Here is a 115343-nt window from a genome sequence, read left to right as displayed (position 1 = left end):
CCGTAGTACCGGCCCAGAGCGATGTACAAGGCGCTGAAGACCGATACGATCGCCAGAACGATCGGGCTGTTCCAGCCGATAATGCCGATGAGCAGCAGCGTACCCGCTACTTGCTGGATGCCCCGCGGCAGGTCTTCTGTCACAAAGGTCGAAACCTGCTGGATGTCGCTCGTAAAATATTGCACCCATTTGGCGGTTCGTCCGCCTTGAATCGATGCAACGGGCAAGCGCTGGATGAGCGCCATCAGCCGGCTGCCCATGTAACGCTGAAGGGTGAGCCCATTCATTCTGGTTAAATAACGCCCCCACCAGCTTAACAAATAAAACACCAAATAAGTGATTGTAAAATAGCCGAGTACCCACAGCAGCTGCTCGTAATGCTTGCCTACGAGCACGTCGTCGATCAGAAACTTTTGCGAGCCCTGCGCCGCGATCTGCGCCCACTGGCCCACGACCAGCACCATCATGCTAAATGCGAGAGCCCATCGCATTTGGCTTACGTAACCCCACAGCCAGCGGACCGTTTTCATTTGCAGCCTCCTCCCTGTGACGTTTGTCCTCCGGCACATTCGTTTCGAGCTGATACAGCCAGCCCCGGTCTTCCAAAAGCTCGCGGTAGCTGCCTACCTCCGCCACCGCTCCATCCTTGATGACGACGATCCGGTCATAGTCGCGAACCGTAGACAGCCGGTGGGCCACGGTAATGGTCGTGCGCCCTTTCATCAATCGGTCCAGCGCGGCGATCACTTCCCGTTCGCTTACATTGTCCAGCGCCGATGTCGCTTCGTCGAGCAGAACGATGCGCGGATTTTTAATAAACATTCTGGCGATCGATATGCGCTGCCGCTGGCCGCCCGACAGCTTGACGCCCCTCTCGCCTACGTTCGTGTCGTAACCGTTAGGCAGCGCCATTATAAAGTCGTGCGCATTGGCCGCTATCGCCGCTTCCCGCACTTCATCGTCGGTCGCCTCGGGATTGCCGAAGCGGATATTTTCGCTTATCGTCGCACCGAACAAATACGTCTCCTGGAACACGATGCCGATCGAATCCCGCAACTGTCGCAGCGATAACGAACGCAGTGGAACGCCGTCGAGCAATACATCCCCATGCTGCGGATCATAGAAACGATCGACCAGCTTCAGCAGCGTAGACTTGCCGTTGCCGCTTGTACCGACAAGCGCCACCCGTTCGCCTGCGGCAATATCCAGCGAGAAACCGTTTAGCACATCCCGGCTTCCATAACCGAAGGTGACGTCCCGGAACGTTACGCGTCCCTCTACGCGAGGCAGCAAGGTCGGATGCTCCGGCTCCGTCACAACCGGCTTCAGCCCCATGAACAGCTTCAGCTTTTCGCCTTGATGCAGAAGCAGACTTTGATCCATGAAGATGGAGATCAGCTGCGACGATTGCCGATTCAGCATCTGGTAATACATCGTAAAGGCGACGAACTCCCCGACCGACAACTGCCCGATCCGATTCAGATAAGCGCCATAGATGAACATCACCATCATCCCGGCAAAGGAAGACAGCTGTCGGGCCAGCATCCTGAATCCGCGGAACCAAAACTGTTTTTGCTGGCTTTCGTTGTAGCTGGCGTGTTTCTGCTCGTATCGCTGCAAATCCCACGACTCGCTGCGGTGGGCGCGCATTTCCGTTAGTCCTGTAACGCTTTCATAGATTTTGCGGTTCCAGTCCGTTCGCCGGTCCCGGGCTACTTTCCCCCAAAACGACGATTTTTTGGTCAAATACGGTCCCACCATGTAGTACAGTAAAAAGCAGGGCAGCGTCATTAACGTTAGCGCCGCATTCATATGCACGACAAAGCCGAACGCCACGAACAGCAGCAGCGCATTGTTGATCAGACTCGGAAAATGCCGCTGATAAATGCCCTGCACGGCCTGCACGTCACTATTGAGCAGCGACAGCGTTTCGCCGACGGGGTGGTTCTCGTAATAAGAAAAGCTCAGCAGCCGAAGTTGCTTGATGCAGTCGAACTGCAGATCGCGCGAAGCTTTCTCGCGAATAAGCCGCGACAGCAAATTGTTGGCGGCCATTGCGGCAAACATGCACAATAAAATCACGATGAGTACGCTGACGATGAGCTTGAACCGGGCCGTATTGCCGGCCATAACAACATCGTCGATAATATACTGCAGGACGCGGAAAATGCTCATCTGCGCCAGCGATATAGCCAAACCGCAGACGATAAATAGGACCATCTGCCATTTGTACGGCTTCAAATACGTGAGCAGCCACATGTAGATGCGAAAGTAGTACATGGTGCTTTTCGACGGATCTCTGACGTACTCGCGTTCCCAATCGTCATCGGGGTCCATACGTCTGCCCCGCCCCTGTCCCCGGCCGCGACGAAGCTCGGTGTCCTTCTCTTCGGTTCGTTCCGTTTTTTCCAGTTGGCTCATCCCTTCCCGGCCGCGATCTTGTTGATCGGATTCTCCATTATTCCACAGCATACCATACGGCATATTGCGGATGTAATAGATGATATTATTTGAAAACATGGATTAAATGACTTTGTGCGGGCGATGCGGACATACGTCCTACGCGCTCCTCCCCTTTCGGGGGCAAGATTTCTTTGCCAAAATGAGGTATAGTGGAAATGGAGGTGATTCGCATGTCCGTAATCCGAAACGGCCACGTACTAAAGCTTGAGGACGGCTCTTATTATATCGAAGAGGCTCCTTTTAAGACGTCCAAGATGGAAGACGCCCAGCTGTACTTTAAATATTTCGATCTGATGGAAGCTCAGGCCAGAGCGAAGATGAATACGAATATGGAATCTTCCATGCAGCGCGTATCGTTCACAATAACGATCTTACCCGAATCCGATTTTTGATTGTTTACATAACATTTATTATGTTAACAATAATCCATCCTTGTAAGGAGGCGCTTTCCGTCCGATGAATGTCATTAAGCAAAAAGACCGCCAGGAACTGGATAAAAAAGTGCCGTTCATGCCCTGGTACGTGGATAAATTCATTAATTACAAGCTGCCGGACCTTTCCCCTTCCTCCCTACTGGAATACGTGCGCGATTATGAAACGTTCTTCAACTGGCTGCTCGCCGAAGGCTTGAGCGAAGGACCAACGATCCGGGATATCCCGATCGACGTGTTAGAGAAGCTGCGGATGGACCATATCGATTCGTATCGGATGTTTCTCGCCACCAAGAAGGACCAAGCCAATACGAAAACGACGATCTCGCGCAAGCTGTCCTCCCTTCGCTCCTTGTTCCATTACCTCAGCCAAATCGCCGAGGACGACGACTTCTATCCGCTCTTGAAGCGAAATGTAATGGCCAAGGTGGAGATCAAACGAACGCACAAGCCGAAGGATACAGCCGCCAAGCTGGAGGGCAAGCTGCTTCAGGAGAAGGAAATCGAGGAATTTATCGGCTTTTTGAAGTCGGGTTATCCGCAGGCCGTTTCCGCCAACAAGCAAGCGCTGTACGCTTATGAGATGAATCGCATTCGCGATGTGTGCATCATCAGTATCATTCTGAACTCAGGACTTCGCGTATCGGAGGTCGTCAATTTAAACGCCGACGATATGGATTTGAAGAAAAAGCTCGTATACGTGTACCGCAAAGGGAAAAACGACGAAACGTTCAAAACGCCGGTTTATTTCCGCCAAGACGCCATCGCCGATCTGCTGGCTTATCTGGATATCCGTCAGCTTCGCTACAATCCGGACAAAAAAGAAAAAGCCTTGTTTCTCGCCGTTGCGAACGGGTCGAAAGAAGGCAAACGAATGACGAAGCGGGCCATTCAGGAAATGGTTATCAAATACGCCAAATATTTTGGCAAACCGTATTTATCTGTACATAAGCTGCGGCATTCGTTCGCCACCGACTATTATATGCGCAACGACCTGTACAAGACGCAGGATCAGCTCGGCCACGCTTCCCCGGATACGACGCAAATCTACGCTCATCTGACCGATAAAACAATGGCGGAAGCGATTGACAAATCGTAAGCGGTATGTCCTCCACTTCAGCTCGAGGCTACGACGGGCGACAGCAGCTCTTCGAGGCGTCCGCTGAAGTGGTCTTCGCTTTCAAGTCCGGCGAAGTACAGCTTGACCTCCCTTTCGATCGTGCGGAACTGCATGTCGCCGATTCCCAGATCGGTGAAATAGCGGAACGACGGGACGATTTCCCGGAACAGCGAGAAACGGGACGGGCGATAGATCGTCTCCTCCCCTACCCATTCCGCAGCCGATTTCAGGGCGGGCAAGCTGTACGTTTGCTGCCGGATCGACAGCTGCGCCGTCTCCGAGGTCAAAAAGCGGACGAGCGAACGCGCCGCTTCCTTGTTCTGCGACTTACTGTTTATGGCGAGACCGATACTCATGAGCAGCGTAGCGGGATTCCCGAAATGCGGTACCGGCGAAATATCGAAACGGATCGGCGTTTCCATCATAAAGTTCAGATGAAAATAACTGGTCATAATGATCGAAGCTTTGCCCTGCAGGAACAAATGTTCGACATCCCCATTGTTGATATTGTCGGACAAGATCGGGAAGTGCTCCTGCACCTCGCGGCAAAAGCGGAACGCCTCCATCATCTCCGTGCCGCTAAGCCGAATGCGCTCCTCCTTCTTCCGCTCGAACGCCCCTCCCCGCTGCAGTAAAAGCACCGACCAACGGTTGGCGGACAAGAAATGATAATAAAAGCCAAGCCGTTCGTTCGGAATCGCAAGCTGTGAAGCCGTATCGAACAGCCTTTCCCAGCTCCAGCCCCCATCCGGCTCATGCAGCCTTTTCTCGCGGAAGTGATCCCGGTTGTAGCATAACACGACCGGCGAAAAAATAAACGGCTGCACCAGCAGCTCGCCCTCAAACGTAAAAGCGTCTGTCAAATACGGATAAATATCCGGGTCCGGCTGCTGCGGCTCCATGATGTCGGCCCAGCCCAGCTCGAGATAAGCCCGGAAATGATTGTAGTTTAGCGTCATGACATCAAGCATTCCGTTATCCAGAAACCGCTTGATCACATCGGGATGTTCGTTCGTAAACGGAATCGCCTGGACCCGGATATCGGGGTGCTGCTCATGAAACTTCTCCAGCAGCCGGTCGATCCCGGTTTCGCGGGGAATGGACGTGTAATAGCCGATATTTAATAGGGTCGGCCCGCTTTCGCGGGCCGGACCGATCACTTTATTGCCGACTCTCGGAATTTTGACGATCAGCCCTTCGGCTACGAGCTGCTCCAAGCCTTTGCGGACCGTCAGATTGCTCAGCCCGTACTGCTTGGAAAACTCCCGTTCGGACGGCAAATATTCGCCGGGTTGTCGGCGGCCTTGCCCGATCTCTTCCCGCAGCGTTTGAACTAGCTCGTCCAGACGGGACGTGTGGCGGCCGGGGCGGTTTTCCATAAGTTAACCTCCAGATTGCGGAACCGGATGTGTCTATAGTTCCATCATACCATGCGCAAGTACACGGAACAATAACGCGGCTTGTGCATGGCTGCTGCCTATTCCCTAGAAGGAACGTCGGGATGCGAGCCGATCTGCCTACTTGCTTTCCAGCATGTTTTTGTTCAGCTTCTCGTCTGCTTCACGCAGAGCCGAGTTAATATCGACGCCTTCCTTCATCACTTTCTTGAATGCTTCCTGCGATACCGTCGATCCGTAAGCCGCATATTTGCTCGGCGGTACCGGAGCAGCAGGCGTGGACAAGAAGAACGCTTTCAGGTTTTTGCCTTGAACGTACGGCAAGTTTTTCGCCAGCTCGTCTTGGACCGATTTCGTGGTAACGATCGGGAAGCGTGCATTTCGGGACATCTCGGTCTGCACTTCGTCGCTAAGAATGCTCGAAATAACCTGGAAAGCTTGATCCTTGTACTTGCTCTGTTTCGTAACGTGCAGGACCCATTCGTCGACCTGCATGCTAATATTCGGTTTCTCCTTAAACTGCGGATACTGCACAATATCCCAGTTGATGCCGTTTATACTCTTGAAGTTCGGCAAGTAGTTCAGACCCGGGTACATAGCCAACGTCCGATCCTTGCTGAACTGATCGAAGGCGCTCGGCACCCAGCGGTAGTTTTCGTTGCCCGGAATGTCGTAGATCGATTTCATCAGCGTAAATACGCGCTTCCACGGCTCCGTATCGAGCGACGCCTTGTTCGACTTCGTATCAACATAACCGGCGGACAGGACGGATACGAGCCGGCTCGGCACATCAGGTTCGAGGCCGCGGTATTGGGTTTCTCCTTCTTTGCGGGTCAGCTTGATCGAGAGATCCTTCATCTCTTCCCAGGTCATGCCGTCCTTCGGATAACCGACGCCGAATTTGTCGAAGATGTCTTTGTTGATGTAGGTTGCGCTATACTGGATCGTCCAGGGCAAGCCGATCAAGTAATCGTTACCGCTTGTCGTTTTGACGGCGTCGAGCCCGGCTTTGCTGATTTTCGACGTGTCGAATTTATGCGATTTGATTAGCGGCTCCATATTGTCGGCAAGCCCCAGATCCGTATACGTGTTAATGATCGGCGAAGCGGACTGGACGATATCCGGAATGACGCCGGTGGCGATTACTTTATCGAGCGATGTCTCGGTCAGGTTGATCCATTCGAACGAAATGTTCGGATATTTTTTCTTCACCGGATCGACAATGTACTTCTGACGTTCTTCCTCGCTCAGCCAGGAGAAGTTGATGGCAAACTTCAGCGTAACCGGATCGGTGCTTACCTTGACCGGAGCGTCCGCGGCAGCAGGCGGCGGAACGTCCTTCGGCTGGTTTGCTTCCTTGGCGGGTTCTTTGCCGCCGCCGGTGCAAGCGGAAATCAGCAACATGCTTACCATACTCGCACCGAACAACATCGATGTTTTTTTGTTCAAGTTCGTGCCCTCCCTTTTTTCGACAAAACGAATGATTTCGTTATATGTAAGGACGCCAAATAAGCGTCGTTTACAACTGTAAGCGTTCTCTTTTCATTTCGCCAAACGATATCCGATTTGCTTGTACGGATACTTATCGTAAAATCAGAAAACCATAACTGCTTTCAATACGTAGTCTTTAATCTTTCGTGATTTATATGTGATTTCGTTTCTAACGTGATTATAGATAGAAAAATAAACGAAGTCAACATCGTTTTTTACAAAAACAACAAAAAAAAGATCTGTAATTTCATCGTGATTTAAATGAAACCTGCAGAAATAATCCATTGTAAACGCAGACAATCACGATGTCAATGAGAACGCTCTCATATTTTTCTAATTGATTTTTCATAATCGCCGTTTTTCCGTTGCGCGCCATAGGACCGGACAATCGCCGCCAAATATTAGGGAAACCGAACTGTGCTACTGTAGATGCAGGTGATCATCACCCAGTACAAAGCACAGGAGGCACAACCATGAACATCACTTTGCACAATCGTCTTACCAAGTCCGTTTTCGTAGTCGGTATGAGTCTGTCGGTGCTGCTGACTGGCAGCATGTTCGCTACATCCGGCCCGGTTCATGCGGCTTCCGTGTCTACTGCTTCCGCATCGAAGGCGGCGAGCGTAATCGCTACCGGCAAAAAGTACATGGGCGTACCGTATAAATTCGGCTCCAAATCGGGCTCTACCAGCACGTTCGACTGCTCTTCGTTCATGCAATATATTTTTAAGCAAAACGGAATCTCGCTTCCCCGCTCGTCCCGACAGCAATCCAAGGCGGGAACGTACGTTCAGCGCAGCCAGCTGAAGCCGGGCGATCTTGTATTCTTCTACTCGCCTGTTCATCATGTCGCTATGTACATCGGCGGCGGAAAAATTTTGCACACGTACGGCAAAGGCGGGGTCACGATATCCGATCTCAATTCCGGCTGGTGGAACAGCCACTACACAACGGCGCGCCGGGTGCTGTAACCACCGCAATATAATTCTTACTTGAACAAATAAAACGTGAGCAACGCCGATTCATTCTAATGTCGGCTGTTGTTCACGTTTCTTGATCCTTCAAGCGTTATTTACCGATACGTCTCCGTCGTAACCGTACGCGAATCCGTACGCTCCAGGCCGATTACTTTGACAAGCGCGGATGAGTCGGTAAGCGCAGAAAGACCCAGTCTTTCCCGAATCGCGTTCAGCGCTGCGGCCATATCCTTCTCGGTCGGGACGATGTAGGGGCTATCCCATTTGCCTTCCAGCGGAACAAAATCGATCTGCTCCGGCTTCATTTTACGGAACTGCGTAATCCAGTCGCGGATCATCGGCTCCGGCACATCGGTTTTGACGCTTTCGCCTGCAATATCGAGCACATTCCCCCACTGGGTTATTCCGCCGAGCGACGTGAGCTTGTCAAGCAGCTTGCTGACTACCTGATGCTGTCTTTCGTTACGCGCCAAATCCGACGACTCTGCCGTCCCCATATTCGATTTGCGGTAGCGGACGAAATCCAGCGTTTTTTTGCCGTTCAGCAGTTGTACGCCTTTCTTCAAATCGATATCCGTCCCGTCCTCCTCGTCGACATATTTCATATTCATATCGACGTCGATTTGCAATCCGCCGAGAGCGTCGACCAGCTTCCGAAAACCGTCGAAGTCGATAATCGCCATATAGTCGATCGGAAGACGAAATAAATCGCTGAAAAAGGTTTTTGTATTTGTAATCGCACTCGTCTTATCTTTGTTATAATAGTAAGCATAATAGTAGTTCGCTTTTTGCGAGGTCAGCTTCTCCGGTTTGAGCTGTACATCCCGGGGCAGCGACAGGACCGTTGCCGCTTTCTTTTCCGGGTCCAGCGCGACCAGCATCATCACGTCGGTGTTCATCGATCCGCCGCCGCCTTCGCGGTTGTCCACTCCGGCAATGAGGAACAGAATCGGTTTCGCCGCCGCTTTATCCTCAGCCGAGACGGATTCGCATCCGCTGTTTCCGCCCGGAGCGGATATGCGCGTAATCGCATCATTCGCTTTTTTCGTTAAAAAACCGGCGTAGGCCGCGATGCCCACAAGCAATAAACCGCAAACCGCCGCGATCAGAATCCCGGGTCTTCCCAAGTATCGTCTGGACTTTTTTACTCTCATCGGGTGTCTTTCCTTTCAAGGTAAGTTCCGCAGCGCTGTAAAGTGAGCCGTCCCTTTTAATTAGACGAAAGAAGCTGGCAGCAGGTTTACCGTTTGAAAATTTCACAGATTCGTAGCCGTTGCTTATTGAACCTCCACCGGAGACATGGTACACTAATCGAAAATTGTTTACCTCTTGAAAAAATAATTAGGCATAATCGTTAAAATAATCCGTACATAAGTCCTAAAACCGGGCATTCTAACGAATAATATGGAATAGGAAAGATGATGGGGTGATTGTAAGTGAAGCCTATTTCAAACCGGTACGAAGTCGTCAAATTACTAACGCCGCTTCATGACGGGTTGCTGTATGAAGGCAAGGACTTGCCGCTTCAGCGAACCGTATTTATTTATACAGTAAATAGGGATGGCGAATCGGCCGTTCAGGATTACATCCGCGGACTTGGACATGCGGCCGCTCAAGGGGCGACGGAATCGCCGTTCCTTCACGTGCTGGATGCCGAAGTCGGCGGCGGTACGATTCAGGTCATTATTTCTTATAAACCGGGCTATTCGCTTCAGCATTTTATTCGGCACCATAAGCCGTCCGTTCCGGACGCGCTTGGAATGGCCGCACATTTGGGGCAGGCTTTGCTGGATGCGGCCGAAGAGCGTTTGCTGCACTTCTCCATCGAGCAGGACAACTTATGGATTACCGAAGACGGCACGATCAACGTCCTGAATACTTGGGATCAAGCGGATCCGGATCAGCGGCTGTCGAGAGGTCTCGCACTGCTGCTGTTTCGGCTGCTTACCGGCACGGATCATGTTCCGGAAGACAAGGAAGCGTTCGTTTCTTCGCTGCGCAAAAGCTTATCGGGCACTCCTTCCCTGCAAAGAGAGGAATTGCTCAAGACGGTAACGGACGCGTGGACGGAAAGAATTACGCTTGCGGCTCTTGTCCGCCATCTTCGCTCGGCCTTGGCCTTGCCGATTCCCGACCTATCTGCTGCTCGCGTACCTCTAGTAAAGACCGATTCCGCAGAGATCGTCGAACCGGGGACCGAATCTCAGATTCAGGACGAGGACCCGCCGAAGCGGCAGCGTTTGTTTCAATTCGGCAAAAAACTCTGGATTGGACTCGGGCTGTCTGCGGTAGGCGCGGCCGTATTCATAGGCGTATTTGCACTGCTTATCGAGACGATGAACCGGGGACCGAAGGAGAACGTTGCCAAGGAAGTGGCCGCCAGCGAGAAGGTCGAGCAAACCAAACCTCCCGCCAAACCGGCGGATACGACTCCACCGAAGGAGAAAACGGACACGACGTCGCGTACGGGAACAGGCACAGGAAACCGTACGGGCACGGATGCAGCCAATCCGCGAGTCGGCATGCCGACGCTGACTGGTTTGTCGCAGGCGGACGCCGAAAAAGCCGCTCTGGATTCCGGCCTCCGCTACACGTATTATTTGGAAACAACCGAACATGCGGTCGGCACCGTGTTCAAGCAGGAGCCTCGTGCCAATGAGCTTGTGGAGAAGGGCAGCAGCGTTACGTTCTGGATCAGCAAAGGTCCGGCCCAGCGGTAATACGAAAAGCAGAAGAGCGCCCCGGCTAGGGAGCGCTCTTCTGGTGTTGACCGGCATTTATACAACATCGTAGCCTTGATCTTCGATCGCTTCTTTAATGATGGCTATTGAGAGCTTGCTGTCGTCGAACTCCACTTGAACGGAATGATGACTGAGATCGACCTTGGCCGATGCTCCAAGCTGACCCACTGCCTTCTCTATCGCGCTGACGCAATGGTTGCAGGACATCCCATTTACTTTCAGATTGACACTCTTCATTTCGCTTCCTCCTTATGTAACCGCATGGTTTGAACCGGTCCATAGTCACTTTAATGTACATTCCCCCTCGAGGGTATGTCAAGTGATGCGCGATCGGATCGGTCAACGTTAATGCTTGACGCCGATGTCCTAGTTAGAATCCGTTGGTTTGGTGCAGACTAATAAGAATGCCGAACTCCCCTCTTGCATCCTGCCTCGACACGGAATATAATACATATGAATAGTTGTTCATATATTGAATTTAGGAGGTCGTGTTCATGGCACAATCGATCCCACGCAAACAACGCTTTGATCAGAACCAAGTCGCTGAACAAGAGCATCGCCATCATGACACACATCAGCACGACCATGATCACGATCATGATCACAGTGACGTTCATGCGCACGATCACGACCACGGGCATTCCCATGCCCACGGTATCGGACACCATCATCATGGGCCGAACAACCGGAGAGGACTAACGATCGCTTTAGGGATTACCTCCTCCATTCTCATTCTGGAATTTGTCGGTGGGTTGCTTACGAACAGCCTGACCCTTCTCTCCGACTCCGGACATATGCTCAGCGATGCGGCTTCCCTGGCGTTAAGCCTTGTCGCGATGTGGTTTGCCGCCAAGCCGGCCGCTCCGAACAAAACGTACGGCTACTACCGGTTTGAAATTTTGGCAGCTTTGTTTAACGGGGCTACGCTGTTTCTTATCGCCGGCTTTATTATCTGGGAAGCCTACCATCGGTTCTTGAATCCTCCCGTCGTGTCCAGCGGCTCCATGATGTTGATCGCTTCGATCGGCCTGTTAGCCAATCTGGCCAGCGCTTGGGTGCTCGTTCGCAAAAGCGACGTGAAAAGCAACATCAATGTTCGCAGCGCTTATCTGCATGTGCTGGGCGATGCACTCGGTTCGGTTGGTGCGATACTCGCCGGATTGATTATGCTCCTGTTCAAATGGTATATAGCCGATCCGATCATCAGCGTTCTGGTCGCCCTGCTTATTCTGCGAAGCGCCTGGGGGGTTATCATACAAGCGGTTCATATCCTAATGGAAGGCACGCCGATTACGATCAACAGCGAAGCCGTGAAGCAATCGCTTCTAGTCATCGAAGGCGTCCGGGACGTGCACGATCTTCACATTTGGACCATAACGTCCGGTTTGGACTCTTTGACCTGTCATCTCCTCGTCGCTGAAGATGCCGATGACCAGACGATTCTTCAGCAGGCCGTTGATCTGCTCGAGCGGGAATACAAAATCAAACACGCCACGATTCAAGTCGAAACGTCCCGCCTGCAGCACGGCGATATGAAAGTATAAGAAAAACGTCAATCGACGTATTCCAAGGATGAGCGACCGCATTTTAGTGGTAGTTTTTCTTGGTTCAGAACCTCGTACTTCGCTTTAACGCTTTAGCGAAGTTAAACTTTCTGAATCATTAAAACAGCGGCTCAGCACCGTTCCTGTTTGAAGCTGACCGGCGGCTCCCCCCAATATTTGCTGAAAGCTTTTGAGAAATTACCGGCATCCTTGAAGCCGCAGAGGGACGCGGCATCATATACTTTGTGGCCCTCTCTCAGCAGTTGCTTGGCCCGCATCATCCGCATCGAGATGACATAATCGTAATAGTTGCGGCCGGTTTCCTTTTTGAACAGCCGGCTGATATGAACCGGATGCAGCGCGAAACGTTCGGCCATCGCATTTAGCGACAAGTCACGCTCGGGCTCCCGCATCGCGAGCTCGAGCAGCTCGCGGATAACCGGATGTTTCGCCCCGGGATGGGGCGTTTCCATTTGCCTGACAAGCCGGCTCACGAGCCGCTGAAGCAGCTCGTAGCCTTGTTCGGGCTTTTGCAGTTGCGCCAGTTCATAGGCTTCATCCTCCATGCGCTTAAAGGCATCCGCGGATGTCCATCCGCTTCGCTCCGCCTGCCGCACAATCAGGTAACAGCCTTTCATTACATGCAGCTGCCAAACGGCAGCGGCTTGTTTCATTTTCGCCCCCCACCATACGGTCAAAGCCGCTTCCGCAACCCGCAGCTCGCCCGATTCCAAAGCGGCGGCGAAAGCATTGTCCGCTTCAAGGTCGTCTGAAATCGCGTCCCCCCCGCCACCTGCGGCATCGCTTATCCCCCGGCCAAGCATACTGGCCGCTGGCCCGCCGAACGGATCGACCGACGCCACCGATCTGCTCTCGGCCCCGGTGCGAGCGGTAGCCGAGCGGCCGCTTTTCGGCGGATGAACGATTTCGATGCAAACGCCATCTTCGCCGAACTCGGCTTCCGCTACATGGAATCTGACCGTCCCCGTCAAACGATCGTACCGCCAGCTCCGGAACGGATCGGCTTTATTCCGCGCTGTGCGGTCCGGACGGCGCTCCCCTCCCACCCGAACCGCTGCAGGCTTGGCGTTAGTGCGAACAATGAGCTCGTAGCTCCGCTTGACCGTCATGCCGGTGAATGTTCCCTTGCGCTTTGCAATGCGAACTGTCGTCATCGCTTGATCCGACGCGCACTCCAAACACGTTTGGACGGATGCCCCCGCCAAATAGTCGAACGAAACGCCGTCGTCTTCATACAAGAGAAAGCTCCCGTGAGCTCCGGGGTATATATCCAGCGTGAGCGTCTCAACCCGCCGCTCACCGATATAGTCCATCGGCGGCCACATCGGAATAATCGCCCCGGCGCGCACGAACATGGGTCCGCCCGCTTCGGGAGGAACGCTTACTTCGATCAGGCACGGACCGCTGTGACGTTTCCCCGTCCAATAATCGAACCAGACCCCTTCCGGCAAATAAACGCTCTCGGTATAAACGGCGACGAGCAAAAAATCGCCTAGCATGTACTGTCCATCCAGCTCCCGGCAATGCCGGTCCCGCGGATACATAAGCGGCATAGCCCGCGCAATCGGCATCCCGGTGCGTGCGGCAGCATGAGCGGCCGAATATAGATACGGGATTAGACTGTAGCGCAATCGCGCATAGCGCTGAAACAGCTCCTGCAACGGATGCTCCAGAAAGTCCGGATGCTGGAAATGATCCATACTGTTAATTCGCGACAAGGCCAGCAAAAAATCGGCGTGAATGCCTTCGCGCGAAATGAGATGCATGTTCGTTGTCGTATGGACATGACCGGAAAGACCGTAATGAAGTATTGCCACGATCGCGTGCTTTGCGGTGTAAAACGTCCCTGTCGTACTGGCCGCAAACCGCTGCATCCCCAAATACCCTCGCTCTATATGGATCGCCGGCCGCCTGTTCGTCTGTTTCAAGAAGCCGGCATACATTTGCTTGCAGAGCAAAACCGGGTAAAGATTATGCAGCTCGGCGCTGCTCATACCATTCCCCCAGATTCGCCCGGGATCGCCGTGCATCGGGTTATTCGGGTGCAGGACAAATGCCGACACGCCGTCATCGACAAACTTGCGCAAGTGCTCGTACCACGAATCTTCATGAAGAGGCTGCTCGTCCTCTCCGTATCCGTCGTTGCGATCTTCCCATTTCGCCCTCCTATTCTCGCGGGCCAGCCGCTCTTCGAGCACCGTCAAATCGTAATCGCAGCCCAAAGCCAGGCTCAGCTTGAACCCTTGCTTGTGCAATATGCCGATAAAGGAAACTTGGCGCAGCAGATCGTTCGTACTTGTCGGGAATCGAACCGGATGCCATCGTTTCGTCGTCGAGAAGTCTTTTGCCCGCTCCATCCAATCGTCATTCAGGCCGATCAAATCGCAGGGAGTCCCGGCGCGGCGAAATTTGATCGCATCGTCCAGCACATCGCGGGCGCTGGACCCGATCCGCGAGCAAAAGTTCAGTCCGTACATCCAGATTGGCAGCAGGGGCGGTTTTCCCGCAACGTTAGTGTAAGCGTCTAACAGCTCCGCATAGTCGTTACCTGCGAAAAGAAACAAGTCCAGCTCGCCGGTAAGCCCTTCGATCAGCAGCTCGTTTTCGTTCGAAGCTCCAATATCGAACAGATGGCGCCATGTCGTATTCACCATAACGGCCCAACCGCTCGAGCTCATCAGGAAAGGAATCGGGGCGCTCGCCCACAGCTGTTTTTCTCCCCACATCTCGACACGCAAGCCGCGCCGTTGCAGCCGCTCCGGGGCGATGTTGCCAAGCCCGTACAACGCTTCGTCACCCCCCAGCCGAAAACGTACGCCGAACCCGGACTTATCGCTCGACCAGGGGGAGGCGCTCGTCGCCACCCGTTCTTCCCCATCCGCCCCGAACAAGCGGAACTGCCCGTCTCTGCCGTCCATTCGCAGCATCGCTTGTCCGCTACGAATTTCCACAACGGTCCCGGGAGGCGCCTTGCAAGCACCTCTCTCCGTCTCCAAGATAGCGCTTACAATTTGATAGCGCGTTAAAGCAGGCTCTGCAAAAAGTCCCGTCTCATTCAACCTGACCCGGAAAGAACCCGGCGCTATCGTCTGCACCCGCATCCATCCCCCGCTTGCAAGCGACAGCAAGAAATCTTTCGGCTCCCCCATCCCCACGCCCCCTTCATTGCCTTCATTATAGCATGGCGAAACGAAAATGTTAAAAATTCACATGAAAAATGAAGAAGCATTTGGTTAAAAACCTACATCTCAGCATTTGCAATTGCCATGTACGTCTCATCCGGGCGTACTCTATACTTGAATTGCGGCAATCGTCAGATATCGATTACTGATACGGGGCCTTCGCATCTCGAAGCAGCCGCAAAACTTTACTGAATAACTCATTCCATTAATAGGAGGAGCAATAAGATGGCCAATATGACTAGGAGAAAGCTGCTGGCCGCCATCGGCGCAACAGGAGCGGCGACCTTATTTTACAAAGCTTCCGTCGGTACGACGAGCGGAATGGAGACATCGGTTTGGGAGGCTACATACAACAAGGGCAAGTCCGGACCGAAATGGTTGGAAACCGAAATATGCATTTCGACAACCATAAGCGAGCTGCGGGCGGAAACGTCTCCTAAGGAAGGGATACCCTATTATGTAACCGACCCGGGAATGGAAGGATTTTTTCTCTACGATCCTCTAGACGCAGCATCGCCCGACAATACGGGAACGGTTCTCGTCTCAACATCGGGCGCCCGCTTCAAGCGGATTGTGGAGCAGTCATTCGTCAACGTGAAATGGTTCGGCGCAGCGGGAAACGGCACGACCGACGATACGGCGGCGATCAACGCGGCCATCGGCGATGGCAATGTGACGGTATATATTCCGGAAGGAACGTACATGATCCGGGCCGATGCAACAAGCGTGGGTCAATTAAATGCGGGCATCCAAGCGAAGAACAACACGACAATCGTGATAAGCCCTTCGGCTATTTTGAAAGCGTTTCCGTCGGCAACGCCTAGATATACGATCATTAATATTTTCGGCAAAACCAATGTCACCATCGAAGGCGGCGGCAAAATCATCGGGGAACGAAACGAGCATCCGGGGACAACGGGACAATGGGGCTATGGCATTGCGATCGGCGGATCGGACCGCGTGCTCGTGCGCGACTTGTACATCGCGGATTGCTGGGGAGACGCTTCCGTTGTCGGATATTATCTGACCCAGAGCAACGCTGCCCGCAATATTACGTTCCAGAACGTGATTTGCGACAATAACCGCCGGCAAGGAATCAGCGTCACCTGCGCCGAGAACGTGCGGATCGAGAGCTCCACGTTTGTCAATACGCACGGACATGCCCCGGAGTTTGGCATTGATCTCGAGCCGGACCCCGGCAGTTTCGTTCGCCGAGTGACCGTTGCCAACTGTTTATTCCAAAACAATACTGGTGGCAGCTTTACGATGAACGGGACGTTAGGAACAGTCGAATACGTCGAATTTATCGGAAACACGCTCATCGGCCCCGCCTCCCGTATTAACGGACTGTTGACGCAAAACGTCGCCCTGAAAGGCAACATTATGTCCGACTCGATCAACAGGTCCTTGTGGATCAGCAAATCGACCAATTATACGATAGAGGGGAACCTGATTCAAAATTGCAACGGCATCGGCATCTGGCTGGAAAATGCAAGCTCGATCAGCATTACGAATAACCACCTCTACAACATTGCGACCAACACCATTCGGCTTTCCGGGACTACCAACTATTGCCTGGTGGCCAACAACGTGATCGATGAAAGCGGAAGCGCTGCGTCAAGCACAAGTGTTATGATTGTAGACAGTGCAAGCTTCAATACCATCCAGGGCAACACGGTGCAAAACCGGTTCAAGCACGCCGGAACGGCAAAGGGCGGAACGACCACTTCGATTGTGCTGGACAATGCCGCTTCCGCCACAAGCGGAGAGTACAACACGATGACGGTTTATTTGGTCGGCGGAACCGGTGCGGGCCAAAAAAGAAAAATCTCATCTTACGACGGTACGACGCAAACCGCCGTTTGTACGCCGGCCTGGACCGTCGCCCCGGACGCTTCGTCCGAATATGTAATTCGCTATGGCCCCATGGACGGTATACGCGTGAATTCTCCGCAGTCCAAATATAACATCATTCACAACAACCAGCTTTTATTCGGCACAACGCTCTACAATTCAAACGGAATTGCAGATCAAGGAACAGGCACGTCCGTGCTTGGAAACGTGTCGCTGGAATAGCGGATTGGATCGATCAGACAAATCAAAAACTCCCTGCTTGGCAAGGAGTTTTTGATTTATTGCATCTAATAAGTAAACATAACATATAGAAGATAGGACGAGACGACCTCATACATAGGGATTATGGACTGCCGCAAAGACCGTCCGCAACGTTAACGACTACTTCGCCTTTTCCGCCTCGATCTGCTTGTTGACCTCATCTTCGATTTCCCGTAAAGCCGTATTAACATCTTTCCGGTCAACCGCAATGCCTCGCGTCCCTTTTCGGACCAGCGTTGTTTTGGCAATGGTATCATATTGCGTTGCAGGCACGGGGCTATCGATCGTATCTTTGAAAAACGCCTGCACATTTTTTCCGCGCAAGCCTTCGACCCCCGTTCCAAACTCGCTGACGGCCTTCTCGCTCTTGATGATTGGCAAGCGACCCATTCTGGACATCATCGTCTGCATCTCGTCGCTTAGTATATAGTCGATCACTTGAAACGCCTGATCCTTGTATTTACTCGTTGGAGGGATTACAAAGTACGGTGCGTTGAACTGCGATCCCTTATTCTCGAAACCCTTGAAGCGGGGAAGAGACACGACATCCCAGTCGAATCCTCCCTTTGCGGTCACGGCCGGCAGCTCGCTCATATAATTCGGCCCCGTACGCATCGCCAGGGTCTGCTCCTTGACAAATTCGTCCTTCTCCGAAACTTGCCCATTCAAGGCATTGCCCGGGATTGCAAAAAAGGCGGTCATCGTTTCCAGCCAGTGCTTCCACCCATCCGTATTCACCGCCGCTTTCAATGTTTTCTGGTCGATGTACGGCAAGCCCAGCTGGTTTTTGAATACCATATTCGTCTCTTCGAAACGGAACCCTTTGTACTGCACGCCGCCATCCATTCGCGTTACTTGTTTGGCAACATCGAGCAGTCCTTCCCATGTCATGCCGTCCTTCGGATAAGCGACACCAAACTTGTCAAAAATCGTCTTGTTATAAAACAAGGCATTGTTGTTCAGCTCATACGGCATTAAAATGAATCGACCGTCAAAATCCGAAAATGACCTCACATTTTGTTCCACGCCATCAGCCAATCGCGTCAAGTCGAAACCATGTTTTTGAAGAAGCGGTGTCATATCCGACACAAGTTGTAAATCTTTCAGCTTCGTTACGCCACCCAACGAGTATGAAATGAGGTCGGGTACCTGACCGGCACTGATCATATTTTCAATTTTGACTTCTCCGCCGTCGACGGTCGTTTTTAACTTTATATGAGGAAATTTTTTAGCGACCGCCTCGTGAACCTGTTCTACGAGCATAACCGAGTTGCTGGCCGCATAAAAATGGAGCGTCACCGGTTCAGTAGGTATTTCCGCGGATGGTTGTGCTTCTTTCTCCGAGCAGGCCGCCATTGCTGCCGCAAAAATCAAAACAGCGGATAACTTCCCACGTTTCATAGTAATCATGGATAGACCCCCTATTTATTAGGAAAACCGTGATGCCAGCTTGACATCATATCCAACGTCACACTGCTTCCCATTCCCCAACTACGCGGGTTACCTCCCAATTTCCGTCCGTTCTGCCCCTCAAAGCTATTGACGCTCCTATCGCTTGAGACCGTAATTCTGTATCCGCCGCAGCGGTTAAACCCAATAGTTGACCGCCGCTATGCGGGGCAATGTTAAAGTAATGCCCCTGCTCCACTCTGAATTGAAACGTATAATTTTCTTTTGCCGGAGGCAGGGTTAGCCGAACTTCGCCGGACGCCCCCCGATTCGTATGCGTGAAGCCAAGTTGTCGCGTTTTTACCGTCGTGTTCGTGGTACAATCGATCTCCTTCCATACATCGTGTTTCGCAACGATATTCTCGGCTGTCGGGATGATCTCAAACATCGAAATGCTCTCCCCGTACGATTCGCAGTTCACGTATTTGACATGGCGGGGGATTGCCGCATAGGCCGTCGAGATGGCAAACCCTCTTCGGATGGTCGGGGTGCTTCGATCTTCCACGGATACACATGCCTCATAGATCGCATTGCCGATCGTAGTCCGCGGCTGTCTCGAATCCTCCCTGATAAAAAACGACGCGCCGAAAGCCCCTGTATTCGCCGTATTGTTTTCGGTATTGCAAGCGTAAGCCGCGCAGCCCCGGTAAACGGTTTCAACTCCCAAAGACGAACAGGACGTTTCAAGAAAGCCATTCCACAACTCGTTCGTGGCCGTACAGTCTACAAACTTCACCGATCCTTTTACATAATCGTTGCAATATTGAATGCAATAGCCGTATTTATTGCCGCTTGTCCTGCAGTTGACGAATTGAATATCGACCCGTTCGCTGGTGGCATCCAGCCGTGATAATTGAACCAGAAACCCTACCAGCTCGTTGCTATCCGCCCGACAATTCATAAAGACGACATGCTTCAGCATCCCGAGCTTCGTATTGGGCTCCAAATCGACGCCGCATTGCGGAGAAGTTCCATTCGACTCGCTGAACGAGCAATGTTCCGCATACAGACCGTCTATGGAGGTCACGCTCAAACCTTGTCTTCTATTGTTGCTGCACTTCACTTGAATCAGTCTAACCTGTTTGGCGGGAGCATTGGTTAACGGATCGCTGCCGATATAGATACCGTCCCCCCAGCAGTCCATGATGCAAGTACCGGCAATCGTTACCTGCTCACAGCCCAAAATATTGATGCCGTGCCCCCACTCCCCTGTCGTTCCCAGATGCGTCATGCGGTCGCCTTTTATGATGCCGCCCAAAATCTTTATATTTTTTTTGTTCTTTGCTCTGAAAATATTCGAATTAGTCGCACTGGAAGCCAGCCCTTGGATCACCGTATCCGCCTGCATATGTATCGTTATGTTATCGTACAGCTCGATACCGCCAGAGCTGCCGTCGCTCGTCGAACCGGCATCGACATAATAAACGCCGCTCGGGAATACGACATGCTCGATCGAATGACTTCTTGCAAAGTCAAGCGCCTGCTGAATGACGGCTTGATCCCCGGTCGATGCATTGCCTATTGCTCCGAAATCTTTTACGTTTAATGAACGTTCGGAAAGGGTCTTCGTCAGGTTTCTCGGCGTAACCCCCAGCTCCGTCATATCACCAATCTCCCCCTGCAGTTGAACGATATCTTCCTCGCATTCGCATTCTCCCAATGTCGTCAACGGTTTGACTCCATTCCCCAAGGCGTACCCTACTCCTCCGCCTAAAAGAGTCGCCGCAACCGAAACCGTGCCCGCAGCCCCAATCTTGAGTATTTGCCGTCTGTTTACCCGGTTCTTCGAATCTGCGCGTTCAGCCATAACAGTCACCTCGTATCCCGATTTTTTTAGCAATTAGCCAAGAGTTAAACTTAATTTCATGCTATTAAAATCGTCCTGCCGCTTCTACATAACTTTCCGGGAAGTAGTTATGTTTTTTGATGATCTGCCCGTATCCGCCCATAAACAAAAGAAGCCGCGATTAACGCGGCTTCTTCTGAGAACATGTTATTGTCACCCATTAACGGATCAGCTTCACCATTCGGCGGTATAGGGATCCGCTTACTTCGAGCGTCCCATCCTCCTGATATCCCATCTTGACATATAGCCGATAGGCGCGATCGTTCTCTTCCTCCACAATCAGCGAAAGCCTGGAATGACCTTCCGCCTTGCCTTTTTCCTCGAACGCTTGCATAAGCAGCTTGCCGATGCCCTGCCCCTGGAACTCATCGCTAACCGCGACCGAGTCCAAATAATATTCGTTCGGCTGCGTTTCCTTCGCGATCGTATAATCCGTCCGGCCATATTCGCTCCGGACTCTCTCCACAAACGGCGCATCCAGCTCATCCGCGCGGCCCCCGTCGTAGGACACGAGAATACCAGCAAGTCTCCCGTCGCGCTCTTCGACTATAATCTGTTCATAGCTAATCCGATTGCCCTTCTTGCGGTAAAAATCGGACAAAATCCGCATCGCTTCTTCATGGTCGGTCGTCCCTGCAAGCGAATAGGCGATCGAACCGATCGCGCTGTACAGCAGCGGAATAACCTCATCTACATCTGCGGCAGTTGCCGGCCTGATCATCGTGTATCCTCCTGCCTCAAAACGAAATTTAAACCCACTATATCACTTTCGCGCTCTCATTGCCAAAAATAGCCTAGCGATTTTTCCCTTGTGCCGCGGCTTCAAGCATCTCCTTCGCCTTCAACTCTTCTTCGAAAGCGTTGGCGTAGCTTGAAATATACAATTCGAGAAATTGAGATTGTCCCAGCGAAACGTAACGGACGAAATGCTCTACGCTAAGTTTATAATACGAAAAGGAATTATGTGCGGCATCCAGCAGTTTTATAAACTCGGGATCTAGAATGCCGAGCAGTTTCGCTTTATTAAGATCATCACTGCTCGTATCCGTCATGATGGAGAGGTACATATCCTCAAACGTCTTCCAATATGGTTCATGCATGGCTACGAAATATTGATTGCTTTTTTTAATGTCATAAAATTCTTTGGCGATGCGTATTTTCTCGCGAATGACCGGCAATCGTTCGATATAGGTTTCGACCTTTGCATACATCGCCTCTACGCGTTCTTCCAGCCTCTGCTTTTCGATGTCTTCTTTCGACTTCGGAGTCGTCTCCGGCGGGTTAGCCGGGACCGATGGCGCCGGCAGCGCCGCTATAGTAACGGATGCCGTCGATGTTGACGCATTCCAGTCGATTTTCGCCCCGAGCGCTTCGCTGACGAGCCGCAGCGGAACTAACGTACTACCGTCCATGTTGATCCCCGGCACTTCGCCTTGCACCGCTTTGCCGTTAACGACGACCTGTACGACCGGATACCCGTTATATTCGCCCCGCAAACCGTCCGCAGCCGCGATACCGGATACCGCAAGCAGCAGCCCTCCGCAAAGATAAGCTATTTTCTTCTTCATTCTCTCTCCTCCTCCAAGCTTTCTCCATCTGCTGAACTGATTCGACGAAAGTTTCAATATTCCTACCACTATCGGTTCGTGCCTGCCGAACTAAAGAATCCCTTTGCGGCTGGAAAAAAAGAAAGCGGTATGGCACTTAGCCATACCGCTGCCTGTAACTTACCAATTACGAATTTCCATCACTTTACGCTTAACAATGCCGTTAGGGGTATCGATCGTTTCATATACGTTAACAAAGTTTTTAGAGCTGAACTGATTGATTTTCAAATTTGTAAATGTAACTTCGTTCAATCCATTCAACAGTTTTACGTTACCCTGGAAGGCGATCGATTGAGTAGAAATGACTTGCCCCAGTGCATCGATCAGATCAAACTGCAGCTTCGACAATGCGGCATCCGCAATGATTTGCTCCTTGCGCTGTACATCTACATCCAATCGTAATGTATACGAAAATGTCGTACTAAGTACGCTGTGCACCAATTCTTTCGATTTTACATCCAACTGATACGGGTAAACTCCCCAATTCATATCAGTCACATCATCATCCTGGATACTAACTTGTACGTTACCCAGCGGTACTCGGCTTGTATCTTTGGCATTGTATGCACGCAGCTGCATCGGTTTTTCCGTATCGGCGGACATCATCAGGAAGGAATAGCTGATGAGGTAGCTGCTGTTTGTGGCCAGCTGTGCAGGCACGGTCGTTTGCTTCGTACCGGAGTAAATATGACCCGAATCGTCTACCAATTCGAATGCCAAATCCGGAGTCGCCAGAACGGTAGTATCCTTGTTCGTAAACTTGAATTTAGCTACAACGGTTTTGAACCCATTGCTTTCATTATCGTAAAGATGCAAATCGGTTAAAGCAACTTCCGCTTTCTTATCTAGCGTCAAGCCCAGCGAATCGCCTAATGCATAATCGCTGCTGCCGCTTGTCGCATTCACCTGAGCCCGGCTTAAGCTGGTCACGAGCACCGGCACGGTTTTCGTCTGCGTACCCGTATTGTTCGAATTGCCATTGTTCGCGTTGTTCGTATTCGCATTATTGGCATTGTTTGCATTCGTGTTGTTCGCATTCGTATTCGAGCCTGTTCCAGCCGTTGCGCTGCCCCGGCTCTCGAACAAAGCGATCTGCATATCCGATACGGAAACACCTTTCGGCAGCAGCACGTTATACGTAAAGGTCTCGCTTTCGGAAGGAGACAAATAGGATGCATGTACGGAGGTATCCTCGGACGAAACGCTTACCGCCCCGTCGCTTGTCTGGAACTTCACGGCCAGCTTAGGAATGGCCGCTACCTTCGTGCCCTTGTTGCTGACCAGAACCTTTGCCGATACCCACTGTCCCGCTTCGCTCGGCGTAACGGCGGCCGACTCGACCTGAACCGATACCGTTTCCTGGCCGCTGCTGTCCGCGACCGATCGGGCGTTGCCGATCGCCGATACCGACGACGTCCGGCCGACAGGCAGGCTTTCAAGCACCGTAGAGGCCGTACCATTCACATAATAAAATTGAAGCGTCCAGTCGCCGGTGGACGCGGCCGAAGGAAGAGCCGCGCGAATCGTAATACGTTGCGGTTTGCCGGGAAGCAGCGAGCGATCCGCGCCGTCGACCGTCGTTACCGAAACTACCTGACCGTTCGAATCTTCCAGACGCATTTTCAGTCCGGCTGGCAGCGTCAATCCGTTGTCTCCCGCGTTTTCCGCGATGAGATCGGTATACAGTGCCCACTCGTTGTTCTCGCTAACAAAGTACTCGTTGCCTACGCGGAAGCTGACTTTATCGTCATTGGAAAACGCGGCATCCACTTTTTTAAGCGGAACGACCGCTTCCGGCGATGTCCCGGACGTCTCGGACATGGCCGCCGCAACCGAAAGAGAGCCAAGATCGCTCATTGAAACCGTCGTTCCGTAATTCCAGGTAAACAGCGTCACCTGCAGCTGTTCCGGCTTCAGTCCTTTTGTAACCCGGGCCTCATAGGCAAACTGCTGCTCCTTCCCCGGCTGCACGCGAGCGTTCTGCTGACCCGTGAGCTGCGCGGAGTAGCTGAAGCCGCTGTCGTCCGTCACTCTTGCGCCGTAGTTATTGTAGTCGATCGGAACGCTGTCTCCGTTATGCAGCGCTACCGAGAAGCGCAAAATAGCGTCGTCGGAGCCTTCGGAAAATCGGACCTTCTCCAGTGTAAAATAAGAGCTGCCGCTGATGTAAACGCCCTCTTTACCGGCAAATGCCGCATACGGAGCTAAGGCGAAGCAAAAGACAAGAAAGGCGAGCGCGATTTTTCTGGCTCTGGATAGCAGGACACCATGCATGTTTCGTCTCATCGGAATATGTACCTCCATGAAATTAATCGAATCGAAGCGCATCGATCGGCTTGAGGCGGGAAGCTTTGTTTGCCGGATACAGTCCGAATATGACGCCGACCAATACGGAAAACAAAAAGGCGTAAAGGCCGAATGACAACGAAAGCTCCGTTGGCTGTTTCGGATTGAAATGCGGCCAGGCCAGCGAAACGCCAATGCCGAGGAGCAAGCCCAGCAGCCCTCCCAAGCCGCTTATGACGGTCGCTTCCGTCAGGAACTGCATCAAGATATGCCTGCGCTGCGCTCCGATCGATTTGCGGATGCCGATCTCCCGGGTTCTTTCGCTTACGGTAACAAGCATAATGTTCATGATCCCGATTCCGCCTACGAGGAGCGATATTAACGCTACGCTGATGAGCTGGTTCGTCAGCGAGCTGGAAGCTTCCTTCCGCGCATTCATCAGCTCGTCCTGATTCTGAATCCGGAAGCCGTTGCTGCTTTTGAATTGATACGTCAAAAACTGGCTTACGGTATTTTGCGCGGCGGCAAGATCCTTTACATCCGGCGCTTCAATGTAAGTCGTGCGGATCGAGCCGAGCCGAAAGGTGCGGCGAGCCGATTCGAGAGGCACGAGGACGGAGCTGTCTATATTCACCCCACCCATGCTCGAGCCCTTCGGCTTGAGCTTGCCGATGACGGTAAATACGACGCCGTCGATGTTGACATCCTGTCCGACTGGATCGATATTGCCAAATAGCGTGGTCGCCACCTCGCTGCCCAGCACCGCGACCGGGTTGCGGAACTCGTTATCGCCGGGAGAGAGAATTCTTCCACTGTCCAGTTCGGTCTTCATAATCCAGAAAAACCGGTCGTTCGTCCCGACAAGGTTGAACGCTTCCTTCGTCCGCTCATACTTGACATTGGAGTTGCCCTTCGTCACGGTCGGCGCCATCGAATCGATCTCCGGCAATATTTCCAGTTCCATCAGCTGATCGTAGTCGAGCTGGGTCGCCCGCCCGTTGCCGAGCAAATTGACGATGAGCAGGTTCGTCCCCAGCTTCTCGTACTGCTTCTCGATCTGCGCGGTCGTGCCCTGGCCGATCGATACGAGCGTAACGACCGACGCGACGCCAATAATAACGCCCAGCATCGTCAGCAGCGTACGCATCGGCTTGCTCAAAATCGTACGCATCGCCATGCCTACTAGCTCAAACAAATTCATACGGTGACCACCTGCCTAGACTGCGAGACGTTAATCTTGTCCTCGACGATCTCCCCGTCCCGGATCGAGATGACCCGCTTTGCGTGTTCGGCGATATGCAGATCGTGCGTAATCAATACGATCGTATTGCCCTCGTCGTTCAGCTTGATCATCAGCTCGAGCACTTCGGTTCCCGTCTTCGAATCAAGCGCTCCCGTCGGTTCGTCGGCAAGCAGCAAGGCAGGTGTGGCCGCAAGTGCTCTAGCGATCGCAACACGCTGCTGCTGTCCCCCGGATAACTGGCTCGGCCTGTGATCGGTCCGCGCTCCCATACCGAGCGATTCAAGCATTTTCTTCGCTCGATCTCTCCGCTCGGTTTTGCCGACGCCAGCATAGATGAGCGGAAGCTCCACGTTTTCGAGCGCGGTCAGCCTGGGAAGAAGGTTAAATTGCTGAAAAATAAATCCGATTTTTTTGTTTCGCACGACCGCCATCTGACTGTCGCTCAGTTTGTCCGTTTTGACGCCGTCTAGTATGTACGATCCGGATGTCGGCGTATCAAGCAATCCGATCGTGTTCATCAAGGTCGACTTGCCCGACCCCGAAGGGCCGACGATCGCGACGAAGTCTCCGGTTTCGACCGTGAGCGAAACATTTCTCAAAATCTGGATCTCTTCGGTTCCGCTTCCGTACGATTTGCAGATGTCTTTCAGTTCGATTATGTTCACGCTCATCTGCCCCCTCTGGTCGCAGCTCCGCCGGCGTTTCCTCCTCCGCCTTGTGCGCCACCTCCGCCAGGAACAACGCCTGCGGGAAAGCCCCCTTGCTGCTGGAACTGCTGGCGAAGCTGATCGATCTGCTGCTGCGTTCCGTTTTGCGTCCGCTGACGGGTAGGAATGGCAACCTGATCGCCTTCGCTGAGTCCTTCGACGATTTCGACGCTTGTTTTGCTGCGGATTCCGACCTTAACCGGCACGTTTTCCTTCGTTCCGTCCGGAAGCACCTTGTTCACGGTCGCGGCTCCGCGCTGGATTTGCAAAGCTTCGACCGGAAGCGTCAACACGTCCTTTTTGTCCTGAATCAAGATTTCCGCCGTGCCGGTCATTCCGTATTTGAGCTGTCCGTCTTTATTCGGAACCGCAACGATCGCGTCGTAATAGGTGACTCCGTTCGAAGTTACACCGACAGTCGATACTTGCGACAACTCGCCCTGAAAAACGCGTCCCGCAATGGAGTCGACCCGCACCTCCGCTTTCAGTCCCGCCTTCATGCTCTGGATATCCAGCTCGTCAACCTGAATCGGCAGGGTCATCACGTCAAAGCTCGTTACGGCTCCGAACATGTCTCCAACCTTAACGTTTGCGCCCGACTGAAAGTTCGCCAGCACATTAGTTCTCTGATTCGCGAAATCGGTCGAGAACACCCCGTCGAACGGAGCCTTGATGGTCAGCTCGTCGACTCTCGCTTGCATATCTTTAACCGCGGCGTCCTGGCGATCGAGACTTTCTTTCTTCGCGGTAATCGAATCTTTAAGCGTATCGTTCGTGACAACCGCGATCAATTCGCCGGCTTTGACCATATCGCCGTTTTTGTGCAGCAGCTCGGAGATCGTGCCGCTCGTATCCGCCAGAAATGCGGTCGTTTTCAAATATTCCAGCTTGGCGTTCGCCTTCGCCTTGATCTCGCGGCCGTTTAGCGTCGCGGCCCCCGACACGTCCATCGCCGCATCGAGTGTGCCGTCGTTCGCAACATTGATTTCTACATCAACGATTCGATTGCCGGACGCATCCGCCCTCACCTCTTTGCCGATCGTTTGCACAGTGCCCGTCTTCGTGAGCGAATAGGCGGCAATCGTCAAGTCGACCGGATCGCCTTGCTTCAGCTGCAGCGCTTCCTCCAGGGCGAACGGCAACTTTGCCGTAAAGGAGCTGTTTGTCGATATGGTACCGATCTTGGTCGTTTTGTTGACCGTCGAGCCGACATCCAAATTGGTAACAAGCGAAAGCTTGCCGCTTGTCTGTGCCGTAATTTTCAAATTTTGCTGTTGTGAGAGCAGATCGTTCAAATCTTTTTGCAGCTGCTGCAGCGTGTTTTGTCCGTTCTTCAAATTTTCCTCGACCTGATAGCTGGAGATTTGCAGCAACACATCGCCTTTTTTGACCGGCATGCTTCGGATCAAATTCATCGTTTTGATCGTTCCGGCCGCCGGCGCCGTAATATTCTGAATCATTTGCGTTTGAAACTGAGACGTTCCCGATACGGAGAGACGCACGTTTCCTTTTTTGACCGTAGTCGTTTGCTCCTGCTGGTTGGCCGCGGCAGGCCGTTCGGTTTTATTAACGAAAAAATATGTACCGCCGCCGCCGATCACGATTACAACGGCCAGAGCGACCACCCATTTGGTTCCACGCCTCATTGCCATATCCATCTTCCCTTTCCCGGATTCCTGCTTGAATGATAACGCCAACATGATTTACTACATTCTTTGAACGCGGATTCGCAGCTTCAAGGTCGTTATGCCCGTGCCTCCTCCTCTCCGGGTTCCTATGAAGCGCGTCCCGAGATTGCGCTTACAATCGGTGGAAACAAACAGTCGGCCTGCCTCGAAGCGAAGGCAAGACCGGTTTGGACGATTGCGAGAATAGAATACATACGCGAGATTATACGATGTGAATGTGAACTATTTATGAACAAAACCTTAAAGCATAGTAAAAATTACTGGGTTGCTCCGGTAATATCGGAGCAACCCGTTTTCCATCCCTCAAGACTAAAGTCCCACAAGATCGGCAAAAGTACAAGTACTGTTTTTTTGCAGCCGCTACCCCCTGAACGATTCAATCGCGCGTGCCAGATTCATAGTGTCTTCACGTTTTACAGTTAAAGGCCGATCGGCTTTAATCGCTCGGACAATGCTGTTTAATAGCTGTTCCGGAACGGTGCCATCCGTAGTTTGGGCTGTTAAAGCTACGATAAGCTGCAGTCCCGGAATCACGAATATCCTTGATCCTCCAGAGCCGGCTGCATAAAACATGCTATGCTGTCTAGTATCATGTTTCATTAACCCGGGTAACAGCCATTTTTGCCACCAAAACAATCCGTATTTCTGAGTTCTGCCGTCATGCCCCTCCAATTCCACGCGACCGGTCATGGAATCTCGAATCCAATCGCGGCTGAGCAGTTGCCGCCCCTCCCACTCGCCTTCCATTAAAAGCAAATACCCGATTCTAGCCATATCGCGTGCCGTCATGGCCATTGCCCAAGCACCTATGTTATGTCCTTGCGGATCATGATCCCACTTCACATTCGTAATTCCTAGCGGTGAAAATAAATTTACGCTGGCGTAGTCCAACATTGTGCTATTCGTCACCTTTTGCAAAATAACGCTGAGCAAATGCGCATCCCCATTGCTGTACCTGAATCTTGTGCCGGGCTTGAATACCGAAGGGCAATCCAATATATACTGCACCCAGTTTTGCGAATACATCATATCTACGGACGACTGCTCGTCTTTATTGTTCCATTCCAAACCTGAAGTCATCGTCAACAAATGCTTGATTCGAATTTCCGATTTTAATGGATCGTTTGCGATATATGGAAAAAAATCGATTATTTTTTGCTCCAAGCTTATGTTATGTTCGGCTAAAACTATACCGGTTAACAAGGAAAGTATGCTTTTTGTAACCGAACGTATATCCTGTGGCGTATCCGCATTCGCTTGACCCTGATAAGCTTCTGCAACTAAGTATCCGTTACGGACAATAACAACGCTGTGCACGCCACGGTTCGTAAAATTGCCGAACGTGTCCGAGAGATCGGCCGAAGCCATCCCCTGCGCCTCCGGATAACTCGTTCTCCATGGCCGGGCTGGCCAATACTTTTTTTTGTCGTACGTGGAAATGTTCTGTAGTTTCATTACTAATACCAACCTTCCGAAAATAAATTTTATCTCTCTGTGCTTACATCGTACCTCCCCTGTGTGAATCGACTGTGAATGTATGCTTAAACTAAACTTAAGAGAAGCTGAAAGTTAGCTGAATACAGAATCAGGAAATTTGGACGCAAAAAAACGAACCTGAGCTTAAATAATTTGCCCAAGTCCGTTGTTCCGAAGCATTTCATATTTAAGTAATTTAGGTATAACCCTCAGCAGCTCGGCCGTTATGTCCGTCAGCTTTTCGATGGAAATTGGATAACGAATGTCGTTCCTTGATTCAGTTCGCTCGTAAACGATATGCTGGCGCCATGCAGCTCGACGATTTTTTTCACAATGGCGAGACCGAGCCCGTTGCCGCTCCACGGCGACATTTGCCGGGATTCGTCAGCTTTATAGAAACGGCGGAATACGTGCTGCCGATCCTCTGGCGCGATGCCTACGCCGGTATCGCTGATCGATACGACAGTCCCCTTCTTCTCGTCCATCGAAACCGATAGGGTAATGCGTCCGCCCTCCGGCGTAAATTTGATCGCGTTGTGCAGCAAATTCGTCCATACTTGGCTGAGCGAATCCTCGTCGGCGACGATACGCACCGGCTCCAGCTCCAGCTCGATATCGAGCCGTTTGCCCGACCATAACGGTTCGCTCGCAACGACGGCGCGGCGGAGCTGCTCGTCAAGCTGAATCGGCTTCGGATGATACGGATGATGCTCCGAGTCGAGCGAGGCGAGCTTCAGCAAATTTTCGCTGAGCCTGGACAGCCGTTCCGATTCGCTCTCGATCAGCTTCAAATATCCGATTCGCTCCTCGCTATCGAGCGTGTCCTGCTGCAGCAGCTTGGAAAATCCGCGGATCGAAGTAAGCGGCGTTTGAATATCGTGGGAGACGTTGGACACGAATTCCTGGCGCATTTTCTCCATCTTTTTCAGCTCGCCGGCCATATGGGTAATGCTTGCCGCCAGCTTGCCGAGCTCGTCCTTCTGTTTGAAGCGGAGCTGCACGTCAAAATTGCCCGCAGCTATTTTTTCGGTTACCGCGGTTATTTGTTTCAGCGGACGCACCAAGTAGACGGCTGCGAGTACGATCATGAATGCACCGATTAGAATAATCGTCCATAAATTGCGGTAATCGAGAAAACCGAAGCGGAGCGTCTGAGTCGGCGTGACGGACGTGACGAACAACGCATAATGTTTGCCGCCGTATTCGAACGAAACGCCGACGTTTCCTTGCGGACACATAACGCTTTCCCCGTCCTGGAAGCTGGAGTACGAGCCTCCGTCCAGGACGTGCCGGATCGTTTCCGGCGGGATCGTACATTTCGAGCTGGCCGAGGGTCTGGACATGTAGCTATCGCCGCTATCGTCGTACAAATACAGTTCTTGTCCGCGGCTCAGCCTGCCGGCAATAGTCACGGTTTGCCCGACCTGCTGCGTCTCCGTCTCCTGGATGAGCCGGATGACGAGCTTGGCCGCATTTTGCAGCAGTCCCTCCACGCGGTTGTTCAGCTGATTGCGGTAGTAATGGGTGAAGGTCAGGCTCGATATCGCCAGGCTGCACCAGACTACGATAAAGATCACGATCGCGATGCGCATATATAACGTCCGGATCAAGGCTGCACCTCAAGTCGGTAGCCGAGATTGCGGATCGTAATGATCGATACTTTCTCCGAGCAGTTGAATTCCAGCTTCTCCCTCAGCCGTTTCACGTGAACGTCCACCGTTCTGGCGTCCCCTTCGTAATCGACTCCCCAAATTTCTTCGATCAGCTGCGCGCGGGTAAAAATATGGCCGGGATTGCTGGCGAACTTGAACAGCAGCTCGAACTCTTTCGGCGGAATCATCGAGCTTTGGCCGTTCACCGTAAGCTCGAACGTCTTCCGGTCGATCGTCACGTCGCCGACCTGAACCGTCTCCGAATGCTCGATCCGGTACCGCTTGAGCAGCGCCTTGACACGCATGACGAGCTCCATCGGATCGAACGGCTTGACCATGTAATCGTCCGTGCCGAGCTGAAATCCCTTTAACCTGTCGGCAACTTCGCTTTTGGCCGATACCATGATGATTGGGATGTCCAGCGACTTCTTCAAATCGCCGCAAAAATCCCAGCCGTCCATGACGGGCATCATAATATCCAGGACAATCAGATCGATTTTGACGTTGGCCAGCACATCCAGCGCTTCCTGACCGTTCGACGCTTCAAAGATGGCGAATCCTTCCTGCTGCAAAAACGCCTTGACCAGCTTGCGAATGGCGAGATCGTCGTCGACGATAAGAATTTTGCTCATACGTATCTATGTATCCTTTCACATGGGACATGGAGTCTATGACGATTATAGAGGCCCAGCCTTAAATTCAGCTTAAAAAGGATACGGCAGCTTTAGTCAAGCTCGTCTGCGAACAATTGAACCAAAACGGACGAGAAGGAATCCGGAATCAAATAATGGGCGGAGCCGTCGAACGGGGTCGGCGACTTGTTGATCAGCATCAGCTTGTCGCCCCGATAATAGCGAAGAAGGCCGTTAGCGGGATAAACGCTTAACGACGTCCCGGCGACGATGAACAGATCGGCCTCGGCAATCGCTTCTTGCGCTTCCCGAAATACACGGTCGTTCAGCTTCTCTTCGTAAAGCACGACGTCCGGCTTGATCATGCCGGAGCACGTCTTGCAGACGGGCACGAGCGGCTCGGTATGAAACCAGTCCTCCAAGGCGTAGAAGGCGCGGCATTTCATGCAATAGTTGCGATGGATCGAGCCATGCAGTTCGAGCACATGCCGGGAACCGGCCGCTTGATGCAGCCCGTCGATATTTTGCGTAATGACCGCCTTCAGGCGCCCTTCCGCTTCCAGCCGCGCGAGCACGCGATGTCCGGCGTTCGGCAACGCCTCGGGGTAAATCATCTTTTCGCGGTAAAACCGGTAAAACTCCTCCGTATGCTTCATAAAAAACGTGTGGCTCAGCATTTCCTCCGGGGCATGCTCCGTCCCGCGGAGCGTTTGGAACAGGCCGCTTTGCGAGCGAAAGTCGGGAATGCCGCTTTCGGTCGAAGTGCCTGCGCCGCCAAAAAATACGATACGGTCGCTATCCGCCGCCAAACGTTTCAATGCTTCAACATCCATTCCGGCACTCTCCGTTCGATCTAAAAGTCGATGCAAGCTGCGGCAAGAAGCTCGTAGGAACGCATCCTGCTTTCGTAATCGGGCGTTCTTGTTACAATGAGCAGCTCGTCCGCGTTATACTGTTCGCTCAGCTCAAGCAGCTTCTCACGTATGCGCTCCGGCGATCCGATCACGCTTTTGGCCATTCTCGCCGCAATCTGCTCGCCAGCTTCCGCCGCCACCGCCCCTAAGTAAGCTTTGGCTCCTTGGGCCGCATATTCGGCGGCCTTTTCGTCCGTTTCGGCACAGATTACGCTTACAGCCACGATGATGCGCGGCGACGAGCACAACCGGGATGGCTGGAACGAATCCGCATACGTCTGTGCGACGCGTACTCCGTCTTCCTCACTCATAAAATGCCCGAACACGTAACCGGTTCCATAGGCAGCAGCGTAGTTAGCGCTTTTGACGCCTGTACCGAGCAGCCACAGCTCCGGCGGTCTCTCCGGCACCGGACGCGCCGAAACGCGCTCCTGCTCCACCCGGAAATCGTCCGCCAGGAGTTCCGACAGCGCCTGTATCGATTGCGGCAACCGGTGCACCTGCTGCAAATAGTTGTCGGACAGCGCCATAGAAGCATGCGCCGATGCGCCGGGCGCTCTGCCGATGCCTAGATCGATTCGTCCCGGATACAGCGTAGCGAGCATGTGGAACGTCTCCGCCACTTTATACGGCTTGTAGTAGGGCAGCAGCACCGCGCCCGAGCCGATACGAATCGACTCCGTTTTCGCGCCGATATGCGCCAGCAGCACCTCCGGACTGGAGGAGGCGATCGCGGGCATGTCGTGATGCTCGGCGACCCAATACCTCGTAAAACCCAGCCGCTCAGCCGTCTGCGCCAGCCGAACCGTATGGCCGATCGCCTCTGCGGCCCCGGCTCCCCCGATGATCGGTACCAAATCCAATATGCCTAATCGTAGTCGCTTCATCCTTCGTCCCCTTTGCATGCCCTCATTATAGCTTACATGAAGGCGAAACGAAACAAGCCCCGTATCCATGTAGGATCGGGGCTCTTGCCGATATGTCCGCGCGAAGCGAGCGGTTAAGCTTGACCTTTCGTTACCCAGCCTGCTACCGTTACGGTTCGTTTCGCCTGGTGGATGACCGCGTTTTTGACATCCTCGATCATTTTGCCGTTCTGATCGACGGAGACGCTCGTCCCGTACGGATTGCCGCCCGCCGAAAATATAGAGTGGTCGGTGTACCCCGGGCCGGCGATAATCGCCCCCCAGTGGTACATGGACGTATACAGCGCCAAAATCGTCGCTTCCTGCCCGCCATGCGGATTTTGCGCGGAAGACATCGCGCTGACGACCTTGTTGATCGTTTTGCCGTTAAACCAGATGCCGCCGGTGGTATCGAGAAACTGCTTCATCTGCGACGCCATATTGCCGAACCGGGTCGGCGTGCTGAAAATGATCGCGTCGGCCCAGACAATATCGTCCGGCGTTGCTGTCTGGATATGCTGCGTCGCATCCACATGCGCCTTCCATGCCGGATTGGAGGCGATCGCCGATTCCGGCGCGAGCTCGGGCACCTTTACGATTTTGACCTCCGCGCCCGCCTGCCGTCCGCCTTCGGCCGCCCATTCGGCCAATTGGTAGTTCGTCCCTGTCGAGCTGTAATAAACAATAGCCAGTTTAACCGTCATTTCGTTAATCTCCTTTTTCTGTTCGATTCACCATTGATTATGCGTTCGTTTCCTCCCTCCTATTCATTACCTAACGCAATAAACGTTTGAAACAACAAAAAAGCTCTCCGTAAAGAGAGCCGATTCGATGGAAAATTTCGCTGAGTACGCTAGTTCGTCCTTAGCGCCTTTCTTACGGCCGGAGCCACCTCCAAGGCCAGGCGTTCGATCGTACTCGCCACCTTGCCGAACGGAATGCCGCCGATATCCACCTGGGCGATAAAGCGCTGATGCCCGAACATCTCGTGCTGGCGCAATATTTTCTCCACGATCTGCTGGGTGCTGCCGACGAAAAGCACGGTGTCCGGAGCGGACATCCATTCGTATTCCGTCCGCGTCAGACGCGATATCATCCCGTGCTGCCTGTTGTTTTCCTTCCAATAGTTCATATAGTAAGGATAAAATTCGTCCCTCGCCTGCTTCGACGTTTTGGCGATATACGCGTGACTGGTAACGCCGATCTTTAATTTCCCGGCATCGTGACCGCTCTCGGCAGCCGCTTCGCGATAGGCCTCCACAAATGGCTGAAACCGATACGGACTGCCGCCTAACGCCATAATGGCAAGATGAGTGCCTAGCTTCCCTGCACGGGCTGCACTGTCGACACTGCTTCCGACCGCGACCCAGATCGGGATTTCGCTCTGCGCCGGCCGAGGCGCAATATCCGCTTGCTCGAGAGCCGGGCGATGGCGGCCGCTCCACGTTATTTTCTCGGAAGCGCGGAGCTGCAGCAGCAGTTCCAGATGCTCCTGAAAAAGCTCGTCGTACAAAGCTACATCGTATCCGAATAACGGAAACGACTCACGAAACGCTCCCCGCCCTGCAATAATCTCGGCCCTTCCGTCAGACAACAGGTCGAGTGTGGCGAAGTCCTGGAACAGCCGTACCGGATCAATTGTCCCAAGCACGGTCGTGGCCGACGTCAGCTTGATCCGCTTCGTTACTTGCGCGACCGAGGAAAGCACGATGGCAGGAGCGGATGCCGCGTACTCCAGCCGGTGATGCTCCCCCACACCGAATACATCCAGTCCCGCTTCATCGGCCAGCTTCGCCGCATCTACAATTTCGCGCAAACGCTGTTTGGCGCCGATCCCTTCTCCCGTATGCGGATTCCGGCACAAATCGGCAAACGTATAGATCCCTATTTCCATCTCGCTCTCTCCCCGAATGTCCCTTCGCTCGATCTACCTGCTATCTTCCGGTAGACCTCCCGATTCCTCCTTTATCATAATCCGCTGTATGCCCGAATGCGCCACATTTTGCCAGGCCGTTCTTTTATTTTTATTGACGATGATAATGATAATTGTTATCATTTACATGCGCATTTGTTCGGGAGACCGATCAGAAACTATCTTGGAGGGAAATCACGTGTTTAAAAAATTAACAAGCAAGAAGAAATCTATTGCGGCTCTGCTTAGCCTGACGTTACTGGCAACCGGACTCGCTGCATGCGGCAGCGGCAGCAGCAATACGGATGCAGGAGGAAGCGGCAACACATCGGTACAACCCGGTGCAACGACCGCGGAGCGAAAAATGACGGACGGCCTCGGACACGTTGTTACGGTTCCGGCCAAGCCGCAAAAGATCATCGCTTCCTATCTCGAAGATTATCTCGTCGCCCTCGGCGTAAAGCCGGCAGCCCAATGGTCCGTTGCAAACGGCATTCAAGTGTATTTGCAGCAGACTCTGGAAGGCGTACCGACCATTCCTTACGACCTGCCTTTCGAAGCGGTGCTTAGCTTTCAACCGGATCTGCTGCTCATCGGCTCTAACGGTACGGTCGAAGGCGATAAATACGAACGATACGCCAAAATCGCTCCTACCTTCGTCCTCGGCGACGACATTCTGAAAGATTGGCGCAAAACGCTGCTGAAAATCGGCGATGTGCTGAACAAAAGCGACGAAGCGAAGAAGGCGCTGGACCAATACGAGCGGAAGGCGGCGGAGGCGAAAGCGCAAATCCAGAGCAAGCTTCCGGACAAGTCTGTCGCGGCAATCTGGCTCGTGAAGAATAGCTTCTTCGTCGTAAGCGACAAGTTGTCCAGCGGGGCCGTTCTGTATAACGACCTGGGCTTCAAAGTCCCGTCCGTCGTCAAGGAGGCATCCGCTTCGGGAACGGCGAACTGGAACCCGATCTCGCTGGAGAAATTGGCCGGTCTCGACGCCGACCATCTAATTCTGATCAACAGCGACAAAGACACCGGCTCCGCCGCGCTAAACGATCCGATATGGAAAACGATCAAAGCGGTTAAAACCGGCAACGTCTACGAATATCCGCGAACGGCAAGCTGGCTGTATTACGGGCCGATCGCAAGCTCGCAAATGATCGATCACGTGCTTAAAGATATTGTAAATAAATAGTAATGAAGAAACAGGCTGTCCGCTTGATAAGCTGGACAGCCTGGCCTATTGGATTACAGGATATTTTCGAATGCGCGCTTTACGGACTTGCTCCGCCTCCGCCCGATTGACGCGGCGCTATTGTTCCTCCGGCGATATTACGAATGACCCCGGTGCTGCTCGTCGCCTCGAGACGGTACGAAAAGCTCTTCGTAGCGTCCGGCACCTCGATTATGAACTCATACGGATACACGTTTGTCGTCTCCGTCTGCTCGGCTCCTTCCCCGATGCGGTATATGAGCGAGGCACTCTGCGTATGATCCGGCTTATCCGTAACATACACGTAAGCATAATACGACTCGGGGCTCATCTGCAGCACCATCGCCTTGCCGTAAGTATGCTCCGATACCGTCTGCCCGAGCTGCGGCTGACCGTCCAGCGCATAAGTCATCTGCGCGAAGGCCGGCTTCCGAACCCCAGGGATGCGCAGAACAGCCCCCTTCATGCTTTTCGCCGGAATCGTCGCCTCGAACTCTCCTCCGGTTACGCTCACGCCGGTCATACTGCCGTCCGGGGCATACAGTTCGGCCGTACCGTTAAACTCGCTGCCGCCCGGCACTTTGCTGCCGAGATAGACGGATGTCGTCACGCTCGCATCGCCCTCGTTCATCAGGGCGATGCCGAGCACGCCGTCCTTGCGCGCGGCCAGCCAGTCGATCTGCACATTGTCGGTTTCGACAATATGCTCATCCAGCCACAGCCACATCTCCTGTTCGCCGAAGAAGCGCCCCGGTGCGTGTCCGTACTGGTTCGAGTTAAAGTAAGCGTAGCCTTGCTGGCGCAAGGAAGGGAACTGGATATAATCATTCGACCAAAGCTGCGTCAAGTTCACCAGGAAGTCTTCGAGCATTGACAGAAAAGGCGGCAAATGGTGCCAGTAAATGCCCGTGTAATCCGGTCCTTGCAGCGGATATTCCGGCTTTTGCTGGAACGTCATGAACGCGTTCTGGTAATAGCCGGGGTAGTTCGTAAACCGCCCGACGATCGCATTGCGCGCAACGTCCGCAAAATACGGATCGCCGGTGTAATCGGCCAGCTTCAGCATATCCCCGGCCCAGCTAGACATAATGATGTTCGAGCTGCGTCCGAACGTCGAAGCCTGTTCCAGGCCAAGACCGACACGGGACGGAATCCAGCCGGGTACCTGTCCCATCTGCTGCTCGAGCAAGTAGTTGCTCGACAAATCCCCCGGATCGCCCGGCGGCCGTCCGAGACGCTCCTGCTCGTCGCCGTGCCACCAAAACTTATCGCTAGCTTCGTTCCCATAATGAAAATTGGCGCGGATTTGCGTCATGTCATTGACAGTGACCGGCCCATTTAGCTTAGGTCCGTCGATCCCCGGCACCCACAGCATCGTCGCCAGCCAGCGGGCCGCTTCCTCGGCCGCGGCCAGATCCGCCGGATCATGCGTCACCTCGTACAGATCGATCAGAGAAGCAACGTTCGGATAATAGGAGATATAGATGAACGTCGACCAGCCGACCGGCTCCGTCTGCGGCTTGTGAACGGCATCGGTTACATATTGCCGTGCCTGCTGCCGGGCTTTGTCCAAATACTGGCTGTCGCCCGTATACTTATATAAAGACAAGTTGTTCGAGAACGTAGGGATCGAGCCGTACGAGTTGGTCACAGTCGCCTTTCCCTTATCCAGTCCGTACTGGTACAAATACGGAACCGCCCCGCGCGTCATCTCGTACAGACCGCCGACTACGTTCAGATTGTAGCCGCTGATCGGGGAGCCGATCGATTTCGGCAAATCGTTCGATTGCCAATAATCGACGCCGCCCCACTCCGGCGTCCGGTTGAAATGCAGCTCTTTGCGCGTCAAGAAATTGGCCAGCGTCGGAATCGCCCTGCGGGTCAAGATGTCTTTGTCCTCGGTGAGCAAATATTCCTGCAGCGCCTGCATCGGGTTGGCGGACGACGTCGCATTTTTCCCTTCCATGTTATAGTGGGCTTTGTCGTGAACGTCCCACCCGCCTAGCTCATCGTCCATCATCAGCTTGCGGGCGTTGAATACGGCGTCGTTCAGCGTGCCGTATACGTTTTGACGGTAGTCATGAACGCCGAACAGATTTTGCGTCACGAATTTGTAGGAGTCGTACCAATCCCCCACGCGGCTTATGACCCTGTATTGCATCGTATAGCTCTGGCCTGCTGCAAACTTCGCATCGGCCGCTCCGAGCACGGGTGCGAATATCGAGCCCTTCGGGTTATAGCCGGTCCCCCGCATCGAGATGCCGAACTTCCCGTTGTTGCCGTATACCCATCTCTGCGGAATCCAGGACGGCTCCGCAACGACGCCTTTCGTCACCGGTTGGCCGGGAAGGTACGCATTGCTTGCGTTCAGCGTGAGCGTTCCCATCGGCGTAAACAAATGCTGTTCGGTCATCAGCCCCGCCTCGGGAGCGATCCGTTTGCCCAGCACCCGGTACGGCGCAAGCGCAAATTCGTACTGCTCGTCGGCAAAGCCGCGTCCCTCCCATGCCCCGATCGAGTAAGTGCCGGCTTGATGGAACGTCGCTTGAACGGTTACTTTCGGCGCCGGGTTATCGCCGTCCATTTCCCATAAGGAGCTGAAGTCGGCTAACGGCTCGTTGAAAAGCAGCCGAATCCCGCCGCTCGGCGTCATCTCATAGTCGGTCGGAATAAACCAATGGAACAAGCCGGCCTTGTACAGATCGGTGCCCGCATAGTTTTTGACGTTGCCGTTTGCCATCGTAAACTTGCTCTTGTACGCATACATGTCCTGGGAAGTCGAAACCGTCGAGCTCGAATCGGCGGACAGCACGAGGTAGCCGAGCTCCTCCGAACGGTTTTTTGTTTTCACCCAGTCTCCCTCATAACGGGCATACACTTCGCTTTGGACGACTTGCCCGCTCGCGGTAGGCACTTTGTAGAAGACGACCCGCGTCGCCGCATTCTCCAGGGTGACACTGTGTATCGGCTCGTTCTGCGTAGTCGCCCATGCCGGGAAGCTTTCCGGCTCCGGCCCGAGCGGGGCGGCTAAACGCAGCAGCTGCGTGTAATCCTCAGGCGGTGTCGCCTGCAAATCGGCCGTTAGCAGCACGGCGTCGCAGCGGGCGTAGAAGCCCGACGTATCGTACAGCTCAAGCGTGTGCGTTCCCGGTTGAAGCTGAACGACCCCGGCTTCCGCCCATTTGAAGCCGTCCTGACCGTGAACCCCGAACCGCTGCGGCAGCATTTGACCGTTCAGGCCGACGTTGAAAAACCGCGTGCCCGGCTGGTTCGTTGCGAAATCGCGGGAACGGACCCAAACTTTGTACGTTCCGGCCTGCACAGCCTCAAACGAGGCGACGGCCGGACGCGTGGAGGACGGATCGGCCATATCCGGCGTAGCGCCCGGTGCGGCCGGAACGATCCCGCGCAGCACCGAACGCTCGAACGCCCCTTCGACGCCGGATTCCGCCGTCCAGGTGCCCAGGTCGTCAAAGCTGTCCGGGCGGAACAAATAAGCGTCTGACGGAATAAGCGCAACGATCACAGCCGTTCGACCTCCTTCATCCCAAAACGTGTGGGCGCCGAAATACTGCTTGACGAAGCTTAGCGGTACAAACGCCTCTCCTCCGCTGCTTACCGCCGGTGTCTCCAGCAGCACGCTTCGGCCGTTCACCAAAGCCGAATCTTGACCCGGCCTTACTTGAAAGCGCATACCGTTTTTCATTGCCGTTACCTGATAAGTCGCCGCATCGACGGTAATCGCCGCTCCCATTGAGGCGAACAGTTCTCCGAACGGCACCATGACGGTCGATTGCGCAAGCACGGGCTGCGCGTTCAAAGTGACGTACTGCCCGTTCAGCCTTACCGCAATATCGACCGGCGGCCGGTTCGGATCGGGCTGCCCGTTCACGACCGTTCCGGGTACGTAACTATACTGCGAAGCCAGCCATTGAAGCGTAGTCGGGCTATCTACGATCGAGAAGCTCAGATCGTCCGTAATGACGATCATATCGAAGCGGGCATAATTGCCGCGGAAATCGATCGCTTCGAGATCGAATTCTCCCCGGATCATCGGTTGCGGTCCGCTCGTTTCCCAGCGCCAGCCGTCGAAGCCGTGAGCGCCGTATGCCGCCGGATCGCTCCCGTCCAGCTTCAGCTTGAACGGCCGGGTACCGGGGCTTGCCGCGAAATCGCGGGTGTGCACCATCATTTTGTACACGCCGTCGGCCGGTATCCCGTATTTCGCCTTCGCGGGCGTCGAGCCGTGATCTTTCCCGTCAGTTCCGCCCAGCATAATATCCGCAAGCGGACTGCCTCTCTTGTCGGCCGGTTTCGTCCAGTTGCCCATATTAGAGGCAAAGCTGGCAGCCGTTAGCACCATATAATGTTTGTCCGGCTTCGTATCCGGCAGCGAGGCGATGCCCGCCCCGCCCGAATCGTTCGGCTGCGCCAGCGCGGGGATAATGCCGAAGCCAGGGCCGGCCAGCAGCAAACCTAGCGAGAGCAGCAAAACGACCACACGTTTTATCATTACATTCCCTCCTTGGCCTGACCCGTCCGCTAGGCGGTTTCGGGCCTAACGTTTTCGCGTGCCGTCAGTCGATTCATGCTGCGGTTAAACGCTTACATAGCATCGTTCAGCCGTACCGCCCGCTTCACATCGCCTGAATATCACCCGTTGCCGCTAGGGCGGCCGATCCGAAGCATCCCCTCCTTTATTCGCGTCGTTATCCGCAAGCCGCCGCCTTCGGACGTTTTCGGACACGTCCTCATTGTAATGGAACCTTTTTACAATGAACATTCACTTTTTTGGAGCTGAAATATATCCGTTTTTTCCGGCTTCGGTATTGCGACAACACAAAAAATCCGCCCATAAAGAGCGGATTTTCGGAGATGCTGGTTCTCTAGCACTTTGGCCTAACGGCTCATTTGGTTCACGGCGCTGAACAAAGCTTTTACGGAAGAGGTCATAATATCGACGTCAATGCCGCAGCCCCAATATACGACGCCATTCGAAGCTTTAATGCCGATGTAGGAGACGGCTTGCGATTTGGAACCCGTTTCCAGCGCGTGCTCGTTGTACACGAGATCGGAATATTCGATTCCGAGATGGGATTGCAGCGCATTGCTGATCGCATCCAGCCTTCCGTCACCGGTTCCGGAGATTTCCTTGCTTGCCTGATCTTCCTTGATCGTAACGACCGTTTGGAAGTCATCGGCGTCTGTAAAGCTGTATTTGATGAATTCGACAGGCGTTTTGATGTTTACGTATTCCTTGATAAAAATATTGTAAATTTCGTCCGGCATCAGCTCTTTTTGCTGATGATCGGAGACGTTTTTCACGCAATAGCCGAAGTGCTCGCGCATTTTCGGCGGAAGATCGAGCCCGTATTTTTGCTGCAGCACGTAACCAATGCCGCCTTTGCCGGATTGGCTGTTGATGCGGATAATATCGCCCTCGTACTGTCGACCGATGTCCTTCGGATCGATCAGCAGGTAAGGTACCGACCAATACTGGGGCTGCTTCGTATCGCGCCATTGCATGCCTTTGGCGATCGCATCCTGGTGCGAACCTGAGAACGCCGTAAACACGAGCTCGCCGCCGTACGGATGCCTTTCGCTGACGCGCATTTTGGTCAGCCGTTCGTATACGGAGATGATGTCCGGAATGTTCTCCATATTCAGCTTCGGGTCTACGCCGTGGGAGAACATGTTCAGCGCCAGCGTAACGATGTCCACATTACCTGTACGTTCGCCGTTGCCGAACAAGGTGCCCTCCACACGCTGAGCTCCGGCCAACATGCCGAGCTCCGCATCGGCTACGCCCGTACCCCGGTCGTTGTGCGGATGAACGGACAAGATGACATGCTCGCGGAAATTCATATGCTCGCTCATATATTCGATCTGACTGGCGTACACATGCGGCATCGACATCGATACCGTAGCCGGCAGGTTGATAATAACCGGGTTCGCCGCCGTCGGCTGCCACACGTCGAGCACGCGATTGCATATGTCCAGCGCAAATTCGATTTCCGTGCCCGTAAAGCTTTCCGGCGAATACTGGAACTGGAAGTTGCCTTCGGTCTCTTCCGCGCATTCCTTGAGCAGCTTCGCGCCGCTGAGCGCGATCTCGATAATTTCCTCCTTCGATTTGCGGAAAACCTGCTCCCGCTGAGCCACGGAGGTCGAGTTGTACAAGTGCACGACCGCTTTTTTCGCGCCTTTCAGCGATTCGAACGTTTTGCGGATAATATGCTCTCTCGATTGGGTCAGCACTTGGATCGTGACGTCGTCCGGGATCAGGTTCTGTTCGATCAAGGTGCGCAGGAAGGCGAATTCCGTTTCCGATGCGGCTGGAAATCCGACTTCGATCTCCTTGAAGCCGATATCGACAAGCATTTGAAAGTATTCCAGCTTCTCCTCCAAATTCATCGGCACGATAAGCGCCTGATTGCCGTCGCGAAGGTCGACGCTGCACCAGATCGGCGCTTCCGTAATATATTCCTTCCGGGTCCAGTTCAGGCTCGTCTCCGGCGGCATAAAATATCCTCTGGCATACTTTTCAACATGTTTCATAGATGTCCACCCTCTCCTCGGTTTCCTATCGCTGTCTGTCCGAATAGCCGGACGAAACGCAAAAAAGCCTTTCGTCTCTGCTAACAGAGACGAAAGACTGTGACGTCTTACGCGGTACCACTCCGAATTCATGCCTTCACGGCATGCACTCCACGGATGCGGAAAAACAATTCCCGTATCCTCCTGATGATAACGATCAGGCTCCGGCTACGCTTACTTGGCTGGTTCAGCGAGCAACTCCAAGGCGAGTTCCGATATTCTCCGCGGCTGTTTTGCACCGTCCAACAGCTCTCTGATCGCTTTGATAATCGTACTATTCCTTTTCAACGTCTTTAAATATTAGTGATAATCTTATACCACCTGCACCGCGTTGTCAAGTGTATCCACCCCTCTGGGCAATCACAATTTAGCGGTGCAGTCTGCATGTACGGCCGCTGCGGGAACATTCGACATCCCCTCGTACACCTTAAATTGAAAGCAAAAAGCCGCGAATCATCGCGACTTTTGATGTCACAAGTGACTGATCTTACTGAACCGCTTTTCTCCAGTCGGCGGCGAATTTCTCGATGCCTTGATCGGTAAGCGGATGCTTCGAAATTTGTTCGATAACGGAAAACGGAATCGTGGCGATATGAGCGCCTGCCATCGCAACGCGAGTCACATGGTCCGGATGACGGACGGATGCCGCGATAATTTGCGCGCTCAGGTTATGGATGCGGAACATTTCCGCCACTTTTACGATCAATTGCACGCCGTCTTCGGAAATATCGTCCAGACGTCCGAGAAACGGAGATACATACGTGGCGCCTGCGCGCGCGGCCAGAAGCGCTTGGTTTACTGTGAAAATAAGCGTGACATTCGTCTTGACGCCTTTTTGCGTCAAGTAGCGGCAAGCCTCCAGCCCTTCGAGTGTCATCGGGAGCTTAATCGTGATGTTTTTATCGTAGTTGTTGATTTTGATCAGCTCGTTCGCTTGGGCAATCATCTCTTCCGCCGTTACCGCGTCAGGCGTTACTTCGGCCGAGACGGATTCTACGTCAGGCACCTCGCGCAAAATTTCGGCGATGCGATCTTCGAATTTGACTCCTTCTTTGGCAACGAGCGACGGATTGGTCGTCACGCCGGACAATACGCCGACTTTGTGTGCCCGTTTGATTTGCTCCAAATTCGCTGTGTCGATAAAAAACTTCATGCTCCACTACCTTCGCTAAATGGGAATATTTGTTATCGTTAGAGAAGCCACTATAATCGATAAAAGGAACAGTGGCTTTCTGTACGAAGAACAAGCTGCCGCTAAAACACAGGACGGGTACACCTTATCTTATCGCAAGGTTTCGTTCCTTATTGTACCAGTTGTTTCGCCAAATGGACTACATGTTTTACGGAAAATCCGAAATATTCCATCACATCGCCGCCCGAGCCGGACGCGCCGAACGTTTCGATCGACAGCACTTTGCCGCCTGTGCCGGCGTAACGGTCCCAGCCGAGCGAGATGCCGGCTTCGATCGCAATTCGTTTCGTAGCGGCTGCCGGCAAAACGGACTCCTTGTACACTTCGGACTGGCGCTCGAACAGCTCGCGGCACGGCATGGCGACGACGCGCACCGAGACGTTGTCCCGCTCCAGCTCGGCCTTGGCGCCGGCGGCAAGCGAAACCTCGGAGCCGGTAGCGATCAGGATCAGATCCGGGCGATCGTTCGTTTCCGTCAGCACATATGCGCCCTTCGCAACATGCTCGATATTGCCGCGGGTCGCTTCGTATACCGGCAAGTTTTGTCTGCTTAGTATGAGAGCTACCGGGCCTTCTTGCTGCTTGAGTGCATATGCCCAGGCGCTCGCCGTTTCGTTGGCGTCGGACGGACGAATAACGGTGAGTCCCGGAATCGTGCGCAGTGCAGCCAAATGCTCAACAGGTTCATGGGTCGGCCCATCCTCCCCGACCGCAATCGAGTCGTGGGTGAATACGTAGATGACCGGCAGCTTTTGCAGGGCGGCAAGCCGAATCGACGGGCGCAAATAGTCGCTGAAGACGAAAAACGTGCTTACAAACGGCCGCACTCCGCCATGCAGCGCCATGCCGTTGCCGGCTGCTCCCATAGCATGCTCCCGCACGCCGAAGTAAATGTTGCGTCCCGCATACGATTCGACGGCGAAGGTCGTCTCTCCGCTGATGTCCGTCATCGTCGAATGCGACAAGTCCGCACTGCCGCCGAAGATCGACGGAACGGTCTTCACATAGTGATTGATCGCTTCGCCGCTTGCGACGCGAGTGGACATCGGCTTGGATTCGCTGAATACCGGGATGTTCGCCGCATCGATCGGCACGGAGCCGCTGATCGCCTGCTCCAGCTCCTGCGCCAGGCTCGGATACTCCGCTTTATAACCCGCGAACAGCCGATTCCACGACTCTTCCTTGTCCGCACCTTGCTGCTTCAACTGCGCGAAGTGGGTTTTCACTTCCTCCGGAACGGTGAACTCTTCCTCGTAAGGCCAGCCATATACGCGCTTCGTCGCAATCGCTTCTTCCTTGCCGAGCGGGACCCCGTGCACTTTGTTCGTTCCCGCCGCTTTGCTGCCGTAACCGATAACCGTACGTACCTCGATAAGCGTAGGCTGCGCCTCATTTTGCTTGGCTGCGGCGATCGCGGCCTCTATAGCCCCTATATCGTTGCCGTCCTCGACGCGAATATACTGCCAGAGAGCCGACTCCGCCCGTTTCTGCATCTGCTCGCCGAAGCTCAGGTTCAGGTCGCCGTCGAGCGAAATGTCGTTGGAATCGTACAGCACAATGAGTTTGCCGAGCTTCATATGCCCCGCCATCGACATCGCCTCGTAGGAGATGCCTTCCATCAGACAGCCGTCGCCAACGAGCGCATACGTATGGTGGTCGACGACCGGGAAGCCGGCTTGATTGAATTTGGCCGCGAGATGCGCCTCGGCCATCGCCATGCCTACCGCCATTGCGAGGCCTTGTCCCAAAGGCCCGGTCGTCGCATCGACGCCGTCGGTATGGCCGTATTCGGGATGGCCCGGCGTTTTGCTGTTCAGCTTGCGGAAACTCTTCAGATCGTCCAGCGACACCGCGTATCCGCTCAAATGCAGCAGGCTGTACAGCAGCGCCGAGCCGTGGCCGGCCGACAGCACGAAGCGGTCGCGGTTAAACCATTTGGCGTTCGCCGGATTGAGCTGAAGCTCTTTGGCCCACAAGGCGTAAGCCATCGGCGCGGCTCCCATCGGCAGGCCGGGATGGCCGGAATTGGCGCTGTTGATGGCGTCGATCGACAACGTGCGGATCGTATCGATCGACAATTGATCAATGGTTAACGTGACAGGCATAAGATTCCCCTTCTTTGCTTCCATTTTGTAGTTCTGGCTCGTTATCCCACCAGTGATGACCTTCCTCCGCCAGCAGCGCGTCCGACGCGTCAGGCCCGTTCGAGCCGGCGGCATACGGTCGGAGCGGGATGAGCTGCTGCTCGAACGCTTCCAGAACCGGCTGAACCCACTGCCAGGACAGTTCGACTTCGTCCCAGCGGACGAAAAACGTCGGATCTCCGAGCAAAGCGTCGTAAATGAGGCTTTCATACGCTTCGGGAAGAGAGCCTCTATCCGGAATGTAAACCGGGATCGTCTCTGGCTTGCCGGTTTGCGGCGAGCCTGTCGGTACATGCTGCATCGTAATGGCGTCGTTCGGGCCGATTTCGAATACCAACAGATTCGGCGCTTTCCCTGCCGCAGCGGACAAGCCGGAGAGGTCCGTCTCTCCGAACTCGACTACGATACGCGTAGACTTCCTCTTCATTCGTTTGCCGGTGCGGATGTAGAACGGCACACCGCTCCAAAAGTCGTCCTCGATGCGCAGCTTGGCGGCAATGAACGTATCGTTCGCCGACTGCGGCGCGATGCCGGGTTCGGACGTATAACCGGCTACAGGCTTGCCGCTTATCGTTCCTTCTCCATACTGCCCGCGAATGACGAAAGCGCCCGCTTCTTGCTTGTGCAGCGGTCTCAGCGATTCCATCGCCTGCTTCTTGGAACGCTCCGAGGAAACGCCGACCGCGCCAGGCAGATGTGTCGCCACCATCATCAGCAGCTGAAGCATATGGTTCTGGAACATGTCCCGGACGGCGCCGGCTTGATCGTAATACCCCGCGCGTTCCTCGACGCCGACTGTTTCGCTTGCGGTAATCTGCACATTCGCGATCGGACGGTTCCACAGCTCCCGAACGGAGGAATCGATTTCGCGCAGCTCCTCCAGCCGCTGAACGATCGGCTTGCCGAGATAATGGTCGATGCGGAAAATTTCACTCTCCTCGAAAGCCTCGCTCAGCTTCCGGTTCAGCTCCCGGGCCGACGGCAGATCGTGGCCGAAAGGCTTCTCGATCACGAGGCGCTTCCAGCCGTTCGCGGAACCGAGTCCGCTTTCCCGGATCTGAAAGGCGATCGTTTCGAAAAATTCGGGCCCGACCGATAAATAAAACAGACGGTTCGGCGGCGCGCCGAGCGCTTCCTCCCGGCTTTCGACCATCCGCAGCAGCTTGACGTAATCGTCCTTGCGGCCTGCGTCCAAGATGCAGAAGCGAAAAGCTTCCAGAAATTCGTTCAACTGCTCGTCCTGTATCGCCTCATGCCGCGAAAATTCGCGAATCGATCGCTCGACATTGGCCCGGAACGTTTCATCCGACCATTCTCTTCTTCCGAGACCGAACACGGAAAACGAATCCGGAAGCTTGTTATCGAGAAATAAAGTATACAAAGCGGGGTAAATTTTCCGTTTGGCCAAATCCCCCGTCGCTCCAAACAAAATAAACGTGCTCGCCTCCATGTCCTTTCCCCTCCGGCCCTGTTATTACGATCACCGCATTGCCGCAAGCGACAGCGACAGCGAATTCGATTCCAAACTATGGATTGTTTCTTGTAGTTCCACTATAATACGAATACCGACTATGCAAGTAATTAATATATTTGACAGGAGCTATAGACCATGTCTATGGGAAACAACTACGAGCTGTACAAAGTGTTTTATTGGGCAGCCAAAACAGGCAGCTTGACCCAAGCCGCCAAAGCGCTGTTTCTCACGCAGCCGAGCGTCAGCCATGCGATCAAGCAGCTGGAGGACCGGCTGGGCCTCGTTTTGTTTTACCGCAATCCGAAAGGGGTCGCCCTTACGCCGGAAGGCACGATCCTTTACTCTTATATTGAGCAATCGCAAATCCTGATTACTCTCGCGGAAGAAAAAATGGCCGCCCTCAAAAATTTGGACAGCGGCGAGCTGCGCATCGGGGGAAGCGATTCGCTGTTCAAGCATTATTTGCTGCCTTATCTGGAGGCGTTCATTCAGAAGCACCCGGGAATCCGGCTTCATCTGAATCACGGGACGACGCCGGAGGTTATCGCTTTTTTGAAAGAGGGCCGGATCGATCTGGGCGTAGTCCGTATGCCGATCGTCGATCCCCAGCTTGAGGTGCGGGAAAGCATTCAATTGCAGGATTGCTTCGTGGCGGGAGCGAGGTATGCCGGGCTGAAGGATAAGGTGCTGACGCTGGAGGCGCTGCTGGAACATCCGATCATTTTATTTTCCCGCAACAGCCGGGCGCGGATGGCCATTACGGAGCTGTTTGAAAATTACGGTCATGCGCTTAAACCCGAAATCGAGGTCGGCAGCGTCGATTTGTTGATTGAATTTGCACGCAAAGGGCTCGGGATCTCGTACGTTACCCGCGAATTTATCGCGAAAGAGCTGGAAGAAGGCTCTCTGTTCGAAATTCAGCTGGACGCCCTGCTGCCGCCGACCCATGTAGGCATTATGACGATGCGGAACATGCCGCTTTCGATTGCCGCCAGCCGATTTATCGGGATGGTTCGCTAAAGACGGCCTACCTACCCTACCATCTCGGCATAAAACCTATCACTGCTTTTATTCGGGGATCGACATAAACCGTGATCGGACCGATAAAACCGTCATTTTCGGTTTTGAATGTAACGGCAAGGAATTTCTCCCTCCCGGTTAGGAAATAAGATTTAATCTCATAAGCGCTTCTTTCGTCCTCCTTGCCAAACAGCTTGATAGCCGCTTGCTCCATCGGGTGCTCTATCGTAGTCCGCGACTTTTCATCGATGCTGTCCCAAGCTATTTTCCGGATTTCCATCTCGTCGTACTTGATAACGGATTCGGCGCTTTGAGCACCGGCGGTTAGCACCAAGGCTGTCAGCAAAATGGCGAAGAACACCTTTTTCACAAACAATCGCCTCCTCTTTATATATCAATGATAGCACATGATTTTCCACTTTTTCCCTTTAACTGTGCAGCTCCTTCGTAAAAGTGTGGAAAAAGTATGGAATCGGCCTTCGGAGCATTGATCTTTGTTACAATGAACTATGGCGTGTTTGCAAACGCGCCGTAGACAGGCACAAATGCTTTGGAGGATACCGCTATGAAAAGCTACCAAATCGCCGTTGTCGACGACGACGCACAAATACGCGAAATCGTAGAAGCTTATTTGCAGAAGGAAGGGTACCGCACGATACCGCTGTCGACGGCGGAGGAGGCTTGGGAATTGTGGAAAAGCGAACCCCCGGATATGTGGGTACTCGATATTATGCTGCCCGGCATGAATGGCTTCGAGCTGTGCCGATCGATCCGCAAGGAAGCGGAAGTTCCGATCGTGATGATATCCGCCCGCGACGAAGACGTCGATAAAATACTCGGACTGGAGCTCGGGAGCGACGATTATTTGACCAAGCCATTCAGTCCGCGCGAGCTGGTCGCGAGAGTGAACCGCCTTTTTCACCGGCTCGGCTCGATCATGCAAGCGCAGGAGCTGGCCGCTAACGTGTGCGCCAAACCGCACATACGCATCGGCGAGCTGAGGCTTGCACTCGAAGAGCGGCGCGTCTTTTGGCGCGAGGACGAGGTTGAGATGACGCTGAAGGAATACAAGCTGCTGCAAACGCTGGCCGAGCAGCCGAATCGCGCCTTTTCCCGCGACGAGCTGCTTACGCTCGTTTGGGGCGACGATTACTTTGGCAGCGACCGGGCCATCGACGACCTGGTGAAGCGGCTGCGGCGCAAAATCCGGGAACTGCCGATCGAAACGGTATGGGGTCACGGTTACCGATTCCGAATGGAAGGTGGCGGTGAGTAACATGAAGCTGATTTACAGATTGAATATATCGTTCGGGCTGCTGCTTCTAGGCATTCTGACCCTTACGGCGGCTCTAATTTATCCTTTATTGCTCAATACGCTCGTCGACGGTCAGCGGAAGGAAATGCGCGAGCAAGGCAGCGCCATGCTCAGTCTGACCCCGGCTATGCAAGTCCAAGAAGGCAAGCCGGCCGAGCAAACGACGACAGCAAACCGCGCGCCTTTTACCCGAATCCAGACCATTGTCACTACGCCTGCTGAGAACGTCATTTACAGCACGCTTCCCCCGGAGCAAGCTACGGAATGGGTCGCCATTTCCAAAACATACGACTTGAGCAACGGGATCTGGCAAGGAAAAGACGGGGACTACATCGTAGAAACGTTATCGTCCGGCGGAGCATCGGTAACAAACGCCGTTACAGCCATCATGGCTACGCCGCTCAGTCAAGTAAAGGCGATGCAGATGGAGTTGTTCAAGCGCATGATCGTCATCTTGTCGATAGGCGGGCTGCTGACCTTTCTGCTGTGCATGTTTATAACGAGGAAGCTGGTTAAGCCGCTTGAGAAGCTGAAGCAGGAGCTGAAAAAGGTGGAAGCCCGCCGATTCTCCGAGGTCGGACTCGTGAAAAGCGGCGGCGAAATCGGCGAAGTTGCCGAAAGCGTCTACCAGCTTGCTGGCGAATTGGAGAACTACCAGCGCATTCAAAAGCAATTTTTCCAAAACGCTTCCCACGAGCTGAAAACGCCGCTAATGTCGATTCAGGGTTACGCCGAGGGCATCAAGGACGGCATCTTCACAGGAGACAAGGCGGCGAAAGGACTCGACATCATCGCAAGCGAATGCGAGCGGCTAAAAAAAATCGTGGGCGAGATGATTCTTCTCGCCAAGCTGGAAAGCGAAGACGGAATTTTCCATATGGATCAGGTCGCCGTACAAGAGCTGATGACGGAAACCGTGGAGCGGATTAGTCCGCTGCTGCTCAAAAAAGGGTTAAACGTCGAACTGGACTGGTCAAGCGGCGAAGGCGGCCGCACGATCTATGCCGACCGCGAGAAGCTGTTGCAAGCGCTGCTTAACATTACCGGCAACGCCGCGAGGTATGCGAAGGAAACGATCCAGATTAGCGCGACGGCCCGCGACTCAAGCATAGATATCGAAATCGCGGACGATGGCGAGGGGATTCCCGAGCAACTGCTGCCTCATCTGTTCGGACGGTTCAGCAAAGGCAAAAACGGCGAAACCGGACTCGGACTCGCCATCTCCCGCGCCATCGTCGAACGGTGCCGGGGGCAAATTACGGCCAGCAATCGGCCGAGCGGAGGCGCGGCAGTCGTAATGCGTTTTCCGCAATATGCGGTCAAGTGAAAAAAGGCGCAGGTTTTGCCATCCGCGGCATCCTGCGCCTTTCCGTATCCGTTACCCGGAATGCTCCAAACTGCGGAGCATGGACTTCAGTTTCGTTTTGGCCCGGTGAATTCTCGACTTGACCGCGCCGATCGATAGCTGCTGCACCTGCGCCAATTGTTCATAAGTAAGTCCGTATTCGTACACCAGCAGCAGCGCTTGCCTATGGGGAGCGTCCAAAGCGAGAAACAGCTCCCTCAGACATTTCAGCTCTATATAACGTTCCGGCATGGCTTCCGCCGAAGCGGTACTCCGCTCGACGCTCAAACCCAAAGTCTCGCCGCGCCGTAGCGCCCTCCGATAGTAATCGATCGCCGTATTTCTGGATATGGCCTTCAGCCAGGCGCCAAACTTCCGCCCCTTTAGCGATCCGAGGTGACAATATGCCTTCATGAACGTTTCTTGCACCACGTCCTGGGCCAAATAATGGTCTTTCGTAATCGAGTAAGCCGATCTGTACACTAGTCCGTAATACGTTTCGAAAAGCTTGCGAAAGCCGTCGTTCCGTCCTTCCGGCCGTCCGTTTCCGTTTGGCAACAAAGCGCTTCCCCTCCCTGTCCGCTTGTTCTCCTGTTGTCCGCCGCTTGCCGTGCTGCCGCTTATTCGTTCAAATACGTCGTTACCCGATTTTGGATCAAGGCGCTCACTTCTTCCGCCGACTTTTGGCCGCTCATATACGATTCGAATTCGGTCATGGCGATTGAAAATACTTTGTTGTCGCTTATCGCATTAACGGCCGCCGCGTCCAACATCGCTCGGAGCTGCTCGATCGTCCGGTCGATCGCCGCGCTGTCCGGCTTCAAACCGCCGGTATCGGCCGCACCTTGTTCGATGGCGCTTTTGGCCAGCTGAAGCTTGCTTTCGACAGCGGCTTTGGCGATCGGATAACCGCTGAGCTCCGGGGACGCCTGCATCTCCTCCGACAGCAAAAACTTAATAAACTCCCATGCTTCCGGCTGAACCTGCGACTTGCTGTTGAGGCCGAGCGTAAACGTCGAGCGAAACATGACGCCGCGGGGTTTTCCGTCCACGGTCGGCTTCGTGAAAAATAACGTATCCGGCCGAAGCAGATCGGTCAGCGAATTTTGCACATTATATAAACCAAAAGCGGAAAATAGCGTTTTGCTGTAATCGTAGGAAAATTCGGCCTTCAGAATTCCTTCGTCGTACAAAGTTTTGATCTGGCGCATCATGCCGCGGAACAGCTCGGAGTCGAAATTGGCTTTGCCTCCACTTACAAGCTGCGGGTAGTTCGCTTCGATATATTCGGACAGCAGCTGGTTCGGAAACAAGTTGACGAATGCCGTATAATCGCTTCCAACAGCGGCCCGCATCTTTTTGGCTGTTTCCCTGAACTCGTCCCATGTCCAATTCCGGTCGTCGATCGTAATGTTCGCTTGCTTCAGCAGGGAAGACTTTCCGCTCATCATGCCGTCGATATAAAAGCTGAGCGGCATCGCGTACAGGCCGCCACCGTTTTGCGAGCCTTTGAGGATGTTCTCGTAATATCGGCTTTTATCGAAAGCGGAATCCTGTGCCATCCTCTCGTTTAAGTTCGCGAGCAGCTTTTTGTCGACGAATTTGTTTAAGGGCAAGCCGTTCATCGCAATCAGATCCGCCGCTTTCCCTGAGATGACCTGCGTCGTCACCGTCTGCACGTACTTTTCGATATCCACCTGCGAAATGGCGGCTACCATTCCGTTACCGGCGGATTCCGGCGTCGCCATATACGGTTTAATCTCCATATGGATATCGGGATGAAGCGCTTCGAACTGCGCGGCGGCTGTTTCGAGAAACCGGTCCGATCTCATGACCGCAATCGTCACGGTCTTTTTGCCGCCGGATGACGAGCTTCCATCGCCTGACGCCTCCTTCCCTCCGTCCTGATTCGAGCATGCGGCTAGCAGTATGCCGATAAGTAAACTTGCAGACATCCATTTTCGATTATTCATGGCGATCCTTCCTTCTTGGTCGATTTATAAAACTCTGACGCGATTCCCTTCCTTAACCGGAGCGCTAGTTTCGGCAATGATCTCGTCGTTTGCGGCAAGCCCGCTCAAGACGATTACACCTTCTTCGGTCTCCTCTCCGATCGTCAGCTTCGCTTTTTGCACGTAGTAGGCGTTGCCGAGAGAGCTTTTCCGTTCGCGCACGACGAACACATAACGATCCGTCCCGTCCGTTCGGAGCAGCTCCTTGCGAATGACGAGGCCTTGCTGCTTAACCGGCTTGCTTATTTTCACGCTCGCCTGCTCGCCGCCCTTCAGCCCGTCGCCGGACACGCGGACGACAATCGTTTTTTGCGCCCGGGCCGGCTTGTCGTCCTGCTTCGTGGCCCCAGAAACCGGGCTATCGCCGCCGCGGGAGGGCCCGTCCTTGATTTCTTCGACTAAGCCCTCCGCCGATTTCGGACCGTCGCCCGTCAAGGCGACCAGCACCGGTTCATTCACGCTCAGCAGCGCGGCCGCTTCGGCATCCGCCACAAACGAAAACAGATAGCCTTCGTCGCTGCTAATAAGCGTCAATACGGCCTGCCCGGACGGCACGTTCGCGCCTTCGCTCCCTTTCAGCTCTGCCACCGCTGCGTCAAACGGGGCGACGAGCGTCCGTTTTTCGTTCAGCTCGCTTCGCAGGCCGTCCAGCTTGCGCTGCGCGATTTCCGTATCCAGCCGGTCGCTTTTCAAATCGCGCTTCGCTTTGCGGATCGCTTCCGGGTTGTCCGCTTTTTGGGCGGCGATATACGCCTCCTGCAGCGCCTCCCGGCTCAAAGCCATCTTGGCGAAACGGGCTTCCTCGTCGCGCAGTTGTCTCTCGGCCTCGGACGTGTCGAACGTAACGAGCGGATCACCTTTATGAACCCGGTCGTTTTTGCCGACGTGTTGTGTTTTGATTTTCCAGCTGCTTTCGCTGAGCAGATCGGTTTGTTTCCGTGGGGCGAGCGTACCGCTGCCGCTAACGATCCGGGAAAGTGACTTTTTGGCCGGCTTTTCCGTCGTTACTTTCGCCAGCATAGCGGACTCTATCGTATTGCTGAATAACGTTAGCACGGCCAGCGCGATAAAAAACAGTACAAAGATGGTGCCAAACAGCCGTTTATGTCGCATTGCAGATTCCTAGCTCCTTTGCGGGATATCGTTCGATTGCGATGAGGCTACCCTTTCACGCCCGACAGTTGGATGCCCTCGATAAAGTGCCTCTCGGCGCTCAGAAACAGCAGCACCATCGGCAGCATATACAGCACCGATGCGGCGAACGTAACGCCGAACGCTTCCTTCTGGACCTGCGACAGAAAAACCGACATCGGCTGCAGCTCCGCATCCTGCAAAAAAATGAGCGGCTGCTCGACCATATTCCAGTAGTCGGCGAACAAAAGCACGACAAGGGCGGCCAGCCCCGGTTTTACCATCGGCAGCGCGATCGATACGAACAAGCGTATGTAGCCGGCGCCGTCGATCGTGGCGGCTTCCATATAGGCAGCGGGAATTTGGCTCATGAACTGACGGAGCAGGAAGACGCCGAAGGTGGCGAAGATTCCGGGCAACACGATCGAGCTGTGGCTGTTCAGCAGCCCAAGGCGGTCCGCCATCAAGTAATTCGGCACGAGAGTGACCTGGAAAGGCATCAGCATCGTAATCAAATACATGAAAAACAGCGTCCCCCTGCCGGGAAAACGGAGCTTCGCAAAGGCGAAGGCAGCTAAACACGAGACCAGCAGTTGACCGATTATAATCGGCACAACAAGAAAGACCGAGTTCCAGAACATGTGCAGAAACTGCGGCGAAGCGATCAATACTTGAACATACTGCTTAAACGAAACCCAGTCCGGTATCCACTTCAGGTTAACGAACTCGCTTGTGTTCGTTTTACCGAGCGAAGCGTAATTGCCTCCTATCTCAGTAGCGGTCATAAACGAATTGACCACTGTAGACAAAACCGGAAGCAGCATCAGGACGGCCACGGAAGCGAGCAGCAGCGTACGTGCGAGCGGCGCTATGCGATGTCGGATCAAAAACGTTTCACCCCCTATTCCATAAAAGACCGGAACGACTTCTCGATCCGGAGCAAAACGGCTACGAGCGCGACGATGCATACCGCCATAACGACGGCCGCCGCGGACAGCTTCTGGATGTCGAGCGACAAGAACATGTTGTTCATGTAATGCTGGAGCATGTAAATGCGGTCATGCGGGTAGTCGCCAGCCACCAAATACGTTTCGCGGAACACCTTGAACGAGTTCAAGACCGACATCAGCACCACGAGAAAGGTCGTCGGCGTCAAGTAAACGAGCGTAATGCCGAACAGCTTGCGGACCGGGCCCGCTCCTTCCAAATCGGCCGTTTCGTAGTAACTTTCCGGGATGTTCTGGAGTCCGGCCAGAAACAGCACAACGTTGTAGCCGATGTTTTTCCATACATACATCAGCAAAATGACAAGCCCCGCCCAATCGGACTTCAGCCAATCGATCCGATTCAGACCGAAATGAACGAGCCAGCGGTTCAGCTCCCCGTTCCAGTCGAACAAAATTTGCCAGACGAGCACGATGGAAGCTACGGGGACGACCAGCGGCAGCACGTACGCCGTTCTCAGCCAGTTGCGGACGAATACCCGCTGGTTGAGAAGCAGTGCCAGTACTAGCGATAGCGCAACGATGACCGGGACGCCGACGGCCGTAAAATGAAACGTATTCGCCGCCGCCTTCTGGAACGAAGAACTGAGCAGCAGCGCCTTGTAGTTCGCCAGCGTCAAGCCCCCGCCTCCGAGCCGGTCCTGAAAGGAAACCAGCACACTTTGGCCGAACGGGATCAAATAAAAGACGGCGAATCCGGCCAAGCTCGGAGCGATAAACAGGAAGGCGGCTAGTAACTCCTTCCGCGGCGTTCGGTGCATGTTCATAGCTGGATGGGCCTCCAAATCTTAAGCGGTGTGACGACTGAGGCGAATGCTCATGCCGTTTACGGTTCTAAGTGTACAGGCGGGCTCCGGCAAAAGTTCGGAACAAGTGTGGAAAAAGCGTGGAACGCGGCAAGACATGAAAATCAAAAAGGAGCAGATGCCGCGGCATTCTGCTCCTCCGTCCGATATTCGGTTCGGTTGAATGGCTCTATTCGAGATGTCCTTCCGTCTCCGCATATTTGCTGCGAAGCTTCTCGAGCGTATCTTCGTCCGGCCGCCAGTAGCCGCGCTGTTCACTTTCCAGCAGCGATTCAATCATCGCGTGGTACGCCCACTTGTTGTTGAGCTCCATTTGACGGCTGCGCAGCTCGTCGGCGACGTAAACATCGTGCAGGCGGTCGAACACCCAGTCCTCCACTTTACCAGTAGTAGCGGCCAAGCCGAGAATATTGTCGAACCGTTTCGCAATATGCTGTGCGCCGTGATATGGATGGGCGAGAAGCGCATCGATCCATTTCGGATTCATTAGCCGAGTGCGGACGCCGCGTGCGATCACATGTTCGGCAAGCTCGGTTTTAACCCGTTCGCCGGCCGAATCCGTGATATGAATGTCCGCCCGGCTGCCTTTGGCCATCTCTACCGCCTTCGACAGCCCCCCGAAATATTCGAAATAATGATCGGAATCGGTCACTTCGTATTCGTGGCTGCTGCGGATTTGCGAAACGATATCGACCGCCTTCAGATGGCTGTTCAGCAGTCCGGGCTCGGCAACGCCGCGCCGGTTCAAGCTGTACAGATGCTGCTGGCTGTCCGCAAAAGCCGAGCCCAGCTCATTTTCGTCGCTCCACCGCTTCGTTTCGATTAGCCGCGTCACCGTCGTCCCGTATTCGCCCTCGGCCGGCCCGAATATTCTCGCGCTCGCCAGTTCCCGGATATCGGCATCCGAGTAGCCGCTGCCACTCAGCTCCGCCGCCGCCTGCGCCGACCGCGACTTAAACGCGTTCATCTCCTCGAGCTCCTCCAGCTCGGATACGCGCCGGAACAAGCGGTTTAAATCGTCCAGCACGCTGGGGAACATGTCGCGGAATATGCCCGTAATTTGTACGACCACGTTGAGACGCGGACGGCCCAGCTCCTCGAGCGAAACGATGTCGTAACCGGTGCGGAACGCGCCGGAGCCTGCGGGTTTCACGCCTAGATAGTGCATAATTTGTCCGATCGTTTCCCCTTGCGTACGGGACGTTTCGAGCCCCCACAAGACGACCGCGGTCGTATCGGGGTATCGTCCATGCGTGTCGTAATAGCGGCGGATCGAGTTTTCCGCCGCCTCCGCCCCCCGCTTGAAGGCGGTGGCGCTCGGGACCGACCTCGGGTCGAACTGATACAAATTGCTTCCGGCCGGAAGCACCTCCGGCGAACGAATGACGTCTCCCGCCAGCCTGGCCGGAATGTAGCTGCCACCAAGCGCCTTGAGTAAGCCTTCCATCTCCTCGCTCGCCATGCTGGCGCGATAGGCGCTCAAGCCGTATTCTAGCACGCTTAGCAAAGCTGTCTGCCACTCGGCGCTTTCCTGCAGGTACTGCTCGAGAAGCGTTTGATCCCGCGCATAAGCGCGGACGATCGCTTCCGCTTCCCGATCCAGCTCCTGAGGCGGCGCCGCTGCCTCTTCGGGAAGCGAGCCTTGCCGCTCCGCAAGGAGCGCATGAACGGAACGGATATGCCCCCTCTCGTGCCGCAGCACATAGTTCATATAAGCCGCCGCCTCATCCGGCGAGTAAGCTTCGCCGAACCGGTGAAGGCCGCCCGGAATAAGCGAACGCTTCATCCGGTACAGCTCCTCCTCGAGCTCGTCCGGACCGGTAGCGCTCCAGTCGAGCGCGCGCGCCTTGTCCAGCAGCCTTCGCTTCACATCGTCGCAGCGTTCGGGGTCCAGCCGCTCCGCTTCGCGGTATTCATGCAGCAAAACCTCCAGCTCGAGCCAATCTCCATACAGCCCGGCATCTGTAAACGGAGGAGCTTGATAACCGATCAGCACCGCATGGCTTCTCCGCTTCGCAATCACGGCTTCCGAAGGATTGCCGACGTAATACAAATACAGATGCGGCAAGTCCCCCACCATATCGTCCGGGACGCAATCGCCGGATAAGCCCGCTTCCTTGCCGCGCTGGAACTCCAGCGTGCCGTGCGTGCCGATGTGCACGAGGGCGTCGGCGTTCCACTCCTCCCGAATCCATTCGTAAAAGGCGGTGTACTGGTGATGCGGCAGCAAGGAACGATCATGAAGCGCTTCGCCGGAGCTTTCATGTATAGCGCGGGTCGGCTGCAGGCCGATAAACACGTTTTTGTTGACGATACCGGGAATAAGGAAGTCCCCGTCCGCCGTCATCAAGTCGCCCGGAGGTGCCCCCCACCGCTCCACCGCCTCCGCTCCCCAGCGTTTCCGGCCAAGCTTCCCGGCAAATTCGGGATTCGCATAGAGGATCATACGCTCCGCGGCCGACTCTCCCGACCAGCGGCCGGAATTGACCACGCCCTCTTCCACAAGGCTATGCCGAAGCTGTTGGGCCGTCATCTCTTCGACATCGTAGCCCTCTTGCTTCAGACGGCTTATAATCCGGGATATCGACTCGAACGTATCGAGAAACGCCGCCCCGAACACGCCCGCCTCGCCGGGAGGATAGTTGTACCCGATCAGCGCCAGCTTTTTGTCCCGATTCGCTTTCGCTTGCAGCTCCAGCCAGCGGCGAACCCGCCCCGCCAGTCTGTCCGCCCGCTCTGCCAGCAGCGCCAGCCGGGGCAGTCCTCCCTCGGCTCCGTCTCCCGACCCCGGTTCCCGGCGCAACGCCGCGACCGGATACGTTTCGATGCAGCCGTCCAGCTCGGGCAGCATCACTTGCACGAGCAGCTGCGATGGCGTCAGTCCCCGAACCGAATCCGTCCACTCCACCTCGGTGCTTCCTGACAAAAAGAACGGATGGAGCACGGGAACGCCAAGCTGCTCCAACAGCTTTTTCGCTTCGTCGCCGCCGTCTCCGACCGGCCCTGAACCAAGCCGGAACGGCAAAAAGCTGACGATCAGGTTGACCGCTCGGCCTCCCCCGATCAGCAGCTCCCGCAGCGATCGAAACGGCATGTTCATCACCGAAGGAAAAGCGACGGGCAGCACGTCGGCGTACGCCTCGATCCGCTCTGCGATCTGGCCGATGCACGCGAGCACCTCGTCCGGATTGCCGTTGCCGGGAAAAAACATCGCAACGACGGGCCGGCGGCCCACGGATGTACGACTTCCAAAGTAAGCTTCGGCCGATGTATAAACTGTCCGGTCCGCAAGGCCAATAATGCCCAGCTCCTTGAAAAGCAGCGGGTCCGCAGGCTCGGGCAAGCCGGCGAGGCGGCCGTATTCCCTGCCGCAGAAGGCGAGCAGTGCGAGCATGTTGGCCGTACCGCCGCCGCGCCAGTAATCGGTTATACGGACGAAGTGGGCGAAATGCTCGTTTTGTCCACTAACGAACGTATGTTCTTTTCTCGATTCAAAGCCGTCAGGCAGCCGGTCCGCCGTCAGTCCGCCCAGCCGAAGCAGTGAACGAATGTCCGCGGAATCGCTGCCAACCGGAACGATGTGGGCGGTTATGCCCGATACGAGCCGTTTAACGGTATCGATCGCCGGCTTCCGCGCCCCGTGCGCGTCGATCAGCAGCATATCGGCATCGCGAATGGCTTGCTTCAGAAGGGGTTCCGGTATGGGCTGCCTCTGCTCAAGAATTATGATGCTAAGCTCAAGATCGGTGCACCCTCTCTCCCCGAGCTGCCCGTACGCCTCGGCCAGATGAGCCCGGGCGGTTTCGCTGCTTGTCAGCACCGTAATTTTCATTGTATTCCCTCCGAATCCGGCGTTATTTTGTAGTGGAATGTATCAGACCGCGTACAGCCTGCTCGATCCTTCCGGCCTCCAGTTCATCGAGCAGGCAATAGGCCGCTCCCAGCTCGGACGCCAGCCGCTTCGCATACCCCAGCTTCACATACCCGCTTTCGGTATCGATCACTAGCGCCTGTATACCCATTTCCGCAATACGGCCGGCGATGTCGCGGCTCTCCTCCAGCGGATCACGCTCCGGATTGCATCTTACATTGGCCCTGCCGTCCGTAAGGAGAATCAGGGCCGGCACGTGTCCGGTATTTTGGCCCTTCATGGCCGCCAGCGTCTCGGCTCCCTTGAGCAGACCGGCGGCAAGCGGCGTTTTTCCTCCGGTGGGCAACGTCCGCAGCTTGCGCTGAGCCGTTTCGACGCTCCGGGTCATGTCCAGCAGCAGCTCGGCCCGATCGCCGCGAAACGCAATCAAGCCGACCCGGTCCCGCTGGCGGTAAGCGTCGCGAAGCAGCGCCAGAACCGCCCCCTTCACGGCGCTCATCCGTCTCGCCGCATGCATGGACGCGCTGGCGTCGACCACGAATAAAAGTGCGGTTCCGGCGCGGTTCTCGCGCACTTTCTCGCGCAGATCGCCGGGCTCGATCAGCACGCGGCACGGATGCTCCCCATTCAGCCTCGCTCGCCGGGAGGGCTGGAACATCGCAGCGGCCCGCAGCGTCGCGTCGAACGCCAGGTCCCGCACTCGTCCACGCGGCAGCGCAGCTCGCATGTAGCGGCCCGCACCAGGACCGGCGCCGATCTTATTGCGTTTGCCGTCCCGGTTGCCCCCGTCGGCGAACCGGTACGTAAACGAGATCGGGGGCGTGGCGATTTCCCGGCCTATCGTTTCTATCATCTCTACCGCACCGCTTGCATTCGTATTGCCCGCAGCCGCGTCAGCGGGTTGGCCGTCCGTTCCCGGGGAATCTCCGCTCCGGCTGCCGCCCGACGGACCGCCACTGCCGCCGGGGCGGCCGGGGCTTTTTCGCGATGCCGGTTCGGGAGTAGGCCGCTCGCGGTCGCGTTGCGTTTCCCCGTTTCCTTCCGGCTTCTCGCCGTCCCGCCGGTTCGGCGAGCGGGCGCTGCCGTTAACCGCCAGCAGGTGCGGCAGCGCATACCCCGCCGCCTCCTGTACGTGACGGTCGACCACCTCGGCATCCCCCTCCCAGGCGGCGATCGCCCGGGCCGTCTCCGCAAGCACAATTTCGGCCCGATTGCCAGCCGCGTTCGCTTCCCCGATTAGTTCGGCCATTAGCCGCAGCGCGCCGCTTCCGATAGCTACGTCCGCAAGACGTTTTGCCGCCGCACCGATCTTGTTGCGCAGCTCCGACGTTTCGGCTGCATACCCGTCCGTGAAGCGGAGCGGATCTCGCTCGAAATCAAGCTGGTGCCGGATGATCTCCATTTTTTGCTCGGGACTAACAATCCGCTCAAGCGTGACGCATATCCCCCAGTAATCGAGCCGGGGGCGGCTCCGCTCCGTGCCGTCCGTCCCCCATGCGCCGATGAGCCGGAAGCGGGTCGGCGCATATTCGGACAACCCTTCGCGTTCGATCCGGATCACACCGTCTCCCGACGTTTGCAAAATAGCCTGAAGCAAGCGCTCCGGCATGAGCTGGGCATCGTCGACGGCAAGCCATCGGCCGTCCGCTTCGGCAAGCAGTCCAGGCGCAAGCCGCTTCCGGCCTTCCCGCGCGGCAGCCGCAGCGTCCAGCCCGCCAAACAGGCGGTCTTCCGTTACATGCGCCGGGACGGCAAGCATTTGGCACCGCGGCAGCAGCGCCCCGATTCCCCGCAGCAGCGTCGATTTGCCCGCACCTCGCTCCCCGCAGAGCAGCACGCTGCCGATTCGTCCGTTCACGGCATGGAGCAGCAGCGCCTTCTGCGCCCGGGGCTGCCCGACTACGGCGCAGAACGGATAAAACACCGCCGCCGGTTCATGAGACATGATGCTCCTCCATAACCGAGCCTTCCAGCAAGCTTCTCAGCGTATCCATTCCGCTGCCGTGCTCCTCGAACGGCTGCTTCCGCATCCGGTGCGGCATGACGAGTAACGCCGCTTCCCTGACATCCCCCTCGGAGGCGTCATCTCTGCCGGATAACGCCGCAAGCGCCATCGCGCATCGGATCATCGTAATGTCGGCGCGGTGACCGTCCACTTCGAGCCGAATGCCGATGCGCACCGCCCACTCCAGCAATCGGTCCGAAGGACTCATGCCGTGCAGCAATTGTCTGGCGCGCCCGATACGGCTGCGCAGCTCGGCTTGCTCCGGCTCGTAGCGGGCGCAGAAGCCGTCCGGGTCGGCCTCGAACGCGAGGCGTCTGCGCACTACCTCCATCCGGCTCTCCACGTCCTTCTCTCCGCTCACATCGACGGATAACGCGAAACGATCCAGCAGTTGCGGTCTCAGTTCCCCCTCCTCGGGGTTCATCGTACCGACCAATACGAACCGGGACGGATGGGAATACGATACGCCTTCGCGCTCGACCGTATTGACCCCCATCGCAGCGGCATCCAGCAGCGCGTCGATGATCACGTCACCGAGCAGATTGATTTCGTCGACATACAAAATATGGCCGTGCGCGGCCGCCAGCAAGCCCGGCTCGAACCGCTTCTCCCCTTGCCTGATGGCATGCTGAATATCGATCGAGCCGACGACGCGGTCCTCCGTCGCATGGACGGGCAAATTGACCACGTTCATTCCCGGCAGCAGGTCGGCCAGGGCGCGAACAGCCGTCGACTTCGCCGTTCCTTTCTCCCCGCGTATCAAAACACCGCCCATTAGCGGGTCGACAAGATTCAGAAGCAAACCTTTCTTCATCGTTTCCTGGCCTATAAGCGCCGTGAACGGATACAAACCATGAGTCATGACTAACCAATCTTCCCTTCCTCGTAAATAATAGCTTTCGCAGCACCCGCCCCGACTTCGGCTTTGGCATCAGTTCCGTCTGCCGACGGCGCCATAAGCGGCTGCGGGCGCATCCTCCCGTCGGCGAGGCCCGTTATCCGGCTCGTCGGCCTGCCGGTTTCCCGGTCGCGCTGAATGATCGCTTTGACGCCGAACACATCCGCGAACATGCGGGCCGTAATCGTTTGCTCCGGCGTGCCGTTGCTGTAGAAGCGCCCTTCCTTCAAAACGGCGATCTCGTCGGAATAGGCAGCCGCATGATTGATGTCGTGCAGCACCATTACGATCGTTACGCCATAATTTCGGTTAATGTCTGCGATCATCTCCATAATCTCGAGCTGGTGGCAAACATCCAGATAGGTCGTCGGCTCGTCGAGCAGCAAAATGCGGGGTCGCTGGGCCAGCGCCATCGCGATCCATACCCTTTGCCGCTCGCCGCCGGATAAAGCGGACAGCTTGCGGTCCGCCAGCACATCCGTCCCGGTTAACGTCAGCGCCCATTCGACGATGTCCCTGTCCTCGGCGCGCATCCGGCTCCACGCCGGCTTATGCGGGAACCGCCCGTATCCGACCAGCGTCCGTACGGTTACGTCCGGCGGTTTGTCCTGACTTTGCCGGAGAACGGCCAACCGGACGGCCAGCTGCCTCGGCGTGAAGCGGCTCAGAGCTGTGCCGTCCAGCTCTACGCAGCCGCCGCTCGGCTTAAGCTGACGCGCTATCGCTTGGAGCAGCGTGCTTTTGCCGCAGCCGTTCGGACCGATGATGGAATAGATGCGCCCCGCATCCAGCCGCCATGCAAGTCCGTCAAGCACGGTACGAGCGCTGTACTCCACCGACAAATCCATAACCGTTAGGTCCGTCAATCGGCATCCCTCCTTAACAGGTACAGAAAAAACGGCGCGCCAAGCACGCCCATCAGGACGCCGACCGGCAGCTCGATCGGGGCGAACGCAAGCCGGGCGATCGTATCGCATGTCGTCACGACCGCCGCGCCGAGAAGAGCGGAGGCCGGCAGCAGCACCCGGTAGTCGCCGCCGATTAACAGCCGGGCCGAGTGCGGCACGATGAGGCCGACGAAGCCGAGCAGGCCGACTACGCTGACGGCGCTTGCCGCAAGCAGGGCGGCAGCCGCCGTCATGAGCAGCCGGGTTGCCTCCAGCCGCATGCCGAGTCCCTTCGCATTCGCATCGCCGAGCCCCATAATGTTCATATGGGCGGAACCGGCCAGCGTTATCGCCACGCCGATCGCCGAGTAAGGCAGCATCACGTTCAGCTGCGGCCAGCTTTTGGCGGCAAGACCGCCGACGAGAAAGACGAGCGCGCCGCCGACGCGGTCGCTGTAAAACGTCAGCAGCGCCGAAATGCCCGAGCCGAGAAAAGCCGATACGGCTACCCCGGCGAGAATAATGCGCACCGGCTGAATGCCGCCCCTCCAGGCCAGTCCGTAGATGATCGCGGCTGCAAGCAAGGCGCCGGCGAATGCGGCCGGCGTAAGCAGCCAGGGCAGATGGGGAAACAAGATCAGCAGCGTTACGCCGGCAAGCCCCGCTCCCGAGGAAACCCCGATAATATGCGGGTCCGCCAGCGGATTGCGCATCACGCCTTGCAGCAGCGCTCCCGCCAACGCGAGATGGACGCCGACCAGAGCGGCAACGAGCGTTCTGGGCAGACGAATGTTCCATATGACTTCCTTCATCGGACCCGCGTAATCCTGAAACAAATACCGCCATATTTCGTGAAGCGGAATCGATACGGCTCCCGAAGCGAGACTGAACGCAATCGCCAGGCAGGCGGCCGCCCCCAGAAGCGCCAGGGCGATAACGCTGCCGGAGGGGGATAAGGAACGTTCCGCATTACTTCGCATCGAACTGATCCGGGTACACGTATTTGGCCAAGTGGAGCACCGATTCGTTCAGACGGAAGCCCGGATTCGACAGAAGCAGGTCCGAAGGCAGAATCGTCATCCGTTTTTCCTTCACGGCTCGCAGCGACGCCCAGGCCGGCTGGGCGGCCAGATCGGACTGAATTTTTTTCTCTCCATCCCCGCGGGCGCCGTGAATGAGGATGAAGACGTAATCCGGATCGAGCTCGACGATTTTTTCCAAACTGTACGGCGCCGTCGTTTGGCTCGTTTGACTCGCTTGCAGCGACTCGGCCACATTGTTCATCCGCAGCATGCCGGCCACCTCGAGCCCTATTGTATTCGCTCTTTGAACGGACACGCTGCTTGGCGTCACATTCAGCATGATGAAGGTCGGCTGCTTATCCGGTACTTTGCCGGTGAGCGCCCGGATTTGTTCGTCCAGCTTCGCCAGCCGTTCCGCCGCTTCGCTTTCCTTGCCCGACAGTTTACCGAACAACGGTACTTTTTGCTTTAGTTCCTGATACGTGCTCAAGTTAAACAGCGCGAACGGAATATGGCTGGAGTCGAGGACGGCGGCCAACTCGCGATGAAACGAAGGCGAACCGATGACGAGATCCGGCTTCAGCGACAGCAGCTTTTCCGTGTTGACCGACGTAATGCCGCCGACGTCCGTTATGTCTTTCGCCTTCTCGGGAACGGCGGCGCCTGCGGAAGACGTCCGGGCGATCGCGCTGCCGCCGATGTCGTACAGCAAATCGAGCAGCTGCGGCGACAGCACGACGATCCGTTCCGGCCGGGACGGCAGTACGACCGTGCGGTTCGCATCATCCGTCAACGTAAAGAACGTTCCGCTTTCCTCCTGTTTCTCCGTATTCGCGTCTCCGCTCTTACCCGCCGCTTCCGGTCCGGGCGCCGAAGCGCAGCCGGATAAAACGGCGATTGTCAGCAGTAACCCTGCGGCAAGCCGTGCTGGAAATCGTAAAAGCTTTAGCATGAATGCAGCCTCCTATTATTTCGTAAATTTTACGATTAATCATAAAGGAAGTTCATTCCCCATGTCAACACCAAACGAGCATTTCACGTAATTATTACTATTTACAGTTCGTAATTGTTACGATAAAATGAGAGGCACATGTGGTCGATTCATTCTGAATTTCCTATGGAGGCTGCTTGTCTTGCAACCCTTATCCCCTTATCGTCTTGCCGTATCCTGCTTCTTCATCATGCTGGCAAGCGCTGCGATCGTTGTCGCCATGAACCCGGTCGTTTTTACCGCTCTTCCCCCGCTGCTGCTGGCGGACTTGCAATCGTTCAAGACGATGCTGATCGGTATCGTGCTGGAAGCTTTGCCGTTTATTTTGCTCGGGGTGCTGGTCTCATCGCTTATGCAGCTGTTCATTTCGGAGAAGACGATTCGGCGGCTCGTGCCCCGGAACCCGCTGCTCGGCATTTTGTTTGCATGCGCGCTCGGTATTTTGTTTCCCATATGCGAGTGCGGGCTCATTCCTGTCGTTCGCAAGCTGCTCGCCAAAGGAATGCCTCTCTACATCGCAGTCGTATTCATCGTCGTCGGGCCGGTCGTGAACCCGGTCGTATTCGCAGCGACGTATGTCGCCTTTCGCGGCAATCCGGCTATCGTGTATTCCCGCATGGGACTCGCTCTGCTCGTCGGCGTGCTGATCGGGCTGATCGTTTACCGGTTTGTCCGGATCAACCCGCTGCGGTCCGGCAAAACACCGGGAGACAGGGCTCATTCGGATGAGCACATGCATGATCATGGGCATGAACACCACCGGGAGGGCAAGCTGTTTGCTATGCTCCGGCATGCCGCCGACGAGTTTTTCGACATGGGCAAGTTTCTGCTGTTCGGCTCCGTTGTCACGGCAGCGATCCAGACGTTCATTCCGAGGCAGGACTTGCTCCAGCTCGGACAGGGCGAATACGGCTCGCATCTGTTTATGATGGGTTTCGCTTACATATTGTCGCTCTGTTCGACATCGGATGCGTTCGTAGCCGCTTCGCTGGCAACCACGTTCACCTCTGGCTCCCTGCTAACATTTCTCGTGTTCGGGCCGATGCTTGACTTCAAAAGCACCCTCATGCTGCTGGCCGTCTTCCGCGCCCGCTTCGTTGTTTTGCTGGCGATCGCCATTGCCGTCTTCGTGCTTGCGGGCTCGTTATGGTTCGAATCGTTGTTTCTGTAACCCTTTCAGCGAATAGGAGGCGAATCTATGCAAACCGAACGTTCCCTGGCCGTGCATTATGTGCTGCGCGCCGCGATCATGGGCGGATTTTGCGCCTATATCGTCTATCTCGTGCAAAATGACCGCCTAGTGTATTACATCGCGCCGAGGATGCATTTGTATGTCAAGCTGGCTGCCCTGGCGTTGTTTGCTATCGCCATTCATCAAGCGTATATGGCGTTTCGCTCCGTCTTCGATAAGCCGGAGTCGTGCGACTGCAACCACGAGCCGCCGCGATCGTTCCTAGGCAATATCGTCGTGTACGGGCTTTTCCTGGTTCCGCTTGCGCTCGGCTTTCTGCTGCCGGACCAGTTGATGGGCAGCCGCGTCGTATCTATGAAAGGGATGAACCTGACGACGGCGGAAGCCGGCAAGCCGAATGTGCCCGTCCAGACAACGGCCGGCGTTAAGGCGGATAACACTCAGGCGGCGGGCGCAAGCGAAAGCAGCCTTTCGGCCGGGGCCGGACAGGCCGCTTCGACCACTGGAAGCAGCACAAACTCCGCTTCGACGGACCGGCAAGCCAGCGCCGACGTTCCCCTGGACGAACTTTTCAAATCCGACGGCTTTAACGACGGCTACACGAAACTCGCCAAGAAGCTCTACAAGCAAGATGTCATCGCTTTGCCCGAGAAAGGCTTTATGGAAATATTGACGACGATCGACATGTTCCTGGACCCGTTCCTCGGCAAACAAATCGAGATCAGCGGTTTCGTGTATCGCGAGGAAGGAATGAAGCCGAACCAGTTCGTCGTCTCCAGGCTGGCGATGCAATGCTGCTCGGCCGACGCTTCGCCGTACGGCATATTGGTGGAATCTCCCTCAGCCGCTTCGTTTCCCGTCGATACGTGGGTCCGCATATCCGGTACGCTGGGCAAAACGAAATACGACGACTATGACTACATGCTGCTGAACGCCAAGCAGATCGAGAAAATTCAACCGCCGAAAACGCCTTACGTATACCCGGATTACGACTATCTGGATCAGGCGTAAATCGCTGGACCGATACGAAAACAAAACAAAGCAGCTGCCGGAAATACGTTCCGCACAGCTGCTTTGTTTTGTTTTACAAGTAAAGTCCGAGTCGTCAATCCCCCGATGCCGAGCCGCTTGCCTTCGTTTCCTTCCGCATCGAGCGCGGCGCGGCGCCGAATTCTTTTTTGAACGCCCGCTCGAAATGCGACAACGTATTAAAGCCGGAAGCATAACAAATATCGGTTACCGGCAGGTCGGATGCTTGCAGAAGCGTTCGCGCAAACCGCAGCCGCAGCGCCTGCAAATAGTTCTGGAACGCGATGCCGGTCGATTTCCGGAACGTGGCGCTGAAATAGTTCGTGGACATGCCGGCGTGCTTCGCTGCTTCGTCCAGTGTGAGCGGCAGGCGAAAATGGTGATGGATGTAGGTCAGCGCCCGGCGTACGGAAGGCTTCAGATGATCGCCTTCCGCTCTCCGGCCTTCGGCGCTGATCCGGTGCCGGGCAAGCAAGATGAGGATACGCTCCATCGCTCCGCGTACCCAGATGCGGCTGCCTTCGCGCTCTTCCAAGCATTCCGTCCAGATGCGCTCGAATTCGTGAACAAGCAGCTCGCGATCGTCGCCCGCCACCTCGGCCGCATAGCCTTCTCCGCCGCGAAACAGCAGCTGCAGCAGTTCCTCCGACAAAATGTCCTCGGACAAAATCGTATTAAACAGCAGCATCGTACTGCCCGGCTCCGGTCCGATCTCGTGAAAGTCCGCAGGGGTCAGGAGAAACAAGCTCCCGGGTCCAAGCTTGTATTTCGTCCCGTTCCAGATCTGGTAGCCTTCCCCCTCGTAAACGAAGGCAAGCTCGTAAAACTCATGCCAATGAAGGTCGATAGGCTTCTCCAGCTTATGCCTGAACAGGCGAAACGTGGTGCCTTGACTCATATAATCGGCAATCGTTAGTCTTCTTGGTTCCATCGGGTACATCGCCGGCTCCCCCAAGCGTCTAGAAATAAGTTTTCAGCCTGACCGCGACCGCACCCGGCGCGGCGATTCTCGCCTGGCATGCAAGCCGGTAGCCTTCTTCGATTTCATCCTCGTCCATCCGGTCGTATTCGGCATCGTTCGGCGGGCTCAAATAGTCCTTGCCCTCGCTGACGAAACAGCGGCATCTGGCGCATGTGCCGCGCGTACAGTTGAAGCCCCAATCGATCTTATGCTGCAAAGCAAGCTCCAAAATCGACTTGCCGACTTCCGGTTCGACCGTTTTGTGCACAGTGCGACCTTTCAGTTCAATCATAACATATCCTCCGGCTTATAGTAGGCCAAGCTGTGCCCGTTTCCTGTTCAGGACGACCGCACCGGCGTTTCGTCCATTTGGACCGAGTACACGCACCGGTTATCGCCCTGCAAAATGTGTTCTCCCCTCGCGATCCGCGCTTCGTCGCCCAGGACGAGCTGGAACATGTCCAGCTCTTTTTTGCAAATGCCGGAGCAAGCTTTCGCCGCCTCGCAGATCGGGCAATGCTTCTCCACGATCAAGTAGCCACCGGCACCGTCATCCATAATTTCGGCCATATATCCTTCAGCTGTGCGCGCTTCGGCCAGAGCGAGCAGTTTTTCCTTGAACGGCAGCTCTTCCGGTACCCGTTTCCGGTATTCCGCCACCTGCTTGCGTGCGCGGATATCCAACAGCTTCTCCAGTCCTTCCTCGCCGAACGCTTCCTTCATCGAATCGATCAGACTGACGGTAAGATCGGCGTAGCCGTCGGGAAACAGCCGGTTCGCCTCGGCTGTGAGCGCCCACATTTTTGCCGGACGCCCCATCGCTCTCGGCTCTTCCGTGAACGTAACCAGCTTCTTCTCCTGCAGGTCGTATAAATGCTGCCGTACGGCCATAGCGGTAACGCCGAGCTGGACCGCCAGCTGGTGCGCATCCGTGGCGCCGTTTTGCTTAAGCGTATTAATAATGGCTCTTCTCGTTCGTTCGGCGCCTTCTTTTGTCCGAGAACTCATCGTTTTCATCCCAATCGCCTTTAACTTACGTCCTGATGAGATTATAAAGAAAATTGTTGACAAAGTCAAAGCCGGCGTTTACTTTGTTTGTAAAGATATTTGTTTAGAAAGTATCCGAATGCTCTATTTCTACATTTCAGGATGGAAGGTGACCCCCTTGTCTGCAACAGGAAGTATTTTCAGCTCACGTTATCTCGCGCTGACGGTCGGAATTATTCTCGCCGTTATGGCGATCGGATTCGAAGGCTTGGCGGTGACGACGGTCGCGCCCGTCATTGCCGGAGATTTGCAAGGACTTCATTTGTTCGGCTGGATATTCAGCGCTTATTTGCTTGCGCAAATTATCGGCACCATGATTATCGGGCGGCAAATCGACAGAAAAGGTCCCGCCCTGCTGTTTACAATCGCGCTCATCCTGTTCGCCGTCGGACTGGTCGCGGCCGCCATAGCAAACGATATGTATATGCTGATCGCCGCACGGGCGCTGCAAGGTTTTGGCGCGGGCTCCATGTATACCTGCATGTACACGGCCATCTCGCTGCAATATCCGGACCATCTCCGCGCCAAAATATTGGGCGCGCTCGGCACCGCCTACGTGCTTCCCTCCATGCTGGGTCCTTATGTAGCCGGCGTGATCGCGCAGACATGGTCCTGGCGTTACGTATTCTGGGGCGTCCTGCCTATTCTGCTCGTGGCCGCCATCCTTAGCATGCCGGTATTTCGCAAGCTGAAAATGCCGCCGGCTGCCGGCAAGCCGGAATCGGGCGTGATCGGATTGTCCGTGCTGCTGGCGCTCGGCACCGGAATGTTTCTGAGCGGTCTCGGCATGCTGCCGCGGGTGCTCGGCATCGCGCTGCTGCTGGCCGGCTTGGCTCTGATGATCGTGCCTCTGCGCAGGCTTCTGCCGGCCGGCACCTTCGCGCTGCGCCCCGGCTTATCATCCCTGATCGCCTCTCGCGGCTTGTTTTTCGCCGCCTATGTGTGCACGCAGAACTTCCTGGTGCTATCGCTTACGGAAACGAAAGGGTTATCGGCCGACAAAGCCGGTCTCATCGTGGCGAGTGCCGCGCTCAGCTGGAGCATCATCGCGATTTTGCAGGCCCGCTGGGATGCGGCGGACCAGGGACGTGGACGGCACAAGCGGATAATGGCAGGCGTTGTGCTGATGATACTCGGGATCGGCATGCTCGTATGGGTGCCGGCAGTGCATGTGCCGCTCGCTATTTTCGGCGAAATCGTAGCGGGCATCGGGATAGGCCTTGCCCATACGACGAGCGGTACCGTCGCCTTTACACTTGTCAAGGGAGGCCAGTCCGGGCAAGTATCGGGCAGCCTGCAATTCGCCGACTCGTTCACGCCCGGCGTAGCCGTAGGCATCGGCGGGGCCATCATTGCGATCAGCCAAACGGCCGGCAGGTCGCTGGAAGGCGGGATCACCATCGCCATGACGTTTTGCGTGGCGCTCGTCCTGCTCAGCTTGTATGCGAGCGGGCGGACGCGCCGGGTTCAAGCGACTGAGGCCGAAACTTCGGCGCAGGCGATTTCGTAATCGGGGCGTGAATGCGCCCTTGTCCCTTTTCACCGCGATTACATACAAACCGCCTCCAAACGACCGATAACGGACGGATGGAGGCGGCAATAAGGCACATTGGCCTCGTTCAGCTTTTGCGCGAAGTCAGTTTAGCCTGCGTGAACAGCAGCAGGTAGTCGTAACCGCCCGCTTTGGAATCGGTGCCGGACATATTAAAGCCGCCGAACGGATGAACGCCGACAAGCGCGCCGGTGCACTTGCGGTTGATGTACAGATTGCCGCAATGTACAAGCTCCAGAGCCGCTGCGATCCGCTCCTCGCTCGTCGAGAAATACGAGCCGGTCAAGCCGAACTCCGTATCGTTATAGATCGCGATCGCTTCCTGCCAATCTTTCGCTTTGGCAATAGTGAGAACGGGTCCGAAAATTTCCTCCTGCATGATCCGGGCCTTGCCGCTTACATCGCCGAAAACGGTAGGCTGGATGTAGTAGCCGTTTCCATCCACCTTCCCACCGCCCGCGAGCAGAGTTCCTTCCTGCTTGCCGATCTCGATATAGGCGAGTATCCGATTGTACGACGTTTCGTCGATCACCGGACCGACCTGCCCGTTCTGCTCCGGCAGCCCGACCCGAAGCGCTGCGGTCAAGGCGAGCACCTTTTCGACCACCTGCTCGTAAACCTGCTCGACCACGATCGCTCTCGAACCCGCCGAGCATTTTTGACCCTGGAAGCCGAAAGCCGAAGCTACGATGGCCGCGGCCGCCGCATCCAGATCGGCCGTTTCGTCGACAATGACGCCGTCCTTGCCGCCCATCTCCGCCACTACGCGTTTGATCCAGATTTGACCCGGCGCCGTTTCCGCTGCCAGCCTGTTAATGCGCAGACCTACCTCCTTCGAGCCGGTAAAGCTGATAAACCGCGTTTTCGGATGTGTCGTCAAATAATCGCCGACCTCTGCTCCGCTTCCCGGCACGAAATTAATGACGCCGTCCGGCAGCCCGACCTCCCTCATCAGCGCAACGAACTTATGAGCAATAACCGGTGTTGTCGAAGCGGGCTTCAGCAGCACCGTATTGCCCGATACGATCGCCGCCGTCGTCATGCCGACGCAGATGGCGAGCGGAAAGTTCCATGGCGGGATAACGATGCCGACGCCAAGCGGGATATAAGTCAGCTTGTTGTCCTCGCCCGGAATTTTTACTAGCGGCTGGCGTTCGTTCGTTTCGCTTAATCGAATCATCTCGCGGGCGTAAAATTCCATAAAATCGATCGCTTCCGCCGTATCGACATCCGCCTCGACGTAGTTTTTGCCCGCCTCCAGAATCATGAGCGCGGAAAACTCGTGTTTACGCTCACGCATAAGCGCAGCAGCCTTAAATAAATAACCGGCCCTCTCATGGGCGGGTACCCGCTTCCAGGTCTCGAATGTTTGCAGCGCAGCCTGCATCGCCTGTTCGGCCAACGCCTGATCCGCTTTACTGACATAGCCGATCACTTCGCTGACGTTTCCCGGATTGATCGATGTAATCTTCGCGTCGGTGACGATCGTGTTTGGCCCGATATAAAGCGGATATTCGCGGCCGAGCTCTGCTTTGACTTTGGATAGGGCCGCCTCCATCGCCCGGATGTTCTCCGGCTGCGAGAAATCGGTAAAAGGCTCATTAACATACGGAACGATGCCAGGTAATGCATTCATAAGTAAAACTCCTCTCGATATACGGATTATTTGAATAAATTTTTAAGCACGAACCAAACATTGGCCGGTCTCTCGGCCAGACGCCTCATGAAATAACCGAACCAGTCGATGCCATAAGGCACATAGACGCGCACCCGGTAGCCTTCCTGAACGAGCCGCTTCTGCATCTCCTCGCATATCCCGTACAGCATCTGGAACTCGAACCGGTCAGAGGCGATCCCGCGTTCGGCGGCAAATTGCTTCGTGAACGAGACGACCGCCTCGTCGTGACTGGCGACAGCCGCGTAATTCCCGTTTTCCATATGCTCCCGGATCATCGCCTTGTAGTTTTCGTCGACATCCTTTTTGCTTGCATAAGCGACCTCGATCGATTCCTTATACGCTCCCTTAACGAGCCGCAGATTGGCGCGAAGCCCGTTCATATCCTGAATATCCTGCCGGGTCCGGAACAAATACGCCTGAAGCACGATCCCTACATTGTCGTAATCCCGCCGCAGCTCGCGGTATATATCCAGCGACGTCTGGCAATGTGCATAGTCCTCCATATCGATCCGGACGAAATTGCCGTGCTCGCGGGCGCGGTCCAAAATCCGGCGCATATTCCGCATACAAAGCTCCCGGCTGCTATCGAGACCAAGCGAAGTCATTTTGAGCGACAAATTCGAAACAACGCCCGCCTGCGCAATCGCATCCAGCGTTTGCACGCACATGTCGGCGGATTGCAGTGCTTCCTCCTCGCTGTATACGAACTCGCCCAAATGGTCCAGCGTCGCCATCCGCCCGTCCTCGTTCAGCTTACGAACGGCCTCGATCGCCTGCCGGATCGACTCGCCGGCGACAAAACGAGCCGCGCCGAAGCGAAGTCCGTACTTTTTCGCCATCCGGTTAGCGGAGTGACTTTTGCCGAGCGCTTGAAATAGATTTCTCAGCATCGTTTCCATATGGTGCACATCCTTTGTAGGATACTGTCTAACTGATAATGGAATTATACAACTAACGCGTTCTATTTGTACATATATGTTTAATTATTTTCTTTAATTTGTACAACATTGTTCAAATACATGTGTATAGTGCAATGTCAATTTTGAACACATACCGTTTTCATGGTAAACTTGACTAAAATGATCAACCGCTCGAGAGGTACGTTATGGTCAAATACGAGTCGATCCCGTTCCATACCCGGTTTCTCCCCGTTCGCACAGGTTCCACGATTGGCGAGCTCGCTTCTTGTTTGCGTTCGGGAGAACCGGCTTTGTCCGTAGTAGATAGCGACGTCTGCCTATTTACAAGCGACGACTTGCCCCTGCTTCAGACGTTTCCGTCCGAAGACGCTTTGGACGCGTGGCAGCGGACAAACCGGCATCTTGCTTCGCTTGTTTTACTTTATGATGAAACGCTCTCACTTGGTACGCTGCTGCCCCGTCTGAGAGAAGTCCGCAGCCGGCCGATTCTGTTCCGGAACGGCGAAGGAAGTTTCATCGGTTATACTACCCTGACCGATCTGCTCGAGTACGCCGCTATGGAGCAGCAGCGCGGAGCCGCCTATTTTGCCGCACTTGCCGAAACCGTGACGGATGCGGTCACTATCGTCGATCAGCAAGGGAAAGTCATGCTCTGGAATACGGCTGCGGAATCGATGTACAGCCTGCCCCGGTCGGATGTAGAGGGACAGGACATCGGGAGTTTGTTCAAGAAAGAAAACCTGATGGTGCTTGGCATTCTTGACGAAGGCCGCGTCGTCCGCGGAGCCTACCATCGTTCGCGCGACGATAAACATGTGCTCATTAACGTGTCGCCGGTTCGCGACGCGAGCGGTAGGATCATCGGGGGAATCGCGGCGGAGCAGGACATCTCGCAGCTCGTCCGCCTCAACGATCAGCTGACCTCCCCGGACAATGCCCCCTCTGGTGCGGATGAGCTGTTTGCGTCGCTGAAGGCCAAGGGCTCGGCAATCGCGAACGTTATGGATATGGCGGAAAAGGTGGCCGGCAGCGATGTTCCCGTGCTTCTCGTCGGGGAATCCGGCGTCGGCAAGCAGCAGCTCGCCAAATGGATTCATCAAGCGGGTCCTCGGTCCAGCGAGCCGTTTCTTGCCGTCCACTGCGGAATCACGCCTGCGGGGCTGCTCGAAGCCGAGCTGTTCGGCTATCAGGGAGGAACGTTTACGGGGACCGTTAGCGGTCAGCCGGGCAAGCTGGAGGAAGCGAACGACGGCACGCTGTTCATCAGCGAAATCGAGCGTTTATCGCCGGAGCTGCAAGCGAAGCTATATCATACGCTTAAGCAATACACGGTCGTCCGGCAGGGCGGCTTCGAACCGATTCCCGTGCGCGCTAGACTGCTTCTCGCTACAACGGCGAATTTGGAAGTCTTGGCGGAACAGGGAGAATTCCGGTCCGACTTGTATTACATGCTGCAGGCGATGTCGATCCGCATCCCGCCCTTGCGGGAACGTACGGAGGACATCCCAGCCTTGTCGCGGATGCTTCTGGCGCGATATGCGGAGCGGTACCGCAAACCGGTGCCGGCACTCTCCCCCGAAGTGTTTATCGCCTTTTCCCGCTACAAATGGCCGGGGAACATGCACGAGCTCAGCAACGTTATCGAACGCTGCGTCATTTTGAGCGATGGCGAAATCGTCACGCCGGATCACCTGCCTGCAAGTCTTCATAACGACCGGCAGACGCTGCCGGATGTCCCGGCGGATGACGACAGCTACACCGACGCGGACATCGATATCCATGCGATACGGGAAGCGCTGGCGAAGACGGCCGGAAATAAAAGCGCGGCGGCGAAGCAGCTCGGCATTTCGCGGGGAACGCTGTACAACAAGCTGAAGGAAGCCGGACAGGAGACGTCCTGACGGGGCGGTTTACGAAGCAGGCCAACGGCAAAAAAAGTCCGTCGAATCCGGCGGGCTTTCGTGCTGTTTCCGGGATTGTTTTGAAGTGGAAGTTCCATAAGAAACGGGAGAATAAAACGATTTTGGCAAAACGAGGATCAGTCGGCGACGGTAATCGCCAAAGCTTCTTCCGTAATCCTTTTAATATCGACGGAGGAAAGAATCTGTTCGCCTACCATATCCGGGAGAATGTAATCGAGGAAATAGCGGACACAGTGCAAATCGATGTTTTTGATTTTGATTAAAGCGTTCCGGTACATGACGACGAATTCCTTCTCGGTGTTCCCCCTCTGCAGCTCGGCGAACGCTTCGTACACCTGATCCATTTTGTCCGCCACTTCGAGAATCAAGCCTTCAACGGAATCGTCCTTGCCTTCACGCAGCTGGTCGTGAAAAATAGGCTTGTACGCTTCGGGAATTTGCTCCTCGATGAACTTGTACACCATGCCCTCCTCCACTTGCTGAATTAATGAGCGGAGCTCCGGCGAAGCGTGCTTGACCGGTGTTTTGATATCCCCGATAAAAATTTCGCCGTAATCGTGGCTGCTCGTAATCTGGTACAGCTTCTTCCAATTAATCGTCACCCCGTGTGTTTCCTCGATATCCGCCAGTGTTTTCGCATATTGGACCACTTTCCATGAATGGGCCGCGACGCTATGCTCCTCGAACTTGAACTTGCCCGGACAACGAATAATGCGTTCCAGTTCCGTTAACGATCTGAAATAAGTGTGAATGCCCATAACTCATCTCCCTGTATCTGGATGTAATGATTGCGTGTCGATACATCCTTAGTATACCGGGTATATGTTAACGTCATGTAAGCTTGTGTATGGTCTATGTAAAAAAGCTTCGTATTTTAGCGGAGGGTATCGGGTCAATGCGGAAACTGATCGCTTAGCCTAGTTTGGCTTGAGCTTAACGGAACCGAAACTTCCGCTATCGCTGCATTCCAATTGGCAAATTCCCTATAACGGAACAAGAAGTTCCGCTAAGCTCACGGAATGAGCCGGATTCGGCTCGATTTCCCGGCATAACGGAACTTTTGCTTCCTTTATCGCCTCTGTCAGCGGCGCTTACGAGCGATAACGGAACTAGCGCTTCCGCTATGCCAGGCCAGGCTGGCGGGCGACATCAAACCATCCCCGCCTTTGCGCTCCTATGTTCGCAATAGCCTCGATCGCCCTAGAGCGCACCTTCTGTTGCGGCAATCGGGAAAACCGGCACGCCAGCCATAATATCATCATAAGCCTTCATCCATCCGGACAGCCGCTCGGCCAGACGTTCGATTTCCCCCCTGCAAGCAGGGTCGGCCGACAAATCTTCGGTTTCCCACGGGTCGCGGTGCAGATCGAACAATTGCAAAGTGTCCGTACCGGTGTTCGTTACCCGCGAGCGGTAATAACGGATCAGCTTCCAGCGCCCGTCCGTCGCCATTCGCTGTACATCGCGGTACGCCGAACAAACGATATCGCGAACGCCCCTCTTTTCCCCGGCAACAACCGGCAGCAGGCTAACACCGTCCGTTTCCGCAGGCATCTCTACACCGCATAATCCGGCTACGGTCGGGAAAATGTCGATGTTGCTGGCGATCTCAACCTGCTGGCGCCCCCTCGCCATACCCGGCCCGCGAAGGATAAACGGAATGCGGACGCTGTGTTCGTAAACGTTCTGCTTACCCATCAGTCCGTGTTGACCTACGGCCAGCCCGTGATCGGCCGTATATACGATAATCGTATTTTCGTATATACCCTTGGCCTTCAGCGCGTCGATCACTTTGCCGATATGTGCGTCCATATGGCTAATCATCGCATAGTAGGCGGCCATATGCCCGCGGATTTCGTCCTCGTCTCTCGGTATCGCCGCCAGCTTCTCATCCCTTACGGTCAGATCGCCGTTATCGAACGGATGCCTGGACTGAAAATTCGCCGGAAGCGAAATGTCCGACTTGTTGTACATGCTGGCATATGGCTCGGGAGCGATCCACGGATCATGCGGCGCCGTATAGGCAAGATGGAGGAAAAACGGACGTTCTTCGCTGTAGTTCTCGATGAAGCCGACGGCAGCATCGGTGAACAGCTCTGTCGAAAACCCGGACGCGATATATTCGCGCTCCTGAGGGTAAGCTCCCGACGGGTCGAAATCTTGCACCGGAACCTTGTTATGATCGCTCATGCCGTAAAAGAACAGCTTGTCTCCGCCTTCGAAGCTGCGGGCGAAGCTCGCTTTATCGTTATGCCATTTGCCGACCGCATGGGTCCGGTACCCGGCTTCGCGCAACCGCTGCGGCATCAGGCAGACATCCGGTCGAATCGTATTCGAATGAACCCAGCCGCTCCCGTCCTTGGCGATCATCGCCCGGAAAATCGACTTCCCCGTATGGACGCATGCCCTGCTCGGAGCGCACAGCGCCCCGGTCAAACCGCCGAATATATGCATATTGCGAAAAGCGGTTCCTTCTGCCGCCAGCCTGTCCAATACCGGCGTCTGCACCGTTTCGCTGCCGAAAGCGCCTATCGCATCGCCGCGATGATCGTCCGCTATAATAAAGACGACATTCGCTTGTGGTTGTTCCTTCATCGGTTAGCCTCGCTTTCAAGCATTATTGGTTCTATCCAGGATGCTTCATGAATTCGTCAAGCATCCCTAGTCTATCGGAACGAGCAACGAGGGCCAATGTCACAACTAGCGAATAGCATGTCAAAAAACGCACACAAATGAGGACGACCTAAATAGCCCACCTCTTGGTTGACACGCCGTGAATCCGTCAGTAGTATAAAAGCATCGATCGCAAAGGCAGGGCTATCTCATGTCAAAAAACGGCGCTATCGTTCTCCAATCGCTAGAGCTATTAATGAAAGAAGTTATGCTGGAGCCTTACTTGTTCCGGCTCAAGGCGTCGTACAACGCTAGCCTCGGCCCCAACTCGAAGTGGCTCATTCCGGAGAGGGTGCTGGACGATATTCACATGCTGTATGTCGTTTCTGGTGAAGGAACTTACGTTGTGGAGGATGTGCCGATCGAACTCGTTCCGAATCGTCTGCTGTTTCTGATGAACGGTGTGAAGCACCAGGCATACCGCAGGAAGAAAACGACGCTGCGTTTTTTTCCGATGCGCTTCAGGTTGTATCATCCGGCTGCGGATACCTTTGTTCCATCGCGTGTAGAGCCCTTCCACTTTTACTTTTCGCCGCGAAACGGCGTTTCGATTCAGCAGCTGTTTGAATCGGTTTATACGTACAGCCAACTCGAAAGCTCCGTCACCAAGGATCTGTTCGTTCACGCCGCCCTATGCAGAGCGCTTGCGGCTATATATGCAGACTATAAAGGCAGCAGGAGCGGCAGCCCGGTCCATCCGGGCATCATGAAGGTGAAGAAGTACATCGATGACCATCCGGCGGAACGGACTATACTTAAGGAACTGGCGGATTTGGCCGGATTGTCTCCCAGTTACTGCTCCAAATTGTTTCATCAATCCGTCGGAATGCCGGTGAAGGAATATCAGATGAGGAAAACAATGGAGTATGCCGAATATCTGCTGAAGCATTCGACCTATAAAGTGAAGGAAATGTCGGCGATAGTAGGATACCCCGATCCGTATTCGTTTTCCAAGCAATTCAAACGATTCCGGGGGTATTCCCCCTCTTCGGTTACAGTTGAAACCTGAGCGAACGCAAATCAGGACCCCGCCTGCGGGTGAAGCGAAGGCGAGGTCCTTTTCCGTACATTTACGAAATTCCGGTTTGCCGCTTACCCCGTAAATTCTTGAACCCACTCACTGTTATAGTAGGCTACCCCGATCTGAGTGAAGCTGGCGTTCAGAATGTTGGCGCGATGTCCGGGGCTGTTCATCCACTGATTCATTACTTCCGTGGCGCTTGTCTGCCCCTTGGCTATATTCTCACCGGCCGAATTATAGGTGATCCCGAACTGCTTCATCATGTCGAACGGAGACCCGTAGGTCGGGGACTGATGATCGAAGTAATTGTTGTTGTACATATCCTGCGCTTTGGCCATAGCCACATTCGAGAGGCCGCTGTTCATCGTAAGCGGGCTTAGGCCTGCATTCGATCGTTCCTTATTGACCAACTCGAACACCTGCTGAGCAAACTGGGACGCATCGGCAGACGGCTGCTGGCCCGCGTACGGATTCGGAGTTGCGTTCTGGTTCGGATTAGCCGGTTGACTCGGATAAGGATTGGGATTAGCTGCCTGATTCGGATATGGATAAGCCTGATTCCCAGTGCCTGCCGGAAAATTATTATTGTACCAGTCCAGCCAGTTCGATGCTCCATCCGGCGTCTGCATGATATGGCTTCCCGATCCGCCGGTCGAGATGGATGACGCTTGCGTCAAGCTTGCATTGCTGCTGCTGCGGGACGGAGCTTCCACCTTCGCTTGCTTCGGAGTAACTTTCTTACTTTGCATATTTTGACTCGAACAGCCTGTCACTGCCAATATGGCCGCAATCATAATCAATCGTTTCATGATAACCCCCCGTTGCATCGAAAAATTGGTGATCAACGTAAGGGTTTGCTGTCGGAGACGAACTTATTCATATAATAATTCCTCAAAGTCAGTAGCGCGGCTCCAGCGGTATACCATGGTGGTACAGCCACATATCCAGCCTCATCTTCGCTTCGCGGGCTGCCTGCGTACGCAGCTTGTCGTCCATCATATTCATATATCGCTGAAACGTCACCCCTTGTCCGTTCAAGGCGCGAGGATCGGCTCCCAGCTCCAGCAGCACAAGGGCGCGAGCCGCATCATTCACCTTCGCCGCATGATGAAGCGGACGGTTTCCGTTCATATCTACTGCATTCACATCCGCTCCAGCCGACAGCAGTGCGCGAAACTGCCGCTCGTTGCCGTACATAATCGCGGTAAACAGCGGCGTTTGCCCGGTCGATCCATGGCGCAGATCCGGATTCACCCCGGCGATCAATAGAGCAATAAGCGGATCCGGATCTTCGTGCTCAGCAGCATCGTGCATAATCGTTCTGCCGCGATCGTCGACCAGCGCGGGGTTCGCCCCCGCCGACAAAATCGCGATCAGTCCATTCGTATTGCGGTGCAAAAGCGCCCAGTGGAGCAGACTGACACCGCCATCGCCGCGCGCATTCACATCGGCTCCCAGCCGGACAAGCGTGTTTATCCCCGCCCTGTCGCCCGCTGCCGCTGCCTCCGCCAGCTTGGCAACCAGCGGGTCGCGGTACACGTCCCCTGCGCTAATGCTGCTCATCTTACAGATCCTCCCTTAGTTGCCGCCGAAAGCCCTAGGAGCTTTAACAGAATCCTGTACCTTTCTTCCGACGAATAAGCCCTTGTGATACACAAGTCATAGTCGTCAGACTAGGCGGTACTTGCGTTAAAGCTCCTTATATGCCTATTCGCTCTTATACTAGTATGTAATTGTATCCAGTGGTTTCGTGAATTTATATAGGCATAAACACTTAATTGGGAATGGATCATTGGAACCAGGAGCGGCTTGAACACGGGAAGCGAACCCGAACGACGCTAACGGACCTTCTTCGCGCCGCCGATTGTTATGAAAACAGCGGCGGCGCATATTCTCTAATGGTATTTCCAACATCTCAGATGGGAGTGAAGAAGATGACTATATCCTATATGGATTACACAAACCCGAACATTCAATACTTTTTCGATTTGAATCAAAATCGTCTGTTTACGAGAAATGCCGATAATTTCATAAACCGGCTTGGCCGGGACAATCTCAACACATTGGGCGATGTCTCGATTCTGGATATTTATTTAAGCAAAGGGCATGTCGTAGAACCGCATTATCATCCAAATGCGGCCGAGCTTGTCTACTGCATCTCGGGAGCTGCCGCCGTTTCCCTGATCAATCCGTTCAACAATATCGTTACGAGCGTCCGTATCACTCCGGGACAGGTTGCCAATATCCCGCAAGGCTGGTGGCATTGGGAAGTCGCTTTGGAAGACGGCACACACCTGCTCGCTATTTTTGACGCCCCTTATCCCGAATACATACTCGGCTCCGACATCCTTACGAAAACCCCGGTCGAGGTGCTCGCCATACGTACTGCCTCGACCCCGAATTAGTAAGAAGAACGCTTGAGCCGCTTCATAACGAAACGATCATTATCGGGCCGACCGACGCGTGTATCCAAGCGGCCCATATGCAGAAGCAGCAGCAACCCCGGGAGACGAGCAGCATGAACCCGTATCCGCACGGGCATCCGAGTCACCCTTACGCGGTACGTTTCCGCTGAAAAGCGTACGACAAAAAAGCCGCGATGATTCGCGACTCCGGTATCCCATTATCCCGGACACCCTACTGAATTAGGGTGTCTATTTGGCATTCATTCGAAAGCGTCCCGAAAGCGGTTCTCGAATCGCTCTGCAAACAGGTGCACATCACGAAAGGGTGCCTGATGACAGACAAGATCGTTAACGGGCAACTGCTTCGAACTCGGGATATGGCGCATTCTGGAAATGATACCTTCCAGACCTCCGCAGTCCGCAGCAGCCCAGAACTGGATCGTCTCCACGTCCGGGTTGCCGGCTTTTATTTCCTTCACAAGAAAAAGCAGCGTCTTTGCAAACAGCGAAGATGAGCGGTAGGCAGGAAGCAGAAAAGCTGTCTCCACCTGACAAATATGCCGGTCCTCGTATTCGCCAGCGCCGGTGCCGTAAACGAATCCGAAGGCGCCGACAATCTGGTACGGATCTTCCGAGAAGACGAGCAGGCCTTTGCCGAATAGTAACGGACTGCTTATAAAACTAAACTTGACCGCAAACGGATACGGCAAATTCAGCTCCCCCTGATGCTTAACCAAAAACTTGACGTAAGCGTCGTAGTCCATCTCGAAGTTACACGGTCTGAATAAAAACGACATTAATTCGTTTGCGCTCTCTTGGCATCGTTGGCGATAACAATTTTTCCGAACGGACGCTTTTTAGTATCCTTGATTGAGGGCGGGAGTATAATCATCTGAATTCCTCCTGATACCGAATTTTATAGGAAAGTACCTCATGCTTCTTATTATACATGGAGACCGGCGGTTCAGGTACCCGTCAATTTGGTGTATTTTATCACAAAAACCTCGTCTTGGACGTAGTTTTACCTCCTAAGAAATAAAGGCCCGCCTCCGTATGCGGCCGGTACGAATGGGTACGCTACAAAGTGGAGGTGCTTATAAGCGGATGAATAAAACGATCGTGTTCCTGCTGCTGATCCCACTGCTCATGCCCGGCATCACCCCAGCCGCCGCCTTGGAACAATCGTACGAAGCGCAGGAGCCATCAAGTGAAAACGCCGATACGGTCAGACCCTACAAGCGTGGCGGCAGTTACCGTTCACCGAGACAAGGCTACAACCCCGGAATCGGAACGCCGGCACGCACAACCCCTGCCACTCCGAACAATACGGTGCGAAATCCGGCTGCCCCCAAAGCGACGCCAGGGACACGAACGGGTTTTGGCGGTTTCTTTGGCGGCTTGTTCGGAGGGCTCGCTCTCGGTACGATTTTGGGCTCGCTTTTTAATCCGTTTTCCGGCTTTTCGCTCGGAGTTCCGTTCCTTTCGATTGTTAGTATGCTGCTTTGGCTGCTTGTTATCGTTTTTGTAGTACGTTTGTTTCGCAGGAAAAATAACAACTATCAGTGACAAAGAAGAAGCACATCAAAGTCCCTTGCGGGTTCCATTTGATGTGCTTCAAACTTTACTGCTTTCTTATTTCATGCTACCAAAGCTTGTAACTCCATAGGAGGAAGGCGCGCCGGAATCGGAACGCAGGTATTGATCGTGACCTGCTTGGTTGCCGCGATAATTCGCCGTATGGAACGATTGAGCGTTTTGATTTTGATACGTTTGACCGGCTTGAGCGGAAATGCCGGTTTTGTAGGAGGACGTTATGCCGCTGCCGATGAACTGGCTCTGACTTTGGCTTTGGGTCTGGCTCGGCCACTGCGAATCGGATCGCAAATAGTTGTCATGTCCGGCCTGGCTGCCGCGATAGTTCGCCGTATGGAACGTCTGTGCGGACTGGCCCGAAGACCAGTTCGTTCCGGCGGCCGACGGCTGGCTGCTAAAGCTTTGGGTGCTTTGGGTCGGCGATTTGGAATCCGAGCGCAAATACGTATCGTGTCCTTGTTGATTTCCGCGATAAGAGGACGTATGGAACGTTTGGGCCGTTTGCTGCTGGTTACCCGTCGTTTGAGCGGCTCCGAAATTTTGCCGGCCTTGGCTTTGATCGTACATCGATGTGACGAAACCAACCGGCTGGTATTTCGGCGCCTGTTTGTTAAACGAGTTTTGCGCGCTGCCCGAACCATTCGAAGACTGCTGAAAGCTATTGTTCATAAAGGATTGATTTTGCACTTGTAGTCCTCCACGCCGTAGTAGTCCTCGAAGTTGTCCTCGAGGCCTTTACTATTTTCAACAGCCCGCCTCTCTTTTATGACACGAATCCGCTGGATAAATCCTGTTAATTACTTGCGGGTTCCGACTTCCCAAGTTACTCCTTCTTCATAAACGAGAATGTCCCCGCCCAGCTTGGCGGTCGATTTCCCGACTTTGTACGTTTTGCCCGCTGCCCTGTCGACTAACACGATCGGATACTCGGTATCGTTCGATCGGCTCCAGGTTCCGTTTCCCGCGTTGTATTCTTTCGCTTGCGGATTCCAGTTGTAGGTCGATTTATCAAAGGCGAACGTGCCGTCGCTGCCGATGACCAGCGTTCCGTCCGGCGATCCCGCAAATGTGGTGACGGTGCGAATTTCCGTTGCATAATTGTCCGATGTATACGACCCGCCGGGAATGAACAGGTTGTAAGCGCCGATAAAATCGGTCGGATCGCCTGCTTCCGTCTTCGTTTTTGCAGACGATTCCGAAGCTCCGCTGCCGGAGGTATTCGAAGCCTGTTGTCCTCCTCCCGCACCGCCCGCAGCTTGCTGCCCCGATGAGCCTCCCGAAACCGCCACTCCCGTTGTTTCAGAACCATTTATCGTAACCGTATACGTCGCCGGATCGAAGTCCACTTTTTGTTTCAAGTTTTCCGAGATGAACCTTACCGGAACAAACGAGAAGTCCCCATATTTTTGCGGCGGCACGTCCATATAGGCGCCCACTCCGTTAATCGAAGCATATTTCGAATCTATTTTGACAATAATCGTCGTGCCGTCAAGCTCAATCGTAATTTTCTGATCCGAACCGTCCCAGTATACTTTAGCGCCAAGCGCTTCCGTGATGACGCGCAGCGGCACCATCGTCGTGTCCTGCTCCAATCGAGGACTTTGATTGTTCTCCAGCGTAAAACGGACATCGTTTACATACATGATATTGCTATACAATTGCAGACGAATATTGGGTTTGGTCGTTTTAATCGGCTTGGCATCAGGAGAAGCGGTGAGCAGATCGGTCAGAAACTTGAGCGCCGGGGATTCATCACCGCCGGCTTGACTGCTGTCTGCGGCTTTGTTTTCGGCTGGTTTGTTTTCAGCTGGTTTGTTGTCGGCCGCTTTGGCCGGACTCTCCGTAACCGGCTTGGCCGCCGGAGCTGTTGCTTTATTTTCCGCCGCAGTTTTGCTTGGCGCTTCCGCTTTTGGTGCCGGCGCTTCCGTCACAAACGAAAATTTGATCGACGAGCTCCCGACCCGATCGATCCGTATTTTCGCATACGTGCCGTCATGAAGCGTAATCAGATAAACGGCATCCCCCTCCAGCCACTTCCAGCTGCCAAAGCCGGCTGACGGCGAGACCGTGACGGCCTCGAGCGTTTCGTCCACCCGGATGATATCGCGAGCCGCTATCGTCGTTTCGCTCATAATCAGATCGGCTGACGCCTGCTTTGTCGTAATCGAAAGCGTGTCCAGGCTCATCCCCCCGGCCGACAGCTCATTATTACGCATCATAACTCCGCCATACAAAGGGGAATACGTAGCCGATTTGGGGGTCGACCAATACACCGCGGAAGCGGCCGCAGCCGGTTTCGTCATCGCGTAAGGCTGGAGCATAAGCCCGAAGACGAGGACACCAAGCCCTATCCGCATCCAGAGCTTGTTCAACATCGATTTCAAAACGATCGCCTCTTTTCACAAAGTATGTATCCATTGTAGTGAGAGCCTCTTACAAATCCATTACACAGGTCTGACATTGACACCCCGAATCCATAAATGGTATGGTGTACACACAATAGGCGTTACTCGCCTGTTGGAATGAAAGGCCTTAGGCGATCAAAAGCAATGAGGCGACCTTGCCGGGAGGTGAAGATGGATTATGATTCAAGTAAAAGAGTTCGTCGATACGGATACATCCTTTGCCGAGAAAAAGGCGAACGAGTTTTTGTCCACTCTTCGGGACGATCAAGTTATCAATATTTGCTACGGTTCCATCATAAAAGCGAACGCTTCGGGTGCCGCCAATCAGAGAAGCACGATTCTTGTCGTATATAAATCGTAAGTCGTCTGAGTCTACATACAAGCCGGATGAATGGCACGCCGGACAAGGCCAGAAGATCAGCCCGTTATCGTTTGCGGGACTGGTCTTTTTGCGCTTTGCCGCACAAACTAAAAAACGGCAGAGCCTCCGAATGCGTCAGAAGCTTGCCGTTTATTATCTTGTCTCGTTTATTTGGCCACAATATATCCTTCCGCTTTCAGCAGCTCGGCGATCAGAACAGCTCCGCCTGCCGCTCCGCGCAGCGTGTTATGCGACAAACCTACGAATTTGAAGTCATACAATGTGTCCTCGCGCAAGCGCCCTACGGAGACGCCCATTCCGCGCTCGATGTCGCGGTCGAGCTTCGTCTGCGGTCTGTTCTCTTCCTCGAAGTACGTGATGAACTGTTTGGGCGCGCTAGGCAAGCCGAGCTCCTGCGGGCGTCCCTTGAAGTTTTGCCAGCGTGCGATAATTTCTTCCTTCGTTATTTTTTTCTCAAACGAAGCGAACACCGTTGCCAAATGACCGTCCGTTACCGGAACGCGAATGCACTGTGTTGTAATTAGCGGAGCGCTCGCCTTAACAATTTCGCCGCCGGCGACGCTGCCCCAGATGCGCAGCGGCTCCTGCTCGCTTTTTTCTTCTTCGCCGCCAATGTACGGGATGACGTTGTCGAGCATTTCCGGCCAATCGGTAAAGTTTTTGCCTGCGCCGGAAATCGCCTGATACGTCGAGGCCACCACTTGAGTCGGCTTCAGATCGAGCAAAACGTGCAGCGCCGGCACATAGCTCTGAATCGAGCAGTTGGGCTTTACGGCGATGAAGCCGGTCGATGTGTTTAAACGTTTTCTTTGGGCGGCGATTACTTCCAAATGCGACGGATTGAGTTCCGGAATGACCATCGGAACGTCGGGGGTCCAGCGATGCGCCGAGTTGTTGGAGATGACTGGCGTGCCTGTTTTGGCATATGCTTCCTCAAGCTCCAAGATTTCCGTTTTATTCATTTCGACCGCGCAAAAAATAAAATCAACGTTTGCCGCAACCTGCTCCACCTTGGACGCGTCCTGTACGACAATCGATTTGACATCGTCCGGAATCGGAGTCGCCAGCTTCCATCTGCCCTGTACCGATTCCTCGTACGTTTTACCCGCGGAGCCCGCGCTTGCCGCAATAGCCGTTACCTGAAACCACGGATGCTGGTCCAGCAATTGAATGAAACGCTGGCCAACCATGCCCGTCCCGCCGACAATACCGACTTTCAATTTTTGACTCATTATGTTTATCCATTCCCTTCCTGTTTGTCTGTTACTCAAGCATATCGTTTTGGTCCACTGAATGTTACATCGTTTTAGCAAATCTTTTGCGAAGCTTTATAACGTTAAAAAAATCCCACCCCCAAGACAAAGTCTTAGGGACGAGATTTGCGCGCTCGTGGTACCACCCCAGATTCGCCGATATGTCGCCAGATCAGCCTCTTCAAGTACGGCACTGCCTTGCAGTGCTTATACTCTAGCTCTGTAACAGGAGCTCCTGTCATGCCACCCCCGCAGGACGGTTCCGGCATGCTGCTCGGAGTCTTTTTTCGATAAACGATTCGCTGCCCCTTTTCACCGGCCGGAGCTCTCTGGAAACAAATCCGTTTATGTACTCGTCTCTTCATCGCATTTGGATTGTTGCGAATATATTATCAAATATCTTTTGTCAGGTAAACCTCAAATTGAAAAAAAATTGTGAGAATGTTGTTACGTTTTGCCAAACCGTTACACATTCACTTGCTTGATGGCACTCCGCATCTCCTGTGTCCGCTCGCTCATGTCGGACGACGCTTCGCTCACCTGCTTCATCAAATCAAGCTGACGGGCGCTGAGCGTGCGGATTTGGCGGCTCTGCTCGGAGACGCGGCCGGCGATGTCGGCGATGCTTCCTACTGTTGCAGCCACTTCCTCGGAACCGGCCGAAAGCTGCTCCGTCGTGGCCGATATGTCGATAATCTGCTCGCTGACTAGCCGGAACGCCTCGACCGTATGTTTCAGCGATTCCGCCGCCGTGGCGGAGAGGCGGACGCCCTCGGCGATATCGCGCGCGGCCCCTTCCATCTCCGCACCGATGCCGCCCGACGCTTTGACGATATTGCCGAGCAGATCGGCGATCCGCTTCACCGCCAAGGAAGATTCCTCGGCCAGCTTGCGCACCTCGTTCGCTACGACCGTGAACCCTAAACCGTGCTCGCCGGCCCGAGCAGCTTCGATCGAGGCGTTAAGCGCGAGCAGCTTCGTTTGTTCCGCGAATTCCCTTACAGCGCCGAGCACTTCGTCGATTTCACTCGTATACGCCTGCAACCGCTTCGTATGGTCCAGCGTTTGCTCCGCCGTCGCAGCAATATCCAGAATTTGCGCATTCGTCCTGCCGATCGCATCCTCGCCGGCCCGGGCAATATCCAGTGCGCGAACGGCCGCATCCGAGACGGTGGAGGAGGATTCCGCGATTCGTACGATGCCTTGCGTAATTTCCTCCATCGCCCCGGCGCTGTCGTCCGCGCTTTTTTTCTGGGCTTCCGCCCCCTGATCGATTTGCCGTACCGACTCGTTCATCGTCTCGCTCAGATTGAGCATCGAATCGGCATGTCCGGCGAACGTTTCGGACGAAGCGACCAGATGATCGGACGTTCCCTCCATATTAAGCACCAGACCCCGGACCCGCTCATGCAGATGGCGGGACATGGTGAGCATCGACTTGTACGCCCTGCCGATCTCGTCCTCCGAGCGTACCGTCGTGGCGCGCAGCAGCTTGTTCGCCTGAAAGAGGTCGCCTTCCGCCATCAGCTCCGCCCCTGCGGTCAATGCAGGAAGCGGTCTCAGCGCCCGCCGTACAAACCAGATGACGATGACGATGCCCAGAATCGTGGCAAGCAGAATAAGCGCGTACAGAAGGAAGCTGCTCTTCATAATCCCCATGCTGATCTTCTGAAACACGGCGGCGTCGGTGTCGATGCCAACGGCTCCGACCAATGTGCCGTTCTCCAGCTTCATCGGCGCGTAGGCGGACAAATACGTGCCGTATTCCGGGTTGACTATAATCGGGGTACTGGCCGCCTGTCCCGCCCGGATCGCTTTCACCGCCTCCGGCGGCATATCGGTTACTTCGCCGATCGGCGAGGCGTCCTTGGCATCCCGCGGCTGACCGTCGATCATCAGCTTCGGAACATCGCCGTCCAGTACGACAAAGTATACATACAACGCCCCGATCTGCTCGCGAAACCGGTCGAGCTCTTCACGAAGCGACCAGTACAGATCGCCTTCCGTCGGCTGCTTCATAAACTCCGCATACCGCTCGCCCTTGAGCTGCGCCGCATAACTTTCGGCTATTCGTTTATTATAGCTGCTGACCGCCTGTTCCACAGCGGATTCGGTTTCGACGAACTGCGTTACGACATTGCCCGCAGCAAGCGCTATCATTACGGCGGAAATGACAACGAGCAGACGAACAACCAAATGCTTCTTCAGGATAGATATCATTGCAGGCTCCCCTTCTCGCCCCGGTTGTCTCGAACTATGTCGCAGGGCAAAATGCCATCCCGATTCGACAAAATTGTATAGGGCCTTATTCCTAATTGATTATTATATCAGATTGCTCCCGATTATTTTCCAAAAATATTTTGAATAAAGCCGGCTCCCGCAAACGTCAGGGAAACGCGAAAAAACCCGCGGGGGCCACGGGTTCGGAAATGCGTATGGGCCCTGCGCGGGTGCTCTTACCCGGTACCTCAGGAAAGCTTGACAGGCTTGCCCGTCGCCGCGGACAAATTGGCCGCAATCGTGATTTCATGCGTTTTCAGCGAATCCGCATAGGACGACTTGATGAGCGACTGATCTCCCGTACGGACCGCGTCCAGAAACGCCTGATCCTCGAATACCCGCGGATTCGGCGTATTCGAAAACGGCGCGGAAGCCTCCTCTTTCGTTCTGACGATACGCGTGCCGTTCGACTGCACCTCGGCCACACCTTGCTCGGTGTAGACGTTGATTCCCGTCTTATGTCCGGCAGGCAGCATACACGAGTTCGATATCGTAGCAACGGCTCCGTTAGCCAGCTTCATCGTAACCGTACCCACGTCGGCTACGTTTGCGCCTTCCTCAAGCTCATGCAGGATGCGGTGCCCGTATGCCGCATACACTTCGACCACTTCGCCGCACAAGTAACGCAGCATATCCGTAATGTGGGTCGTTTGCTCAACAAACTGTCCGCCGGATAAATGCTGAACGCGCCACCAAGGCACCTTTGGCATCCCGCCCAGCCAGTAACCAAGCGCCATGCCGATAGAGCCGGAAGCGAGAAACGCCTTCACTTCGTCCAGCGATTGAATATAGCGCCACTGGTATCCAACCGAAGTGATAAGCCCCTTCTCGGCAATCTGATCCGCCAGCTGCCGCGGCAGCTCGTTGTTGACGCCTAGCGGCTTCTCCACGAGAAACGGGATGCCGCGCTCGATCAGCGCCCGTTCCGCTTCGCCGTGAGCCATAGGCGGCAGGCATAGGAAAGCCGCATCCAGCTTTCGGTCGTCCAGCATATCAGCGATGTTCGAGTACGCTTTGGCATCCGTCCACTCCTTGGCAGCCGTCTCGGCCCGCTCCAATTGCAGATCGCAAAATGCGGAGATCGTAGCCCCTTCCATCTGCGCCAGATTCGTAATATGCGCCCTGGCGACGCCACCCGTTCCAATAAAGCCGACCTTCATCGTCATCCGAATCACCTGTCCTTATCCGTTAAATTACTGCTCCACCTGGCGGACAATGTCCCGCTTGAACTGGTCAAGCGCTTCGTCCGTATCGATCGTGTAGCCGCATTCGAGACCGACAAAGCCGTCATAACCGGTGTCCTTGATCGCCTTCAAAATATTCAAATAATTCAGCTCGCCCGTTCCCGGCTGCTTTCTCCCCGGATTGTCGGCAATATGAAAGTGATTGATGCGGTCTATGTACGCCACTGCGTTGCGGATTACGTTGCCTTCGGTGATCTGCTGATGATATACGTCGAATACGAGCTTGATAAACGGACTGTCGACCCGGTCGATGATCCCGGCCGATTCGCCCGAATATTGGAGGAAATGGCCGGGGTGATTGACAAGCCCGTTCAGCGGCTCCAATTCGAGCACGACTCCTGCCTCTTCGCACAGGGAAGCGCAGCGCTTCAGCGTTTCCACCATATCGCTCGTATGCTTCTCGCGGGAGATGCCGGGCATTTCAGGACCGGTCTGCGTTATGATGCTGCGGGTACCGGATATCCGGCAAAAATCGAGCGTTTGCCTCAGGCCGTCCAAATACTGCTCCCGCAACGAACCGTCAACGAGATTGAAAAACGTCGTGCACACGGCGCTGATGCCCACGCCGAGGCGTTCCTGAGCCTTGAGTAGCTCGCCGACATCCGGCACCGATTTCCAGTTCAAATATTCCAGTCCGTGAAAGCCGTGCTCCGCCACCTTTTCCAGTAATTCGATTACATTTTTACCTTTGTAAGCGCCTCCGCATAATGCATACTTCAATAGCCGTCTCCTCCTTAAGCCGCGTATAGGTCGATTTTCGCTTGCGTCAAGACTCCTACTGGACAAATGGAACAAGATTCGCTACGATTGCCCTGATCCCACTCGCATAACAGTTTATAACGCTGTCGTTCCGTACACGCCTATCTTATCATCGCCCGGAAATGGGGAACAATCTGCTTTTTTGAAGATCGATAGCATATATTGAACATTTGGAGAGGAAGATCGCTACATGGCGCTTCAAAAACGCGAGTTTATCGTTCATGACGCAAGTCTGGGCAGCATGCCGCTGCGGCTGTATAATATGGGTCTCATTCAGCAGAAGAAAATAATCCGGCTCGATGGATTTCCGGTTCTTCATTTATTTGTCAATCAATCCGGCGGCGGTCAGTTCCAAACGCTTCACGACGGGAAATCCTGGACGCTCGCAGACCAAGAGGCCTGCTTTTTGCCCGCGCGAGTCCCCCATACCTACTTCCCTTTTCCCGACACCGTATGGAAACACGGCTTCGTGACAATCACCGGGCCCGCTATCGACGATATGCTGGAGATGATGAGACTTCCCATCATGGAACCGATTCCGCTGGCCTCGACGGATACGATCTGGAGTTTGTTCGAATCGTTGTTTCAGCTGGTGCGGGGAACTTCTCCGGACAAGGATTGGAAAATGTCTGCGCTTCTGTACGAATTGCTGCTCGAGGTGCTGAAGCAGTCGGACAGCCGGCTCGAATCGTCCGCCGTCGCCAAAAATAGCGCAAGCACCGTCAAAACGGCGGCCAAGCTGCTTCGCGAGCACTATGCCGAGCCGATTTTGCTGGCCGAGTACGCGGCCGGTCTCGGCTATACCGTGCAGCATTTGAACCGGTTGTTCAAGCAAGCGTACGGTGTCACCATGCATCAATATTTGGAGACGATACGCTTCGAGAAATCGCTGCAGCTGCTCATGCTCGATATGAGCGTCCAGGATATCGCGTCCGCGCTGGGCATGGAAGCCAATTACTTTATTCGCGCCTTCAAACGCGTCCACGGCATGACGCCCGGCCAATATAAAGCTTTGCACTTGCCGGAGCGGGCGTAATTTGCTCTTTTGCCCATCAGAAGAATTAAGTGGAATCTATTCTTTACTCCTCGCTTCCAGGTATATTAGGACTTACGAAATAGTTCAAATTTATTAACTTTACATTTTCCAATAGTGCCCTTATGATGTAGGATAATATTAACAATGGGAGCTGATGTAAGTGTCCATGCAAGATGAAATCAAAGGGAAAAATATCGTAATTCCCGACAACCCGGTGTCCAACTTTTTATTCAACAACACGAGATCCGGACTAATCTGGTTGGTGATTCGCCTGTATCTGGGCTATGCGTGGATCAATGCGGGCTTCCACAAAATTACGGATAGCAAATGGGTCGGCAGCGAGGCGGGCGCCGGGCTAACGGGCTTCATCAAAGGCGCACTCGGTAAAGCGGCGAACGGTAAAGACGTAACGGGCTGGTACGCAACCTTCCTTGAGAACATGGTGCTGCCGAACGCGAAAGTATTCTCGTATTGTGTCGCCTTCGGCGAGTTCCTTGTCGGACTCGGTCTCATCCTCGGCTTGTTGACCGGAATCGCGGCATTTTTCGGAGCATTCATGAACGCAAGCTTCTTGTTTGCCGGAACGCTTAGCACCAACCCGCTCCTGTTCATTTTGGCGACATGGATCGTGCTGGCTTGGAAGGTAGCTGGCTGGTACGGACTGGATCGTTGGGCGCTGCCGTTCCTCGGTACGCCGTGGAACCGCAATTCCCGCAAGGGCAACAAGACGCTGGCTTCCTGATCAAGGCGCCAGCGAGCACGGAGAAAAACGGGACCGCTTCTGCGGCCCCGTTTTCTTGTGTGGCTACCATGAACTTCTTTTAGCGGCCCTGCTGGTGCAATGCCTGCTCGAGCGCTTGACGGAGCTCCGCCTTTCACAGCTTAATAACGAACCAATAAATGCGGGGTGTCAATCGCCTCGCCGCTGTGCAGCGACCTCATACACGCATCGATGGCCCCCGTTGTCAACAAGGAGCGTTCCACCGGATGCGGTGGGCGGCCCGTATGCAAAAACTTCTCGATCTCGAGCACAAGCCTGCCGAAATGGATGTACGGCTTTCCGCCCTGCAGCATAAATTCCCGGCATACCGGCGGCTCTCCGGCCTCCGCCTGATAAGCGGAAACAAAAGTGGATATCTCCGGATTGGCGAGCAAAATGCCCGACCTCAAGCCATCCGCATAATCCAGCTCTACGAACACGGGACCCTTGATTTCAGCCGGAAACGCGGCCAGATCGCGAAGATTGATAAACCCGCCAAGCGTCCGGTACAGCTCCAGCCAGTCCGCCGACAGCAGCCGTTCGATCGCTTCGTCGTCCTTGTAAGCTTTCACCTTACGAATCCCGGATTCGCCTCGAGCCCGATTCTCCGCGACAGACTGCATCATCTCCAGCGTATGATAGACGTAACGCTCGACGGGTCCGTAGCAGAACCCGAACATGCGGGCTAACGGTGCGCCGTTCGGGAATGGCTCCTCGACGGGCCTTTGCGGGGCGTAAGGCACGACGGAGCTGGACATGAACGGAATGCGATGCCGTACGATCTGCTCGTACATCCAAACAATGTCCTCATAAACGACCGCAAACCCTTTATCGGAATACACGGGCACGATACGATCAAATTCCAGCATGACGTTTAAGACTTGTTCGAAGAAAATGCGGCGCGGATACAACGTCTGACCAAGCTCGTTATCGGGGTATGCCCCGTGTTCGCCGATCAGGATCACGCCGTCCAGCTCAAATTCCGCTTCGCCGGCAAGCAGCGCCTCCCGGATCGAGCCGTATAACGGAATGCCGTGCCTGGCTGCTATGTCCCGGCTTATATCGTTTGGCGGAAATTGATCCACGTACATCGCTACGATATCGATCGTCGAACGATACTCTCTCCCGTCCAGCCGGAAACCGTCCAGCATCTTCGTAATAATAACATCGGCATGACTAATGTCCCAATATTCCGTAATAATGGCCGCTACTCTTTTGTTCATTCCCGCCCACCTCCGCAAGTTCCAATCACGGATGAATGATTTGTCTCCGCTACGTTATATTATATATAATATATGATATTCGCACAATACAACCGCGAGCGATCCTGAGCAAGCAAAAAGCTGCCGTTTCCGGCAGCCTCGCGTTGTTGTTCTTATGCGGTAAAACGTTATCGCCCATTAACGGCGTCCGCCGCTTCCGAACGGTCTTGCGTATATAAACGGTTCGCTGGCTTCGTCCAGCGCTTGCATAACGTCCGCAGACAGTGCAAGCTCGACCGACTTCAGATTGTCGTCGATTTGCGACTCGCGGGTCGCTCCGGCAATTACTGTGCAGACGGCCGGATTGTGCATGAGCCATGCCAGCGACAGCGCCGTAGCGGTAGTTCCCAGTCCGGCGGCGATTTGCACAACCTTATCTCCAAGCTCCATCCGCGCGTCATCCATGCGCTGGGCAAAGTTCGGATTTTTATCCAGCTGCGAGCCGCTCGGTACCAAACCGCCCGCATATTTGCCAGTTAAAATGCCGCCCGCCAGCGGGAAATAAGGGATCATGCCGATTCCTTGATCTTTGCAAAACGGGACAAGCTCCCGCTCCACGCCGCGATCGGCAAGCGAATAGCCGGGCTGCACCGTCACGTACGCATTCAGACCGTTTATTTTGCTGATGGATAACGCCTTCATCATCTGCCACGCCGAATAGTTGGAAGCCCCGATATAACGCACCTTGCCGGCTGTAACCAGATCGTCAAGCGCGCGAAGCGTTTCCTCCAGCGGCGTGTGCGGATCGAAGGCATGGATTTGGAACAAATCGACGTAATCGGTGCGCAAGCGGAGCAAGCTTCCTTCCAGCTCGCGAATGAGATGGTAGCGCGACGAGCCGCTTTCGTTCGGTCCTTGCCCGCGCTTCATGCCGGCCTTCGTCGCAAGGAGGACTTCGTGACGCCGCCCTTCGAATGCTTCGCCGATAATTTCCTCGGACTTTGTTCCCGTATAAATGTTCGCTGTATCGATGAAGTTGATGCCGTTCGCCGCTGCATGATGGAGCACGCGAATCGACGTTTCTTTGTCGGCGCGCCCGCCGAACGCATTGGTTCCCAATCCGAGAACCGATACTTGCAGCCCGCTTGTACCTAATTGGCGATACCGCATTTGGATGTCCCTCCCGTATTCTCAATTGAACAGTTTCCGTTAACAGAAAACATTCTGCGTCAAGCGGTCAAATCCCTCTTGCCCAACTAAGCCGCCGCAAACTATGCCTATCATTCAATTTATGTCATTAATCATTAATGCCGTTAAGAAAAGCTTCTGATCGAAGCCTTTCGATGATGAGCATTCGTGTTTAGCGGTGGCTTTTCTTGCAACATCAGAATCAAGCTTTCATTCCAATTGCCGAATAACTGCACGTTGTCCAAGCTCTTCGGCGCCTGTCGTGTGCAACCGATTAAGCAGCGCGATCTGGAACGAGCCCGGACGATCGTTCCCGCTGTCTTCTACAGCCAGCTCTGCCGCCACGCCGTAGAAAGCGAGAGCGCTCACTGCTGCCGACACAGGATCGTTCTCTACGGATAGGAAAGCTCCGAGGATGCTCGTCAGCAAACATCCTGTCCCGGTAACGAAGGTAAGCATCGGCGTTCCGTTGCTGATGCGGTACGTTCTCACGCCGTCGCTTGCGTAATCGTCAGCCCCGGTTACAACCGCCACCGTTCCGAGCTGCCTTGCCGCCTTACGGGCCAACTCCGCCATGTCGGTACCGGCTGATTCCCCGGCATCAACGCCTTTGATATCGCCCCGTTCGCCTATAACGTTCGCGATTTCGGCCGCATTGCCGCGGATCGCCGCAATTCGCACCTCCCGCAATATGCGCTGAACGGCCTCCGTGCGGTACGGTGTCGCTCCGGCACCGACCGGATCGAGCACAACCGGCACGCCATGCTCGTTCGCGGAACGCCCGGCGATCAGGATCGCTTCGATGACCGATTCGTCGAGCGTGCCGATGTTCGCCACAAGCGCTCCCGCGATCCGCGCCATATCGGCCGCTTCCTCGCGCGCATACGCCATCACCGGCGAGGCGCCGAGAGCCAGCAGCCCGTTGGCGGTAAAATTGGTGACGACTACGTTTGTAATATTGTATACAAGCGGCTTCTTCTCCCGTACCCGGTTCACGATGGCAGCGGCTATGTCCACCTTCATGGGTGCCCCTCCTTCGGCCTATGTATTTTGCAAATAAACTCCTGATCCGATCTTACGATACCAGTATAGCACGATCGGAATTGAGGGGATATCATCCCCTCTACTACTTAATGCCATTAACTATCAGCTCGTCTTCAATGGCCCGGCGCAGCCTCGCGACTCCTTCCTGGATCGATTCGATCGGAAGCGCCCCGTATCCCATCACGATCTGATGTTCGTGTCCGCCTTTGCAGATCGCATAATGCTCCACCGCGTATACTTGCACGCCTTCGGCATAAATGCGGCGAAGCAACGCTTCGGTAAATCGCACGCCCGGCACTTCCACGACGAGATGCATACCGGCTGCCTGCCCCAATATGGCCGCTTGCGGCAGCTCTTGTCGCAAACTGCTTACGAGCGCCTCGCGCCGTTTGCGGTAAATTTTTTTCATCCGCCGGATATGGCGCTCGAAGTAGCCCTCCTCCATGAATCGAGCGAGAATAAGCTGCTCCAGCGCCGAAGTATGCCGGTCCGCAAACCATTTCAGCCTGCGATAGTCCGCTACGAACCGCTCGGGCAGCACCGCGTAGCCGATTCGCAGCGCAGGCGACAATATTTTGCTGAACGTGCCTACATAGATGACCCGCTCCGGGTCCAACCCCTGCATCGAGTGAACGGCCGCTCCCTCATAGGTGAATTCGCTGTCGTAATCGTCCTCGACGATACAGCAGTCGTACTGCCGCGCATATTCCAACAGCTGAATGCGCCGCTGGATCGGCAGCGTGCCTCCGAGTGGAAACTGGTGGGACGGGATGACGAAGACGAAGTCCGGCTTCACCCCGGCGGGCAGCTTTTCCGGAATGATCCCTTTCTCATCGACCGGAATCGGCAGCACGGTGGAGCCGGCATACGTGAAAATCGTGCGCATCTCATCCGTCACCGGGTCCTCGACGGCAACGCATGGATCGCTCCGGTCCGACAACAGCTCCGTAATCAGGTGCAGCGCCTGCGTCGCTCCCGTTGTAATGACGATCTGGTCCGGATGACAGCGTACCCCCCGCGCTTGAAGCAGGTAGCGCGACAGTACGCCGCGCAGTTCCGGCACCCCCTCGGCCTGCGTATAGCCGAAGACGCGTTCCGGGGCGTCCAGACATACCTCCTTGGCCAAACGCCCCCAAACCGTGCGCGGAAAATAGTCGGCAGCCGGATGAGCGGCCCGAAAATCGATCGCCCGCCCTCCATCGCCAGTCCGGCGTCGTGCCGCAGACGGCGCTCCCCGCTCCTGCTCCGCCTCCCTCATCCGTTCGAACGAGGAACCCGCCGCGACAAAGGTGCCGGCCTGTGGCCGCCCTTCAATAAACCCCTCCGCAGTCAGCCGTTCGTACGCTTCCAGCACGACGTTGCGCGAAACGCCGATATTTCCCGCCAGCTCCCGGCTGGACGGCAAACGATCGCCCTCCGCCAGCTCTTGACTAAGTATACGGGAACGCAGCTGCTCGTACACTTGTGCCGTCAGCGGGGTCGAGATGTTCCGATCTATTGCAAACCAAAGCATGAATATTCCCCCATCACTCATCCATCCAATTAAACTGGTACTATAAAATTCCTTCATTTCTGGCACTTCTAGCAACCAGTATAGCATGGTATGCTTTGGATCAAAAGGGAGTGAAACCGACCATGAAAACAATCGGCTTGATCGGCGGCTTGAGCTGGGAATCGACCGCTTATTATTATAAGTATATCAACGAAGGCGTTAAAGATCGGCTCGGAGGACTGCATTCGGCGAAATGCCTGCTATATTCCTTCGATTTTGCGGAGATCGTAAACCTGCAGCAGACCGGAAGATGGCAGGAAGCTGCGGCGCTTTTGGCGGAAGCGGCCGTTAAGCTTGAGCAGAGCGGCTGCGATGTCATACTCATCTGTACGAACACGATGCATACGGTCGCGGAACAAGTCCAGCGTGCGATCCGCATTCCTCTGCTGCACATTATCGACGTAACGGCGGACGAAGTGAAACGGAAGTCGCTTCGTAAAGTGGGACTGCTCGGCACCCAGTATACGATGGAGCAGCCGTTTTATTTGGAGCGGCTCGAGAAGCTCGGCATCGAAGCGATCGTGCCGGAGGCGGCCGACCGGAAGCGTGTGCACGAAATTATTTTTCACGAATTGTGCCGCGGGGAGCTGAAGCCGTCCTCCAAAGCCGAATATTTGCAAATCATCGATCGTCTTCACGCCCGCGGCGCGGAAGGCATCATTTTGGGCTGTACCGAAATTCCGCTGCTGCTTCAAGACGGAGACGGTCCGCTGCCGCTTTTCGATACGACCTACCTACATTCCAGCGCAGCCGTCGAATATGTGCTGCAAACGGCGAACGTATAATACGTTGTATCCCGGGCGGCTTGACACATACAAAAAAACCGCAGGGAACCATACATCCCTGCGGTCAAGCCGGCAGCAATTCACTCAAACTGGATATAACCTCAACCTCAGCCTGCTCCATAAACGGTTCGTTGCCGCGGTTCAGCCATATGCCGCGCATGCCTGCGTGCTTGGCGGCCAGCGCATCCGTATGCAGCCTATCGCCCACATACATACATTGTTCCGCTCGTTTACCGGCTTTTAGGCAAGCTTCGGCAAAAATCCGCTTATCCGGCTTGGCAATCCCCAGCTCCTCCGATATAGTGATGACCGAAAAATAAGGCCGGAGCCCGAGACGTTCCAGCTTTTGCAGCTGCTGCTCCCGGTTGCCGTTCGTAATGATCCCCATTTCGAAATCTGCGAGGCGAAGCAAACAATCGTTCACATCGGGAAAGCAGCGCCAATGCCGCTCGAACGATTCCAAGTATAGGGCGAACAGCCGGTCTGCCTCTGTGCCCATAACCGTTATCTGGTAATGCGCCAGTAACTCGGTAATCCTCCTTGTCCTTTGCCCTGCAAACGTAAGCTCGCCGCGTAAATACTGCTCGTAAATATGCTCCATCAGCTTCTGGTATACCGCATAAAATGCCTCATCCCTAATATGGCCAAGGCCCGCATGATGCTGCAGCGTCAGGACGCCCTGCTTGTCCGCTTCGTCATGATCGAGCAAAGTTCCGTCCAGATCGAAAAAAATCACTCGTCTCCCCCGCTCCCGCTAGTAATCCATATGTAAAGCCGTACAATGCGCTAGCCGCATTGGCTGACAATCTACTGTGCCAAGCTTACCCCCAGCCTGTCCAGATCAGAGAGAAGGTACCGGATCGGGATCGCAAGCCCCACCTTCATCGTTTCGCCCGATCGCTCGATGGAAGCGGTGGCGAACACGACGGCGACTACTTCTCCCTGCTCGTTAATAACAGGGCTTCCGCTGTTCCCTTTATAGATTGGGGCTTCAATCGCGATAATAGGAATATCCATCGAGTCTATCGGCATCTCTCCGACAATTGTCCCGGCGTTCGCCACTCGGTCGAACATCAGCGGATTGCCGATGATGTATACGCTGTCTCCCGACTGAGCGCTGCCTGCCCGGTTCAGCGGAAGCGCATGTAACGCGGCATCGCCGGGATCGATGCGAAGCAAGGCCAGATCGGCGGACGGATTGCTGGACACCACTTCCGCCGGATAGCTTTTCCCTTTCGGAAAGCTGACGAACAGGCTGCTTTTTCCTTCGATCACATGATAGTTCGTCACGATATATCCGCCCGAAGAGACGACAAAACCGGTGCCCTTCCCGCCCTTCGATCCGACGACGGCTACGGCCTGCTTGTACCCCGAAACCTGGTCGCTACGCGAAAGCTCTCTGGAAACGGAGAGAAACCGTATCGCCTGCATATTGTACAGCATCGGCCAAAACGAGAGTACATTCGCCAGTAAAACGGCTGCAAGCAGAACGGCCAGTATTTTCTTCAGCCTTTTCCTCGCTCGCGCTTTTTTCTCGAAGTAGGCTTGGTCCTCCTCTTCATCCGCATCGCTCCACAGGGGAGGCTCCTGCTCGTCCCACGGCTGCTCCCGTCTCGCGCGCTCCTCCTCGAATTTCTCTTCCTCGCGGTCGCTCATCTGCGCCTCCTATACGATCGTATTTCGGCGTTCGGCCGGGAGTCCGAACCGGTACCGTCCATCCATCCATCCTATAATCGTACACCAATTTAAACGGCTTCGCGACCATTTCCTTTCGCTGCTCCGGAAATGCCGAGAGCTCCTCCCAGAGAACAGGGAAGAGCTTGGTTCTATCAACGAGTTAGGCTTTCGAGCGAGCCAGCAAATATAAAAAGTACGGGGCGCCGATAACCGCCACCACGATACCTGTCGGAATTTCCGACGGCTGAAGCACGGACCGGCCGATCGTATCGGCTATTATCAACAGAAACGAGCCGGTCAGAGCGGATGCGGGCAGCAGCAATTGGTGCTTGGTGCCGACAAGACGGCGGGCCAGATGCGGGCCGATCAAGCCTACGAAGCCGATGCCACCGCTGACGGCCACGGCCGGACCGGCCAGACCGACCGCCACGGCGAGCAGCAGAAAGCGATCCTTCCCTACCGATGCGCCGAGACCGGTCGCCGTCTGATCGCCAAGATTCAGAGCGTTCAGCACATTGGCTTTGTAGCAGGCGTACGGGATCAGCACAACGACCCACGGAAGCAGGGCGAGCACGAACTTCCAGTTCGCCCCCCATATGCTGCCCGCAAGCCAGGTCGCCATAAACTGGTATTTGTTCGGGTCCAGCCGCAAGGTGAGAACGATCATTGCGGCGCTAATCCCGGCCGCCACGGCAATCCCGCTGAGCACCAGTCTTGTAGGCTGTATGCCTTCATGCCGTTTGTTCGCGAGCGAATAGATGAGCATCGCCGTTAGTCCCGCTCCAAGCAAGGCAAGCAGCGGAAGCGCATATACCGGAGCGGCAGCCGTCGTCGGGAAAAAGGAAATGAAGAGCATGACCATCAGACCCGCTCCGGCGTTAATGCCGAGAATGCCCGGGTCGGCCAGCGCGTTGCGGGATATCCCCTGCAAAATGCATCCCGATACGGCCAGCGCGGCGCCGACGAGCACCGAAATCACAATACGCGGCAGCCGGAATTGATACAAAATAAGCGATTGCTTGCTCGTCCCCATGCCGAAAAACGTTTGGATAACCTCGATCGGGGACATGCGGATAAAGCCTGTATTCATACTGATGATGAATGCTGTAACAATCAGCGCGACTAGCACAATCATAGCCAGTATGCCGCGATTTCTTCTGCGCCGGAGGGCGGCTAACACAGGAGCTGCTTCCACTTATAGCGACCTCCTTTCCTTGCGGGTCAAGTACAGGAAGAACGGGACCCCGATCAAAGAAATGAGCGCCCCGATCGGCGTTTCGAACGGCGGATTGATCATCCGTGCCGCCAGATCGGCAAAAACGACGAGCAAACTGCCCAGAATGGCCGAGCAAGGAATGATCCAGCGGTAATCGACTCCAACCAAATAACGGGTTACATGTGGAATAATAAGCCCGACGAAGCCTACGGCCCCTACAACCGAAACGGAGGCTCCAGCCAGTATGAGTACAAGCAGGGTGCCAAGCAGACGGATCAGACGAGTACGCTGGCCAAGACCGGCCGCAACATCTTCGCCAAGGCTAAGCAGGGTGACGGAACGGGAAAGCATCATCGCTCCGGCTAAAGCGGCGAGTACCCACGGAAAGATGCTCTTGATCTGCAGCCACTTGATTCCTGCCGTGCCGCCTGCATACCAGAACGCCAAATCTTGTCCGATGCGAAAATACAGCGCAACCCCCTCGCTGAGTGCGGATAACAAAGCGCTGACGGCGGCCCCGGCGAGCACGAGCCGAACCGGCGTTAATCCTCCCTTGGCGAGCAAGCCGATACCGAATACAAGACCGGCCCCCAGGCCGGCGCCGACAAAGGAGTACAAAATGAGCGCCATAAACGAAAGCCCGGGAAAAAAAGCAAAACATAAAGCCATGACGAAACCGGCCCCGGCATTCAAGCCGAGCAGGCCCGAGTCGGCCATCGGATTGCGGGTCATCCCCTGCATCAGCGCGCCTGCTACCGCAAAGCTGGCTCCGACCATAGCGCCGCCGAGCACCCGTGGCAGCCGAAGCTCCTGAATAATCTGATGCTGGGTCAGGTCCGGATTAAAGCGAAAAATCGCCTCCCACACGGTTGAAAAAGCGATATCCGCGGCGCCGAACGAGACGGAAAGCCCGATGGCGATAAAAAGCAGGAGGATGCCGCCGAATAAAATGCCCGTAGCGGCAAGCGGTCGTGTCCGCAGTTTAGGCAGCGGCGGGGCTGCTAGCGTATTTGCGTCTTTCGGTATAGCCGACATAGTCGTTCTCCTTCGGGAGCAATTTGGTAGGTTCTTCTCTTTCTTTTTGCTGCGAAACTGCGCCCTAGGCCAGCACTCGAAGCACATCGTCGATTTTTTTGCTGTGAGACATAATTCCATAGTTCATCCATGTCAAAAAATCGACTTCATACACACGCCCGTTCCGAGCGGCGGGCAGCGCCTGCCACTCCGGAGAGGCGAACAGTCCTCTTTCTTCTTCCTCGTAAGCGGAATGCCGCTTGTCGAAGGTGATAAACAAGTGATCGGCATCAAGCTTCGCGAGCCCTTCCAGCTTAACGTACGCTTTTCTCGCGCCTCCGGTCAGCTGCCGGATGAGCGGATGAGGAGTAAGGCCCAGATCCTTGTACAGTACAGGACCGGTATACCCCTGTTCCGCACCGGCATAAAGGCTGATGCCGAGCGCCGAAACGCGCAGACAGGCCACGGTTTCCCGGCGAACAGAACGGCCGAGAACGCGGCGGGCTTCATCCGCCTTACTTTCATACCGTTCGATAATACCGGGCACTTGTCTTTCTTTTCCGAGCAGGTCCGCCACTATACGCAGTGTGGAACGCCAATCCTCTCCCGGATGCGGCAGGTTGTACGTAGGGGCGAGACTTCTCCAGCTATCCGAAGCCAGCCATCGCTCTATGCCTCCGTCCATAATGATGAAGTCGGGCCGGAGTCTGGACAGCGCTTCGATATCCGCCGCTTCGATATCGAACGCCGGGACGTGCTGAAGTCCCAAGTAATCCTGTTTGCCCCATACGGTATGGAAGCACTGTGACACAGGCGTAATCCCGAGCGCCACGAGGAAATCCTCGAGAAACGGAGCGAACACGCGGATGCCGTCGCGGTGGCTGCGCCGGTATTGTCCCGGCGAGATACCGACCGTTTGTTTAAAGCGGCGGCTGAAGTAATACTCGTTGCTGAAGCCGACATACTGCGCGATCTCGAACAGGCGGTCATCCGTTTTTTCCAAAAGCTGCTTGGCCCGGTCCATACGCACTCCGTTTAAGTAGTCGAGCGGAATGAGACCGGTAATATTTTTGAACATCCGCGTATAATGGCCTCTTGTAATATTCGCCATCGCCGCAAGCCTATTAACCGTCCACACCTCCCGATAACGGTCGCGCAGCTGCTTGATCGACTGCTCCACGGCCTTACGGGTGCTCGCTCCTTCCTCCGCCGGGCGATTTTGCTGAAACAGAAAACGCAGCAGCTCCTGAAAAAACACATGGCCATCGAATGCCGCCATCTCGTCGGGCGATGAATGGAGCCGCATAATCGCTTCGACGTAATCGATGCACTGGGAGAACGGCTGGCAGTTCAACTCCAGCGGACACTGATATGTACCGGCAAACGCGGTAGCGAAATGGTCCCGAACCGCGCCTTCCTCGCCCCAGACCGTAAAAGCCAGCTCATAATAGCTTAAACCGGACTGCCAGGACATGATCCGGGCTGCCCCTTCCGGCGAAAGCAGGACGCTTTTGCCTTTTTCCAGATGGGAGATGAAACCCTCCGCCTCCAGCTCCACCTTGCCGCTCCCGGCCGTAACGATCACGATTTTGTAGCGGCCATCCGGTTCATACTCGTCCTGCCAAAAGGCGCAGTGTTGGCTATGATTTATACGGTTCAGCACATAAACCCGGATCGGACGAGTCTGCTCCGACGAAATCTCGTTCATCTCCATCTTCCTTTAGTGAGAATAGTTATCATTATCATTACCTATTATAAACAAAAGCAAAAAGCTCATCAACTATAGCTGAAGAGCTTTTATGCCGAAATGGACTAAAATCGCGGATTTATTTAACAAACCACTTCAAGAGATCGTCCATTTTCATCATATTGGCGGTGATCGCTCCCGACTGCCAGTACGTCCGGTCAGCCACGTATACGTTGCCCTTTTTGACCGCGGGGAGCGATTTCCACAGCGGAGTTTCCAGTACCTTCAGCGCTTCCTGGTTTTCTTTGGACGTCCATGTGCCGCTCGATGGGAAAATAATAATATGCTCGGCGTTAAGCTCGGGAATTTTCTCTTCCGAGAGGATCGCCTGAAACTCCTTCATATCTCTTGCAAACGGGTGCGGAGTAAGCCCCATTTCCTTGTAAATGTTTCCGGTGTACCGGTTCTCGATGCCGAATAACGCGAGCGTTTTGTCTGCGATATTGAGTCTTAAGACGGCTACGGTTTGTCCGACGACCGAACGGGTCAGCTTCTCTTTTACATCGGCAACTTTTTTCGCATACAACGCGATCACTTCATCGCCTTTGTTTTTCAGGTTCACAACATCGGCGATCGTTTTCAAAATTTCCTCGGGATTTTGCAAAATGGCTTCCGGCAGCCGGTACGTAGGCGCAATTTTGGAATACTGCTCATACTTCGCCTTGTCGACCGAACCGTCGACGATAATCAGCTCCGGATTCGCCTGAATGAGCGCTTCCAGACTGCCGGTAATATCGAAGTTCGGCACGTTCAGGCCGAGGTAGTCTTGTTTGCCCCAATTCGGATGATACCACTGAACGATGGGTGTGACGCCCAGCGCAACCAGATAATCCTCCACGTAAACGCCCGCAATCCGCTTCGGATTGGCCGGAATGTCCACCTCGCCGAACTCGTCCTTCACCTTTCTCGTTTTCGCCGCTTCGCTTTCTTTTCCGTTCGCGGCAGTATTTCCTTTGCCTGATGCGTTCGTTTGCGCCTTGTCCGCTTGTCCTTCCTGCGAACTGCAGCCGGCTAAGTTCAGTACGACAGCCAGCGCAACGATAGCCCCTATAAACAACTTGCGATAAGACCCTGCCATTTTATATCCACTCCTAAGAACAATGTAAGAGGCAGCGAACAAGAACCACAAAAATGATTCTCATTCTCAATTGCCCAGAATGAATTGTACCTTCCGGGTCTGCTTCCTTCAATACACATTCTCAGTCGTTTTTTTATACAAACTTGATCGGGTCCCCCGTTTAAAGAGCGAATGCGGCTTTGATCGTGGCCGCAACTTGCCCCGGCGCGATGTGCGTATTGTCGATGCGTATATAAAACTCGGCGGCTAGTTCCCCTTCCCTGGAGTTTTGCCGCTTGTTCTCGGCCGAATTCAGCAAGTCCCGCTCGGAACGCTCTACATTTCGCTTGGTCGGCTTATGTTCGAGCCGGTTTGGACTTTTGTTCCTCTCAAGTCTTGCTTCCAGCGTCGACTCCAGCTCCACAAAGATCACCGCCGCGCCTTTCGACTCGAATATTTGGCGGACGGAATCGATATAATCCCAATCGCTCTGCTGATTGAAAGCCCATGTATACGTAAAAATGAGGCCAGCCATATCGCTGTTTGCCACTTCTTCGAATATATGCTGCCGAAACAAACGCACCAGCCGTTTGCCGACAGGAGTGCCGTAGCTAAAAAAAGGTGATACGAGATCGATCGTCATATGATTGTGAAACAGCTTCAGGTCTGTTATTTTTGCGAGTTCTTGACCGACCGTCATTTTGCCGACGGCTTGCGGTCCGAATATAATGACCAGCTTCATGGCTCAATCGCCCCCTTTCTCCTATAACTGGAATCGAGCTTTGATCAAATGCGCAACCGCTTCGGGAGTAAGCTCCGTATTGTCGATGCGGATATAATGCTCCTTCTTAATTTCACCGGGAAACGAGTTCAGCCGATGCTTCTGCATCGCGTTCAGCAAATCCTTCTCGGAGTGTTCTACATGCCGCTTGCTCGGCTTATGCTCGAGCCGGTTCGGGCTTTTGTTCCGCTCGAGTCTTTCTTCCAGCGTCGACTCCAGCTCCACAAAAGCGACGGTTCCACCTTTGGATTCGAATATATGGCTGATCTTGTCGATAAAATCCCATTTTCCTTGATAATCCAGCGCCCATACATAGGTAAAGATAAGTCCCGCCAAGTCGCTTTTGGCTACTTCTTCGAATATTTCTTGACGGAACAAGCTGACGAGCCGTTTGCCGGGCGCTGAGTCATAGCTGAAGAAGTTAGAGACGAGATCGATCGTCATATGATTGTGGAACAGCTTCAGGTCCGTTATTTTTGCGAGTTCTTGCCCGACCGTCATTTTTCCGACGGCTTGCGGACCGAATAGGATGACCAGCTTCATGGCTCAATCTTGCCCCCATCTGCTACAACTGGAATCGAGCTTTGATCAAATGCGCAACCGCCTCGGGAGAAAGCTCCGTATTATCGATACGGATGTAATGTTCTTTCTGAAATTCACCCGGAAACGAGTTTAGCCGATGCTTCTGCATCGTGTTCAGCAGATCCTGCTCGGAGTGCTCTATATTCCGCTTGGTCGGTTTATGTTCGAGCCGATTAGGGCTCTTGTTCCGCTCGAGCCTTTCCTCTAGCGTTGACTCCAACTCCACAAAAGCGACCGTTCCGCCTTTGGATTCGAATATTTGGCTGATCTTGTCGATATAGCTCCAATCCCCTTGATGATCGAGCGCCCACACGAAAGTAAAAATGAGTCCTGCCAAGTCGCTCTTGGCTACCTCCTCGAATATTTCTTGACGGAATAAGCCCACCAGCCGTTTGCCCGGAGCTGAACCGTAGCTAAAGAAGTTAGAGACGAGATCGATCGTCATATGATTGTGAAACAGCTTCAAATCCGTTATTTTGGCCAGCTCTTGACCAACCGTCATTTTACCGACGGCTTGCGGCCCGAATATAATGACCAGCTTCATCGCCTGATCGCCCCCCATCTATAATTTTCCATATTATACATGCTATCGTAGTGACATGCCACACAAATATCGCTGACGGCACGGCAGTGTGCACGAACGAGGTCGCTTGCGGATACCGCCACGGTAAAACAGAAAAGCCGACGGCTCCTTCACCATCGGCTGGACAAGTTTTATTCGTTTAACGCTCCGCTCTTCGCGCCTTGTTTCTCGCAACGACTCTTCTCGTCGTAACGCCTTTCGCTCCTTGAGTACTCCCTACCGGCTCAAGCAGAAGCTCGATCAGAGACCCGGGAGCCGCCTTCGCAGCCGCCGCGTTTCTATCCGCCAAAACGTTCGATGCTTCCTCCGCTTGCTTCTGAAGCGATTCAACGACCTGATACAATAAACCCACCGATCCCGCCTCCTTAAGAAATGAGTGTTATGTTTCCCTGCTCCTATGTATGTCACTTGAAGAAATGGCTTACTCGTAATCTCTTCCGACAGCTTACCGAAAGAGCTTTACACATTCAGTTTAATTGATAATGATTCTCAATGTCAACTAAATGATTTTAATCGCATATAACATAGACCGCCAACTTCGATCGTTAGCGGCCCATCTCACAGCTATTCGAATACGCCGCCCTACAAAGGCATTAGGTCCCGATCAAGCGCCCTTCCCTTGCAGCTAGGACATACGCCAATGACGGAGCCGTTCTCATCCGCATAAAAAGTGAGCCGCTTTACCGTCTTGCGGCAGTAGCTGCATTTTGCCGCGCGCTGCTTCGTTTCCGGAGCCTCGGCTGCCGCACGCTTCCGCTTGCGGTGCTCCTCCATACTCGTTACGTTTCCCCGAACCGTCCGTTTTTTCCCGCGCCGCCGGTAAACGGCGACAGCAAAAAGCAGCAACAAAAGTGCGGCGGACGATATCCCGTATATCATTCGCCTTCCTCCTCCCCGCTTCCGTTCTTATACCCATTATAAAGGTTGTTGAACCTCTATGTAACCGTTCTTAGGTTTAGACTCAGGAATAATTTCGGCAAGGAGAGGAAGGCTACATAGGGTCGTTCCATTAATAAGGAGGTGCCATCATGGCCAAAAATAATAACAAAGCAACGAAAGCGGAAGTTCAATCCTACGAGTTGAACAAGCTGCCGGTGCCGGGAGAGTTCGAAACCGAATTTTCCGCGGAAGAGGCGGCGGAAGTTTTCGAACAGAACGAAGCCGCTTCCCGTTCCTCCCATAACGAGGAATAAGCTTGGGGTTGCAATGATCAGAAGTATGTGGTAGAATTTCGCTCATACTTAGTGATGGGGGATGAAGAGGATAATGTAATATTTCTTGCGGACGGTTAAAGAATAAGCAGTTGATGGTTTATTCTTTATCGGCAAGAAAGTTACCTTATTCTTTTCACTCAAAATTAGTGTATTCATCCCCTGTATCGGGCTGGATTTGTCATTTTTTTTGAGCTGTGAGAAAGGTAATCTTTCTTGCGGCTCTATTTTTTTTACCAAAAATGATTCGCCCGGGAGGAATGCCCTATGTCACTCATCAAAGTAACGAACCTTACCTTCGCCTATGACGATAGCTATGACTCTATATTCGAGAACGTTAGCTTTCAAATCGATACGGACTGGAAGCTCGGCTTTACGGGCCGTAACGGCCGCGGCAAAACGACGTTCTTAAACCTGCTGCTCGGCAAATACGAGTATAGCGGAACGATCACGGCCAGCGTCGGCTTCGAATACTTCCCTTTCCCTGTTCAGAACAAGGAGAACAATACGCTTGACGTGGTCATGGACATCTGTCCGGACTGCGAGCATTGGCAGCTAATGCGCGAGCTGTCGCTGCTGAAGGTGTCCGAGGACGTGCTCTACCGTCCCTTCGAATCGATGTCGAACGGGGAGCAAACGAAGGTGCTGCTGGCCGCCCTCTTCTTGAAAGAAAACATGTTTCTGCTGATCGACGAGCCTACCAACCATCTGGACCTTCATGCCCGGAAGCTGGTCAGCCACTATTTGCGCAGCAAAAACGGCTATATTCTGGTGTCGCACGACCGGGCGTTTCTTGATAACTGTGTCGACCACATCCTGTCGATCAACCGGACGAATATCGAGATCCAGAAGGGCAACTTTTCCGACTGGTGGGAGAACAAGCAGCGGCAGGACAATCTGGAGCTGGCCGAGAACGAGAAGCTGAGGAAAGACATCAAGCGTCTGTCCGAAGCGGCAAACCGTACGAGCCACTGGTCGGACGAAGTGGAAAAGACGAAAAACGGCACCCGCAACTCCGGCTCCAAAGTCGATAAAGGGTATGTCGGCCACAAAGCCGCGAAAATGATGAAGCGATCGAAATCGATCGAACAGCGGCAGCTATCCGCCGCGGAGGAAAAATCCCAACTGCTCAAAAACGTCGAAAGCTCGGAAAGTCTCAAAATATCGCAGCTGACTTATCATAAGCAGCAATTGGTCGAGCTGGATCGCATATCGATTCATTATGGCGATAAGCAGGTTTGCCGCGATGTCAGCTTTACGATCGAGCAAGGGGACCGCATCGCCCTTTCCGGGCCGAACGGCTCCGGCAAGTCCAGCCTGCTGAAGCTCATCTGCGGCGAAACGATTGCTTATACCGGCACGCTTCGAGCCGGAAGCCAGCTGAAAATTTCATACGTTTCGCAAGATACGTCCCATTTGAAGGGGGATTTGTCCGACTTCGCCAGAAGCAGCGGAATCGACGAAAGCCTGTTCAAATCGATATTGCGAAAGCTGGATTTTTCGCGCCTGCAATTTGAGAAAGATATCGCTTCGTTCAGCGGCGGTCAGAAAAAGAAAGTGCTGATTGCCAAAAGCTTGTGCGAGCGGGTGCATCTGCACGTATGGGACGAGCCGCTCAACTTCATCGACGTCATCTCCCGGATGCAGCTCGAGGACCTGCTGCTGGAGCACTCGCCGACGATCCTGTTCGTGGAGCACGACAGCGAGTTTTGCAACCATATCGCTACGAAAACCGTCGAACTGAACGTCTGACCGCTCCACCTACAAACAGCGACTGCTGGCGGAAAACAAAAGCGGCATCGCCTTTTTTACAAAAGATTATGCCACCCACGCAACTGTGTAAACGAGCAACAGGCCGACGAGTAATTCGTCGGCCTACTATGCTCTCTCGGCTGTTACTGCTTCTGCCCCACGTATGGATGCTTTACTTGTCAGAGCCGCACCACTCGTAAAGGCGGTCGTTTTGCTCGACGGAGATCAATCTGCATTGCTCGCTTGGGATGAACGATTCGATATACCAGCATACGTCCACAACGATTTTCGGTGTACCTGTAATAAACCGGCTGTCGCTCGTTTTCCCGTGTTTGATGAGCAGCTCGGCTATAATTTTCGAGCTTTGTACGCCGTCTCGCAGATAACCGAGAATGGCGCGTTTCGTTTCTTCCGACAGCCCGTCTCCGAAAACAGCCGCTGGATCAGGAGTCGGTTCCATTTCCGGTTCAGGCTCGAGGAAGGAAAACAGATCCGGCTCCTCTTGCGGGACCAGCTTCACATTCGGCACAACCGGCCGGGATTCGATATACGTCTGTCTCCGCACTCTCGCGTAATCGTTCAGCAGCGTTTTGATGCGGGCTATTTGCCGCTCCAGCAGCGGCAGCCCCAGATCGATGTGGCGCTGAATGTCGACCGGCAGCGTCAGATGCTCGAACGGCGGCAGCGGCTCTTTCCGAATCGACCAGCCGGCATCGATCTTGAGCAATATTTCGTCCAGCTCCAGATCGATTTGGGAAAAACCGCTGCGAATGTCCGCTACCGTCTTCGCATCGATGCCGGTATGCAGCTCCAGATGGTCGATGCCGAACTTGTGCTCGGCCCCCGTCTGTTTATTGATGACGTGATATTGATGCCGCAAACTTCTGCCGCATTCGCATTTCAGCTCGGGCGTTACATGGCCGGCATCCGTATAACCGACGAGCACCCACGAATCGATCAATTGCTCGATATCCTCAAACGTCGCCGTCTCCGGCACGCGCTCGCCTTTTTGTTTCGCGATCGCATTGGCAAATACGGTACGCTTGCCTCGCTTCATCTCTTCCTTCAAATAACGGACTTGATCCTCGGCGAGCAAGCCTAAAATCTCGTCCCGTTGTTCTTCCGATAACTTCAAGCATTCTTCCTCCTTAACGCAGCAATGTCCCCGCTCCCGTAAGCGCCGCTCTTATTTCGGGGCTCACCGCCTTCGTCTCCAGCCGAACACGCGCACGTGCACGATCGCCTTCGTTACCCAATGCGCCGTAATGTATAAAAAGATAAAAACGATCAGAAGCGGCTTGAACACAATCCACAGGACGAGCCAGGAAACGAGAACCTGCCACGGCTTCATCCTGCGCAGCTGCTTGTTAGGCCATAAAAAAACGCGGTACAAGCGATGGTTTTGCTGGAGCGCCTCCAGATACTCGTTCTGGAACTGCTTGTCTTCGGGATTGCCTCTTACCGCCTCCCGCATATACGTCTCTTTTTTGGGGTAATCGCCGCGCTGCCCGGCCGCCCACGCCAAATACAGCAGCACCATCGGAGACTCGGCATCGTACCGGACGGCCTCGCGGTCCAGCCGATCCGATTCCTCCATATGGCCGAGCAGCGCCTCGACATAACTCATCGTCGCCAAATAAAGCGGCGCCTCCGGATTCAGCTCCAGCGCGTACTGCAGCTGCTCCCTCGATTCCTTGAACTTCCCTTTCTGGTTCAGCTTGTTCGCCTTCAAAAAATAATAATACGATTCGTACGGATCGATCCGCATCGCTTCCTGCAGCACTTCGTAGAACAGCTTCTCATTTCCGGACTCGTAATGGGCGACGACCCGCACAAACCAGGCCAGCTCCTGCTCCGGATCGCGGGCAAGCGCTTCGCCTGCCCAATGCAGCGCCTTCTCGTTATCGTCCGTCAAGGAATAGATCCGCGCGATCAGCGCAAACAATGCCGGATCGTCCGGCTCCCGGCGCAGCTGCTCCTGCGCCTCGGTCAAAGCCTCCTTGTACCGTTTCCACTCGATGAGCTGCTGAATGGCGGCATACGGGGACTGTACCGTCATTGGCTCCAAATGCGATTCCCTCCGTTTCCGCTACCCTACTTGATCCCATGCTTCTTCGTGTAGTCCAGTACAATCTGGTAGTCGCGGTTTACGTCGCTGAAGGTGGCATAATTTTTCGCCGTAGCAAACCAGTCCAACGTCGTCGCTTTTCTGGCTTTGACCGCCTTCTTCAGATCGTCCTGCGTAATCGGCTGAATCTCGCCCGTCTCGAACGTGCGCTCCATCGCCGATTCGACCGCATCCTGCACGACTTGCCCGAGATCGGCGCCGGAAAAAAACTTCGTTTCCGCGGCGATTTTCGTCAGCTGGAGCGAATCCGCCGGCTTGCCCGCCAGCTTTAATTCCAAAATCGTGCGGCGTTCTTCCTCCTCTGGAGGCGGCACGAACACAAGATGATTAAACCTCCCCGGCCTGCGCAGCGCGGAGTCCAAATACCACGGCGTATTGGTCGCGCCGATGACGAACACATTGTCGTTCTGGGCTTGCAGGCCGTCCAGCTCCAGCAACAGCTGATTCACGAGCATCCGGTCGTGATGCTGCCGCATCTGGTGACGGCTGCCGCCCATCGCATCCAGCTCGTCGATAAAGATGACGCACGGCTTGTTATCCCGCGCCTTTTGGAAGAAGTCGTGCAGGTTGTGCTCGCTTTGCCCGACATACATCGAAAGAATGGCTTGCAGCTCGATATGCATGAAGTTCGCGTCGATCTCACCCGCTACCGCGCGCGCCAGAAACGTTTTGCCGCATCCCGGCGGCCCGAAGAGCAGCAGACTGCCTCCCGCCTCTTTGCCGTACGCCTTGAACACCTCCGGCTGCTGCAGGGGAAGAATGAAGTTCAGCCTTATCTTTTTCTTGACGTCCTCCAGTCCGCCTACATCGGCGAACGTTTCCTTGGGCTTTTCCGACTCGACCAGGGATTGATCGTCTTTATTAAACTGGATCAGCTTCATATTTTTGCGCCGCCGCTGCGCGAGCTCGTCATGATCGGACATTAGCTTCCTCTCCTTTATGTATTTCATAGTATTAAGTTTACCATATTTCGCTAGACTCGTCGTTTT

Annotated in this window: 96 protein-coding genes and 2 other annotated features (1 of these 98 only partly in view); of the genes, 23 read left to right on the top strand and 73 right to left on the bottom strand. The window is 54.7% G+C overall.

The features are described 5' to 3' along the window. Together D7M11_RS13355 and D7M11_RS13350 are read right to left on the bottom strand one after the other, a co-directional pair. On the bottom strand, window positions 1–530 hold the start of the coding sequence (locus tag D7M11_RS13355) for an ABC transporter ATP-binding protein (RefSeq protein ID WP_158606582.1). It extends 1213 nt beyond the left edge of the window; 530 of the gene's 1743 nt are visible here — the first part of the coding sequence; its start codon is at window positions 528–530; its stop codon lies beyond the left edge, outside the window. After that, window positions 469–2520 (bottom strand): ABC transporter ATP-binding protein, encoded by a 2052-nt coding sequence (locus tag D7M11_RS13350; RefSeq protein WP_120747720.1) that lies wholly within the window; start codon window positions 2518–2520, stop codon window positions 469–471. The genes D7M11_RS13355 and D7M11_RS13350 overlap by 62 nt, the downstream gene beginning before the upstream one ends. A gap of 113 nt (window positions 2521–2633) precedes the next feature. Between D7M11_RS13350 and D7M11_RS13345 the strand changes: the two genes are divergently transcribed. Both D7M11_RS13345 and xerS read left to right on the top strand, forming a co-directional pair. Further along, complete coding sequence (locus tag D7M11_RS13345) at window positions 2634–2855, top strand: hypothetical protein (RefSeq protein WP_120747719.1); 222 nt, start codon at window positions 2634–2636, stop codon at window positions 2853–2855. A 64-nt stretch (window positions 2856–2919) separates the two neighbouring features. Beyond that, complete coding sequence (xerS, locus tag D7M11_RS13340) at window positions 2920–3993, top strand: tyrosine recombinase XerS (RefSeq protein WP_120747718.1); 1074 nt, start codon at window positions 2920–2922, stop codon at window positions 3991–3993. Between the two features lie 17 nt (window positions 3994–4010). On the opposite strand, the gene D7M11_RS13335 is transcribed toward xerS, so the two are convergent. Together D7M11_RS13335 and D7M11_RS13330 are read right to left on the bottom strand one after the other, a co-directional pair. Continuing rightward, on the bottom strand, window positions 4011–5393 hold the full coding sequence (locus D7M11_RS13335) for an extracellular solute-binding protein (RefSeq protein WP_120747717.1): 1383 nt from the start codon (window positions 5391–5393) through the stop codon (window positions 4011–4013). 138 nt (window positions 5394–5531) lie between these two features. Next, the gene (locus tag D7M11_RS13330; RefSeq protein ID WP_120747716.1) at window positions 5532–6860 is read right to left on the bottom strand and encodes an ABC transporter substrate-binding protein; all 1329 of its coding nucleotides are present in this window, start codon (window positions 6858–6860) and stop codon (window positions 5532–5534) included. A gap of 596 nt (window positions 6861–7456) precedes the next feature. On the opposite strand from D7M11_RS13330, the gene D7M11_RS13325 reads away from it, so the two are divergent. Then, the gene (locus D7M11_RS13325; RefSeq protein ID WP_240041103.1) at window positions 7457–7873 is read left to right on the top strand and encodes a C40 family peptidase; all 417 of its coding nucleotides are present in this window, start codon (window positions 7457–7459) and stop codon (window positions 7871–7873) included. A 101-nt stretch (window positions 7874–7974) separates the two neighbouring features. Here D7M11_RS13325 and D7M11_RS13320 read toward each other — a convergent pair whose 3' ends face one another. After that, window positions 7975–9033, bottom strand: a complete 1059-nt coding sequence (locus D7M11_RS13320) for an LCP family protein (protein WP_120747715.1) — start codon at window positions 9031–9033, stop codon at window positions 7975–7977. A 282-nt stretch (window positions 9034–9315) separates the two neighbouring features. On the opposite strand from D7M11_RS13320, the gene D7M11_RS13315 reads away from it, so the two are divergent. Beyond that, on the top strand, window positions 9316–10599 hold the full coding sequence (locus D7M11_RS13315; RefSeq protein ID WP_120747714.1) for a PASTA domain-containing protein: 1284 nt from the start codon (window positions 9316–9318) through the stop codon (window positions 10597–10599). Window positions 10600–10656: 57 nt separating this feature from the next. On the opposite strand, the gene D7M11_RS13310 is transcribed toward D7M11_RS13315, so the two are convergent. Further along, complete coding sequence (locus D7M11_RS13310) at window positions 10657–10857, bottom strand: copper ion binding protein (RefSeq protein WP_120747713.1); 201 nt, start codon at window positions 10855–10857, stop codon at window positions 10657–10659. Between the two features lie 257 nt (window positions 10858–11114). Here D7M11_RS13310 and D7M11_RS13305 point away from each other — a divergent pair, with 257 nt between their 5' ends. Further along, the gene (locus tag D7M11_RS13305; protein WP_120747712.1) at window positions 11115–12164 is read left to right on the top strand and encodes a cation diffusion facilitator family transporter; all 1050 of its coding nucleotides are present in this window, start codon (window positions 11115–11117) and stop codon (window positions 12162–12164) included. A 131-nt stretch (window positions 12165–12295) separates the two neighbouring features. Here D7M11_RS13305 and D7M11_RS13300 read toward each other — a convergent pair whose 3' ends face one another. Beyond that, a complete protein-coding gene (locus tag D7M11_RS13300) occupies window positions 12296–15334 on the bottom strand; it encodes a TIM-barrel domain-containing protein (protein ID WP_120747711.1) in 3039 nt (1012 codons plus the stop codon). A gap of 258 nt (window positions 15335–15592) precedes the next feature. Here D7M11_RS13300 and D7M11_RS13295 point away from each other — a divergent pair, with 258 nt between their 5' ends. Then, window positions 15593–17443: a right-handed parallel beta-helix repeat-containing protein gene (locus D7M11_RS13295; RefSeq protein WP_120747710.1), complete on the top strand. Its 1851-nt coding sequence runs from the start codon at window positions 15593–15595 to the stop codon at window positions 17441–17443. Between the two features lie 159 nt (window positions 17444–17602). On the opposite strand, the gene D7M11_RS13290 is transcribed toward D7M11_RS13295, so the two are convergent. From D7M11_RS13290 to D7M11_RS13220, 15 genes are all read right to left on the bottom strand, one after another. Then, the gene (locus D7M11_RS13290; RefSeq protein WP_120747709.1) at window positions 17603–18892 is read right to left on the bottom strand and encodes an ABC transporter substrate-binding protein; all 1290 of its coding nucleotides are present in this window, start codon (window positions 18890–18892) and stop codon (window positions 17603–17605) included. Between the two features lie 58 nt (window positions 18893–18950). Then, window positions 18951–20738 carry a right-handed parallel beta-helix repeat-containing protein gene (locus tag D7M11_RS13285; RefSeq protein ID WP_120747708.1) on the bottom strand — a complete coding sequence of 596 codons (1788 nt, stop codon included), beginning with the start codon at window positions 20736–20738 and terminating at the stop codon, window positions 18951–18953. Between the two features lie 199 nt (window positions 20739–20937). Further along, window positions 20938–21498 (bottom strand): GNAT family N-acetyltransferase, encoded by a 561-nt coding sequence (locus tag D7M11_RS13280; protein ID WP_120747707.1) that lies wholly within the window; start codon window positions 21496–21498, stop codon window positions 20938–20940. A gap of 73 nt (window positions 21499–21571) precedes the next feature. Further along, window positions 21572–22345, bottom strand: a complete 774-nt coding sequence (locus D7M11_RS13275; protein ID WP_120747706.1) for a copper amine oxidase N-terminal domain-containing protein — start codon at window positions 22343–22345, stop codon at window positions 21572–21574. Between the two features lie 159 nt (window positions 22346–22504). Beyond that, window positions 22505–24670, bottom strand: coding sequence for a hypothetical protein (locus D7M11_RS13270; RefSeq protein WP_120747705.1), 2166 nt, complete (start codon window positions 24668–24670; stop codon window positions 22505–22507). 22 nt (window positions 24671–24692) lie between these two features. Beyond that, the gene (locus D7M11_RS13265) at window positions 24693–25871 is read right to left on the bottom strand and encodes an ABC transporter permease (protein WP_120747704.1); all 1179 of its coding nucleotides are present in this window, start codon (window positions 25869–25871) and stop codon (window positions 24693–24695) included. Next, on the bottom strand, window positions 25868–26584 hold the full coding sequence (locus tag D7M11_RS13260) for an ABC transporter ATP-binding protein (RefSeq protein ID WP_120747703.1): 717 nt from the start codon (window positions 26582–26584) through the stop codon (window positions 25868–25870). The genes D7M11_RS13265 and D7M11_RS13260 overlap by 4 nt, the downstream gene beginning before the upstream one ends. After that, complete coding sequence (locus tag D7M11_RS13255; protein ID WP_120747813.1) at window positions 26581–28272, bottom strand: permuted SH3 domain-containing protein; 1692 nt, start codon at window positions 28270–28272, stop codon at window positions 26581–26583. The genes D7M11_RS13260 and D7M11_RS13255 overlap by 4 nt, the downstream gene beginning before the upstream one ends. A 396-nt stretch (window positions 28273–28668) precedes the next feature. Beyond that, complete coding sequence (locus D7M11_RS13250; RefSeq protein ID WP_158606581.1) at window positions 28669–29676, bottom strand: serine hydrolase domain-containing protein; 1008 nt, start codon at window positions 29674–29676, stop codon at window positions 28669–28671. 341 nt (window positions 29677–30017) lie between these two features. Next, window positions 30018–31394: a sensor histidine kinase gene (locus tag D7M11_RS13245; RefSeq protein ID WP_120747701.1), complete on the bottom strand. Its 1377-nt coding sequence runs from the start codon at window positions 31392–31394 to the stop codon at window positions 30018–30020. Next, entirely contained in the window at window positions 31391–32068 is a 678-nt protein-coding gene (locus D7M11_RS13240) for a response regulator transcription factor (protein WP_120747700.1), read from the bottom strand. Before D7M11_RS13240 ends, D7M11_RS13245 begins: the two co-directional genes overlap by 4 nt. A gap of 92 nt (window positions 32069–32160) precedes the next feature. Continuing rightward, window positions 32161–32901, bottom strand: a complete 741-nt coding sequence (locus D7M11_RS13235; RefSeq protein WP_120747699.1) for an NAD-dependent protein deacylase — start codon at window positions 32899–32901, stop codon at window positions 32161–32163. 20 nt (window positions 32902–32921) lie between these two features. Continuing rightward, window positions 32922–33869 carry an LLM class flavin-dependent oxidoreductase gene (locus D7M11_RS13230; protein WP_120747698.1) on the bottom strand — a complete coding sequence of 316 codons (948 nt, stop codon included), beginning with the start codon at window positions 33867–33869 and terminating at the stop codon, window positions 32922–32924. A 113-nt stretch (window positions 33870–33982) separates the two neighbouring features. Further along, complete coding sequence (gene wrbA, locus D7M11_RS13225) at window positions 33983–34591, bottom strand: NAD(P)H:quinone oxidoreductase (protein WP_120747697.1); 609 nt, start codon at window positions 34589–34591, stop codon at window positions 33983–33985. 149 nt (window positions 34592–34740) lie between these two features. Beyond that, a complete protein-coding gene (locus tag D7M11_RS13220) occupies window positions 34741–35781 on the bottom strand; it encodes an LLM class flavin-dependent oxidoreductase (RefSeq protein WP_120747696.1) in 1041 nt (346 codons plus the stop codon). A 217-nt stretch (window positions 35782–35998) separates the two neighbouring features. On the opposite strand from D7M11_RS13220, the gene D7M11_RS13215 reads away from it, so the two are divergent. Next, a complete protein-coding gene (locus tag D7M11_RS13215; protein WP_240041093.1) occupies window positions 35999–36991 on the top strand; it encodes an ABC transporter substrate-binding protein in 993 nt (330 codons plus the stop codon). Between the two features lie 79 nt (window positions 36992–37070). Here the strand turns inward: D7M11_RS13215 and D7M11_RS13210 are convergent, their stop codons facing one another. From D7M11_RS13210 to zwf, 5 genes are all read right to left on the bottom strand, one after another. After that, window positions 37071–41522: a copper amine oxidase N-terminal domain-containing protein gene (locus tag D7M11_RS13210; RefSeq protein WP_120747695.1), complete on the bottom strand. Its 4452-nt coding sequence runs from the start codon at window positions 41520–41522 to the stop codon at window positions 37071–37073. Window positions 41523–41908: 386 nt separating this feature from the next. Beyond that, on the bottom strand, window positions 41909–43567 hold the full coding sequence (leuA, locus tag D7M11_RS13205; protein WP_120747694.1) for a 2-isopropylmalate synthase: 1659 nt from the start codon (window positions 43565–43567) through the stop codon (window positions 41909–41911). Window positions 43568–43649: 82 nt separating this feature from the next. Continuing rightward, window positions 43650–43903, bottom strand: a binding site (T-box leader). A 190-nt stretch (window positions 43904–44093) separates the two neighbouring features. Continuing rightward, complete coding sequence (gene fsa / locus D7M11_RS13200; protein WP_120747693.1) at window positions 44094–44759, bottom strand: fructose-6-phosphate aldolase; 666 nt, start codon at window positions 44757–44759, stop codon at window positions 44094–44096. Between the two features lie 149 nt (window positions 44760–44908). Next, window positions 44909–46903 carry a transketolase gene (gene tkt, locus D7M11_RS13195; RefSeq protein WP_420818185.1) on the bottom strand — a complete coding sequence of 665 codons (1995 nt, stop codon included), beginning with the start codon at window positions 46901–46903 and terminating at the stop codon, window positions 44909–44911. Further along, the gene (gene zwf / locus D7M11_RS13190) at window positions 46881–48392 is read right to left on the bottom strand and encodes a glucose-6-phosphate dehydrogenase (RefSeq protein ID WP_120747691.1); all 1512 of its coding nucleotides are present in this window, start codon (window positions 48390–48392) and stop codon (window positions 46881–46883) included. The genes tkt and zwf overlap by 23 nt, the downstream gene beginning before the upstream one ends. A gap of 165 nt (window positions 48393–48557) precedes the next feature. Here zwf and D7M11_RS13185 point away from each other — a divergent pair, with 165 nt between their 5' ends. Continuing rightward, a complete protein-coding gene (locus D7M11_RS13185) occupies window positions 48558–49436 on the top strand; it encodes a LysR family transcriptional regulator (RefSeq protein ID WP_120747811.1) in 879 nt (292 codons plus the stop codon). 16 nt (window positions 49437–49452) lie between these two features. Here the strand turns inward: D7M11_RS13185 and D7M11_RS13180 are convergent, their stop codons facing one another. Beyond that, on the bottom strand, window positions 49453–49806 hold the full coding sequence (locus D7M11_RS13180) for a hypothetical protein (protein ID WP_120747690.1): 354 nt from the start codon (window positions 49804–49806) through the stop codon (window positions 49453–49455). Between the two features lie 195 nt (window positions 49807–50001). Between D7M11_RS13180 and D7M11_RS13175 the strand changes: the two genes are divergently transcribed. Together D7M11_RS13175 and D7M11_RS13170 are read left to right on the top strand one after the other, a co-directional pair. Next, complete coding sequence (locus tag D7M11_RS13175; RefSeq protein WP_120747689.1) at window positions 50002–50712, top strand: response regulator transcription factor; 711 nt, start codon at window positions 50002–50004, stop codon at window positions 50710–50712. 1 nt (window position 50713) lies between these two features. Beyond that, entirely contained in the window at window positions 50714–52078 is a 1365-nt protein-coding gene (locus D7M11_RS13170) for a HAMP domain-containing sensor histidine kinase (protein ID WP_120747688.1), read from the top strand. Between the two features lie 51 nt (window positions 52079–52129). Here the strand turns inward: D7M11_RS13170 and D7M11_RS13165 are convergent, their stop codons facing one another. From D7M11_RS13165 to D7M11_RS13115, 11 genes are all read right to left on the bottom strand, one after another. Beyond that, entirely contained in the window at window positions 52130–52657 is a 528-nt protein-coding gene (locus D7M11_RS13165; protein ID WP_158606580.1) for an RNA polymerase sigma factor, read from the bottom strand. 59 nt (window positions 52658–52716) lie between these two features. Beyond that, the gene (locus D7M11_RS13160; protein WP_120747686.1) at window positions 52717–54069 is read right to left on the bottom strand and encodes an ABC transporter substrate-binding protein; all 1353 of its coding nucleotides are present in this window, start codon (window positions 54067–54069) and stop codon (window positions 52717–52719) included. A 24-nt stretch (window positions 54070–54093) separates the two neighbouring features. Further along, window positions 54094–55221, bottom strand: coding sequence for an efflux RND transporter periplasmic adaptor subunit (locus D7M11_RS13155; protein WP_120747685.1), 1128 nt, complete (start codon window positions 55219–55221; stop codon window positions 54094–54096). A 47-nt stretch (window positions 55222–55268) separates the two neighbouring features. Beyond that, window positions 55269–56126 (bottom strand): carbohydrate ABC transporter permease, encoded by an 858-nt coding sequence (locus tag D7M11_RS13150; protein WP_240041092.1) that lies wholly within the window; start codon window positions 56124–56126, stop codon window positions 55269–55271. 14 nt (window positions 56127–56140) lie between these two features. After that, window positions 56141–57010 carry a carbohydrate ABC transporter permease gene (locus tag D7M11_RS13145; RefSeq protein WP_120747683.1) on the bottom strand — a complete coding sequence of 290 codons (870 nt, stop codon included), beginning with the start codon at window positions 57008–57010 and terminating at the stop codon, window positions 56141–56143. A gap of 208 nt (window positions 57011–57218) precedes the next feature. Continuing rightward, window positions 57219–60881, bottom strand: a complete 3663-nt coding sequence (locus D7M11_RS13140) for a cobaltochelatase subunit CobN (protein WP_120747682.1) — start codon at window positions 60879–60881, stop codon at window positions 57219–57221. Between the two features lie 22 nt (window positions 60882–60903). Then, complete coding sequence (locus D7M11_RS13135) at window positions 60904–62865, bottom strand: VWA domain-containing protein (RefSeq protein ID WP_120747681.1); 1962 nt, start codon at window positions 62863–62865, stop codon at window positions 60904–60906. Further along, window positions 62855–63787 (bottom strand): magnesium chelatase ATPase subunit I, encoded by a 933-nt coding sequence (locus tag D7M11_RS13130; RefSeq protein ID WP_120747680.1) that lies wholly within the window; start codon window positions 63785–63787, stop codon window positions 62855–62857. Before D7M11_RS13130 ends, D7M11_RS13135 begins: the two co-directional genes overlap by 11 nt. Window positions 63788–63789: 2 nt before the next feature. After that, window positions 63790–64689 (bottom strand): ABC transporter ATP-binding protein, encoded by a 900-nt coding sequence (locus D7M11_RS13125; RefSeq protein WP_205127051.1) that lies wholly within the window; start codon window positions 64687–64689, stop codon window positions 63790–63792. Continuing rightward, entirely contained in the window at window positions 64686–65690 is a 1005-nt protein-coding gene (locus D7M11_RS13120) for a FecCD family ABC transporter permease (RefSeq protein WP_120747679.1), read from the bottom strand. Before D7M11_RS13120 ends, D7M11_RS13125 begins: the two co-directional genes overlap by 4 nt. After that, window positions 65680–66684 carry an ABC transporter substrate-binding protein gene (locus D7M11_RS13115; protein WP_120747678.1) on the bottom strand — a complete coding sequence of 335 codons (1005 nt, stop codon included), beginning with the start codon at window positions 66682–66684 and terminating at the stop codon, window positions 65680–65682. Before D7M11_RS13115 ends, D7M11_RS13120 begins: the two co-directional genes overlap by 11 nt. Before the next feature lie 259 nt (window positions 66685–66943). Here D7M11_RS13115 and D7M11_RS13110 point away from each other — a divergent pair, with 259 nt between their 5' ends. Both D7M11_RS13110 and D7M11_RS13105 read left to right on the top strand, forming a co-directional pair. Continuing rightward, the gene (locus D7M11_RS13110) at window positions 66944–67894 is read left to right on the top strand and encodes a permease (protein WP_420818227.1); all 951 of its coding nucleotides are present in this window, start codon (window positions 66944–66946) and stop codon (window positions 67892–67894) included. A gap of 27 nt (window positions 67895–67921) precedes the next feature. Further along, on the top strand, window positions 67922–68926 hold the full coding sequence (locus D7M11_RS13105; RefSeq protein ID WP_120747677.1) for a TIGR03943 family putative permease subunit: 1005 nt from the start codon (window positions 67922–67924) through the stop codon (window positions 68924–68926). 94 nt (window positions 68927–69020) lie between these two features. Here the strand turns inward: D7M11_RS13105 and D7M11_RS13100 are convergent, their stop codons facing one another. The 3 genes from D7M11_RS13100 to D7M11_RS13090 are packed head-to-tail and all read right to left on the bottom strand — an operon-like array spanning window position 69021 to window position 70913. Continuing rightward, entirely contained in the window at window positions 69021–69875 is an 855-nt protein-coding gene (locus D7M11_RS13100; RefSeq protein WP_205127050.1) for an AraC family transcriptional regulator, read from the bottom strand. A gap of 28 nt (window positions 69876–69903) precedes the next feature. Next, complete coding sequence (locus D7M11_RS13095; RefSeq protein WP_120747675.1) at window positions 69904–70197, bottom strand: 2Fe-2S iron-sulfur cluster-binding protein; 294 nt, start codon at window positions 70195–70197, stop codon at window positions 69904–69906. 47 nt (window positions 70198–70244) lie between these two features. Further along, a complete protein-coding gene (locus tag D7M11_RS13090; RefSeq protein WP_120747808.1) occupies window positions 70245–70913 on the bottom strand; it encodes a helix-turn-helix transcriptional regulator in 669 nt (222 codons plus the stop codon). A 148-nt stretch (window positions 70914–71061) separates the two neighbouring features. On the opposite strand from D7M11_RS13090, the gene D7M11_RS13085 reads away from it, so the two are divergent. Then, window positions 71062–72462, top strand: coding sequence for an MFS transporter (locus tag D7M11_RS13085; RefSeq protein WP_420818176.1), 1401 nt, complete (start codon window positions 71062–71064; stop codon window positions 72460–72462). A gap of 109 nt (window positions 72463–72571) precedes the next feature. On the opposite strand, the gene pruA is transcribed toward D7M11_RS13085, so the two are convergent. Next, the gene (gene pruA / locus D7M11_RS13080; protein WP_120747673.1) at window positions 72572–74140 is read right to left on the bottom strand and encodes an L-glutamate gamma-semialdehyde dehydrogenase; all 1569 of its coding nucleotides are present in this window, start codon (window positions 74138–74140) and stop codon (window positions 72572–72574) included. 26 nt (window positions 74141–74166) lie between these two features. Next, entirely contained in the window at window positions 74167–75081 is a 915-nt protein-coding gene (locus D7M11_RS13075; protein WP_120747672.1) for a proline dehydrogenase family protein, read from the bottom strand. 206 nt (window positions 75082–75287) lie between these two features. Between D7M11_RS13075 and D7M11_RS13070 the strand changes: the two genes are divergently transcribed. Further along, window positions 75288–77003, top strand: coding sequence for a sigma-54 interaction domain-containing protein (locus tag D7M11_RS13070; RefSeq protein ID WP_120747671.1), 1716 nt, complete (start codon window positions 75288–75290; stop codon window positions 77001–77003). A 137-nt stretch (window positions 77004–77140) separates the two neighbouring features. On the opposite strand, the gene D7M11_RS13065 is transcribed toward D7M11_RS13070, so the two are convergent. Continuing rightward, complete coding sequence (locus D7M11_RS13065) at window positions 77141–77782, bottom strand: YfbR-like 5'-deoxynucleotidase (protein WP_120747670.1); 642 nt, start codon at window positions 77780–77782, stop codon at window positions 77141–77143. 442 nt (window positions 77783–78224) lie between these two features. Further along, window positions 78225–79619: a sulfatase family protein gene (locus D7M11_RS13060; protein ID WP_120747669.1), complete on the bottom strand. Its 1395-nt coding sequence runs from the start codon at window positions 79617–79619 to the stop codon at window positions 78225–78227. A 229-nt stretch (window positions 79620–79848) separates the two neighbouring features. On the opposite strand from D7M11_RS13060, the gene D7M11_RS13055 reads away from it, so the two are divergent. After that, complete coding sequence (locus tag D7M11_RS13055) at window positions 79849–80706, top strand: helix-turn-helix domain-containing protein (protein ID WP_120747668.1); 858 nt, start codon at window positions 79849–79851, stop codon at window positions 80704–80706. A gap of 83 nt (window positions 80707–80789) precedes the next feature. On the opposite strand, the gene D7M11_RS13050 is transcribed toward D7M11_RS13055, so the two are convergent. Together D7M11_RS13050 and D7M11_RS13045 are read right to left on the bottom strand one after the other, a co-directional pair. After that, window positions 80790–81527: a CAP domain-containing protein gene (locus D7M11_RS13050; RefSeq protein ID WP_120747667.1), complete on the bottom strand. Its 738-nt coding sequence runs from the start codon at window positions 81525–81527 to the stop codon at window positions 80790–80792. A gap of 88 nt (window positions 81528–81615) precedes the next feature. Continuing rightward, window positions 81616–82281, bottom strand: coding sequence for an ankyrin repeat domain-containing protein (locus D7M11_RS13045; protein ID WP_120747666.1), 666 nt, complete (start codon window positions 82279–82281; stop codon window positions 81616–81618). Between the two features lie 371 nt (window positions 82282–82652). Between D7M11_RS13045 and D7M11_RS13040 the strand changes: the two genes are divergently transcribed. After that, a complete protein-coding gene (locus D7M11_RS13040; RefSeq protein WP_240041089.1) occupies window positions 82653–83123 on the top strand; it encodes a cupin domain-containing protein in 471 nt (156 codons plus the stop codon). 260 nt (window positions 83124–83383) lie between these two features. Here the strand turns inward: D7M11_RS13040 and D7M11_RS13035 are convergent, their stop codons facing one another. Continuing rightward, window positions 83384–83920 carry a hypothetical protein gene (locus D7M11_RS13035; protein WP_120747665.1) on the bottom strand — a complete coding sequence of 179 codons (537 nt, stop codon included), beginning with the start codon at window positions 83918–83920 and terminating at the stop codon, window positions 83384–83386. A 307-nt stretch (window positions 83921–84227) separates the two neighbouring features. Between D7M11_RS13035 and D7M11_RS13030 the strand changes: the two genes are divergently transcribed. Further along, a complete protein-coding gene (locus D7M11_RS13030) occupies window positions 84228–84689 on the top strand; it encodes a hypothetical protein (protein WP_120747664.1) in 462 nt (153 codons plus the stop codon). A 66-nt stretch (window positions 84690–84755) separates the two neighbouring features. Here the strand turns inward: D7M11_RS13030 and D7M11_RS13025 are convergent, their stop codons facing one another. Both D7M11_RS13025 and D7M11_RS13020 read right to left on the bottom strand, forming a co-directional pair. Beyond that, entirely contained in the window at window positions 84756–85403 is a 648-nt protein-coding gene (locus D7M11_RS13025; protein WP_120747663.1) for a hypothetical protein, read from the bottom strand. A 110-nt stretch (window positions 85404–85513) separates the two neighbouring features. Then, window positions 85514–87091: a copper amine oxidase N-terminal domain-containing protein gene (locus D7M11_RS13020; protein ID WP_240041102.1), complete on the bottom strand. Its 1578-nt coding sequence runs from the start codon at window positions 87089–87091 to the stop codon at window positions 85514–85516. 208 nt (window positions 87092–87299) lie between these two features. Here D7M11_RS13020 and D7M11_RS13015 point away from each other — a divergent pair, with 208 nt between their 5' ends. Beyond that, window positions 87300–87482 (top strand): sporulation protein Cse60, encoded by a 183-nt coding sequence (locus D7M11_RS13015; RefSeq protein ID WP_120747661.1) that lies wholly within the window; start codon window positions 87300–87302, stop codon window positions 87480–87482. A gap of 167 nt (window positions 87483–87649) precedes the next feature. Here D7M11_RS13015 and asd read toward each other — a convergent pair whose 3' ends face one another. The 4 genes from asd to D7M11_RS12995 all read right to left on the bottom strand — a co-directional run bounded on the left by asd (window position 87650) and on the right by D7M11_RS12995 (window position 93000). Then, a complete protein-coding gene (gene asd / locus D7M11_RS13010; RefSeq protein WP_120747660.1) occupies window positions 87650–88735 on the bottom strand; it encodes an aspartate-semialdehyde dehydrogenase in 1086 nt (361 codons plus the stop codon). Window positions 88736–88868: 133 nt separating this feature from the next. Then, window positions 88869–89130: a binding site (T-box leader), on the bottom strand. Window positions 89131–89221: 91 nt separating this feature from the next. Continuing rightward, a complete protein-coding gene (locus tag D7M11_RS13005; protein WP_120747659.1) occupies window positions 89222–90976 on the bottom strand; it encodes a methyl-accepting chemotaxis protein in 1755 nt (584 codons plus the stop codon). 248 nt (window positions 90977–91224) lie between these two features. Next, window positions 91225–92202 (bottom strand): Gfo/Idh/MocA family protein, encoded by a 978-nt coding sequence (locus D7M11_RS13000; RefSeq protein ID WP_120747658.1) that lies wholly within the window; start codon window positions 92200–92202, stop codon window positions 91225–91227. Window positions 92203–92229: 27 nt separating this feature from the next. Beyond that, a complete protein-coding gene (locus D7M11_RS12995) occupies window positions 92230–93000 on the bottom strand; it encodes a TIM barrel protein (protein WP_120747657.1) in 771 nt (256 codons plus the stop codon). A 229-nt stretch (window positions 93001–93229) separates the two neighbouring features. Here D7M11_RS12995 and D7M11_RS12990 point away from each other — a divergent pair, with 229 nt between their 5' ends. Both D7M11_RS12990 and D7M11_RS12985 read left to right on the top strand, forming a co-directional pair. Beyond that, complete coding sequence (locus D7M11_RS12990) at window positions 93230–94075, top strand: helix-turn-helix domain-containing protein (RefSeq protein WP_120747656.1); 846 nt, start codon at window positions 93230–93232, stop codon at window positions 94073–94075. Window positions 94076–94241: 166 nt separating this feature from the next. Next, window positions 94242–94817 (top strand): DoxX family membrane protein, encoded by a 576-nt coding sequence (locus D7M11_RS12985; RefSeq protein ID WP_120747807.1) that lies wholly within the window; start codon window positions 94242–94244, stop codon window positions 94815–94817. 140 nt (window positions 94818–94957) lie between these two features. On the opposite strand, the gene D7M11_RS12980 is transcribed toward D7M11_RS12985, so the two are convergent. The 4 genes from D7M11_RS12980 to pdxR all read right to left on the bottom strand — a co-directional run bounded on the left by D7M11_RS12980 (window position 94958) and on the right by pdxR (window position 99782). Continuing rightward, window positions 94958–96058, bottom strand: coding sequence for a hypothetical protein (locus D7M11_RS12980; protein ID WP_120747655.1), 1101 nt, complete (start codon window positions 96056–96058; stop codon window positions 94958–94960). A 177-nt stretch (window positions 96059–96235) separates the two neighbouring features. After that, entirely contained in the window at window positions 96236–97207 is a 972-nt protein-coding gene (locus D7M11_RS12975; protein ID WP_120747654.1) for an aldo/keto reductase, read from the bottom strand. A 228-nt stretch (window positions 97208–97435) separates the two neighbouring features. Then, window positions 97436–98248: a hydroxyethylthiazole kinase gene (gene thiM / locus D7M11_RS12970; RefSeq protein ID WP_120747653.1), complete on the bottom strand. Its 813-nt coding sequence runs from the start codon at window positions 98246–98248 to the stop codon at window positions 97436–97438. Window positions 98249–98351: 103 nt separating this feature from the next. Beyond that, a complete protein-coding gene (pdxR, locus tag D7M11_RS12965) occupies window positions 98352–99782 on the bottom strand; it encodes a MocR-like pyridoxine biosynthesis transcription factor PdxR (protein ID WP_120747652.1) in 1431 nt (476 codons plus the stop codon). A gap of 122 nt (window positions 99783–99904) precedes the next feature. Here pdxR and D7M11_RS12960 point away from each other — a divergent pair, with 122 nt between their 5' ends. After that, a complete protein-coding gene (locus D7M11_RS12960) occupies window positions 99905–100606 on the top strand; it encodes an aspartate/glutamate racemase family protein (RefSeq protein ID WP_120747651.1) in 702 nt (233 codons plus the stop codon). A gap of 64 nt (window positions 100607–100670) precedes the next feature. Here D7M11_RS12960 and D7M11_RS12955 read toward each other — a convergent pair whose 3' ends face one another. The 11 genes from D7M11_RS12955 to D7M11_RS12905 all read right to left on the bottom strand — a co-directional run bounded on the left by D7M11_RS12955 (window position 100671) and on the right by D7M11_RS12905 (window position 110142). After that, window positions 100671–101342 (bottom strand): HAD family hydrolase, encoded by a 672-nt coding sequence (locus tag D7M11_RS12955; RefSeq protein ID WP_120747650.1) that lies wholly within the window; start codon window positions 101340–101342, stop codon window positions 100671–100673. Between the two features lie 71 nt (window positions 101343–101413). Continuing rightward, window positions 101414–102262, bottom strand: a complete 849-nt coding sequence (locus tag D7M11_RS12950; RefSeq protein WP_120747649.1) for a S1C family serine protease — start codon at window positions 102260–102262, stop codon at window positions 101414–101416. Between the two features lie 181 nt (window positions 102263–102443). After that, window positions 102444–103418, bottom strand: coding sequence for a FecCD family ABC transporter permease (locus D7M11_RS12945; protein WP_120747806.1), 975 nt, complete (start codon window positions 103416–103418; stop codon window positions 102444–102446). A gap of 60 nt (window positions 103419–103478) precedes the next feature. Further along, window positions 103479–104534 (bottom strand): FecCD family ABC transporter permease, encoded by a 1056-nt coding sequence (locus D7M11_RS12940; RefSeq protein WP_120747648.1) that lies wholly within the window; start codon window positions 104532–104534, stop codon window positions 103479–103481. Window positions 104535–104598: 64 nt separating this feature from the next. Beyond that, window positions 104599–106221: an AraC family transcriptional regulator gene (locus D7M11_RS12935; RefSeq protein WP_240041087.1), complete on the bottom strand. Its 1623-nt coding sequence runs from the start codon at window positions 106219–106221 to the stop codon at window positions 104599–104601. Between the two features lie 118 nt (window positions 106222–106339). After that, window positions 106340–107338 carry an ABC transporter substrate-binding protein gene (locus D7M11_RS12930; RefSeq protein WP_120747647.1) on the bottom strand — a complete coding sequence of 333 codons (999 nt, stop codon included), beginning with the start codon at window positions 107336–107338 and terminating at the stop codon, window positions 106340–106342. A gap of 160 nt (window positions 107339–107498) precedes the next feature. Beyond that, on the bottom strand, window positions 107499–108059 hold the full coding sequence (locus D7M11_RS12925; RefSeq protein ID WP_120747646.1) for an AAA family ATPase: 561 nt from the start codon (window positions 108057–108059) through the stop codon (window positions 107499–107501). Between the two features lie 21 nt (window positions 108060–108080). Continuing rightward, window positions 108081–108641, bottom strand: a complete 561-nt coding sequence (locus D7M11_RS12920) for an AAA family ATPase (protein ID WP_120747645.1) — start codon at window positions 108639–108641, stop codon at window positions 108081–108083. A 22-nt stretch (window positions 108642–108663) separates the two neighbouring features. Further along, window positions 108664–109224 (bottom strand): AAA family ATPase, encoded by a 561-nt coding sequence (locus tag D7M11_RS12915; RefSeq protein WP_120747804.1) that lies wholly within the window; start codon window positions 109222–109224, stop codon window positions 108664–108666. Between the two features lie 178 nt (window positions 109225–109402). Continuing rightward, complete coding sequence (locus D7M11_RS12910) at window positions 109403–109615, bottom strand: hypothetical protein (protein ID WP_120747644.1); 213 nt, start codon at window positions 109613–109615, stop codon at window positions 109403–109405. A gap of 230 nt (window positions 109616–109845) precedes the next feature. Next, complete coding sequence (locus tag D7M11_RS12905) at window positions 109846–110142, bottom strand: hypothetical protein (RefSeq protein ID WP_120747643.1); 297 nt, start codon at window positions 110140–110142, stop codon at window positions 109846–109848. 149 nt (window positions 110143–110291) lie between these two features. Here D7M11_RS12905 and D7M11_RS36380 point away from each other — a divergent pair, with 149 nt between their 5' ends. Both D7M11_RS36380 and D7M11_RS12900 read left to right on the top strand, forming a co-directional pair. Beyond that, window positions 110292–110456, top strand: coding sequence for a hypothetical protein (locus D7M11_RS36380; protein WP_158606579.1), 165 nt, complete (start codon window positions 110292–110294; stop codon window positions 110454–110456). A gap of 285 nt (window positions 110457–110741) precedes the next feature. After that, complete coding sequence (locus tag D7M11_RS12900) at window positions 110742–112226, top strand: Lsa family ABC-F type ribosomal protection protein (RefSeq protein ID WP_120747642.1); 1485 nt, start codon at window positions 110742–110744, stop codon at window positions 112224–112226. A 172-nt stretch (window positions 112227–112398) separates the two neighbouring features. Here the strand turns inward: D7M11_RS12900 and D7M11_RS12895 are convergent, their stop codons facing one another. The 3 genes from D7M11_RS12895 to D7M11_RS12885 all read right to left on the bottom strand — a co-directional run bounded on the left by D7M11_RS12895 (window position 112399) and on the right by D7M11_RS12885 (window position 115277). Then, window positions 112399–113361 (bottom strand): DUF3895 domain-containing protein, encoded by a 963-nt coding sequence (locus D7M11_RS12895; RefSeq protein WP_120747641.1) that lies wholly within the window; start codon window positions 113359–113361, stop codon window positions 112399–112401. A 63-nt stretch (window positions 113362–113424) separates the two neighbouring features. After that, window positions 113425–114285, bottom strand: a complete 861-nt coding sequence (locus D7M11_RS12890; protein ID WP_120747803.1) for a tetratricopeptide repeat protein — start codon at window positions 114283–114285, stop codon at window positions 113425–113427. Window positions 114286–114320: 35 nt separating this feature from the next. Further along, the gene (locus D7M11_RS12885; protein WP_120747640.1) at window positions 114321–115277 is read right to left on the bottom strand and encodes an ATP-binding protein; all 957 of its coding nucleotides are present in this window, start codon (window positions 115275–115277) and stop codon (window positions 114321–114323) included. Window positions 115278–115343: the final 66 nt, after the last annotated feature.

Origin of the sequence: Paenibacillus ginsengarvi (assembly GCF_003626695.1) — a bacterium.
GTDB lineage: Bacteria > Bacillota > Bacilli > Paenibacillales > NBRC-103111 > Paenibacillus_AB > Paenibacillus_AB ginsengarvi.
The sequence above is the reverse complement of the archived record's forward strand: the minus strand, read 5'-3'. Positions and strand labels throughout refer to the sequence as shown.

What these genes read in the sequence shown, in the direction of transcription:
- D7M11_RS13320 (WP_120747715.1), bottom strand. Translation starts at nt 9,033, where the DNA reads ATGAGAGTAAAAAAGTCCAGACGATACTTGGGAAGACCCGGGATTCTG.
- D7M11_RS13185 (WP_120747811.1), top strand. Translation starts at nt 48,558, where the DNA reads ATGGGAAACAACTACGAGCTGTACAAAGTGTTTTATTGGGCAGCCAAA.
- D7M11_RS13260 (WP_120747703.1), bottom strand. Translation starts at nt 26,584, where the DNA reads ATGAGCGTGAACATAATCGAACTGAAAGACATCTGCAAATCGTACGGA.
- pruA (WP_120747673.1), bottom strand. Translation starts at nt 74,140, where the DNA reads ATGAATGCATTACCTGGCATCGTTCCGTATGTTAATGAGCCTTTTACC.
- D7M11_RS12935 (WP_240041087.1), bottom strand. Translation starts at nt 106,221, where the DNA reads ATGAACGAGATTTCGTCGGAGCAGACTCGTCCGATCCGGGTTTATGTG.
- thiM (WP_120747653.1), bottom strand. Translation starts at nt 98,248, where the DNA reads ATGAAGGTGGACATAGCCGCTGCCATCGTGAACCGGGTACGGGAGAAG.
- D7M11_RS13335 (WP_120747717.1), bottom strand. Translation starts at nt 5,393, where the DNA reads ATGGAAAACCGCCCCGGCCGCCACACGTCCCGTCTGGACGAGCTAGTT.
- D7M11_RS12940 (WP_120747648.1), bottom strand. Translation starts at nt 104,534, where the DNA reads ATGTCGGCTATACCGAAAGACGCAAATACGCTAGCAGCCCCGCCGCTG.
- D7M11_RS13110 (WP_420818227.1), top strand. Translation starts at nt 66,944, where the DNA reads ATGAACCCGGTCGTTTTTACCGCTCTTCCCCCGCTGCTGCTGGCGGAC.
- D7M11_RS13060 (WP_120747669.1), bottom strand. Translation starts at nt 79,619, where the DNA reads ATGAAGGAACAACCACAAGCGAATGTCGTCTTTATTATAGCGGACGAT.
- D7M11_RS13120 (WP_120747679.1), bottom strand. Translation starts at nt 65,690, where the DNA reads ATGCGAAGTAATGCGGAACGTTCCTTATCCCCCTCCGGCAGCGTTATC.
- D7M11_RS13130 (WP_120747680.1), bottom strand. Translation starts at nt 63,787, where the DNA reads ATGACTCATGGTTTGTATCCGTTCACGGCGCTTATAGGCCAGGAAACG.
- tkt (WP_420818185.1), bottom strand. Translation starts at nt 46,903, where the DNA reads ATGCCTGTCACGTTAACCATTGATCAATTGTCGATCGATACGATCCGC.
- D7M11_RS13005 (WP_120747659.1), bottom strand. Translation starts at nt 90,976, where the DNA reads ATGATATCTATCCTGAAGAAGCATTTGGTTGTTCGTCTGCTCGTTGTC.
- D7M11_RS13035 (WP_120747665.1), bottom strand. Translation starts at nt 83,920, where the DNA reads ATGTCGTTTTTATTCAGACCGTGTAACTTCGAGATGGACTACGACGCT.
- fsa (WP_120747693.1), bottom strand. Translation starts at nt 44,759, where the DNA reads ATGAAGTTTTTTATCGACACAGCGAATTTGGAGCAAATCAAACGGGCA.
- D7M11_RS13020 (WP_240041102.1), bottom strand. Translation starts at nt 87,091, where the DNA reads ATGTTGAACAAGCTCTGGATGCGGATAGGGCTTGGTGTCCTCGTCTTC.
- D7M11_RS13290 (WP_120747709.1), bottom strand. Translation starts at nt 18,892, where the DNA reads ATGATTACTATGAAACGTGGGAAGTTATCCGCTGTTTTGATTTTTGCG.
- D7M11_RS13220 (WP_120747696.1), bottom strand. Translation starts at nt 35,781, where the DNA reads ATGGAAATAGGGATCTATACGTTTGCCGATTTGTGCCGGAATCCGCAT.
- D7M11_RS13175 (WP_120747689.1), top strand. Translation starts at nt 50,002, where the DNA reads ATGAAAAGCTACCAAATCGCCGTTGTCGACGACGACGCACAAATACGC.
- D7M11_RS13275 (WP_120747706.1), bottom strand. Translation starts at nt 22,345, where the DNA reads ATGAAGAAGAAAATAGCTTATCTTTGCGGAGGGCTGCTGCTTGCGGTA.
- D7M11_RS12985 (WP_120747807.1), top strand. Translation starts at nt 94,242, where the DNA reads ATGCAAGATGAAATCAAAGGGAAAAATATCGTAATTCCCGACAACCCG.
- D7M11_RS12905 (WP_120747643.1), bottom strand. Translation starts at nt 110,142, where the DNA reads ATGATATACGGGATATCGTCCGCCGCACTTTTGTTGCTGCTTTTTGCT.
- D7M11_RS12925 (WP_120747646.1), bottom strand. Translation starts at nt 108,059, where the DNA reads ATGAAGCTGGTCATTATATTCGGACCGCAAGCCGTCGGCAAAATGACG.
- D7M11_RS13160 (WP_120747686.1), bottom strand. Translation starts at nt 54,069, where the DNA reads ATGAATAATCGAAAATGGATGTCTGCAAGTTTACTTATCGGCATACTG.
- xerS (WP_120747718.1), top strand. Translation starts at nt 2,920, where the DNA reads ATGAATGTCATTAAGCAAAAAGACCGCCAGGAACTGGATAAAAAAGTG.
- D7M11_RS12885 (WP_120747640.1), bottom strand. Translation starts at nt 115,277, where the DNA reads ATGTCCGATCATGACGAGCTCGCGCAGCGGCGGCGCAAAAATATGAAG.
- D7M11_RS13345 (WP_120747719.1), top strand. Translation starts at nt 2,634, where the DNA reads ATGTCCGTAATCCGAAACGGCCACGTACTAAAGCTTGAGGACGGCTCT.
- D7M11_RS13140 (WP_120747682.1), bottom strand. Translation starts at nt 60,881, where the DNA reads ATGAAAATTACGGTGCTGACAAGCAGCGAAACCGCCCGGGCTCATCTG.
- D7M11_RS12945 (WP_120747806.1), bottom strand. Translation starts at nt 103,418, where the DNA reads ATGATTGTGCTAGTCGCGCTGATTGTTACAGCATTCATCATCAGTATG.
- wrbA (WP_120747697.1), bottom strand. Translation starts at nt 34,591, where the DNA reads ATGACGGTTAAACTGGCTATTGTTTATTACAGCTCGACAGGGACGAAC.
- D7M11_RS12950 (WP_120747649.1), bottom strand. Translation starts at nt 102,262, where the DNA reads ATGAGCGACCGCGAGGAAGAGAAATTCGAGGAGGAGCGCGCGAGACGG.
- D7M11_RS13235 (WP_120747699.1), bottom strand. Translation starts at nt 32,901, where the DNA reads ATGGATGTTGAAGCATTGAAACGTTTGGCGGCGGATAGCGACCGTATC.
- D7M11_RS13265 (WP_120747704.1), bottom strand. Translation starts at nt 25,871, where the DNA reads ATGAATTTGTTTGAGCTAGTAGGCATGGCGATGCGTACGATTTTGAGC.
- D7M11_RS13240 (WP_120747700.1), bottom strand. Translation starts at nt 32,068, where the DNA reads ATGAGCAAAATTCTTATCGTCGACGACGATCTCGCCATTCGCAAGCTG.
- D7M11_RS13000 (WP_120747658.1), bottom strand. Translation starts at nt 92,202, where the DNA reads ATGACGATGAAGGTCGGCTTTATTGGAACGGGTGGCGTCGCCAGGGCG.
- D7M11_RS12980 (WP_120747655.1), bottom strand. Translation starts at nt 96,058, where the DNA reads ATGAACAAAAGAGTAGCGGCCATTATTACGGAATATTGGGACATTAGT.
- zwf (WP_120747691.1), bottom strand. Translation starts at nt 48,392, where the DNA reads ATGGAGGCGAGCACGTTTATTTTGTTTGGAGCGACGGGGGATTTGGCC.
- D7M11_RS13300 (WP_120747711.1), bottom strand. Translation starts at nt 15,334, where the DNA reads ATGGGGGAGCCGAAAGATTTCTTGCTGTCGCTTGCAAGCGGGGGATGG.
- D7M11_RS13280 (WP_120747707.1), bottom strand. Translation starts at nt 21,498, where the DNA reads ATGATCAGGCCGGCAACTGCCGCAGATGTAGATGAGGTTATTCCGCTG.
- leuA (WP_120747694.1), bottom strand. Translation starts at nt 43,567, where the DNA reads ATGAAACATGTTGAAAAGTATGCCAGAGGATATTTTATGCCGCCGGAG.
- D7M11_RS13105 (WP_120747677.1), top strand. Translation starts at nt 67,922, where the DNA reads ATGCAAACCGAACGTTCCCTGGCCGTGCATTATGTGCTGCGCGCCGCG.
- D7M11_RS13325 (WP_240041103.1), top strand. Translation starts at nt 7,457, where the DNA reads ATGTTCGCTACATCCGGCCCGGTTCATGCGGCTTCCGTGTCTACTGCT.
- D7M11_RS12990 (WP_120747656.1), top strand. Translation starts at nt 93,230, where the DNA reads ATGGCGCTTCAAAAACGCGAGTTTATCGTTCATGACGCAAGTCTGGGC.
- D7M11_RS13075 (WP_120747672.1), bottom strand. Translation starts at nt 75,081, where the DNA reads ATGGAAACGATGCTGAGAAATCTATTTCAAGCGCTCGGCAAAAGTCAC.
- D7M11_RS12900 (WP_120747642.1), top strand. Translation starts at nt 110,742, where the DNA reads ATGTCACTCATCAAAGTAACGAACCTTACCTTCGCCTATGACGATAGC.
- D7M11_RS13095 (WP_120747675.1), bottom strand. Translation starts at nt 70,197, where the DNA reads ATGATTGAACTGAAAGGTCGCACTGTGCACAAAACGGTCGAACCGGAA.
- pdxR (WP_120747652.1), bottom strand. Translation starts at nt 99,782, where the DNA reads ATGCTTTGGTTTGCAATAGATCGGAACATCTCGACCCCGCTGACGGCA.
- D7M11_RS12890 (WP_120747803.1), bottom strand. Translation starts at nt 114,285, where the DNA reads ATGACGGTACAGTCCCCGTATGCCGCCATTCAGCAGCTCATCGAGTGG.
- D7M11_RS13350 (WP_120747720.1), bottom strand. Translation starts at nt 2,520, where the DNA reads ATGTTTTCAAATAATATCATCTATTACATCCGCAATATGCCGTATGGT.
- D7M11_RS12920 (WP_120747645.1), bottom strand. Translation starts at nt 108,641, where the DNA reads ATGAAGCTGGTCATCCTATTCGGTCCGCAAGCCGTCGGAAAAATGACG.
- D7M11_RS13040 (WP_240041089.1), top strand. Translation starts at nt 82,653, where the DNA reads ATGACTATATCCTATATGGATTACACAAACCCGAACATTCAATACTTT.
- D7M11_RS13305 (WP_120747712.1), top strand. Translation starts at nt 11,115, where the DNA reads ATGGCACAATCGATCCCACGCAAACAACGCTTTGATCAGAACCAAGTC.
- D7M11_RS13090 (WP_120747808.1), bottom strand. Translation starts at nt 70,913, where the DNA reads ATGAGTTCTCGGACAAAAGAAGGCGCCGAACGAACGAGAAGAGCCATT.
- D7M11_RS13070 (WP_120747671.1), top strand. Translation starts at nt 75,288, where the DNA reads ATGGTCAAATACGAGTCGATCCCGTTCCATACCCGGTTTCTCCCCGTT.
- D7M11_RS13015 (WP_120747661.1), top strand. Translation starts at nt 87,300, where the DNA reads ATGATTCAAGTAAAAGAGTTCGTCGATACGGATACATCCTTTGCCGAG.
- D7M11_RS13255 (WP_120747813.1), bottom strand. Translation starts at nt 28,272, where the DNA reads ATGGCAATGAGGCGTGGAACCAAATGGGTGGTCGCTCTGGCCGTTGTA.
- D7M11_RS12930 (WP_120747647.1), bottom strand. Translation starts at nt 107,338, where the DNA reads ATGGCAGGGTCTTATCGCAAGTTGTTTATAGGGGCTATCGTTGCGCTG.
- D7M11_RS13030 (WP_120747664.1), top strand. Translation starts at nt 84,228, where the DNA reads ATGAATAAAACGATCGTGTTCCTGCTGCTGATCCCACTGCTCATGCCC.
- D7M11_RS13210 (WP_120747695.1), bottom strand. Translation starts at nt 41,522, where the DNA reads ATGATAAAACGTGTGGTCGTTTTGCTGCTCTCGCTAGGTTTGCTGCTG.
- D7M11_RS13250 (WP_158606581.1), bottom strand. Translation starts at nt 29,676, where the DNA reads ATGGCTTCGGCCGATCTCTCGGACACGTTCGGCAATTTTACGAACCGT.
- D7M11_RS13155 (WP_120747685.1), bottom strand. Translation starts at nt 55,221, where the DNA reads ATGCGACATAAACGGCTGTTTGGCACCATCTTTGTACTGTTTTTTATC.
- D7M11_RS13135 (WP_120747681.1), bottom strand. Translation starts at nt 62,865, where the DNA reads ATGTCTCATGAACCGGCGGCGGTGTTTTATCCGTTCTGCGCCGTAGTC.
- D7M11_RS13050 (WP_120747667.1), bottom strand. Translation starts at nt 81,527, where the DNA reads ATGAAACGATTGATTATGATTGCGGCCATATTGGCAGTGACAGGCTGT.
- D7M11_RS13170 (WP_120747688.1), top strand. Translation starts at nt 50,714, where the DNA reads ATGAAGCTGATTTACAGATTGAATATATCGTTCGGGCTGCTGCTTCTA.
- D7M11_RS13310 (WP_120747713.1), bottom strand. Translation starts at nt 10,857, where the DNA reads ATGAAGAGTGTCAATCTGAAAGTAAATGGGATGTCCTGCAACCATTGC.
- D7M11_RS13295 (WP_120747710.1), top strand. Translation starts at nt 15,593, where the DNA reads ATGGCCAATATGACTAGGAGAAAGCTGCTGGCCGCCATCGGCGCAACA.
- D7M11_RS13045 (WP_120747666.1), bottom strand. Translation starts at nt 82,281, where the DNA reads ATGAGCAGCATTAGCGCAGGGGACGTGTACCGCGACCCGCTGGTTGCC.
- D7M11_RS13230 (WP_120747698.1), bottom strand. Translation starts at nt 33,869, where the DNA reads ATGAAGCGACTACGATTAGGCATATTGGATTTGGTACCGATCATCGGG.
- asd (WP_120747660.1), bottom strand. Translation starts at nt 88,735, where the DNA reads ATGAGTCAAAAATTGAAAGTCGGTATTGTCGGCGGGACGGGCATGGTT.
- D7M11_RS13115 (WP_120747678.1), bottom strand. Translation starts at nt 66,684, where the DNA reads ATGCTAAAGCTTTTACGATTTCCAGCACGGCTTGCCGCAGGGTTACTG.
- D7M11_RS13100 (WP_205127050.1), bottom strand. Translation starts at nt 69,875, where the DNA reads ATGGAACCAAGAAGACTAACGATTGCCGATTATATGAGTCAAGGCACC.
- D7M11_RS13145 (WP_120747683.1), bottom strand. Translation starts at nt 57,010, where the DNA reads ATGAACATGCACCGAACGCCGCGGAAGGAGTTACTAGCCGCCTTCCTG.
- D7M11_RS12915 (WP_120747804.1), bottom strand. Translation starts at nt 109,224, where the DNA reads ATGAAGCTGGTCATTATATTCGGGCCGCAAGCCGTCGGTAAAATGACG.
- D7M11_RS12975 (WP_120747654.1), bottom strand. Translation starts at nt 97,207, where the DNA reads ATGCGGTATCGCCAATTAGGTACAAGCGGGCTGCAAGTATCGGTTCTC.
- D7M11_RS13055 (WP_120747668.1), top strand. Translation starts at nt 79,849, where the DNA reads ATGTCAAAAAACGGCGCTATCGTTCTCCAATCGCTAGAGCTATTAATG.
- D7M11_RS13065 (WP_120747670.1), bottom strand. Translation starts at nt 77,782, where the DNA reads ATGGGCATTCACACTTATTTCAGATCGTTAACGGAACTGGAACGCATT.
- D7M11_RS12960 (WP_120747651.1), top strand. Translation starts at nt 99,905, where the DNA reads ATGAAAACAATCGGCTTGATCGGCGGCTTGAGCTGGGAATCGACCGCT.
- D7M11_RS13270 (WP_120747705.1), bottom strand. Translation starts at nt 24,670, where the DNA reads ATGAGACGAAACATGCATGGTGTCCTGCTATCCAGAGCCAGAAAAATC.
- D7M11_RS36380 (WP_158606579.1), top strand. Translation starts at nt 110,292, where the DNA reads ATGGCCAAAAATAATAACAAAGCAACGAAAGCGGAAGTTCAATCCTAC.
- D7M11_RS13285 (WP_120747708.1), bottom strand. Translation starts at nt 20,738, where the DNA reads ATGGCTGAACGCGCAGATTCGAAGAACCGGGTAAACAGACGGCAAATA.